This window comes from Variovorax sp. GW823-FHT02B07 (genome assembly GCF_058797695.1).
Genome location: NZ_JBXAJX010000002.1, coordinates 1,377,048 through 1,470,415, shown reverse-complemented (window position 1 = coordinate 1,470,415; position 93,368 = coordinate 1,377,048). Strand labels below are relative to the sequence as shown.

The window sequence follows — 93,368 nt, the reverse complement described above, 5'->3', positions numbered from 1 at the left end:
CCCCCCCCCCCCCCCCCCCCCCCCCCCCCCCCCCCCCCCCCCCCCCCCCCCCCCCCCCCCCCCCCCCCCCCCCCCGCAACAACTACTGAAAAAGAACTCAGCGCGCGGTGCGCCGGCGCAAGAGCAAGGTGAGGAGCAACAGCGCCAGCACCGTGAACGCGATGAACGACCAGTTCGCCAGCGTCAGGCCGAACAGCGACCAGTCGATCTTGGAACAGTCGCCGCCGCCGCGGAAGATCATCGGCAGCGCGCGCTTGAGCGGGAAGGTCTCGATCATCCCGTACAGGTCGCGCCCGCACGAGACGACTTCGGGCGGATACCACTGCAGCCAGCTCTGCTGCGCCGCCGTGTAGGCACCGCCCACCGCCGCCGCCAGCGCCAGCACCCCGCCCGTCACCTGCAGGCCGCGGCTGCTGAACAGCGCCGCCAAGCCGGTGAACAGCGCCACCAGCATCAGCGCATAGCGCTGCACGATGCACATCGGGCAGGGTTCGAGCCCGACCACGTGCTGCAGATACAGCCCGAAGGCCAGCATGAGGACACAGGCCAGGCAGATCAGCCCGAGCGCGCGGCGCGGCGCGCCGAAGTACCAATGGATCAAGGAGATACCCAATCTTCTTCTACGAACACCCTGGCCTTGCGGGGGTTGGCGACGACGGTGTCGCCTTCCTTCAAGCCCAGGTCGCGGAACTGTTGCGCAGGGAGTTGCGCTTCGATGATGGTTCCGGAGCCCGGATTATCTGGATTCGTTTCAGTGGGCTCAAGTTCCAGCCGCGCGATCGGTCCGACCACGATCGCGCGCGACAGCGTGGCGACGATGCCCGTGGCGCCCGACACGTAGCGTGTCACATCCAGGTCATGCGGGCGCACGTAGGCCAGCGCCTTGGCGTCGCGCGCGCTGCTGTGCTCGGGCGAGTCGATGCGCATGCCGTCCAGTTGCACGGCGCCGTTGTCGGCCCGCCCGTGGAACAGGTTCACGTCGCCCAGGAAACCGTACACGAACGGGCTCGCGGGCTTGTCCCACACGTCCTGCGGCGAGCCGACCTGTTCGATGCGGCCCTTGTTGATCACCACCACGCGGTCGGCCACTTCGAGCGCTTCTTCCTGGTCGTGCGTGACGAAGATCGAAGTGACGTGCAGCTCGTCGTGCAGCCGGCGCAGCCAGCGGCGCAGTTCCTTGCGCACCTTGGCGTCGAGCGCGCCGAAGGGTTCGTCCAGCAGCAGCACCTTGGGCTCCACCGCCAGCGCGCGGGCCAGCGCGATGCGCTGGCGCTGGCCGCCGGACAGCTGCGACGGGTAGCGGTCGGCCAGCCAGTCCAGCTGCACCAGCTTGAGCAGGTCGGTCACCTTGGCCTTGATCTGCGCGTCGCTCGGGCGCTCCTTGCGCGGCTTCACGCGCAGGCCGAAGGCCACGTTCTCGAACACGGTCATGTGGCGGAACAGCGCGTAGTGCTGGAACACGAAGCCGACCTGGCGTTCGCGCACGTGCACGTCGGTCGTGTCTTCGCCCGAGAAGTGGATGCTGCCGGTGTCGGCCGTTTCCAGGCCCGCGATGATGCGCAGCAGCGTGGTCTTGCCGCAGCCCGAGGGGCCGAGCAGCGCGACGAGTTCGCCCGACTCGACGTCGAGGTTCACGTTGTTCAGCGCGCGGAAGTCGCCGAACTGCTTGCTGATGTTGCGGATTTCGATGCTCATGGTCTTGTTCTCTCGTCTTCTCAGGCCGCCGAAGGCTCGGGGGGACGCTCGGGCGGCAGCTCGGCGATGGCTTTCATTTCGCGCTCATGGCGCCACTCGATGACCGACTTGATCACCAGGGTGACCAGCGCCAGGATCGCCAGCAGCGAGGCCACCGCGAAGGCGGCCACCGACTGGTATTCGTTGTAGAGCACCTCGACGTGCAGCGGCATCGTGTTGGTCTGGCCGCGGATGTGGCCCGACACCACCGACACCGCGCCGAACTCGCCCATGGCGCGCGCGTTGCACAGGATCACGCCGTACAGCAGACCCCACTTGATGTTGGGCAAGGTCACGCGCCAGAAGGTCTGCCAGCCGGTCGCGCCGAGCACGATGGCGGCCTGCTCCTCGTCGGTGCCCTGCGCCTGCATCAGCGGAATGAGTTCGCGCGCAATGAAGGGAAAGGTCACGAACACGGTGGCCAGCACGATGCCGGGCACGGCGAAGATGATCTTGATGTCGTGCTCCGCCAGCCACGGGCCGAACCAGCCCTGCGCGCCGAACACCAGCACGTAGATCAGGCCCGCCACCACCGGCGACACCGCGAACGGCAGGTCGATCAGCGTGGTGAGGAAGGCCTTGCCGCGGAACTCGAACTTGGCGATGGCCCAGGCCGCGGCCACGCCAAACACGAGGTTCATCGGCACCGCGATGGCGGCGGTGATCAGCGTGAGGCGGATGGCGCTCCACGCATCGGGTTCCTTCAGCGCCTCGAGGTAGGCATTGAGGCCCTTGCGCAGCGCCTCGACCGCCACGGCCGCCAGCGGCAGCACGAGGAACAGGAACATGAACGCCAGGGCGATGCCGATCAGCGTCCAGCGGACCCAGGCCGACTCGGTGGTGCCGGCCTGCGCGCGGCGGATGATTTTCGAAGGTGCGCTCATGTCATGCCCCCGCGCGCTTGCGCTGCCACGCCTGCAGGCCGTTGATGACCAGCAGCAGGATGAACGACAGCACCAGCATCACCAGCGCGACCGCCGTGGCGCCCGTGTAGTCGTACTGCTCCAGCTTGCCGATGATGATGAGCGGCGTGATCTCGGAAATCATCGGCATGTTGCCGGCGATGAAGATCACGGAGCCGTACTCGCCGATGGCGCGTGCGAAGGCCATCGCAAAGCCCGTCAGCAGCGCGGGCGCGATCGACGGAAAGATCACCTTCGTGAAGGTCTGCAGGCGCGTGGCGCCCAGCGAGGTGGCGGCTTCTTCGAGTTCCTTCTCGGCGTCTTCGAGCACCGGCTGCACCGTGCGCACCACGAAGGGCAGCCCGATGAAGATCAGCGCAATCACGATGCCCGCCGGCGTGAACGCCAGCTTGATGCCGTGCGGCTCGAGCAGCTGACCGATCCAGCCGTTGCCCGCCAGCAGCGCCGTGAGCGAGATGCCGGCCACGGCCGTGGGCAGCGCGAACGGCAGGTCGACCAGCGCATCGACGATGCGCTTGCCCGGGAACTTGTAGCGCACCAGCACCCAGGCCACGAGCAGGCCGAACACCGCGTTCACCATGGCAGCGATCAGCGAGGCGCCGAAGGTCAGGCGGTACGAGGCCATCACGCGCGGCGCGGTCACCGACACCCAGAAGTGCTCCCAGGTCATCGTGAAGGTCTTGAAGACCAGCGCCGACAACGGGATCAACACGATCAGGCACAGATAGAAGACCGTGAAGCCGAGCGTGATGTGGAAACCGGGCAGCACGCGCTTGGCGCCCCCTGCCCGGTTGGCACGTGAAAAAGGCGCTCCCGCTGCCGGGAGCGCCGAAGAAGCAGCGCCGCTCATTTACTTCGCGCCGGGCGTGTAGAGCTTGTCGAACTGGCCGCCGTCATTGAAGTGCACCTTCTGCGCTTCGCTCAGGCTGCCGAACAGTTCCTGCACCGTGAACAGCTGCAGCGGCTTGAAGGTCGAGGCGTACTTCTTGAGCACGGTCTGCGAACGCGGGCGCAGCGCATGCTTGGCGGCGATTTCCTGCGCTTCTTCGGAGTACAGCCAGTCGAGGTAGGCCTTGGCCAGCTCGCCCGTGCCCTTCTTCTTGACGGTGCGCTCGACGATGGCGACCGGGTTCTCGGCCACGATGGAGATCGACGGGTAGACCGAGTCGACCTTGCCGGTGCCGAATTCGCGGTCGATCGAGACCACTTCGGATTCGAAGGTGATCAGCGCGTCGCCGATGTTGCGTTGCAGGAAGGCGGTGGTCGCGTCGCGGCCGCCGCGCGCCAGCACCGGCACGTTCTTGAACAGCTTGCCGACGAACTCGGCGGCCTGGGCGTCGGTGCCGCCCTTCTTCTTGATGTAGCCCCAGGCCGCCAGGTAGGCGTAGCGGCCGTTGCCGCCGGTCTTGGGGTTGACGATCACGACCTGCACGCCCGGCTTGACCAGGTCGTCCCAGTCCTTGATGCCCTTGGGGTTGCCGTTGCGCACCAGCAGCAGCATGGTCGAGGTGGTGGGCGATGCGTTCTCGGGGAACTTCTTGTTCCAGTCCTTGGCGACCACACCGGCGTTGGCCAGGAAGTCGATGTCGGTCGAGGTGTTCATGGTCACCACGTCGGCATCCAGGCCGTCGGCCACGGCGCGCGCCTGGGCGCTGGAGCCGCCGTGCGACTGGTCGATCTTGACGTCCTTGCCCGTGGCCTTCTTGTAGTTCGCCACGAAGGCCGCGTTGTAGTCCTTGTAGAACTCGCGCGCCACGTCGTACGAGGCGTTCAGCAGCCCGGTGCCTTGTGCGAAGGCGGTGCTGCCGGCGAGTGCGGAGGACGCCAGCGCGAGCACGGCGACGAAGGTCTTGATTCTGGAAGTCATGTGGTTGCCAGGTTTTCTGAAAATTCACGTCCCGCCGACCAGGCGGCGGGTTCGTCGGTCAACGATTGCAGCAGGGCCAGGCCGAGCGGCCAGTCTCCGTGCCCCGAATCGATGTTGATGTGCCCCGCATTCTGCATGCGCACGAACTCGCTGCCCCAGGCGCGCGAATAGGCGCCCGCCAGGCGGATCGGGCAATAGGGATCGTTGCTGCTCGCCACCACGATGCTGCGGTACGGCAGCGCCGCGTAGGGCACGGGTGCGAAGTCGGACAGCACCGCGCGGCGCTCGGGGTCGGCCGGCGCCACCAGCAGCGCGCCCTGGATGCGGGCGGCGGCCTCGGGCGGCAGGTGCGCCGTGGCGATGCAGCCCAGGCTGTGCGCCGCGATGACCACGGGGCCTTCGCTTTCGAGCACCAGCTTGGCCAGCGCGGGCACCCAGGCATCGCGCTTGGGCGAGGCCCAGTCGTCCTGCGCCACCCGCGCCGCGCCCGGAATGCGTTCTTCCCACAGGCTCTGCCAGTGGCCGGGCCCGGAGTCGCGCCAACCGGGCACGATGACGACACGAGTCTGCATGACGGCGCGGTCCTGCGGCTTCTTACTTGTTGGGCTGCGGCGTGATGCGCAGGTAAGGCTTGACGGCCTTGAAGCCCTTTGGGAAGCGCTCGGCCAGTTCGGCCGGGTCCTGGATGCTCGGCACGATGACGACGTCGTCGCCGTCCTTCCAGTTCACGGGCGTGGCGACCTTGTGGCTGTCGGTGAGCTGCAGCGAGTCGATGACGCGCAGGATCTCGTCGAAGTTGCGGCCGGTCGACGCGGGGTAGGTGATGGTGGTGCGGATGACCTTCTTGGGGTCGATGATGTAGACGCTGCGCACCGTGGCCGTGGTCGAGGCGTTCGGGTGGATCAGGTCGTACAGGTCGGCCACCTTGCGGTCGGCGTCCGCAATGATCGGGAAGTTGACGGTGGTGTTCTGCGTCTCGTTGATGTCCGAGATCCACTCCTTGTGCTTGGTGGCCGGGTCGACGCTCAGCGCGATGGGCTTGACGCCACGCTTGGCGAACTCGCCCGACAGCGCCGCCGTCTTGCCGAGTTCGGTGGTGCACACGGGGGTGAAATCGGCCGGGTGCGAGAAGAACACGATCCACGAATCGCCGGCCCACTGATAGAAGTCGATCGGGCCTTCGCTGGAGTCCTGGGTGAAATTGGGGGCGGTGTCGCCGAGTCGCAGGGTTGCCATGGTCGCTCCAAGGAGGGGGTGAAGCCCTGGATTGTGCGAACCGCTGCTTCAATGGCAAACGAATATCTGTTTGTTTGGATATGACGTTTTTCGCATATAGAACCTGCAGGGGCCCACTATGACGCTATCTTTTAGATAGCAATTTGCCTCAAAACATCCGCATCTGCTCGCTTTGCAAGTGTTCGGACAGGAAGTCGATCAGCCGCCGCACCGCCGGCACCAGCGCGCGCCGCGCCGGAAACACCATGTGCGCCACCACCGGCGACGGCCCCCAGCCGGGCAGCACCCGCACCAGCCGGCCCGCCTCGATGTCGGCGCTGCACATGTAGTCGGGCAGCAGGGTCACGCCGACGCCGCCCAGCGCGCCGAACTGCAGCGTCGCGAGGTCGTCGGCCACGTAGCGTGGCGTGTGCACATGCACGTGGCTGCGGCCTTCGGGGCCTTCGAGCCGCCACTCCGAGCGCCCTTCCCCGTTGACCGACATGGCCGCCGTGGGCAGCTTCGCGAGGTCGGCGGGCGTGTCGACCGGGCCCTGGCTGGCCAGCAGCGTCGGGCTCGCGACCAGCACGCCGCGGCTGTGGCCGAAGGTCTTGGCCACCAGCACCGTGCTGTCCTCGATGGTCGGGCGAACGCGCAGCGCGATGTCGATCCCCTCCTCGATCAGGTCCACCGGCCGGTTGATGACACGCATGTCGACGCGCACCGCCGGGTGGCGCGCCATGAACACCGGCATCAGCTGCGCCAGCCCGCTGTGCGAGATGGTGACCGGGCAGGTCAGCCGCACCAGCCCGCTCGGCTCGGTCTGCACCTGCGCCACCGCCTCGGCCGCCGCCTGGGCCGCGTCGCGCATCGCCGAGGCGTGTCGCAGGTAGATCTCGCCGGCCGGCGTGAGCGACAGGCGGCGCGTGCTGCGCTGCATCAGCTGCACGCCCAGCCGTTCCTCGAGCTCGGCCACGCGCCGAGACAACCGCGATTTGGGAATGCCCAGCGCCCGGCTGGCGGCGGCAAAGCCGCCCCGCTCGGCCACCTCGGCGAAGAACACCATGTCGTTGAGGTCTTGCATGGCTTTATTGTCCTACCAACAGAACGATCTGATCAAATTTTGGCTACTTATCAGTCACTCACATCAAAAATAGAATTCTCCCAACGCCGGCCACTTCTCAGCGCCGACACCTTGCACAGAAAGTGATTGACTGACATGAAGCTGCTCCACATCGACTCCAGCATCCTCGCCGCCGGCTCCACCTCGCGCCAGCTGACCGCCGAAACCGTCGCCGCATGGCGCGCCGCCCACCCCGACACCCAAGTCGAGTACCTCGACCTCGCCGTGGACGCGCCCTCCCACTTCGGCGTCGACGCCCTCGGCATCAAGACCGGCGTGCAGGCCCAGCCGACCGAAGCGCAGCTGCGCGAGAACGCCCTGTCGGAAAAGCTGGTGAGCCAGTTCCTGGCCGCCGACGTCGTGGTGCTCGGCGCCCCGCTGTACAACTTCACCATCCCGACCCAGCTCAAGGCCTGGATCGACCGCCTCGCGCAAGCCGGCCGCACCTTCAAGTACACCGAGAAGGGCCCCGTCGGCCTGGCCGGTGGCAAGACCGTGATCGTGGCATCGAGCCGCGGCGGCATCTACTCGACCTCCGAAGGCGGCCAGGCGGCCGAGCACCAGGAGAGCTACCTGAAGGTGATCTTCGGCTTCTTCGGCATCACCGACGTGCGCTTCGTGCGCGCCGAAGGCATCGCGATGGGTGACGCGCCCAAGGCCGCCGCCCTGGCCGCCGCCCGCGCCGACATCCTCGTGGCCACAACCGAAGCTGCGAACCAGAAGAACGTCGCGCAAGCCGCCTGAAGCTTCCGTGGCCGGAACGGACTTGTCTGGCTGATGCAAAAGCCAACAGAACCAGTCGCTTAAGAAGCTGGATGTCATTGCCGCTTGGTTGAGCCCATGCAGCGTAGAGCTGTCTGGGCCAATCGAGCGTTCACTGTGCGCTACCTTCTGCAGACCCAAGAGCTTCAGCTGGAGAATCTTTTGCGGTAGTCCGCAGGTCCGACCCCGAGCCGCCGGTGAAACGCCCGGCGAAGACCGTCCCCATTGGCATAGCCTACTTCGTCGGCCAAACCCTTCAACGAAACGTTTGACTCCTCGATGCGCCTGCGCGCTGCGTCGATTCGAACGCTCTCGACATAGTCTGCTGGCGTCATGCCAGCCTCAAGTCGAAAAATCCGCGCAAAGTTCCGCTCACTCATCTTTGCTTGCAGGGCGAGCGCAGGCACGCTGAGGTCGGCCCGGAGGTTGCCCAGGACAAAGTCTTGAATCTCACGAATTGCGGAACGCTCGGCGGTCTGGGCCGCGAGGTGCGCACTGAACTGGGACTGGCCCCCGGGGCGCTTCAGAAACATCACCATCTCGCGAGCCACGCGAAGTGCCAGATCGCGCCCATGATCTTCCTCGACCAGAGCGAGCGCGAGATCCATTCCTGCAGATACGCCCGCAGATGTGTAGAGATTCCCATCTCTCACGAATATTGCGTCAGCGTCAACGTCTGTAGTTGGATAGTCCGCGGCAAGTCGGTCTGCTGCATTCCAGTGCGTGGCCACCTTCTTTCCGCTCAGAAGACCGGCTGCTGCCAACACAAAGGCACCGCTGCAAACCGACCCGATGCGTCGCACCCTCCCACATTGCTGCCGAAGCCACGTCTTGAGCGCTTCGTTGCCCGTCACGCTGTGCACATCTGGACTGCCCGCAACCAGCAACGTGTCGATCGCACCTCGATGGCTGGCAATCGTGGCATCGACCATCAGACGCAGCCCGCTGCTGCTCTTGAGTGCCCCTTCGTCTGGGGCGATGACCTGCACACGGTACGCGCGCGGATCTCCCAGCTGCCTCGAAGCCTCGGCAAAGATGTCAGCCGGGCCGACAACATCAAGCAGCTGAACACGTGGGAAAGCAAGGATGGCGATACGCATCGGGGTGGCTCCGTCATGCGCGCCATGGGCGCGCCGTGCCGGAAGTTTGGCGGGATCTCACGGGATTGGCAATTCAAGCCACAGGGTTTGACCATGATGTAACGAGGTCGGCTGTATCTGCTTGAACATTGGCAGAAAAGAACGGAGGACTGCAGCCCGCGCCCTCGCCTGTTGGCGGAAACTTTCGTATATGGCACTTTCCGCCAACATACGGAGCAACAAATGACCGCCGATCTCCTCTCTGCTGAACAGCAGTCCCGCCCTGCAGTAACTGGTTCCATCCGAAATCTTCCTGTCAACCTTTTCGGAGCTGTCATGGGCCTCTCAGGCCTTGCACTGGGTTGGCGCCTGGCCACCCGGTCTCTTGGCTTTGGCGTGCAAGTCGCGGATGCCCTGAGCATCTTTTCCAGCCTCGTTTTTCTGGCCATCACGGTCGCGTATCTTTTCAAGCTGGTGAAGCATCCCGGCGCTGTCCTGGCCGAGTTCCGCCACCCCATCGCTGGCAACTTCTTCGGAACAATCACCATCTCGCTGTTGCTGCAGTCGGCCGTACTGGGCCACTACTTCGGGCAGGTGGGACTGGTGTTGTGGATCGTTGGCACCGTCACGACACTCCTGGTGAGCTACGTCGTCGTTTCCCGGCTGCTATCCGGCGGGGGCGACCCCTCGCACGCCGTGCCTGCCTGGTTGATTCCCGGTGTTGCCGCGCTGGACATTGCCGTGACCTTCGCCTACACCGATCTACCGGGCTCCGCCGAGACTTTGCGTGTCGCTGCCGGCATTGGCACGGCCCTCGCCTTGGTGATGTTCACGATGATCGTTGTGAGACTCGTGCAGCGAGAGCCGCTCGCTGCGGCCATGACGCCTTCTCTGATGATTCTCGTGGCCCCGTTTGAGGTTGGCTTCCTCGCCTACACCAATCTCACAGGCGAAGTCGACGCCTTCGCCGCAATGCTCTTTTACTTCGGTCTCTTCCTGTTCCTGGTTCTGGCGCCCAAAGTGTTTCGGCCGGGCATTGCGTTCGGTCCCGCTTGGTGGGCGATCAGTTTCCCCCTTGCCGCGCTCGTCAACGCTGCACTCAAATATGCGTCCGTGCAGTCATCACAGCCCCTGACGTGGCTTGCGTGGGGCTTGCTGATCCTGCTCACTGCGGCTCTGTCGCTACTGACTGTGCGGACCTTCCGTATCGTCTTCAATGGCAAACTCCTTGCGAACTGAAGTGACCGAAACTCAGCGCTCACCAAGAGGGTCGCAGCCCCTGTCACGAAGGCAGTTTGAGCAGGCACGCGGTACGCACAGCCAACGGCTTCTTGATCTCCGAGCCGCTCACAGCTTGCCGACAAGGCCGCCATACACCGTCAGTTTCGAAACCAAGGAGTCGCTTTGGCTGCAGGGTCAGGAAGCCTTGCATGCACAAGGACTCCGAGGAGAAGCGATTGGGAATGAAATCAGCAACTACGTTGCGATGGCTCCTGCACGCAACGAACTGATGGCGCGCATCACATTCGATCCCACGACCGGTCAACAAGAAGTTCCCTCAGCGTCTCGACGTGCCCAAGAAGCCGATGCCGAGCAGGCAACGGATCTGGTTTTCTGTGGGCATGCGGTAAGAGGCCAACTCAGTAAGCGCGCGTTTGAGCACGGCACAGCATCTGAGCTCGTCTTGTATGTCGGATTTCACTTGACGGACCAACAGGCCGCTCACTTCTGCCTCTTCAGCAGCAAGGTGTCCTTTCACGTTGGTCGCTCAAAGCACCGTGTTGCTTCTGTGCCCTTGATCTTGCGCATGCGACTCGCAGCCGAATGGGCCCAATCATGAATGCGGCGACCGCATGGTTAGCGCTTTTCGCTGCTGGGGGACTCGAAATCCTATTTGCCGTCGGGCTGAAATCGGCCACAAGATTCGACCGCCCTTGGGTGTTGGCAGGCACGATCGCTTCGCTTCTCGGCAGCCTGTCACTGCTCACCTTCTCGCTGAGGCATTTGCCAGTCGGTTCTGCCTACGCCGTGTGGACAGGCATCGGTGCGGTCGGAACAGCGATTGTGGGCATGGTTCTCTTGGGAGAGTCGGCTTCGGCACTCCGGCTACTTTGCATTGGGCTGATTGTCATGGGCGTAGTCGGGCTTAAATCGCTCCACTAGCGGTCCCGAAGAAACCCCTCGTCGTGAGGGGCGAGGAATCTTGTGCAACAGCTAGATGGCTCCGACACCGGAACGAAAAAGCCGCCCTTGGGGCGGCTTTTTCATGAGCGATTGCCTTGCGTTCAGGCTGCCGAATGGGCCTTGACCCAGGCCACGTACTTGTCCATCCAGCCCTGCAGGAACTTCTGCGTGCCTTCGTTGCCGATGTGGCCCTTGTCGTCGAACAGGCCTTCCTTGGCCTGCAGGAACACCTCGGGGCCGCCCATCGTGGGCGCGTCGAGATACGCCAGGATGTTGCGCAGGTGCTGCTGCGCCAGCGCGGTGCCGATGGCGCCCACCGAAATGCCGAGCACGCCGGTCGGCTTGCCGGCCCACACGCTCTGGCCGTAGGGGCGCGAGGCGTGGTCGATGGCGTTCTTCAGTACGCCGGGGATCGAGCGGTTGTATTCGGGCGTGACGAACAGCACGCCCTGCGCGGCGGCCACTTCGCTCTTGAGGCGCTTCACCTGCGCGGCCTGGTTGCCGTCGTCGTCCTGGTTGTACAGCGGCAGGTCGTCGATGCGCAGGGTCTCGAACGTGAAGTCCGACGGCGCGAGATGCGCCAGGGCCAGGGCCAGCTTGTGGTTGAACGAATCCTTGCGCAGGCTGCCGACGATGACGGCGATCCGGGTCTGTGCCATGGGTGGAACTCCTTGAAATGGAAAAGGCTGTCGGAATGACCGGGACGATTATGCGAAGCGCTCAAGACCTTTTCCAGAAAAGTTCATGACAACCGGCGCGCCCGCCTGCGCGCGGCGCACGACCCCGTGGGCCAGCCGGTCCAGCCCGGTGCACAGCAGCCAGTAGATCGCGCCCACCAGCACGAAGATCTCCGCCGGATAGACCATGGTGCGCGCGTTCACCTGCGAAGCCACGAACGACAGCTCGCCCACGCCCACCACGTAGGCCAGCGAGCTGTCCTTCACGAGCGTGACCCATTGGTTGACGAACGACGGCAGCATCATCCGCAGCGCCTGCGGCAGCACGACGTGGCGCAGCGTGCCCCAGCGCGTGAGCCCGAGCGACAGCCCCGCCGCCCACTGCCCCGCACCGATGCCGCGGATGCCCGCATGCACCGCGTGCGCCAGATAGGCGCCGCCCACCAGCGACAGCGCGCACATCACCGACAGCACGCCCGGCACGCTCACGCCCAGCGCGAACGGCAGCAGGAAGTAGGTCCAGAAGATCAGCATCAGCACCGGGATCGCGCGCAGGAACGCCAGCCCCAGCGTCAGCACGCGCTTGAGCGGCCCCCGCGCCATGGCCAGCCCGATGCCCCACGCCAAGCCGAGTAGCGCCGACGCGATGCCCGAGCCGGCGCTGAGCAGCACCGTGAGCGCCGCACCGCCCAGCTCGCCCTGCGGAAAGGCGCCCCACAGCAGGTACGGCAGGCTGTCCCACAGCATGTGCAATGCATCCGTCACGCAGTCGCCCTCCCCGACACCGCCGATTGCCGGCGCGCAGCCCACGCCGCCAGCAGCTCGATCGCGCCGATGGTCACGATGTAGAGCAGCGTCGCCACCCCGAAGGCCTGGAAGGTCTTGAAGGTTTCCGCCTCGACCTGGCGCGAGGTGTACGACAGCTCGACCAGCCCCACGGCCATCGCGAGCGAGGTGTTCTTGACGATGTTCATGTACTGCCCCAGCAGCGGCGGCAGCGCGATGCGCAGCGCCTGCGGCAGCACCACCTGCGCCAGCACCTGCGCGCGCGTGAAGCCCAGCGCCTGCGCCGCCAGCGTCTGCCCCATGGGCACGCCGCGGATGCCCGAGCGGATGTCCTCCCCCACGTAGGCCGCCGCATACAGCGTGAGGCCGAGCAGCGCCGACAGAAGCTCGAAGGAAATGAAGCGCCCCGCCAGCAGCCCTTCGCGCAGCGCCTCGGGCAGCAAACTGGGCGCGCCGAAGTACCAGAAGAAGAGCTGCACCAGCAGCGGCGTGTTGCGAAACAGCGAGACGTACGCGCCGCTCGCGCGCAGCCACGCGGGCCGGCTCGACGAGCGCCCCGCCGCCACGACGACGCCCAGCAGCGTGGCGCCCGCCGCCACCAGCAGCGAGGCGCCCACGGTCACGAGCCAGCCGTCGAGCAGCCAGCCGAGGTAATGGGGCGCGAGCAGGTGCTCGCGCAGGAAATCGCTCAAGGCCGCATCGATCCGGTCGTTGCGCGCCTCATCAGTTGGCGGCCACGCGCTGGTCGCCGATCTTCAGCAGGCGCGGCAGCGGCGCCTTGCTGTTCGGGCCGAACCAGGTGTCGTAGATCGCGACGGCGCGGCCGTTCTTCTCGCTGTCGACCAGCCAGGCGTTGAGCGTCTCGAGCAGGCGCGTCTCGCCCTTGGCCACGGCCGCGCCGAGGTATTCCTTCGACACCGTTATCGCCGGGATCTCGTACTTCTCCTTGTCGGGAATCGCGTTCCACTGCGCCGTGAGCTTCACGCCGTCGTTGGTGATGGCCTGCACGTTGCCGTTGCGCAGCGCGGCCAGCGCAAAGGGCGAATCGTCGTAGAGCACGACCTTGGCGTCGGGGTAGTTCTTGCGCAGGTTCGACTCCATCGTCGTGCCCTTCTCGGTGCCGATGCGGATGTCCTTGATCTGCGCGGCCTCCTTCAGCACGCCCTTCTTCGCGAGGAACTGCTGGCCGACCAGGAAGTACGGCGTGGTGAAGTCCACCGCCTTGGCGCGCTCGTCGGTGATGGTGAAGCTGGCGAACACCACGTCGGCCTTGCCCGAGGTGAGCAGCGGGATGCGGTTGGCCGGGTTGGTCGGCACCAGCTCGATCTTCACGCCCAGGCTCTTTGCGAACTCGGTCGCCAGGTCGATGTCGTGGCCCACCTGCTTCTTGCTGGCCGGATCGATGTAGCCGAAGGGCGGGTTGCCGTCGAACGCGGCCACGCGCAGCACGCCGGCCTTGCGGATGTCGTCGAGCTTGTCGGCCCAGGCGATGTTGCCCAGGGTGGTGAGAGCGCCGATTGCCAGGGCCAGGCTGGAAACGGTGAAAGAGTAGGTGTTGCGGGTCATGCCTGCGCTTCGCTGGAAGTGGAAAAAGAGAGCGCGACTCTAGGCAGCGCCGCGTGCGGCGCCAACGAAGCAATTTCCGCTTGCATATGCAGCGATGAGTTGCGCATGAACAAATGACAAAAGCTTCGTGGCGCGCGAAGGCATCGGCCCCTAGAGTGGCCAGCCTCTGCCTTCCGACTGACTGCTTTTTTCTTCTTCGGCCGCGCGATGCGGCCCCGCTCTTCCCATGCATTTCCCACGCTCTTCCTCACCCGCCGTCTCCCGGCGCCTTCTGCTTCGCGCCGGCGTCGGTGCCGCCGCCGTGGCCGCGTCGGCCCCGCTGTTCGCGCAGCCGCGCGCCCGCACGCTGCGCATCGGTTATCAGAAGTTCAACACGCTCAACATCCTCAAGGGCACGGGCCAGCTCGAGAAGGCGCTCGCGCCGGCTGGCGTGAGCGTCGAGTGGCGCGAGTTCCTCGGCGGCAGCCAGCTGTCGGAAGCGCTGGCGGCCGGCGCCATCGACTTCGGCCACGCTTCCGACGGCATCGGCGTGTTCCAGCAGGCCAGCGGCAAGGGCCTGGTCTACCTCGCGGCCGAAAGCCCCTACCCCGGCGGCGTCGGCTTCCTGGTGCCGCGCGACTCGCCGATCCGCAGCGTGCGCGACCTCAAGGGCAAGAAGGTTGTCACCGGCCGCGGCTACAACACGCAGTACGTGCTGATCCGCGCGCTCGAAGCGGCCGGCCTGCGCTACGAAGACATCGAGCCCGTCTACATCGTCACGGCCTCCGACACCGTGGCCGCCTACCAGTCGGGCAGCGTCGCGGCCATCGGCCTGTGGGACCCGTTCCTGGCCGGCGCGCAGGTGGCGACCGAGTCGCGCCTGCTGTTCGACGGCACCGGCCTGAGCGGCAACCGCACCTACCACTTCGCGCAACCCGCCTTCGCGCGCGCCAACGCCGACACGCTGCGCACCGTGTTCGCCGAACTGCGCAAGGCCAACGACTGGGCCCAGGCCCACCCCGGCGACGTGGTGGCCACGCTCGCGCCGCAACTCAAGGTCGAGCCCAAGGTGCTGGCGCTGGCGACCGAACGGCGGCACTATGGCGTCGTGGCGCTCACGCCCGCCATCGCCCGCGAACAGCAGGGCCTGGCCGACGTGTTCGCGCAGCTGAAGCTCATTCCCCAGCCCATCGCGGTGAAGGATGCGTTTCTCGACCTGAACCTTGTGTGACGACGAAACCTCTCGCCCCGTGACCCGTTCCCCTACTCATTACGACGCGATCGTCATCGGCCTGGGCGCCCTCGGCGCGGCCACCCTCTACCAGCTCTCGCAACGCGGCGCGCGCGTGCTCGGCATCGACCAGTTCGCACCGCCGCACGACCGCGGCTCCTCGCACGGCGATTCGCGCATCACGCGGCTGGCCGTCGGCGAAGGCGACGAGTACGTGCCGCTGGTGCACCGCTCGCACGCCATCTGGCGCGAACTCGAGGCGCGCACCGGCCGCCCGCTGATGACCACCACCGGCGGCCTCATCCTCGCGCCGCGCGACCGCGTGGCCGAGCACCACGGCAAGTCCGACTTCGTGCGCCGCACCATCGCCTGCGCCGAGCGCTTCGACATCGCGCACGAGGTGCTCGACGCAGCCGGCATCCGCGCGCGCTACCCGCAGTTCCACCTGCAGGGCGACGAGATCGGCTACCTCGAACGCGACGCCGGCTTCGTGCGCCCCGAAGACGCCATCGCCGCCCAGCTCGCCGTGGCCCGCGCCGACGGCGCACAGACCCGCACCGGCGAGCGCGTGCTGGGCGTCGAGCCCGTGGGCAACGGCGACACCGTGCGCGTGCGCACCGAAACCGCGAGTTTCACCGCAGACCAGGTGGTGGTCGCGGCCGGCGCCTGGTTGCCCGAGTTCCTCGGCCGGCAGGTGCGCACCGACTGGCAGGCCCACTTCTCGGTGCACCGGCAGGTGATGCACTGGTTCGACACCGGCCCCGCCGCCGCAGCCGACTTCGCGCCCGGGCGTTTCCCCATCTTCATCTGGATGTTCGGCGACGCGCAGGAAGACTACATGTACGGCTTTCCGGCCTCCGACGCGTCGCAGCCCGCACTGAAGGTCGCCACCGAGCAGTACGTCGACGCCACCACGCCCGACGCGCTCGAGCGCGAGGTGAGCGCCGAAGAAACCGCCGCCATGTACCGCGACCGCGTGGCCGGTCGCTTTCCGCAGATCGCGGGGCACGCACTCAAGGCCCGCGCCTGCATGTACACCGTCACGCCCGACCGCCGCTTCGTGATCGACGCGCTCGACGGCCTGCCGAATGTGCTGATCGTCTCGGCCTGCTCGGGCCACGGCTTCAAGCACTCGGCCGGGCTGGGCGACGCCATCGCCGACCGCGTGCTGGGCCGCGAGAGCGCGCACGACCTCGACCTGCGGCCCTTCGCCCGCGAGCGGTTGGCGGCCTCGCAACACCCCTGAGGCGCCCGCGCGCGATCCGGGGCATCATCGCTTCCGATCTTCAGTTTCTTCGGAGGCAGCGCGCGATGCGATTCCTGATGGTGGGTGCGGGAGCACTCGGTGGTTACTTCGGCGCACGCCTGCTCGCGGCAGGCCGCGATGTGACCTTTCTACTGCGTCCCGGCCGCGCGGCCCAGCTGGCCACGACCGGGCTCGTGGTACGCAGCCCCTTCGGCGACCTCGACCTGCCCACGCCGAAGCATGTGCTGGCCGAGCAGATCGGCGGCCCGTACGACGTGGTCGTGGTCGGCTGCAAGGCCTACGACCTCGACGCCACCATGGATTCGTTCGCGCCCGCCGTCGGGCCCGACACCGTCATCCTTCCGATGCTCAACGGCCTGGGCCACATCGACCGGCTGGTCGCGCGCTTCGGCGAGGCGCGCGTGCTCGGCGGCCTGTGCATGATCTCCGCCACGCTCGACGACGAGGGCCGCGTGCAGCACCTGAACGACATGCACAGCCTGAGCTACGGTGAACGCGTCGGCGGGCGCTCGCCGCGCGTCGACGCCATCGCGGCCCAGTTCGCCAGCGCGAACTTCACGGCCACCGCGAGCGAGACCATCGCGCAAGACATGTGGGAGAAGTGGGTCTTCATCGCCTCGGCCGCGGGCCTCACGAGCCTGATGCACGCCTCCATCGGCGACATCGTGGCGGCCGGCGGCGAAGACGTGGCGCTCGCGATCTTCGACGAGTGCTGCGCCATCGCCGCCCACAACGGCTTTGCCCCGCGGCCCGGCGCCCTCACGCGCGGCCGCGCGGTGGTCACGACCGCCGGCTCGCCCATGACCGCCTCCATGTACAAGGACATGGCCCGCGGCGCGCGCGTCGAGGCCGACCACATCCTGGGCGACCTGCTGGCCCGCGCGCCACGCGCCGCATCGACCACGCCTTCGGTGCTGCGCACGGCCTACGTGCACCTCAAGGCCTACGAGTTCCGGCGCGCCCACGAGGCCGATTGAACGGCAGCAACACCATGGCCGACACCCTCGCCTTCCTCCATACCGCGCAGGTGCATGTGCAGACCTTCGGCAGCCTGGCCCGCGAGATCGCGCCCGAGCTGCGCGTGCAGCACCTGGTGATGGAAGAGCTGCTCGCCGATGCGCGCACCCTGGGCGTCGACCATGCCGGCCTGGTGGCGCGCGTCCACGAAGCCATGCGCGACGCCGCCTCGGACGGCGCCTCGGTGGTCGTGTGCACCTGCTCGACCATCGGCGGCATCGCCGAGAAAACCGCCACCGGCGGCGCCTTCGCCGCCCTGCGCATCGACCGCGCCATGGCCGACCGCGCCGTGCGCAACGGCCCGCGCGTGCTGATCGTCGGCGCCGTCGAGAGCACCATCGACCCGACCCTGTCGCTCGTGCTTTCAGCCGCGCGGCAAGCCGGTGTCGGCATCCGCGCCAGCACGCTGCTGGTCGACGATGCCTGGGTGCACTTCCAGTCCGGCGACATCGCCCGCTACGTGACCACGCTGGCGGAATCGATCCGCGCCGCGGCCGACGGCACCGATGTGATCGTGCTGGCGCAGGCGTCGATGGCGCCGGTGACGGGGTTGCTGGCGGACCTCGGGGTCGATGTGCTCAGCAGTCCGCAGCTGGGGGTGGCACATGCCGTGGCCACGCTGCGCGCGTCGAGCACAGCCTGGGCGACCGGGCGCGAAGACCTGCGGGGCTGGTAGCGCCTACAGCAGGAACACGGACGCGAGCACCAGCGCCGGAAACAGCAGGACCAGCGTGGCGCCCATGGCCAACGCACAGCGAGCCCATTTCTGACGCGTGTTCTTCTGCGGTGAAAGAACGTCCCACCACAGCACGACCGTCGCCATGCCCTGGAGACCGAGGTGCCAGGCCAGCGCGCGATAGAGGCAGGTCAATGCCATATAGCCGCAGGTGCGGGCATCGCCATAGCCGTTGTAGCTCCAGACGGCCATGAGCAACCCGAGGCCGACCAGCGCCACGCCAATGGTGGTTCGGGACACCCGCACGGCCATGCGCCTGGCCTCAGTCCGACTTCTGGATCGTCTCCCCCTTCAACGCCCCCATGTCGCGGATGTTGAAGCGGTGCTGCTTCCACCCCGCCATGGTGCGTCGGAAGTTGGCCAGGGAGATGCCGTAGTACAGCACCTTGAACATGCGCAGCGCGCCCCACATCGGCGTGCCCTTGTAGATGTCGCCGGCCAGCAGCGACATCAGCGCCTCCTTCACCCGGAACGGGTTGCCGGGGTACATGAACATGTCGCGGATGGTCGGGTTGGTCACGCGGTAGATGAACCACGAGTACTCGCGCGGCCCCTTGCGCATCATGGCTTCGAAGCCTTCGCGCGCGCGGGCCAGTTCGGTCGGCTGGTCGAGCGCGGTGGCCACCAGCTCGGCGCCGTCGAAGGCGCTGTGCATCGCCAGGTACACGCCCGAGGAGAACATCGGGTCGATGAAGGTGAAGGCGTCGCCCAGCAGCAGGTAGTTGTCGCCGGTGGCGTGCGTGCTCGAGTACGAGAAGTTGCCCGTGGCGTGCACCGCGTCGTCGACCAGGGTGGCGTTCTTCAGGCGGTCGGCCAGCACGGGGCACAGGGCGATGGTGTCGTAGAAGAATTCCTTCAGCGATTTTTCGCGCGTCTTCAGGTAGTAGGGCCAGCACACCGCGCCCACGCTGGTCGTGCCGTCGGCCAGCGGAATGAACCAGAACCAGCCGTGCGGAAACCAGCAGATGCTGATGTTGCCTTCCTTCTTGCCCTCGAGCCGCTCGGCCTTCGTGAAGTGGCCGAACAGCGCGGTGCTGTTGTGGTCGGGGTTCTTCTGTTTGCAGCGGAATTTGTTGGCCAGCAGCGTGTCGCGGCCCGTGGCGTCGATCACGAAGCGCGCGCGCCAGCTGCGCTTGGCGCCGTCGTCCATCACGGCCTGCACGGTGGCGCCGTCGGCGTCGAAGGCCACGTCGCGCACCTTACAGCCTTCGAAGGTCTGGGCGCCGCGCGTGGCGGCGTTGCGGAAGAGCAGCTCGTCGAGCTCGGAGCGACGCACCTGCCAGGCGGAGTCGAGCGACTTGTCCCAGCCTTCGGCGAACTCCACGTAGCTGCGGTGCTCATGCTCGGGCGAGACGAACTCGATGCCGAACTTCGGCATGCCGATCTTCTCGACCTGGTCGCGCACGCCGAGCTTGTCGAACAGCTCGACGTTCGCGGGCAGCAGCGATTCGCCGATGTGAAAACGCGGATGGTGCTCTTTCTCGACCAGCACCACCCTGCGCCCCTGCTGCGCCAGCAGCGCCGCGACGGTCGAACCCGCGGGGCCGCCGCCGATCACGAACACATCGCAGGAATCGCTGACAGAAGAAGGAGCACCGGAAGAAGAAACCTGAGGCTGGGACATGCGAAGACAAGCAGCGTGATGGACAGCGACAGAGCATAGCGCGCCCGCATCGCACGACGCAAAACGGGCTGGCGGCACGGGGCCGGAGGCGGCACACTGGCGGCCCGTTCAGCCCTCGACCCCTTGCGCACCATGACCCTGCATCGCCTTGCCCTGCTTGCCGCCCTCTGTGTGTCTGCCGCATGGAGCCATGCGGCGGGGTTCAGCTTCATCGAAGTGCCGGCCGACAAGGACGGGCCGGCCTTGCGCGGCGCCGTGTGGACGCCCTGCGAGGCGGCGCCCGGCGAGATCGCGTTCGGCCTGATCGCCATTTCGGCCACCAAGGACTGCCCCATTGCCGGCACGGGCCTGCCGCTGGTGCTGATGTCGCACGGCTCGGGCGGCTCGTTCCTCGGGCACCACGACACGGCGGCGGCGCTGGCCGACGCGGGCTTCGTGGTCGCCGCCATCAACCATCCGAACGACAACTTCCAGGACATGGAGCGCCGGGGCCATCTCTCGACATTTGCCGCACGGCCCGTCGACATGCGCCGGCTGGCGGATCACATGCTCAAGGCGTGGCCTGGGCACACGAAGCTCGCCGCCGATCAGGTCGGCTTCTTCGGTTTCTCCCGCGGCGGCTACACCGGCCTCGTGGCGACGGGCGCGGTGCCCGACTTCAAGCTGGGCCTGCGCTTTTGCACACCAGCATCGAAGATTCCGTTCTGCGGCCAGATCCAGCGCCAGGAACTGCCCGCGCCGCCGGCGCGCGATGCGCGCATCAAGGCGGCGGTGATCGTCGATCCGTTGAGTTTCTTCGATGCCGAGGGATTGAAGCAGGTCACGGTGCCCATCCAGCTCTGGGCCTCCGCGCGTGGCGGCGACGGGGTGACGCTGGACGACGTCGAAGCGGTTCGCCGCAACCTGCCTTCAGCGCCGGACTGGTACGTGCCCGCGAACACCGCGCACTTCGCCTTCCTGGCGCCCTGCGCGCCGGCCATGGCCAAGGCCTTGCCGGAGATCTGTAGCGATGCCGGCGGCTTCGACCGCATCGCCTTCCACGCCGACTTCAATGCCAAGGTGCTCGCCTTCTTCAGGCAGCACCTGGCATCGAAGCCCTGAGCCGGCTCAGCGCGTACGCCGCTGGCCCGCGAGCCGCCGCACCACCGTCACCAGCCGGTCGATCTCGTCGAAGGTGTTGTAGAACGCCAGCGACGGCCGCACCGTGGTCTCGACGCCGAAGCGCCGCAGGATCGGCTGCGCGCAGTGGTGGCCCGTGCGCACCGCGATGCCCTCGTCGTTCAGCGCATGGCCCACTTCCTCGGTGGTGTAGCCGTCGAGCACGAAGGACATCACGCTCGCCTTGTCGGTCGCCGTGCCGATCAGCCGCACGCCGGGAATCGCACCCAGTTGCGCCATGCCGTACACCAGCAGGTCGTGCTCGTAGCGCGCGATGTTCTCGATGCCGACCTTGTTCACGTAGTCGATGGCCGCGCCCAGGCCCACGGCATCGGCGATGTTGCCGGTGCCGGCCTCGAACTTGTTCGGGATCGGCTGGAACACGGTCTTCTCGAAGGTCACGTCGGCAATCATGTTGCCGCCGCCCTGCCACGGGGGCATGTCTTCGAGCACCTCGCGCTTGCCCCACACCACGCCGATGCCGGTCGGGCCGAATACCTTGTGGCCTGAGAACACGAAGAAGTCGGCGCCGATGTCCTGCACGTCCACGCGCATGTGCGAGACCGACTGCGCACCATCGACCAGCGCCTTGGCGCCCGCGCGGTGCGCCAGCTCGACGATTTCCTTCACCGGCACCACGGTGCCCAGCGCGTTCGAGACCTGCGTGACGGCGACGATCTTCGTGCGGTCGTTGAGCAGCTTGCGGTACTCGTCGAGCAGCACCTGCCCCGAATCGTCCACCGGGATCACGCGCAGCTTCGCGCCCTTGGCGGCGGCGAGCTGCTGCCACGGCACGATGTTGGCGTGGTGCTCCAGGTTCGACACGATGATCTCGTCGCCCTCGCCCACGTGCTGGCCGCCCCAGCTCTTGGCCACGAGGTTGATGGCCTCGGTGGTGCCGCGCACGAAGATCACCTCTTCGACTTCCGGCGCATTGATGAACTTGCGGACGCGCTCGCGTGCGCCCTCGTACGCATCGGTCGCACGCGCAGCGAGTTCATGCGCCGCACGATGGATGTTCGAGTTCTCGTGCTCGTAGAAGTACGCGATGCGGTCGATGACCGACTGCGGCCTGTGCGTGGTGGCCGCGTTGTCGAACCACACGAGCTGCTTGCCGTTCACCCGCTCCTGCAGGATCGGGAAGTCGCGGCGCACGGCATGCACGTCGAACGGCGGATGCTGGCCGCTGCCGGCGAGCGGTACGGCATCGGGGCCGCGCGGATCGGGCTTGGCCGGCGTGACGAAGCCGTTGGGCAGGCGCACCGCATCGACGAAGTAGAACTGCGCGTCGCGTCCGGCCGGTGCCGAAGGCGGGCTCGGTGGCAACGCAGGCTGCGCGGTCGGCACGGCAAGGCCCGCGAACGGATCGTGGATCGCGAAACCGTCACGGGCAACGGCCGTCGGATGTCCGTAGCTGTTGTTCAGGAAGTAGAACGGCGATGCGGAGGCCGCCTGCGGCGACGCAGGCGCCCCCACCTGCTGCGGCACGCCCTGCACCACGCCGCCCGAGCGCGGCTCGAAGGCCGGCGCCACCGACAGCACCGTGTCCGGCACGCCGTTGCCCGCCACCGCATGCGGCAGCAAGGCCGGCGCGCGGTTCGCGAGCGACGGCAGCTGCGTGGGCGATGCAGGCAGCACATTGGCGCCCGGAATCTGCCCCTGCGGGATCGGCGTGCCCGGCACGCTCGGCCCGAAGCCGGCAGGACTCACCAGCGGCGAGCCCGGCGGTGCGACGTTGGCGGGAAACTGCGCGCCCGGCGGCGCGGAGAACATGGCGCTGGCCATGCGCGCGAGAACGGCCGGATCGAACGGCGCCTCGCCCGGGAACGTGGGTGTGCTGCTCACCGCGGCTTACTTGTAGGTGTCGGGATAGTCGTGGTACTTGCCGATCTCGACGTCGTCGAGCACGGCCAGCGCGTCGGTGGTCAGCACCGCGAGCGAGCAGTACAGCGAGATCAGGTACGACGCGATCGCATGGTTGTTGATGCCCATGAAGCGCACCGACAGCCCCGGGCTCTGCTCGCCCGACAAGCCCGGCTGGAACAGCCCCACCACGCCCTGGCGCTTGTCGCCCACGCGCAGCAGCAGGATCTTGCTCTTGCCGTCGGCCACCGGCACCTTGTTCGACGGAATCAGCGGAATGCCGCGCCAGGTGATGAACTGCGAACCGAACAGGCTCACCGTGGGCGGCGGCGTGCCGCGGCGCGTGGCTTCGCGCCCGAACGCGGCAATGGCCAGCGGGTGCGTGAGGAAGAACGCGGGCTCCTTCCACACCTTGGTCAGCAGCTCGTCCAGGTCGTCGGGCGTGGGCGCGCCGGTCAGCGGGAAGATGCGCTGCTCTTCGCTCACCTGCGCCAGCAGGCCGTAGTCGGGGTTGTTGATGAGCTCGCTCTCCTGGTTCTCCTTGATCGTCTCGATCGTCAGGCGCAGCTGCTCCTTGATCTGGTCGTGCGGGCTGCTGTACAGGTCGGAGATGCGGGTGTGCACGTCGAGCACGGTGCTCACGGCATTCAGGTAGTGCTCGCGCGGGTTCTCTTCGTAGTCGACGAAGGTGCGCGGCAGCTGGTTCTCTTCTTCGCGCGAGGTGCAGGTGACCTTGATCGACTCGGGGTTCTTGACCTTGTTGACGCGGTAGATGCCCGCTTCCACCGGCACCCATTGCAGCAGGTGCGTCAGCCAGCGCGGGCTGATGGTCTCGAGTTGGGGAACGGTCTTGGTGGCGTTGGCTAGCTGGCGGGCGGCGTTGTCGCCAAGGGCGGTGGTACCACCGACTGTTGCACTCATGGATCAAGGCTCCGTGGGTTGAGGAAAAAGTGATCGCCAGTGTCTGGCGACCACGGGTTTCCCCTCAACAGGCTATAGCCGCCAAGTTGATCCGCCGTGCAAGGCGCGACTGCTCCAGTTGCTCGCAACGCGCGAGCAGGTTGACGATGTTGATGCCCAGTGCGGTGGCCAGCTTCTGCGCCGTGACGATCGACGGGATCACGCGCCCGCGCTCGATCTCTCCCACGTACGAGCGGTTCAGATCGGAACGCTCTGCCAGCTCTTCCTGTGACCAGCCCTGCCCTTCGCGCAGCTGGCGCACGGTGACGCCGAAGTCTTCGACAAAGGCTTTCATACGCTGCCCGCCTTCGGTGCGCTGTTGTTCTGCAGGCTGGCCTGCGTGACGCTGGCACCGGGCTTCACGTCGTCGGTGATCCACACGTTGCCACCGATGACCGCGCCCTTGCCGAGCGTCACGCGGCCCAGGATGGTGGCGCCCGCGTAGATGACCACGTCGTCCTCCACCACCGGATGCCGCGGCAGGCCCTTCTGCAGGTTGCCTTCGGCGTCGGTGGGGAAGCGCTTGGCGCCGAGCGTGACGGCCTGGTACAGCCGCACGCGCTTGCCGATGACGGCCGTCTCGCCGATCACGACGCCGGTGCCGTGGTCCATGAAGAAGCCCGCGTCGATCGTCGCGCCCGGGTGGATGTCGATGCCGGTCTGCGCATGCGCCAGCTCGGCGACGATGCGCGCGAGCAGCGGCAGGCCGAGCTCGTAGAGCCGGTGCGCGAGGCGGTGGTGGATCATCGCGAGCACACCCGGATAGCACAGCAGCACCTCGTCGACGCTGCGCGCCGCGGGGTCGCCCTGATAGGCCGCGAGCACGTCGCTGTCGAGCAGCCGGCGCAGGCCCGGCAGCGCATTCGCGAACTGCCGCACCGCTTCGGTGGCCGCAGCGTCGATCTCGCTAGCGGGGCGCGGCGCCAGCCGTGCGTTGAAGTTCAGCTCGAGCCGCGCCTGCACCAGCAGCGCCTGCAGGGCAGCGTCGAGCGTGTGACCCACGTAGAAATCCTCGCTCTCGTGGCGCAGGTCCGGCGGGCCCAGCCGCATCGGAAAGAGCGCGCCCTTGAGCGATTCGACGATCTGCGCCAGCGCATCGCGCGACGGAAACTCGCGCGCACCGGGCTCGCGCGAACGGCGCTGCGAATCGCGCCATTCGTCACGCACCTCGTGCAGGGCGCGCACGATGTCACTCACTTCGAATTGAGCCATGTGTTTTTTCCTCCCGTGTGTTTCTATCGGTGTGGGTTCAGTCCTGCACCCACGGCAGGCCATGGAAACGCCAGCCGTCGGACCCGCCGCGATGCTGCTGCACATCGATCTCGCCCTCGAAGCCTTCGAGCACGTTGAACACCTGCGTGAAGCCGGCCTTGGCCGCGGCTTCGGCCGCCAGCGCGGAGCGCTTGCCGCTGCGGCACAGCAGCAGCACCACGGCCTCCTTGCCGCCGTCCTTGGCCAGCTTGGCTTCGAGCTCGCGCACGAAGCGCGGGTTGCGGGTGAGCGCGGTGCCTGTGGCCCAGGCCACGTGCAGGCTGTCGGGCACGTGGCCGACGAACTTGCGTTCTTCGCCGGAGCGCACGTCCACGAGCAGGGCGTGGCCGTCCTGCACCAGCTGCCAGGCCACGGGGGGCGTCACGCCGCCGGCGTAGGGCCAGTTCTTTTCGATGGCTTGAGCGCGCGCCTGTTCGAGGGCGGGCGGCAAGGCGATGACGTCTTCAACTTCCACGGACATGCGGTTCGGCTCCTGTTGTACGTTGGTCATTCCATCTTCCTTGATGGCGATAACCACCACTGTAGGAGTGCGAAGGCCAAGGTCAAACGACTCAAAAGTCGATTCTTAACAACCTTGTGATCTATGGGGGGCTGGGTCTGGGTGCTTCAGGGCGCGCTCCCGCCGACGGGGTACCTTGCTCCGCGAATGTCCCCCGCCCTTCGGGCTCCTCCTTGATTTCGCTGCGCAAGGCACCCCATCGACGTGAGCGTCATGCGCAGCGGTCGTTGATCGGCGAGCACAACGACAGCGCCCGGTGTGCTCAGGACACTGGGTGCTTTCCGCAGCGAAATCAAGGAGGAGCCGAAGGCGGGGGACATTCGCGGAGGGAAGTACCCGGTGGCCTGGGCACACGCCCCGAACCAGCGACCTCAAACGAAAAACCCCGGCACCAAAGACAGCACCGGGGAATCGCAAAGCCCGAGGGTCCGTCAGAGCTTGGCGATCGAAACTTCGGTCGACTTCACGAGTGCGACCACGTCGGAACCCACCTTCAGCTGCAGCTCGTCGACAGAGCGCGTGGTGATCACGGAAGTGACGATGCCCCAGGCGGTTTCGACATCGACTTCGGAGACGACGTCGCCGCGGATGATCTCGCGGACCTTGCCCTTGAACTGGTTGCGGACGTTGATGGCTTGGATGGACATGGTGATTTCTCTTTCAGGGTTGACAGGGGTTGTGAGTGAAAACGGCCGGCGCTCAGACGATCTCGGCCACGTCGTCGAACGCCAGCCGGGGCCCGCGTTCGAAAGTGCCGGCGTGGTCGGCCACGCCGAGGTTGACGAGGAAGTTCGCGCGATAGCGGCCGTCGGGGAAGAAGGCCTTGTCGACCAGGTCGGCGTTGAAGCCCGACTGCGGCCCCGCGTCGAGCCCGAGCGAACGCGCCGCCAGGATCAGGTAGGCGCCCTGCAGGCTGCTGTTGCGAAAGGCCGTGGCCTGCGCGGCGTCGGCGCTCTTCTCGAAGAAGGGCTTGGCGTCGTAGGCCGGGAACTGCGTGGGCAGGTGCTCGTAGAAGCGCGTGTCGTGCGCCACGATCACCGTCACGCCAGCCTGCAGCGTCTGCGCGGTGTTGCCCGCCGACACCGCCGGCTTGAGCTTGGCCTTGGCCTCCTCGCTGCGCACGAACACGTAGCGCGCGGGCTGGGCGTTGTAGGCGGTCGGCCCCCACTTCACGAGGTCATACAGCTGGTGGATCAGCGCGTCGGTCACGGGTACCGGCTTGAAGGCGTGCACTGTGCGCGCCTTGCGAAAAAGCTGGTCCAGCGCGGCGTCAGGGATGGCTTGCAATGTGGTCATTTCTTGGAACGCTGTGTCAGTTCGATGCGGCGGCCAGGGCCTGGTCGAGGTCGGCAATCAGGTCGTCGATGTGCTCGATGCCCACCGACAGGCGCACCGTGTCTTCCGTGACGCCGGCCCTTGCCAGCTCTTCGGGCGACAGCTGCCGGTGCGTGGTCGATGCGGGGTGCGTGGCCAGCGAGCGCACGTCGCCAATGTTCACGAGGCGCGTGAAGAGCTTCAGCGCATCGAGGAACTTCGCCCCACCCTCGCGACCCGCGCCGATGCCGAAGGTCAGCACGCCACTCGAACGACCGCCGAAGTATTTCTTCGCCAGCGGGTAGTCGGCATGGTCTTCGAGCGCGGCGTAGTTCACCCAGTTGACGGCCTTGCTCTGCTTCAGGTGCTGCGCCACCGCCAGCGCATTGCTGCTGATGCGGTCCATGCGCAGCGCCAGCGTCTCGATGCCCTGCAGGATCAGGAAGGCGTTGAACGGCGAGATGGCCGCGCCCGTGTTGCGCAGCGGCACCACGCGCGCACGGCCGATGTAGGCGGCCGGGCCCAGCGCCTCGGTGTAGACCACGCCGTGGTAGCTCACGTCGGGCTCGTTCAGGCGCTTGAAGCGCTCCTTGTGCTCGGCCCACGGGAACTTGCCCGAATCGACGATGGCACCACCGATGCTGGTGCCGTGGCCGCCCAGGTACTTGGTGAGCGAGTGCACCACGATGTCGGCGCCGTGCTCGATGGGCCGGCTCAGGTACGGCGAAGGCACGGTGTTGTCGACGATGAGCGGCACGCCGTGGCGGTGCGCAATTTCGGCGATGGCCGCGATGTCGGTCACGTTGCCCGCCGGGTTGCCCAGCGACTCGACAAACACCGCCTTGGTGCGCTCGTCGAACAGCTTCTCGAAGCTGCTCGGGTCGCGGTGGTCCGCGAAGCGCGTGGTGATGCCGAACTGCGGCAGCGTGTGGGCGAACAGGTTGTAGGTGCCGCCGTACAGCGCCGTGCTGCTGATGATGTTGTCACCGGCCTCGGCGATGGTCTGGATCGCGTAGGTCACGGCCGCCTGGCCCGAGGCCAGCGCCAGCGCCGCAATGCCGCCTTCGAGCGCGGCCACGCGCTGCTCCAGCACGTCCTGCGTCGGGTTGTTGATGCGGGTGTAGATGTTGCCCGGCACCTTCAGGTCGAACAGGTCCGCGCCGTGCTGCGCGCTGTCGAAGGCGTAGGCCACGGTCTGGTAGATCGGCGGCGCGACCGCGCGGGTGGTGGGCTCGGGCGAGTAGCCGGCGTGGACCGACAGGGTTTCGAATTTCCAGTTCTGCGACATGCGACTGCCTTTCAAAGGGGGAATGGATGAAACGACTCAGATCGCCCAGCGCAAGGCATGGGCTTGAGGCGTGAGCCAGCTGGCATCGGTGCTTTCCACATCGGTCTCTTCGGACTTCTGCAGCACCCGGTCGAGGATTCGTTTTTCGATGGCGGCAAAGGCCGGGTCGCCCTGCGAGCGCGGACGGGCCAGCGCGATGTTCTCGTCGAGCGCGATGCGGCCGTCCTCGATGAGGATCACGCGGTCGGCCAGTGCCACGGCTTCCTGCACGTCGTGCGTCACCAGCAGCGCGGTGAAGCGGTGGCGCTGCCACAGGTTCTCGATGAGACGGTGCATCTCGATGCGCGTGAGCGCGTCGAGCGCGCCCAGCGGCTCGTCGAGCAGCAGCAGGCGTGGGTGGTGCACCAGCGCGCGCGCCAGGGCCACGCGCTGGCGCTGCCCGCCCGACAGGCGCGCCGGCCATTCGTTCTCGCGGTCGGCCAGGCCGACCTGCGCCAGCACTTCCTTGCCGCGCGCCTTGGCATCGTTGGGCAGGCCCAGCGTCACGTTGTCGAGCACGCGGCGCCAGGGCAGCAGACGCGCCTCCTGGAACATGATGCGCGTGTCGTCGTGCAGGCCGCTCACGGCCTTGCCGTCGGTGTAGAGGCCGCCGGACGTGGCTTCCTCGAGGCCCGCGATGAGCCGCAGCAGCGTGCTCTTGCCGCAGCCGCTGCGCCCGACGATGGCGATGAACTGGCCCGGCTCGATGGTCAGCTGCGTGTTGCGCAGCACCTCGCGCGCGCCATAGCGCTTGTGCAGGCCGCGCGCCTCAAGGCGCACGCCACCGGCGATGGCTTGGGGTTGGATGTCTTTGAGAACGGCACTCATGAATTCAGGCCCCGGGGTTGAACAGCGCCACGTTCAGCGCATCGATTTTTCTGGGCAGCAGCTTCTCGGCGAAGAAGGCATCGGCGATGCGCTGCTGTTCGGCCAGCCCGCCGGCCACCACCGGCCGCACGGCGTAGCTGCGGCGGCTGTTGGCCTGCTCGATGGTCGGGGCGTCGAGCCCCCACACGGGCGCGAGCAAGGCCGCAGCCTCCTTCGGGTGCTGCTTGACCCACTTGCCGGTTTTTTCCAGCTCGGCGTAGACCACGCGCAGCACGTCGGGCCGCGCCTTCGCGAACTTGGTGCTCGCCAGGTAGTAGCGCTGGTACGACGCGATGCCCGCGCCGTCGGCCAGGATGCGCACCTTCGACTGGCGCTGGGCGGCGGCCAGGAACGGGTCCCACACCACCCAGGCGTCGATGGCGCCCTTCTCGAAGGCGGCACGGCCGTCGGCGGGCGTGAGGTACGCAGGCTCGATGTCCTTGAACGACAGGCCGGCCTTCTCCAGTGCGGCGATCAGCAGGTAGTGCGCACCGGCCGCTTTCGCGAAACCGACCTTCTTGCCCTTGAGATCGGCCACGGTCTTGAGCGGCGACTCGTCGCGCACGACGATGGCCTGCGCGGCCGGCGACGGTGCTTCCTGCGCCAGAAAGGTCAGGTTGGCGCCGGCCGCTTGTGCGAACACGGGCACGGTGTCGGCGACGTCGGCGCTGATGTCCAGGTTGTCGAGGTTCAGCGCCTCGAGCAGCGGCAGGCCGCTGGTGAACTCGTGCCAACTCAGCGAAACGTTGAGCGGCGCGAGCTGCTTCTCGAGCGTGCCCTGCACCTTCAGCAGTGCGATCAGCGTGGACGACTTCTGGTAGCCGAAGCGCACCGTGGCGGGCCGTTGTTGCTGTGCCAGCACGGCACCTGCACTCAGCGCGCCCAGCGTCGCCAGCGCGGTACGGCGATTGATGAATTGTTTCATGTGCCCTGCCCTCACTTCGCCGGCTTCTTCTGGTAGCCCGGATGCCAGCGCAGCCACCACTGCTCCAGGCCGCGTGCGAACAGGTCGGCCAGCTTGCCGAGCAGCGCGTACAGCAGGATGCCCACGAGCACGATGTCGGTCTGCAGGAACTCGCGGGCGTTCATCGTGAGGTAGCCGATGCCGGCCTGCGCCGAGATGGTCTCGGCCACGATGAGGATCACCCACATCAGGCCCAGCGAGAAACGCAGCCCCACGAGGATCGACGACAGCGCGCCCGGCAGGATCACCTCGCGGTACAGCTGCCAGCGCGACAGGCCGTAGGTGCGTCCCATCTCGATGAGCTGCGGGTCGACGTTGCGGATGCCGTGGAAGGTGTTCAGGTAGATCGGGAAGAACACCGACACAGAGATCAAAAACAGCTTGGCCGACTCGTCGATGCCGAACCACAGGATCACCAGCGGAATGAGCGCCAGCGCCGGGATGTTGCGCACCATCTGGATGGTGGAGTCGAGCAGCGTCTCGAAGAACTTCACCGAGCCGGTCAGCAGGCCCAACGCCAGCCCTGCACCGCCGCCGATGGCGAGCCCCGCGAGCGCACGGCCCGCGCTGACCTTCACGTGCGTCCAGAGCTCACCGGACACGGTGAGCGACCACGCGGCCTTGACCACGTCCAGCGGTGCCGGCAGCACGCGCGTCGAGAGCCAGCCCAGCGACGAGGCGATCTGCCAGACGACGATCAGCCCCACGGGCACCAGCCACGGGATGAGCCGCTTCGCGACGCTGAGTCCGAAGCCTCGCAGCGCGCTGCCTGCATCGCCTGCGGCGTTCGATGCCGGCGCCACCGCCGGCAGTTCCTGTACTTGTTCGGTCATGCGTGTCCTCAGCTTTGGGAGACGAGTCGGGAAGGCGCGTCGAGGTTGGCGACGACTTCGCCGAAAGGACCGCTCAGCGAGCCGCCCGCGAGTTGCGTCTTCGCCTTGCGCGAGAGCAGCGGGAACACCAGCTCGGCGAAGCGGTAGGCCTCTTCGAGGTGCGGGTAGCCCGAGAAGATGAACTTGTCGATGCCCAGCGCCGCGTACTCCTCGATGCGCGCCGCCACGGTCTTGGCGTCGCCGACCAGCGCCGTGCCCGCACCGCCGCGCACCAGGCCCACGCCGGCCCAGAGGTTGGGCGCGATCTCCAGGTCAGCGCGCCCGCGCTTGGCGCCGCCGGCGTGCAGCGCGGCCATGCGGCGCTGGCCTTCGGAGTCCATGCGCGCAAACGCGGCCTGGGCGCGCGCAACGGTCTCGTCGTCGACACGGCTGATGAGTTCTTCGGCGGCCTTCCAGGCCGCGTCTTCGGTCTCGCGCACGATCACGTGCAGGCGGATGCCGAACTGCACGCTGCGGCCCTGGCGCTCGGCGCGGGCGCGCACGTCGGCGATCTTCTTCGACACCTCCGCGGGCGGCTCGCCCCAGGTCAGGTAGGCATCGACCTGCTCGGCCGCGAGGTCATGCGCCGCCGCAGAAGAGCCGCCGAACCACACGGGCGGATAGGGCTTCTGCACCGGCGGAAACAGCAGCCGCGCGCCCTTCACGCTCAGGTGCTTGCCCTCGTAGTCGTAGGTGCCGGTCTCGTGGCTGCGCGCGATGATCTCGCGCCAGATGCGGATGAACTCGGCCGATTGCTCGTAGCGCGCCGCGTGGTCGAGGTACACCCCGTCGCCTTCCAGCTCGGCCTGGTCGCCGCCAGTGACGAGGTTCACGAGCAGGCGCCCGCCCGAGAGCCGGTCGAAGGTCGCGGCCATGCGCGCGGCCAGGCTGGGCTGGTGCAGGCCGGGGCGCACGGCCACCAGGAACTTGAGCTTCTTCGTCGCGCCGATGAGGCTGGACGCGATCACCCACGGGTCTTCGCAGGAGCGGCCGGTGGGAATCAGCACGCCTTCGTAGCCGAGGTGGTCGGCCGCGCCGGCGATCTGCTGCAGGTACGGCAGGTCGACGGCGCGCGCGCCTTCGCTCGTGCCGAGGTAACGGCTGTCGCCGTGCGTGGGGAGGAACCAGAAGATCTGCATCGGAAACTCTCGATCGTTCGTTGGCTTGCCCGTTCAGACGGCAAGCAGGAAAGGAAGGCGGCGCGCCGCAGACACGACGCCCCAGGCGCGCGCCGTGATGGCCAGCACGTGGCCGGCGCGTTCGTGCAGCGCAGTCGACAACACGGCAGCCATCACGCGATCCCAGCGCCGGCGGCTTCGAGCACGTTGATCTTTCTGGGGATCAGCTTGAGCGCGAAGAAGGTGTCGGCGATCTGCTGCTGCTCGGCCAGGATGGCCTTGGTGATCGGGCCGGTGCCGTAGGCGGTGCGGCCTTGCGACAGGTCGGCCACCGCCTTGGGCAGGCCCCAGATGGTCGACAGCTCGGTCGCCAGTTCGTTGCGGTGGGCGGCGCCCCACTGGTCGATCTTGTTGACCTCTTCGATCGCAACGGCCAGCACGTCGGCGTTCTTCGCCACGTAGTCGAGCGACGAGAAGTAGTAGGCGCGGTTGCCGACCACGCCCACGGCGTCGGCCAGGATGCGTGCGTCGAGCGACTGCTGCGCGGCGGCCAGGAACGGGTCCCAGATCACCCAGGCGTCGACCGAGCCTTTTTCGAAGGCGGCGCGCGCATCGGCCGGCGGCAGGTAGACCAGGCTCAGGTCGCTGTACGCCAGGCCGTGCTTCTCGAACAGCTTGACGATGAAGTAGTGGACGTTCGAGCCCTTGTTGAGCGCGATCTTCTTGCCCTTGAGGTCGGCCACGGTCTGGATGGCCGAGCCCTTGGGTACCAGCACCGCCTCGGTCTTCGGGCGCGGCACCGTGGCGCCCACGTAGGCCAGCGGCGCGCCGGCGGCCTGCGCGAAGATGGGCGGCGCTTCGCCGACGTCGCCGAAGTCGATCGAGCCGACGTTCAGCGCCTCGAGCTGCACCGGGCCGGCCGTGAACTCGGTCCACTTCACGGTCGCGCCCAGCGGTGCGAGCCGCTTCTCGAGCGTGCCGCGGGCCTTGAGCACGCTCAGGTAGCCCTTCTGGTGGCCGATGCGCAACTGGCGCGCGGGGCTCTGCGCCAGGGCGGCGAGCGACGACGGCAGCGCGAGGGCAGCGGCCGCGCCCTGGAGCAGGCGGCGGCGGGGAATGGCAATGCGGGTCATGGAATGAGGTCCTTCGAAACTGTTCAGGGCTGGGCCGTGACGACCGCGTCGCTGACCTTGATGGGCTTGGGAATGAGCTTCAGCGCGTAGAAGGTGTCGGCGATCTGCTGCTGGTCGGCCGCGACGGCGGCGGTGATCGGCTTCACGTTGAACTCGTAGCGGCGCAGCGCCAGCTCGACCACGTCCACCGGCAAGCCCTGCAGCGGCGCGATCAGCTCGGCGGCCTGGCGCAGGTTCTTCTTGAGCCAGATGCCCTGCTCCACCGAATCGGCGAACAGCGCGTCGATCACCTGCGGGTGCTTCTTCACGAAGCCGCGTTCGCCCAGGTAGTACTGGTAGTTGTTGACCACGTCCGGTGCGCCATCGGCCAGCACGCGGGCGCCGGTGGCTTTCTCGGCGGCGGCCTGGAACGGGTCCCAGATCACCCAGGCGTCGACGTTCTTGCTTTCGAAGGCGGCACGGCCGTCGGCGGGTGCGAGGTACACGGGCTGGATGTCGGACAGCTTCAGGCCGTTCTTCTCGAGCTGCTTCACGAGCAGGTAGTGCACGTTGCTGCCCTTGTTGAGCGCGACCTTCTTGCCCTTGAGGTCGGCCACGGAGCGGATGGGCGAATCCTTGGTGACGAGGATGGCCTCGGCGCGCGGTGCGGCCGGGTCGTAGCCGAAGTAGACAAACTTCGCCCCCGCGGCCTGCGCGAAGATGGGCGGCGCCTCGCCGACATAGCCCACGTCGACCGCACCCACGTTCAGCCCTTCGAGCAGCTGCGGTCCGGCCGGGAACTCGACCCACTTCACGCCGAAGCCCAGTGGCGAGAGCTTCTTCTCGAGCGTGCCCTGTGCCTTCTGCAGCACGAACAGGCTGGCCGACTTCTGGTAGCCGATGCGCAGCTCGCCCTTGGCCTTCGTCTGCGTCTGGGCGTGTGCCGAAGCGGCGGAGATGAAGCTCACGATGAGCGCGATGGCGGTGACGACGATGGCGCTGATGGCGAGGTCGCGCAGCGCCTGCCAGAAGGAGCGCGGCGCGACTTCGAACACGGAGTCTTCGGGAGCGACGGGGTTCATGCGGAATTCCTTGGTGCAAAAACGTGGGGCAAAGCGATCCCCCGGCCGCACACAGGCGGCTTCGAAAAACGGGGAACGGAAAGAGGTCTGGCCGGGGCCGGGTTCAGCAGCGAACCCGGTCGTCAAACGCTACATCGCACACGGGAAAATGGCACCGGCTCGAAGCCGTGAGTGGCTGGCAACTTGAGGCCTTCGGTCGCGAGCACCTCGACGGCCTCGTTCAGGCGCTCCGCCAGGTCGTGGTGCACCTGGTAGGCGTTCTCGGGCGTCAGCGCGATCTGCGAATCGCTCGCGTAGACGCCCGGCAGGATGTGGCGCGCCGACAGCGACTGCAGCACGGGCCGCAATGCGTAATCGAGCGCGAGCATGTGGTGCGGGCTGCCGCCGGTGGCCAGCGGCAGCACCGTCTTGCCCTTGAGCGCGTTCTGCGAGAGCAGGTCGAGAAAGACCTTCAGCACACCGCTGTAGGCCGCCTTGTAGACCGGCGTGGCCACCACGATCACGCGGGCCGCCGCCACCTGGGCAACGGCACGCTCGATGGCCGGGTGCGCCCACTCGGCCAGCAGCAGCGCTTGCGCCGGCAGGTCACGGATCGCGAGCCGCTCGATGCGCGCATGGCGTTGGGCCAGCCGCTCGCCCACCGCGTCGAGCAAGGCGGTGGAGCGGGAGGGGGCCGAGGGGCTGCCGGCAATCAGGAGAACGGACACGAGAAACTTTCGTTGGGCTTCAGGAGAAATTCAGGGCGAAGCGATCCCCGGCGCCCTCCCACGGGGTGCCACCAGCGATCGGTTCCAGAGGAGCTGCGCTTACTTCTGCTTGGGTGCGTAGATCTGGTCGAAGGAGCCGCCGTCGGCGAAGTGCTCCTTGTCGGCCTTCGCCCAGCCACCGAAGGCCTGGTCGATGGTCACCAGCGTGAGCTTGGGGAACTGCTTGTCGTACTTGGCCTTGGCCTTGTCCGAGGTCGGGCGGTAGAAGTTGCGGCCCGCGATGTCCTGGCCTTCGTCGGAGTACAGGTACTTCAGGTACTCCTCGGCCACGGCGCGCGTGCCCTTCTTGTCGACCACCTTGTCGACCACCGCCACGCTGGGCTCGGCCAGGATGGAGATGGATGGCACGACGATCTCGAACTTCTCGGGGCCGAATTCCTTCAGCGCCAGGAAGGCTTCGTTTTCCCAGGCCAGCAGCACATCGCCCACGCCGCGCTGCACGAAGGTGATGGTCGAGCCGCGCGCGCCGGTGTCGAGCACGGGCACGTTCTTGTACAGGTTGCCGACGAATTCCTTGGCCTTGGCTTCACCGCCGTACTTGCGCTTGGCGAATTCCCAGGCCGCGAGGTAGTTCCAGCGGGCGCCGCCCGAGGTCTTGGGGTTGGGCGTGATCACCTGCACGCCGGGCTTGACCAGGTCGTCCCAGTCCTTCAGGCCCTTGGGGTTGCCCTTCTTCACCAGAAACACGATGGTCGAGGTGTAGGGGGCGGAGTTGTGCGGCAGGCGCTTTTGCCAGTCGGCCTTGACGAGGCCGCCATGCGTGGCCAGGGCGTCGATGTCGCCGCCCAGCGCCAGCGTGGCCACGTCGGAATCGATGCCGTCGATGATCGAGCGGGCCTGCTTGCCCGAGCCGCCGTGCGACTGCTTGACGCTCACGTCCTGGCCGGTCTTGGCCTTCCAGTACTTGGCGAAGGCCTGGTTGTAGTCCACGTACAGCTCGCGGGTCGGGTCGTACGACACGTTCAGCAGCGTCACGGGGCCCTTGGCACCCGCCGCACCCTGCGAAAACGACGGCAATGCCGACAGGGCCAAGGCACCGGCCACGCCGGCACCCAGGGAAAGCTTGATAAAGTCGCGGCGAAGGCTCATGGTGTCTTGCTCTTAAAAAGGCATATCAATGAAGCCACGTATTCTGAATACGACATATAGGAACTGGAACGACCAAGTTTTCAGTTCTTAATAGCCAAATCAACTAAGCAACCGCTTTCCCCCACAAGAGGCAATCAAATGGCACGCATGGTTCAGTGCATCAAGCTCGGCAAAGAGGCCGAAGGACTCGACTTTCCGCCGTACCCCGGCGACCTGGGCAAGCGCCTGTGGGAAAACGTCAGCAAGGAAGCCTGGGCCGCCTGGCTCAAGCAACAGACCATGCTGGTCAATGAAAACCGGCTGAACCTGGCCGACCTGCGCGCCCGCCAGTACCTGGCCCGCCAGATGGAAAAGCACTTCTTCGGCGAAGGCGCCGACGTGGCGCAAGGCTACGTTCCCCCTCCTGCAGCCTGAGTCCGGCGTGGCCGCCGACGGCACCCCGCTCGGCGCGCGCTCCGGCGACGACACCTCCCCCCTCGACAACGACACACCGGCGCTTTCGCGCCGTGTGTTTTTGGACGGCTGCGGCCTGCCCGCCGCCTGGTCCGGGCGTCCGCAATGGCGGATTCTCGAAACCGGCTTCGGGCCGGGCCTTCATTTCCTGACAACCTGGCAGGCCTGGCGCGCCGACCCGCACCGGCCGCGCCTGCTGCACTACGTCGCGGTCGACGCCCATCCGGCGCCGGTCGGCGATCTGCTGCGCGCGGCTGAAGCCGATCCGGCGCTCGCACCGCTCGCGGAGGAGCTGACCCGCCAATGGGCCGGGCTGCTGCCGGGCTTCCACCGGCTGGCCTTCCACGACGGCCGCGTGCTGCTCACGCTGTGCGTGGGCGAGCTGCAGCCGATGCTGCGCGCGCAACGCTTCGAGGCCGACAGCCTCTTCCTCGACGGTTTCGGCCCGGCGATGGCCTCGCCCGACACGCTCAAGGCGGTGTCGCGCTTCGCCCGCCAGGGCACCGGCCTCGCGGCCCGCACCGACGACGACGGGGTGCGCCATGCGCTGGCGCAGAACGGATTCCAGCTCGACCCGGGCCCCGGCAGCCTGCGCAGCGTGTTCGCGCCCGCCTGGACGGTGCGGCGTCGCCAGCCGGTGCGTGAGGGCGTCGACGCGCCCGGCCATTGCGCGGTGATCGGCGCCGGGCTCGCGGGTGCGGCCGTGGCGGCCAGCCTCGCGCGGCGCGGCTGGCGGGTCACGGTGCTCGACGTGGCCGACACCCCGGCCTCGGGCGCGTCAGGCCTGCCGGTCGGGCTGCTGGCGCCGCATGTGTCGTCCGACGACGCCTTGCTGTCGCGGCTCACGCGCGCCGGCATCCGCTCCACCTGGACCGAACTGGCGCTGCGGCTCGAGCCCGGCCGCGACTGGGGCGCCTACGGATCGCTCGAACGCCGCCCTGACGGCGACGTGCGCGTGCCGTCCGGCTGGAGCGCTCAGGGCCCGAACGAATCCTGGCCCGCGCAGCCCGATCGGCTCGCCGCGGCCGGCCTGCCGCCCGACACGCCGGCGCTCTGGCATGCGCGCGCGGCCTGGGTGCGGCCGCTCCGGCTGATCGCCGCGTGGCTGGGCCAACCGGGCGTCGAATTCCGCGGCAACTGCCACGTCGCGCGCCTCGCACGCACGGACTGCGGCTGGCAACTGCTCGACGGTGCCGGCGCCCTGCTCGCCGAAGCCGACCGCGTCGTCGTGGCCGCGGGCTTCGAATCGCACCACTTCGCGCCCGACTTGCCGCTGCAACCCGTGCGCGGCCAGGTCGCCTGGGGCCGGGCGGACGACAGCGCCCTGCCCGTCACCCCCATCAACGGCGACGGCCACCTGATCGCCGGCGTGCCCGACGGCGAGGCACCGCAGCCGCTGTGGCTGATCGGCGCCACCTTCGACCGCGACAGCACCGACCTCGCCCCCACCGACGCCGACCGCCTCGCCAACCGCGAACGGCTCGCGCGCCTGCACCCGGGCGCCGCCGCCGCGCTCGCGCCCGCCTTCGAACGCGAAGACGTGCATGCCTGGGTCGGCGTGCGCTGCGCCTCGGGCGACCGCCGGCCGCTGGTCGGCCCGCTGGCGCCGGGCGCCGACGAGGGCCTGTGGGCCTGCACCGCGCTGGGCTCGCGCGGCCTGAGCTTTGCCACCCTGTGCGCCGAGCTGCTGGCGGCGCAGTGGCATGGCGAACCGCTGCCCTTGCCCGCGACGCTCGCCAAGGCGCTGGGCACGCAGCGGCTCTGGCCCGGATCGGACTGAATCGGCCCGTACGGGCTTCCCGGCTCCCCGGCGCCACGCGCGCACCGCACAATGCGCGCCATGGCCATCCAGTACGACATCACCCACACCACCGTCTACCGCTACAACAAGCCGGTGACCTTCGGCTTGCACCGCGTGATGTTCCGTCCGCGCGACAGCCACGACCTGCGGGTGCTCGCCACCGACCTGCAGGTGAGCCCGCAGGCCCTCACGCGGCTCATTCAAGACCCGTACTCGAACTCCGTCGCGCTGGTGCAGCCGCTGGGCGAAGCGACCGAGCTGCGCATCGTCTGCTCCTTCACCATCGAGCACGTGCCGCCGTCGCAGCGCGACCTGCTCACGCTCGACCCGTCGGCCGAGTTCCTGCCCTTTGCCTATTCGGTGCAGGAGCGCCTGGACCTGGAGCACTACCTGCGCCCGCACCACAACGACGATGCCAACGGCACGCTGATCCGCTGGGCGCACCAGTTCCTGCACACCGACCAGCCCAACAGCACGCGCGATGTGCTCACGCGCATGAACGCGCACATCGGCCAGAGCTTCGAATACAAGGCGCGCGACGAGGAAGGCACGCAGACGCCGCTCGAGACACTGGCGCTGGGCAGCGGCAGCTGCCGCGACTACGCGCTGCTGATGATGGAAGCCACGCGCCGTCTCGGCATCGCGACGCGCTTCGTCTCGGGCTACCTCTACGACGCGTCGCTCGACAACGACGCCACCGGGCAGGCGCCCGGCGAATCGGTCACCGGCGCCGGCAGCACGCACGCATGGCTGCAGGCCTACCTGCCAGGCGCGGGCTGGCTGGCCTTCGACCCCACCAACAACCTCATGGGCAGCGGCCAGCTGATCCGCGTGGGTGTGGCGCGCGACCCTGCGCTGGCGGCGCCCATCTCAGGCAGCTGGTACGGCGACGCCGAGGCCTACGAAGGCCTCGACGCCACGGTGGTGGTGAAGCGCCGCAAGGGCGGCTGAGCCACCGCGCGATCAGCCTTGCTCAGCCACGCGCAGCCAGCTTCGCCTCGAGCTCGGCGATGCGCGCCCTCGCCTCGTCGCCTTCAGGAATCGGCCGGCCGCTGTCGCGCCACTGCACCGCGCTCTTGAAGCCTTCGGCTTCGGCCTGGCGGCGGAACCACATGCCCTCGGGGTTGTGGCGCGTGATGCCGTCGAACACGGTGGCGAACATCTGGGTCTGCTCCAGCCCCATCGAATGCCAGACCTGGTTGACGACCATCTTGTGCATCATGAGGTGCGAACTCGGCACGCCCGCGATGCGCTGCGCGAGCACCAGCGTGGCCTCGTCGAGCTGCGCCGCCGGCACTGCGAAGTTGGCCAGGCCCCAGTCGGCCGCTTGCGTGCCGGTGATGGTGTCGCCCGTGAACATGAGCTGCTTGGCGCGCAGCGCGCCGAGGCGGTAGGTCCACATCGCGGTGGTCGGGCAGCCCCACACGCGCGTGGGCATGTAGCCGATGCGCGCGTCGTCGGCCATGGTGAGCAGGTCGCAGCACAGCGCGATGTCGCTGCCGCCCGCCACCGCGTAGCCGTGCACCTTGGCGATGGTCGGCTTGCGGCAGCGCCACAGCGACATGAAGTCTTCGGTGTTGCGCTTCATGGCGGCGTAATCGAGCATCGGGTCCCACGGCGCTTTTTCCTGCCGGCAGGGATGGTCGGCCTGGCCTTCGCGGCCGTGGCCCTCCGCGTAGTCGCCCAGGTCGTAGCCGGCGCAGAAGGCGCGGCCGGCGCCTTCGACCACGATCACATGCACCTCGTCGTCGGCCTCGGCCCATTCGACCGCGCGGCGGATGTCCGTCGGCGTGCTGTCGCCGATGGCATTGAGCTTCTCGGGGCGGTTGAGCACGAGGCGCGCGATGCGCGGGCGCTGCGGGTCCTTGTCGATCAGGACGGTCTCGAAAGCGGGCATGGTCGGTGGTCTCCTTCTGTTCTTTGGGGGGTGATGCCGCTTCGCTTGTAGCATCGCCCGCCGCCCGCTGGCAAACCCGCCGACCGCCGGGCTCAACGCCCCGTGGCGCCCCCGAGTCGGAACAGGAACACCGCGCCCTTGCCCGGCTGCGGCACGAGCCGGATGTCGCTGCCGTGCAGCTGCAGGATGCGCTGCACGATCATCAGCCCGAGCCCGCCGCCGCGCGCACCGCCGTCGGCAAAGGCCGGCCGCGTGAACAAGCCCTTCTGCAGCTCGCCCGGAATGCCGGGGCCGGTGTCGCTCACCTGCACCGCCACGCCGGCGTCGGACGGGCGCAGGCGCACCTCGATCTCGCCGCCGGCCGGCGTGTGGCGGATGGCGTTGTCCAGCAGGTTGGTCAGCACGCGCTCGATCATGCCGAGGTCGGCCGACACCACGGGCAGGTTCGGCGCGATGTCGGGCTTGAGCTGCTGGCGCCGCGCTTCGGCCGCGAGCTCGAACTTCTGGAACACGTCCTGCACGAGGTCGGCGAGCGCGAAGTTTTCTTTCTCGGGCTTGACCACGCCGTACTCGAGCCGCGCCAGCTCGAACACCTCCTGCGCGAGTCGGCCCACCTTGCGGCTCTGGCCGAGCGCGATCTCCAGGTAGCGGCGGCGCTCTTCTTCGCTGAGCGTGCCGGCCTTGAGCAGCAGCGTCTCGAGGTAGCCGTGCAGCGATGTGAGCGGCGTGCGCAGGTCGTGCGAGATGTTGGCGAAAAGTTCGCGGCGCTGGCGGTCCTGCAGGCTGAGTTCGCGCCACTGCTCGGCGATGCGGCGCGTCATCTGCGCAAAGGCCTGCTGCAGCTGCGCGATCTCGTCGTCGGCGTGGCGCGGCGGCGCGGGCATGGGCGCCTCGCACTCCAATGCCGCGATGCCCTCGGCCTCGAAACGCCGCACCGCTGCCGTCAGCTCGCGCAGCGGCCGCGTGATGAGGCGGAACGCCACCAGCCCGGCGATGAGCCCCAGCAGCGCCACCAGCGCCATCGACCACAGCGTGGTGCGCAGCACGGTGTCGGCCGAGAGGTTGGCGGCCAGCGCATCGTGGTCCTCGCCTTGCAGCACCACGTACACATAGCCGGCGTCGCGCCCGCCCATGCGCAGCGGCGCGGCGCTGAAGACCTTGGCGCCGTCGGGGCTGCGCGGGTCGTCGCCCGCGATGGGCAGGCGCTCGCCGGCCAGCAGCCGGCGGATGGGGCCGAGCGCCACCTTGTCGCGCTTGAGGTGGCCGGGCGGCGCGGCCTGGGCCTCGATGTGGCCGTCGGGCCCCAGCACGTAGACCTCGACGCTGGGGTTGACGGTCATGAGCTTGTCGAACAGGTCTTTCACCGCCACCGGGTCGAGGCCGCCGGGCTTCATGAGCTCGGTGTTCTGTGCGATGTGGGCCGCGAGCCCCAGCGACAGGCGCTGCGTCACCTCTTGCGCGTGCTGCGCGCCGGCGCGCATCTGCAGCCACGCCGAGGCGCCGCAGCAGGCCAGCAGCAGCACCGCGAACGCGATCGACAGCCGCCGCGACAGCGTGGCCCAGGCCATCATGGAAGGTCGTCCTTCGGTGCGGCGTCGTCCGCCGCGAGCTTGTAGCCGCGCCCCCACACCGTGAGGATGCGCCGCGGCGCAGCCGGGTCGGCTTCGACCTTGGTGCGCAGCCGGTTGATGTGCGTGTTGACCGTGTGCTCGTAGCCGTCGTGCTGGTAACCCCAGACCTGGTTGAGCAGGTCGAGGCGCGAGAACACCTTGCCGGGATGGCGCGCAAAGAAGTAAAGCAGGTCGAACTCGCGCGGCGTGAGCTCGATCGGCTTGCCGTCAACGCGCACCTCGCGCGCCAGCGGCTCGATGTCGAGGTTGCCCAGCGTGAGGCTGCCCGACTCCAGCCGCGCGTTGCGCGCCAGCGCGTCGGTGCGCCGCAGCAGCGCCTTCACGCGCGCCACCAGCTCCAGCACCGAGAAGGGCTTGGCCAGGTAGTCGTCGGCGCCCAGCTCCAGCCCGAGGATGCGGTGCACTTCGCTCGAGCGTGCGCTCACGATGATGACGGGCGTGTAGCGCGCCATGGCACGGGCGCGGCGGCAGATCTCGAGGCCGTCGATGCCGGGCAGCATGAGGTCGAGCACCAACGCATCCCACTGGCCGCGCTCCAGCGCGCGCAGGCCCGCGTTGCCGTCGGCGGCGTGCTCGACCGCGTAGCCCTCGTCGCGCAGGTGCATGCGCAGCAGCTCGGCAATGTGGGCGTCGTCCTCGACGATCAGCACGCGTTTGGCGGTGTCCATGGCCGCGATTGTCCCGCGAGACGCCCGTCGGAGTTATCACGAATCTTTGAACTTTGCGTGATGAATCGGCGAGGGGGTTCGCCCAACAATCCGGCCCATGCAGACACGCTCCGCCCCCGACCACCGACCGATCCACCCGCTGTGGATGCGTGTCACGCACTGGCTCAACGCGCTGGCCGTGCTGGTGCTGGTGACCAGCGGCTGGCGCATCTACAACGCGGCGCCCTTCTTTGACTTTCGCTTTCCGGCCTCGATCACGCTGGGCGGCTGGCTCGGCGGCGCGCTGCAGTGGCACTTCGCGGCGATGTGGCTGCTGGTGTTCAACGGGGGGGTCTACCTGGTGCTGAACCTGGCCAGCGGGCGCTTCGCGCGCAAGTTCTTCCCGCTCACGCCGGCCGGCCTCTGGCGCGATGCGCGGGCCGCGCTCGGCGGCAAGCTCTCGCATGCCGACCCGCGCCACTACAACCATGTGCAAAAGCTCGCCTACCTGTTCGTGATCGTCGACCTCGTCGCGATCGTGCTGTCGGGGCTGGTGCTGTGGAAGTCGGTGCAGTTTCCGATGCTGCGCGAACTGCTGGGCGGCTACGAAGCCGCGCGCCGCGTCCATTTCGTGGCGATGGCCGCCCTGGTGGCCTTCGTTGCCGTGCACCTCGTGATGGTGGCGCTCGTGCCCCGCACCCTGCTCACCATGCTGCGCGGTCGCGCGCCCCACACCCCATGAGCCTCTTTTTCAAACGCCCTCCCCTGGTCGGTGTCGACGGCGACGTCGTGGTGCGCGAAGCCCGTGCCCTCATCGAGCGCCGGCTCGACGCCCCCTCGCGTCGCCTGTTCCTGCGCCGTTCGCTGACGCTGGGCGGACTGTCGATGCTCACCGGCTGCAGCATCAGCGACGACAGCCACGTGGAAGCCGCGCTTGCGAAGGTCTCGCGCTTCAACGACGAGGTGCAAGGCTGGCTCTTCAGCTCGACGCGGCTGGCGCCGACCTACACCGAAGCCGAGATCACGCGCCCCTTTCCGTTCAACGCCTACTACGGCGAGGACGAGGTCCGTGAGGTGGACGAAGCCACCTACCGCCTCGAAGTGAGCGGCATGGTCGCCGACAAGCGCCGCTGGACGCTCGCTGAACTGCGCGCGCTGCCGCAAGAAGACCAGATCACGCGCCACATCTGCGTGGAAGGCTGGAGCGCCATCGGCAAATGGGGCGGCGTGCGCTTTGCCGATTTCCTGCGCCACGTCGGCGCGGACCTGAGCGCCAAGTACGTCGGCTTCCAGTGCGCGGACGACTACCACACCAGCATCGACATGCCGACCGCGCTGCATCCGCAGACGCTGCTGGCGCTGAGCTACGACGGCCAGCCGCTGCCGCCGAAGTACGGCTTCCCGATGAAGCTGCGCATGCCGACCAAGCTTGGCTACAAGAACCCGAAGCACATCCAGGCGATGTACGTGACCAACACCTATCCCGGTGGCTACTGGGAAGACCAGGGCTACAACTGGTTCGGAGGGAGCTGAGCGGCTGCCACAGCCGCTCGACTGCCGAAGAAAGCGCGAGGCCGAATCCCGACAGGGAACCAGGCCGATCTCGACAACAAGACCCAACCTCAACTCAGGAAGACCGACATGAACAAGCTCACCGCCACCCTCCTCGCCACCTGCATGGCCTTCGCCGGCGCCTCGGCCTTGGCCGCGGACGACATGGCCAAGGACGGCATGAAGAAGGACAGCATAGCCAAGGACGGGATGAAGAAAGACGCCATGGGCAAGGACGCCATGAAGAAGGACGGCATGGCCAAAGATGGCATGAAGAAAGATGCCATGGGCAAAGACGACATGAAGAAGGACGCGATGGGCAAGGACGAGATGAAGAAGTAAGCCGCCTTTTTCCCCGGCCCCGCCGCCATTGACGGCCGGCGGGATCGGGATCACTGTCCCTTTCTTGCGCTCCCTACGAAAGACCGCCATGAAATCCTTCGCCATCGCCGCCGGCGCGCTTGCCGCCGCCTTCGCCTGGCACGCAGCCCCGTCCTTTGCCGAGACCGCGCGCCGCGTGCCCGCGCCCACGGTCGACCTCACCGCACCTGCAGGCGCCACCACCGCCACCGCCGTGTTCGCGGGCGGCTGCTTCTGGGGCGTGCAGGGCGTTTTCCAGCGCGTCGAGGGCGTGAGCAATGCGCTCTCGGGCTACGCGGGCGGCGAGGCCCGCACCGCGCGCTACAACGAGGTCGGCTCCGGGCGCACCGGCCATGCCGAAGCCGTGCGCATCAGCTACGACCCGCGCAAGGTCAGCTACGGCAAGCTGCTGCAGATCTATTTCTCGGTGGCGCACGACCCGACCCAACTCAACCGCCAGGGCCCCGACACCGGCCCGCAGTACCGCTCCACCGTGTTCGCCGAAAACGCCGAACAGGCCCGCATCGCCAACGCCTACATCGCCCAGCTGAACCAGGCCAAGACCTTCGGCAACAAGCCGCTGGCGACCACGGTCGAGGTGTCCAAGCCCTTCTATGCGGCGGAGGACTACCACCAGGACTACCTCACGCTGCACCCGAACCAGCCCTACATCGCGGTCCACGACCTGCCGAAGATCGACGACCTGAAGAAGCTGTTCCCGGAGAGCTACAAGGCCACGCCGTCGCTGGTGCGGGCGGCCAAGGCCAGCTGAGCGGCGCTCTGCGCCACGCTCACAGCAGCTTCGCGCGCTTCGCCTGCTCCGTCAGCTCCGCCCGGAAGTTCGGGTGCGCAATCGAGATCAGCTCCTGCGCGCGCTGCTTGGCCGATTTGCCGCGCAGCTGCGCCACGCCATGTTCGGTGACGACGTAGTTGATGTCGTTCTTGCTCGTGCTCACGTGCGTGCCCGATGAGAGCGAGGGCACGATGCGCGAGATGGTGTCGTCCTTGGCCGTCGAAGGCAGCACGATGAAGGCCTTGCCGCCGCGCGAGCGGTTGGCCGCGCGCACGAAGTCCGACTGCCCGCCCGTGCCCGAGTACGGCGCATGGCCCAGGCTCTCGGAGCCGCACTGGCCCAGCAGGTCGATCTGCATGGTGGCGTTGATGGCGATGAGGTTGTCGGTCAGCCCCGCCAGCGCCGGGTCGTTGGTGAAGTTCACCGGGTGCATCTCCAGCCCCGGGTTGCGGTCCATGAAGCGGTACAGCTTGTTCGATCCCAGCGCGAAGGTCGCGACCGACTTGCCCGGCAGGTAGTTCTTGCGGCGGTTGGTGACCGCGCCGCTTTCCACCAGCGTGAGGATGCCGTCGCCGATCATCTCCGTGTGGATGCCCAGGTCGCGCTTGCCCGTGAGCTGCATCACCACCGCATCGGGAATGCCGCCGTAGCCGATCTGCAAGGTGGCGCCGTCGTCGATCAGGTCGGCCACGTGCTTGCCGATGGCTTCCTGCACCGGGCCGATCTTCGGCAGGCCGACTTCCATCACCGGTTCGCTGCTCTCGACGAGCGCCCCCACCTGCGAGATGTGCACGTGGCAGTTGCCGTGCGCATAAGGCACGTTGGGGTTCACCTCGAGCACGACCGCGCGGGCCTTCGCCACGGCGGCCATCGTGTAGTCGGGGCCCAGGCTCAGCGCGAAGTAGCCGTGCGCGTCCATCGGCGAAGCCATGCTGAACACCACGTCGGCCGCGATCTGCCCGCGCTCGATCTGCGCCGGGATCTCGGAGAAGTAGTTGGGAATGAAATCGATCCAGCCCGCCTGCCCGCCGGCGCGCGTGGCACCGCCGAAGAACAGCGCGACGTGGCGCACGTGCTCGACCGTCTCGGGGTCGATGTAGGCGTACTTGCGCATCGCCAGGATCTGCGCCACCTTCACGTCGCGGAAATCGCGGCGCTGCTCCGACAAGGCCGTGAGCAGCGAGGGCGGCTCGCCGACGCCCGTGGGCACGATGATCATGTCGCCGTTGCGCACCTGGCGCACGGCATCGGCGGCGGAAACGCGCTTTTGCGCGTACAGGGTCTGGGCAGTCATGCCTGCCACTATGCCTTCTTTTCGCCGCCGCCGAACTCGCGGTGCACCCAGTCGCGCAGCACGGCCGTGGCGGGCCGGCTGGCGGCGCGCGGACTGTAGACCAGGTCGTAGCGGTAGCTTTCCACCGACAGTTCGAAGGGCTGCACCAGCAGGCCCGACGCCAGCTCGTCGGCCACCAGCGCCAGGCTCAGCAGGCCGACGCCCTGCCCCGCGACCGTGGCCTGCACCGCGTGGATCTCTTCGGTGAACGACAGACCGGCCTGCGCATCGACGTCGGTGCGACCCGCGCGCGCGAGCCAGGTGCGCCACACGGGCGCCAGCGTCTCGTCGCGCCCCGCCCGCCCCCATTCGAAATGGATCAGCGAGACGGCCTTCAGGTCCTGCCGCGCCGCGACCGCCAGCGCGGGGCTGCAGACCGGCGCGTAGTGGTCCTGGAACAGCGGCTCGACGACCAGGTCGGCGTAGCGGCCGTTGCCGTAGCGGATCGCCGCATCGGCCTCGGTGTCGAGGTCGACGACCTGGTTGGTGGCGTCCAGCCGCAGCGTCCATTCGGGATGCAGGTCGCGGAAGGTGCCCGCGCGCGGCGCCAGCCGCCGGGCCATGAAACCGACGGTGGACGACAGCGTGGCGATGCGCGTGCCCTTCAGGCGGCGCACGCCGTCGACCGCGCGCTCGAAGCTGTCGAAGCCGTCGCGCAGCGCGGGAAACAGCTGGTGGCCGGCGGCCGTCAGGTGCACCTGCCGCGTGCCGCGTTCGAACAGCCGCACCTCGAGTGTTTCTTCGAGTTGCTTGATCTGGTGGCTGACGGCGGTGGGCGTGACGTGCAGTTCGTCGGCGGCGGCCTTGAAGCTCAGCCGGCGGGCCGCGGCCTCGAACACGCGCAGTGCGCCCAGGGAAGGAAGTCTTCGCATGCGGACAGATTAGCTCAACTCATCCATCGACTGAAAAATCAGCCTTTGTCGGACGCCCTCTTCGCCCCTAAATTTCAGGTGTCGCAGGAAGAAATCACTTCCACGGCTGATTTGAAATTCACCATAGAAGGCACCTGTCATGCAACTCCAACCCAAGCAGATCCACACGCAGCCCGACCCTTACGCCCCCTTCCTGCTGTCGCAGGCCATCCAGCTCGGCAACCTCGTTTTCGTGTCCGGCCAGGCCGCGATCGGCGACGACGGCGAGATCGTCGGCAAGGGCGACTTCGACCGCCAGGCCGAGCAGGCCTTCAAGAACCTCGACCGCGTGCTGCGGGCCGCCGGCACGGGCCTGGGCAACGTGGTCAAGGTGACGATCTTCCTGACCTCCATGGCGAACTTTCCGAAGATCGTCGAACTGCGCCGTCAATGGTTCTCGGCGCCCTACCCGGCCGACACCATCGTCGAGGTCTCGGGCCTGTACTCGCCCGACGCGATGATCGAGATCGAGGCCATCGCCGTCGCGCCCGGAGACGCCCGATGAGCACGCCGCTGCTCGCGCCGGCGACGCTGCACGGCCTACGGCTGCCCAACCGGCTCGCCGTGGCGCCGATGACGCGCGTCAGCGCCTCGCCCGAGGGCCGCGCCAACGGCACCATGGCCCGCTACTACGAGCGCTTTGCGCGGGGCGGCTTCGGGCTCGTCATCACCGAAGGCATCTACACCGACACGGCGTACGCCCAAGGCTATGCCCGCCAGCCCGGCCTGAGCGACGGCGAACAGGCCCGCGCATGGCGTCCGGTGGTGAAGGCGATCCAGGACGCGGGCGGTCGTGCCATCGCGCAACTCATGCATGCGGGCGCGCTGTCGCAGTTCAACCGCTTTCGCGACCACACGGCGGGGCCATCGGCCGTTCGTCCGCTGGGCACGCAGATGACGGCCTACCGTGGCGAAGGCGAGTACCCGGTGCCCCGCGCGATGACCGATGCCGACATCGCCGAGGCGATTCGCGGCTTCGCCCGGGCGGCGCTGCTGGCGATGGAAGTGGCGGGCTTCGACGGCGTGGAGATCCACGGCGCGAACGGCTACCTGCTCGACCAGTTCCTGAGCGGCCACACCAACACGCGCACCGACCGCTGGGGCGGCGCTCTCGCGCAGCGCGTGCAGCTCACGGTCGAGGTGGCGCGCGCCGTGCGGCAGATGCTGGGCGCCTCGGCGCCGGTCGGCGTGCGCATCTCGCAAGGCAAGGTCAACGACTTCAGCCGCAAGTGGCCGGAAGCCGAGGCCGGCGCGGCGACGGTGTTCGGGGCCTTGGCACACAGCGGCATCGACTACCTGCACGTCACCGAGTTCGAAGCCTGGCGACCGGCCTTCGGCGATGCGGGACCGAGCCTGCTGCAGCTCGCGCGCCGCCACGCGCCCGGGCTTGCGATCGTCGCCAACGGCAGCCTGCACGATCCGGGGCGCGCCGAGGCAGCGCTCGCAGATGGTGCCGACTTCGTGGCGCTGGGACGCGGCGCGCTGTCGAACCCCGACTGGCCGAAGCGGTTGAAGGAAGGCCGCGCGCTCGCCGCGTTCGACCCGGCGCTGCTGTCGCCCGCGGGGGACATCAAGCCGGCGGAGCAGCAACCCTAGATGATGTTCTTCTCGCGCAGCGGTCGGTTCTCGAGGATGCGCGCGAACGACAGCGGCGACAGGTCGAGGCTGCGGTAAGCACCGAAGCGGATCAGCTCCGCGATGCCGCGCCCCGCCGCCGGGCACTGTTGCAGCCCGTGGCCCGAGAAGCCGTTCGCGAAGTAGAGGTTGTCGCAGTCCGGGTGCAGGCCGAGGATCGCGTTGTGGTCGAACACGTTCATCTCGTAGTAGCCGGCCCAGGCGCCGGTCATGCGGACGGCTTCGAAGGCTGGGATGCGTTCGGCCAGCGCCGGCCAGATGAAGCTTTCGAAGGCCTCATGGTCGACTTCGAGCGGCGCGTCGTCGGGGTCCCGGTCTTCGGGCGGCGCAAAGCCGCAGATGAACTGGCGCCCTTCGGGCCGCAGCCAGATGCCCGAGGTGTCGATGACCAGCGGGCAACCCGGCAAGGTGCTCGGGCATGAAAAGCTGAACACGCTGCGGCGTCGCCCGTGCACCGGCAGCGCGATGCCGGCCCACTGCGCGACCGGCGCCGCCCACGCACCCGCCGCGTTGACGACGATGTCCGCCTGCAGCGTGTCGCCGCCGTCGATCTGCACGCCGGTGACGCGGCGGCCCTCGCGCCGCAAGCCCGTCGCCTGCGCCTGCACATAGCGCACGCCTTGCGACACCGCCTTCTTGCGAAAGGCCAGCAGCAGGCTGTAGCCGTCGTACCAGCCCTCGCCCGAGAGGCCGAGCGATGCGAGCGCGATGCCCTCGGTCGAGAGCCACGGGAAGCGCGCCTTCAATTCCTCGGGCGTCAACAGCGCCACGTCCACCGCATGCGCCTTCTGCGTCGCGTGGTTCTCGCGCAGCACGTCGACGCCTGCCGGCGAGGCCAGGTACAGGTAGCCGGGTTCCGTCAGTCCGATGTCCGGCGCGTCGTCGCCCACGCGCAGGGTCTTGCCCAGCGTGCGGAAAAACTCGATGCCGTAGAGCGACATCTCGATGTTGATGGCGGTGGAAAACTGCTGCCGGATCGAGCTGGCCGACAGCGCCGACGAGGCCTGCCGGTACGAGAAGTCGCGCTCCACCACCGTGATGTCGAAGGCCTCGCCCGTCGGGTCGGCGCCCAGGAAGTACGCGATGGCCGAGCCGATGGCCCCGCCGCCGATGATCGCCACACGCCGCATGTAATGCCTTTCCGTGTCTTCGATGTGCGGGCCCGGTTCGTTGCCCGGGCCGCGCACGCTCCCGCCAGAATAGCGCGATGAGAAAAGACATTCCCAACCTCGGCGCGCTGCAGGCCTTCGAGGCCTCGGCGCGCCTGGGGAGCTTCACCCGCGCGGCGACCGAGCTGGCGCTCACGCAAAGCGCCGTCGGGCGCCAGGTGGCGATGCTGGAGCAGCGCCTGGGCGTGCCGCTGTTCTCGCGCGTGCGCAAGCGGCTGACGCTCACCGACGTGGGCCGCGAGTACGCCGCGCGCATCCGCCGCCACCTCGACCAGATCCGCCGCGACACGCTGGAGATCAGCGCCGGCCACGAGATGGGCTTCGTGCTCGAGCTGGCCGTGGTGCCGACCTTCGCCACGCAATGGCTCATCCCGCGGCTGCCCGACTTCAGCCGGCTGCACCCGAACATCACGGTGAACCTGTCGGCGCGCTCGCAGCCCTTCTCGTTCCAGGAAAACGCCTACGACGCGGCGATCTACTTCGGCGACCAGTTCTGGCCGAACACGCGCGGCGGGCTGATCTTTTCCGAAGGCGAGATGGTGCCCATCTGCAGCCCCGCGTTCCGTGACGCGCACGCCCGGTGGGACGAAGCCGGCTTCGAGCGCTGCCGCCACGTGCACCTGAGCACGCGCGCCCATGCCTGGCGCGACTGGTACGCGCAGCAGGAATGGGAATACACGGTGCATGCCTCGCGCGGGCCGCGCTACGAGCTGTTCACCATGGTGGTGGCCGCCGCGGCGGCGGGCATGGGCGTGGGGCTGGCGCCGCGCATCCTGGTCGAGCAGGAACTGCGCACCGGCGAACTCGTGATCCCGGTGGACCGGCACCTGGACGTGCACCAGGGCTACTACTTCGCGTACCCCGAAGGCCGGCCGGCCTCCGGGGCGCTGGAGCAGTTCAAGCAGTGGGTGCTGGGGCTGACACCCGACTGAACCCGGTCAGACGGGGTTCGGGTTGCGCTCCTTGAAGCCCTGCTGGTGCCAGTACGGGTAGGTGCGCGTGGTCGCGCTGGCCGCGTCGAGCTCGGCCACCTGCGCCGGCGTGAGGTTCCAGCCCACCGCGCCGAGGTTCTGGCGCAGCTGCGCCTCGTCGCGCGCGCCGACCACCACGCTGGACACCGTCGGGCGTTGCAGCAGCCAGTTGAGGGCAACCTGCGGCACCGTCTTGCCGACCTCGGCGCCAACTTTTTCGAGTGCCTCGACCACGCGATACAGCAGCTCGTCGGGCACCGGCGGGCCCATGTCGGCCGTCACGTGCAGGCGGCTGTTGGCCGGCAACGGCTGGCCGCGGCGGATCTTGCCCGTGAGCCGGCCCCAGCCCAGCGGGCTCCAGACCACCGCGCCCACGCCCTGGTCTTGCGCCAGCGGCATCAGCTCCCACTCGTACTCGCGCCCGACCAGCGAGTAGTAGGCTTGGTGCGCCACGTAGCGCGCATAGCCGCGCTGCTCCGACACCGCCAAAGACTTCATCAGGTGCCAGCCCGAGAAGTTCGACGCGCCCACATAGCGCAGCTTGCCCGCGCGCACGAGGTCGTCGAGCGTGGACAGGGTTTCTTCGACCGGCGTGCTGGCGTCGAAGCCGTGCAGCTGGAACAGGTCGATGTAGTCGGTGCCCAGCCGTTTCAGCGACGCATCGACCGCCTGCACGAGGTGGTGACGCGACGAGCCCACGTCGTTCGGCCCCTCGCCGCTGCGGAAGGTGGCCTTGGTCGAGATCAGCAGCCGGTCGCGCGGCCGGCCCTTGATCGCCTCGCCCAGCACCGATTCGGCGGCGCCGCCCGAGTAGATGTCGGCGCTGTCGAACATGTTCACGCCGGCGTCCATGCAGATGTCGATGAGCGTGCGCGCCTCGGCCACGTCGGTGCTGCCCCACGCGCTGAAAAACTCGCCCTTGCCGCCGAAGGTGCCGGTGCCGAAGCTCAACACGGGGACCTTGAGGCCTGATTTGCCCAGATGACGGTATTCCAAAGTTCTACTCCTTGAATCGAACGAACAACGAACACGGATGAATGACGCGGCCATTGTTGGCCGCCGCGCAGAACCCCGTCGCGCGTCGGGCTTTGCAGCGCTTCGGCTCGCTACGATCGAACGATGCAGATCTCGATCGAAAACCCGAACCAGCCCGACGTCGTCCAGCTCATCGACGACCTCGACGCGTACCAGAAGCCGCTGTACCCGCCCGAGAGCCACTACGGCATCGACATCGCCGCGCTGTCAGCGGCCCATGTGCTGTTCGCCGTCGCGCGCGACGCGGCCGGCACAGCCATCGGCTGCGGCGCCGTCGTCATGAATCCCGGCTACGGCGAACTCAAGCGCATGTACGTGCGCCCGCAGAACCGCGGGCAAGGCGTCGCGGCGAAGGTGCTGGGCTTTCTCGAAGCCGAAGCGACGGCGCGCGGATGCGCGATGTTCCGGCTGGAGACAGGCGTGAGCCAGCCCGAGGCGCTGGCCTTCTATGCACGCGCGGGGTATGCGCGGCGCGAGCGCTTCGGGGACTACCCGGACGATCCGTTGAGTGTGTTCATGCAGAAAACGGCCGCGACAGCCGCACCCCATCGCCCCTAAGATCGCCCCGGCTTCCGCCACCACGGTCATCACAACAAGGAACGTCACATGCAGACAAGAGGGATTCTTCGCCGGCTCATGTTCACAGCGGGCTGCGCCCTGCTGCTGGGGTTGTCAGGTTGCGGCGGCGGAGGGGGTGGTGGGGGCGGCGGAGGCGGTGTGGCGATGCTGCCGCTGCCACCGGTCGGTGGCACGCCGACGCCACCGCCCGCGGACACAGGACGCAGCCGGGTGGTCCAGGCCTCGGTGAAGTCCGAGGCCACGGGTGCGACCTATCCCCTGCACATCTACCTGCCGTCGGGTTACGACGGTGCAACGACGACGTACCCCGCGATCTACATCACCGATGGCGATGCGGTCTTCAACCAGAGCGTGACGCGCTTCCAGAACTTCACGGACATCCTCGAGAAGGCCGGCAAGAAGGCCATCGTCGTCGGCATCGGCGGCACGGCGCGCCGTAACACCGACTACCTGATGCCCGGCGCCAAGCCGTACCACGACTTTCTGACCGACCAGCTGGTGCCGTATGTCGAATCGAACTACCGCGCCAACCCGGCCAAGCGCATGCTCTCGGGCCTGTCGAACGGCGGCGTCTTCACGCTCATCGCCTTCTTCACGGAAGGCGCGGCCGGCAAGTTCACCTTCCAGTACTTCTTCCCCTCCGATCCACCCGTCAAAGGCGCCAGCGCGCAACTCGAGCCGCTCGAAAGCCAGATGTACGCCAACAGCAGCACGCGGGAGATTCCTGTGACCTTGCTGTTGGGCTTCGCCGCTGCCAACACAGGCGGCCCGGAGATCACCGCCTTGCACGACAAGATCGCAGCGCACAACTACAAAAGCCTTCAGTTGAGCGTGAAGGGCTACCCCGGAGGGCACACGCCGATGGACTTGCCGTCGTTCGAGGACATCGTGGCGCGGTTCATCGATTGAGGCGCGGGGTGTCGACCCAGGGTTTTTCCTAGCCCGTGATCGTGTCGAATCGCAGCGGGCTCATCCGACGTCATCACAGAGGGTCGTCCTCTGTACTTCATCAGGAGAAAGCAACCATGGCCACCAACACCGTCCGCCTGCACCGCGTGCTGCGCACCACCCCCGACAAGCTCTACCGCGCCTTCGTGGAGCCCGGCGCCTTCGAGCGCTGGCTGCCGCCCTTCGGCTTCACCGGCAAGGTCCACACCATGGAGCCGGTGGTGGGCGGCGCGTGGCGCATGTCCTTCACCAACTTCGGCACCGGCCACGGCCATTCGTTCGGCGGCAAGTACCTGGAACTCGTGCCCGGCCAGCGCATTGCCTACGACGCGAGCTTCGACGATCCCCACCTGCCGGGCACCATGAAGACCACGGTGGTGCTGACCGCGGTCTCGTGCGGCACGGACATGTCCGTCGTGCAGGAAGGCATCCCCGACGTGATTCCCGTCGAGATGTGCTACCTGGGCTGGCAGGAATCGCTGGTCGCGCTGGCGCAGCTGGTCGAGCCGAACATTCCGGGTTGAGGATCGGCTTCAGGCTCGCCGTACTTCACAGCCGGCGAATCCCTTCAGCCCGGCCAGCTCATCGAGGATGGGGCACTCCGGGCGCTCGTCACCTTCGCAGCAGTGGGCCAGGCGCTCCAGCAAACGCTTCATGTGCGCGAGCTCTTCGATGCGCTGGGCCAGGTCCTCGGCACGTTCGAGTGCAACGCGCTTCACGTCGAAGCTTGCGCGGCGCCCGTCTTGCCACAAGGCGTGCAGCTCGATGACTTCCTGTGTGTCGAAACCCAACGTGTGTGCGCGCCGCACAAAGCGCAGCGTCGACACGGCGCGTTCGTCGTAGAGGCCGCCGTGCGCCGTGTCGTCGAGCAGCCCGAGCGATTCGCAGTCACTCAGCAACTGCGCGGACGCACCGGAGCGCGCAACGACATCGGCAAGGGACAAGCGCGCAGCAGCAGCAGCCGGCGCCGTGGGATGTTCCATGGGTTTCTCCTTCGAGCCAAAGCGCGAAGTCTCGACCTTCACACCATGAGAGAGTCAAACGCGAACAGCGCATGACCTTGGCACGCCAGGGGTCAGGCACTCGACGCGCTTGACCTTCACACGATGCCAAGCTTGACACTGCGAGTCACTCTTTTGAAAGGACTCACCCCATGCAAGCGTTTGAAATCCAGTCGATGACCTGCGGCAGCTGCGCCGGCCGCATCACCCGGGCCGTCAAGGACCTGGACCCGCGGGCCAGGATCGAGGTGGACTTGAAGAGCAGGACGGTGCGCATCGACACCATGGAGGACAGCCCTTCCGTGGTGGCCGCGCTGACAGAGGCCGGCTACCCGCCCAAACCGCTGTCGGCATGAGCACGCCGCCCGCGAACCCTGGGCGTCGGGTTCGCGGCGCGGCCATGGCCACCTACTTGTAGATTCGCACCACCGCGTCTTCGAACGCCAGGACATCCGCGCCGACGTGCGTGGCGTTGAACTCCGTACTGAGCAGCTGCAGCCCCACATAGCCCCGCGCCGCCATTCGTTGGTACAGCGCCCTCACGTACTGTTGATTGCAGCCACTTATGCAACTTGCAAGTATCAACGTGACTGGCAGCGGCCTGCCCGCCAACGCGTCGAACATCTTCTTTTCGAGATCGTTGTTCTGGGCCTCCTGTTGCCAGAAAGCGCCCTCGATCGACACAAAGGAAGAAAACACCAGGTTGTCCGGCGCTTCGAGAAAGAGCGCCGTGGCCGCCAAGTTGCCACTGGTCGACAGGCCCGTGAGCATCCGGTTCTTGGGATTGGTCCGGTACTTCGCATCGATGAAGGGAATCAACTCCTTCGCGAGGAAGTCGTGGTACTTGAAGGCCCCGGGAAAGTTGTAGTCCTCTTGACGTCGCCCGGTGTTCCCGATGCCGACGAGGATGGCTTTCGTTCCGCGCTTCACCAGGACATCCATGAGATTCGCGAACCGTGTCTGCGGCAAGCCGTTGGTGGCATCGCCGTCGAGGGCATAGATGACGGGGTAGGCATCGGAGCCCTGGTCGTACCCGGCGGGCAGGTAGACGGAAAGAGGGTAAGGCGCGCCAGTGAACCCCGACTGGATGGATTCGGACACCACGCGGTTGGTGGGTGTCGGCGCTGGTGCCGGCTGCTGGGGCACGGGCCCTGCGGTCGGCGGGAGGATCGGCAGGCCACCGCCGCCGCCTCCACCCCCCCCTCCACCACCGCAGGCGGACACGCCCGCGAACACCGCACAGCAGCCCATCACCGCGAGCGCGCGGCGAAGCCATTCCAGTCTCATATTGATTCCTCGTTCCCCCGGCGCAAGACGCGCCGCACGGGATACTCAGGGCTGGCTTCCACGCCGTCAATGTCGCCATGCAACCCGGCCATCGCAGTTAATTCGTTCGTTTCCAAAGCCCCCGCCCCCCGCCCGTGGGGATGAAACGACAGCATCAGGGAAATCCCTGAAGACCGCGCCCCAACGGCCCGGAACACGCCGCCCCACAAGGGAAACACGCCCTTTCCACCCCTCGCCAAAGCCCCTCGCGGCTGGCCCGCTACTTGCGATATCGCTCGGGAATGACAGAAAATTTTCATAACTGACATATATTTGTAAACTGATTTACATCACACGCACCCTTCCCGGTGCATCGCCCGCCCCATGAGCACCAACGTCGACACCCCTGGCACCACCGTGGCCCAGCGCATTGCGCAGGCGCTGCCGCGGCTGACGCGTTCGCACCGGCAGGTGGCCGACTTCGTGCTCGGGCATCCGCTGCAGGTCGCGACGCTGCCCATCGACGAGCTCGCCGCCGCGGCCGGCGTGTCGGTGGCCACGGCCAACCGCTTTGCGCGCGCACTGGACTTCGACGGCTACGCCGCTTTCCGCGCCGAGCTCGTGCGCGGCTTCGAGCCGCTGGTGGCGCCGGTCGAGCGGCTGCGCGGCAACCTGGAGCACCCGACCACGGTGGCCGAGGTGTTCGCCACCGCGCTCGACGAGAGCCGCCGCAACATCGAAGCCACGCGCCAGTCGCTGGACTACGCCGCCTGCGAGGCCGCGGTGCAGCGCATCCTGAAGGCGCGCTCGATCTACATCGGCGGCTTCGGCGCCAGCGCCTGGCTCGCGGGGCTGCTGCAGCACGGGCTCGATGGCTCCTGCAGCGACGTGCGCATGCTCTCCAGCGTGAGTGGCGTCACGCACTCGGCCCGCACGCTGATGCATGCGGGCCCGCAGGACCTGTTCATCGGCCTCACCTTTCCGCGCTACCTCACCGACACGGTGGCGCTGGCGCAGATCGCGCGCGGCCAGGGCTGCGCGGTGCTCGCGCTGACCGACCGCCCCAGCTCGCCCATCGCGCCGCTGGCCGACGTGGTGCTGTACGGCCAGACCGAAACCAGCTACCGCCCCAACTGCGAGACCAGCGTGCTCGCGCTGATCGAGGCACTGACCAGCGCGGTCGCCCTGCGCGCGCCCGGCGCGGCGCAGTCGGCCGGCCGCATCCTGCAGGCGGTGCGCCCGTGGCTGCACGGCGGGCTGGGCCAGGGCCATGCGCGCGGCGAAGTCTCCATGCCCTCCCTCCCTGCCGCCGTCGCTTCCGACGCCGGCAAGAAAAAGAAGAAAGCTTCCCGATGAAGAACGTCACGCCCGTCATCGCCATCCACGGCGGCGCCGGCACCATCAGCGCCTCGACGACCAACCCCGAGCAGGCGCAGGCCTACCACGACGCGCTGCAGGCCATCGTGCGCGCCGCGCAGGCCGCATTGCTCAAGGGCATGTCCGCGCTCGACGCCACCTGCCTGGCGGTCGAGATGCTCGAAGACTGCCCGCTCTTCAACGCCGGCTACGGCGCGGTGTTCACGCACGAGGAAACGCACGAGCTCGACGCGGCCGTGATGGACGGCGCCACGCTCGCCGCCGGCGCCATCGCCGGCGTGAGCCACGTGCGCCACCCGGTGCGCGCCGCGCGCGCCGTGCTCGAGGACGGCGCCCACGTGCTGCTGGCCGGCGCGGGTGCCGAGGCCTTCGCGCGCGACCGCGGCCTGGAGATGGTCGAGCCCTTCTTCTTCTCGACCGACGCGCGCCGCCAGCAGCTGTACCGCGTGCGCGACACGGGCCGCGTGGTCACCGACCACGAAGGCGCCGCCATGACCAAGCCGCCGCTGGACGAAGACAAGAAGTTCGGCACCGTCGGCGCCGTGGCGCTCGACATGCACGGCCACCTGGCCGCCGCCACCTCGACCGGCGGCATGACCAACAAGCGCGTGGGCCGCGTCGGCGACACGCCGCTCATCGGCTCCGGCACCTACGCCGACGACCGCACCGCCGCCATCTCGTGCACCGGCAGCGGCGAGATGTTCATCCGCGTCGCGGCCGCCTACGACATTTGCGCGCGCATGGCCTACGGCGGCGCCACGCTCGAAGCGGCCACGCATGCCGTGGTGCACCAGTCGCTGCCCGCCATCGGCGGCACCGGCGGCCTGATCGCCGTCGACCGCCACGGCAACCTGAGCCTGGCCTTCAACACCGAAGGCATGTATCGCGGCCATGCGCGCGGCGATGAAGCCCCGGTCACCGCCATCTTCGCCTGACGCCCGCCCTCTTTTTCTCCCGCATCCGCCATGTCCTCCCCTGCCCTGAACCTGCCCGACGGCCGCGTCCTCGCCGTCGACGACCTCACCGTGCGCTTCTCGACCTCCGAGCGCACGGTCGATGCCGTCAAGAAGCTGTCCTTCCACGTCGACCACGGCGAAACGCTCGCGGTGGTGGGTGAATCGGGGTCGGGCAAGTCGGTCACCTCGCTCGCGCTGATGCGGCTGGTGGAACACGGCGGTGGCCGCATCCTGGGCGGCAGCATGGCCTTCCGCCGGCGCAACGGAGAAGTGCTCGACCTGGCGCAGGCACGCGACGGCACGATGCGCGGCATCCGCGGCGCCGACATCGCGATGATCTTCCAGGAGCCGATGACCTCGCTGAACCCGGTGTTCACCGCCGGCGACCAGATCGCCGAGGCCATCCGCATCCACCAGGGCAAGAGCAACGCGGCGGCGCGCGCCGAGGCGCTGCGCATGCTCGAACTCGTGCGCATTCCCGAAGCGCGCAACGTGCTCGACCGCTTTCCGCACCAGCTGTCGGGCGGCATGCGCCAGCGCGTGATGATCGCGATGGCGCTGTCGTGCAAGCCGCAGCTGCTGATTGCCGACGAGCCCACCACCGCACTCGACGTGACGATCCAGGCGCAGATCCTCCAGCTCATCCGCGAGCTGCAGAAAGAGATGCGCATGGGCGTGCTCTTCATCACGCACGACATGGGCGTGGTGGCCGAAATTGCCGACCGCGTGCTCGTGATGTACCGCGGCGACAAGGTCGAAGCTGGCAGCTCCGACACCGTGTTCGCCTCGCCGCAGCACCCCTACACCCGGGCGCTGCTGTCGGCCGTGCCCAAGCTGGGCGCGATGCAGGGCACCGACCTGCCGGCCAAGTTCGAGCTGCTGCGCACCGAAGACAGCACCGAGACCGTGCCATGCACCGACACCACGCCGCAGACCACCGTGCGCGAAGACGCGGGCCCGATCCTGCGCGTGCGCGACCTGGTGACGCGCTTCGACGTGCGCAGCGGCATCTTCGGCCGCGTGAAGCGCCGCGTGCATGCCGTGGAAAAGATCAGCTTCGACCTCTACCCCGGCGAGACGCTCGCGCTGGTGGGCGAATCGGGCTGCGGCAAGTCGACCACGGGCCGCTCGCTGCTGCGCCTGGTCGAGAGCCAGAGCGGCGCGATCGAGTTCGGCGGCAAGAACATCCGCGAGCTGCCCACGCGCGAGCTGCAGGCGCTGCGCCGCAACATCCAGTTCATCTTCCAGGACCCGTTCGCCTCGCTCGATCCGCGCGTGACGGTGGGCTTCTCGATCATGGAGCCGCTGCTCATCCACGGCATCGCCAAGGGCACCGAGGCGCAGCAACGCGTCGACTGGCTGCTGCAGAAAGTCGGCCTGCCGCCCGAGGTGGCGCAGCGCTACCCGCACGAGTTCTCGGGCGGCCAGCGCCAGCGCATCGCCATTGCGCGCGCGCTCGCACTCAACCCGAAGGTGGTGGTGGCCGACGAATCGGTGTCGGCGCTCGACGTGTCCATCCAGGCGCAGATCGTCAACCTGATGCTCGACCTGCAGCGCGAGCTGGGCGTGGCGTTCCTGTTCATCTCGCACGACATGGCCGTGGTCGAACGCATCAGCCACCGCGTGGCCGTGATGTACCTGGGCCAGATCGTCGAGATCGGCCCGCGCCGCGCCGTGTTCGAAGCGCCGCAGCACCCCTACACACGCAAGCTGATGGCCGCCGTGCCGGTGGCCGACCCGTCGCGCCGCCACAAGCCGCGCGCGTTGCTCGAAGGCGAGATTCCCAGCCCGATCCGCGCCGTGGGCGACGAGCCCGACGTGCCGCCGCTGGTGCAGGTTGCGCCGGGCCATTTCGTTGCACGCCACGCCATCGGCGGGGCTTTCTGATCTCGATCCGTTTTTTCACCCGCAGGCCCCCTGCATTTTTTCCACGAACCGACTGGAGTTCTTCCATGAAGCAATCTTCTTCCTCCCTGCGCTGGGCATCCGCATTGCTGGGCCTGGCCGCGCTCGCCGCCTCGGGCTCGGCACTGGCTGCCAAAGACGTGGTGCTGGCCATCGGCTACCAGCCGGAAACGCTGGACCCGTACAACACCAACACGACCATCACCACGGCCGTGACCAAGACCTTCTATGAAGGCCTGTTCCAGTTCGACAAGGACCTGAAGGTGCAGAACGTGCTCGCCGAGAGCTACGACGTGTCCAAGGACGGCCTGGTCTACACCATCAAGCTGCGCAGCGGCGTCAAGTTCCACGACGGCACCGACTTCAATGCCGAAGCCGTGAAGGTCACGCTCGACCGCGTGCTGAACCAGGACAACAAGCTGCTGCGCTACAACCAGTTCAACCGCGTGGGCAAGGTCGAGGCCGTGAACCCGACCACCGTGCGCATCACGCTGAAGGAGCCCTTCGGCCCCTTCATCAACTCGCTGGCCCACGCCTCGGCCGCCATGATCTCGCCCACCGCGCTGAAGAAGTGGGGCAACAAGGACATCGCCTTCCACCCCGTGGGCACCGGCCCCTTCGAGTTCGTCGAGTGGAAGCAGACAGACGCCGTGAAGGCCAAGAAGTTCGACGGCTACTGGAAGAAGGGCTACCCGAAGGTCGACAACCTGCAGTGGAAGCCGGTGCTCGAGAACAACACGCGCGCCGCGATGCTGCAGACCGGCGAAGCCGACTTTGCCTTCCCCATTCCCTACGAGCAGGCCGAGCTGCTGAAGAAGAGCGACAAGCTCGAAGTGGTGGCGTCGCCTTCGATCATCACGCGCTTCCTGGCCTTCAACATGCTGCAAAAGCCGTATGACAACCCGAAGGTGCGCGAAGCCATCGGCTACGCCATCAACAAGGAAGCGCTGTCGAAGGTGGCCTTCGGCGGCTATGCCTTCCCCGCACAGGGCGTGATGCCCCAGGGCGTGAAGTTCGCCGAGAAGATGGCGCCCATTCCCTACGACGTGAAGAAGGCCAAGGCCCTGCTGGCCGAGGCCGGCTACCCGAACGGCTTCGAGTCGGTGCTGTGGAGCGCCTACAACAACACGACCAGCCAGAAGACGATCCAGTTCGTGCAGCAGCAGCTCGCACAGGTGGGCATCAAGCTGCAGGTGCAGGCGCTCGAAGTGGGCCAGCGCACCGAGCAGGTCGATGCCTGGCCTGATCCGAAGACGGCCAAGGTCCGCATGTACTACACGGGCTGGTCGTCGTCGACCGGTGAAGCCGACTGGGGCCTGCGCCCGCTGTTCGCTTCCGAGTCGTGGGCGCCCAAGCTCAACAACATGTCGTTCTACAAGAGCGACGTGGTCGACGCCGCGATCGCCAAGGCGCTCGTGACCGTGGACGACAAGGAAAAGGCCGCGCTGTACAAGACCGCGCAGGAAGAGATCCGCAAGGACCTGCCGCGCGTGCCGCTGGTCACCGAGCAGAACCTGTCGGCGCACGCCAAGCGCCTGTCGGGTGTGTTCGTGATGCCCGACGCCAATATCAACATCGATGCCATGTCGGTGTCGAACTGATCGCGGCTCCTTCGTTTTCCTGACTGACTGTCCGGCGGGCGGTGGCACCGTGCCATCGCCCGTTCGCGACAACCGTATCCCATGCTGAATTACTTCCTCAAACGACTGTTGGGCCTGATCCCCACGCTGCTCATCGTGGCAGTGCTGGTGTTCCTGTTCGTCCACATGCTTCCCGGCGACCCGGCGCGCCTCGCCGCCGGCCAGGACGCCGACGAGCAGACCGTGGCCATGGTGCGCGCGGAGCTCGGGCTGGACAAGCCGCTGCCGCAGCAGTTCGTGAGCTTCTTCACCCACATGGTGCAAGGCGACTTCGGCACCTCGATCCGCACACGGCGGCCGGTGTCGACGGAAATTGCCGAGCGCTTCTTCCCGACGGTGATGCTGACCATCACCAGCATGGTGTGGGCGGTGATCTTCGGCATGGGGATCGGCATCGTGTCGGCGGTGTACCGCAACAAATGGCCCGACCGCATCGGCATGACGCTGGCGGTGTCGGGCATCTCATTCCCCGCATTTGCATTGGGCATGCTGCTCATGCAGATCTTCTCGGTGCAGCTGGGCTGGCTACCCACGGTGGGCGCCGCGACCTGGCAGCACTACATCCTGCCCTCGATCACGCTGGGCGCGGCCGTCGCGGCCGTGATGGCACGCTTCACGCGCGCTTCCTTCGTCGAAGTGATCCAGGAAGACTTCGTGCGCACCGCGCGTGCCAAGGGCGTGCACGAAACCAGCGTGGTGTTCAAGCACACGCTGCGCAACGCGCTGATTCCGGTGGTCACGATGATGGGCCTGCAGTTCGGCTTCCTGCTGGGCGGCTCCATTCTTGTGGAGGCGGTGTTCAACTGGCCCGGCCTGGGCCGTCTGCTGGTCGATGCCGTGCAGATGCGCGACTACCCCGTGATCCAGACGCTGGTGCTGCTGTTCTCGCTCGAATTCATCCTGATCAACCTCGTGGTCGATGTGCTCTATGGCTACATCAACCCGACCATCCGCTACAAGTGAGCACGCAGCCATGACGCAAGCTACCGGCGTGTCTGCCGAATCCATCGTTCCCCTGTCCCCCGTTGCCGTTGCGCTCACCGCCGGCAAGGTCCGCACGCCCTGGGGCGAATGCTGGCGCCGTTTCAAGAAGCAGCCCGTGGGCATCGTGGCGGCCATCTTCGTGCTGCTGCTGGTGGTGATCGCGGTGTTCGCACCGTGGATCGTGCCCTTCGACCCTGAGAACTTCTTCGACTACGACATGCTGAACAGCGGGCCCTCAGCCACGCACTGGTTCGGCGTCGATCCGCTGGGCCGCGACATCTTCAGCCGCATCCTGGCGGGCACGCGCATCTCGCTGGCAGCCGGCTTCCTGTCGGTGCTGGTGGGCGGCATCATCGGCACGGCCTTCGGCCTGCTGGCCGGTTACTACGAAGGCTGGTGGGACCGCATCGTGATGCGCATCTCGGACGTGCTGTTCGCCTTCCCCGGCATCCTGCTGGCGCTGGGCGTGGTGGCCATCCTGGGCAGCAGCATGACCAACGTGGTGGTGGCGGTGTCGGTGTTCAGCGTGCCGGCCTTTGCGCGCCTGGTGCGCGGCAACACGCTGGTGCTCAAGCAGCAGACCTACATCGAGGCCGAGCGCAGCATCGGCGCGTCCGACTGGACCATCATCGTGCGGCACATCCTGCCGGGCACGATCTCGTCGATCGTCGTGTACTTCTCGATGCGCGTGGGCACCTCGATCATCACGGCGGCCAGCCTCTCGTTCCTGGGCATGGGCGCGCAGCCGCCGACGCCCGAGTGGGGCGCGATGCTCAACGAAGCCCGCGCCGACATGGTGACCTCGCCGCACGTGGCGCTGTTCCCCAGCCTGGCCATCTTCTTCACCGTGCTGGCCTTCAACCTGCTGGGCGACGCCCTGCGCGACGCGCTCGATCCGAAGATCGACCGCCAGTAAGTTTTTCTTTTCTCTTCATGGCCTCGACGACCTCCCAGCCCTTCATCGGCACGCTGCCTGCGGGCCCGCGCGACGCCATCACCGACGTCGCGGGCGTCACGGTCGGCCACCGCACGCTGGCCGACGGCCCGGTGCAGACCGGCGTGACCGTGATCCGCCCGCACGCCGGCGACCCGTTCCGCGACAAGGTGCCGGCCGCGGCCGTGGTGCTCAACGGCTTCGGCAAGAGCGTGGGGCTGGTGCAGCTGGCCGAGCTCGGCGTGCTGGAAACGCCGATCGCGCTGACCAACACCTTCTCGGTCGGCACCGTGGCGACGGCGCAGATCCGCCACTGCGCGGCGGCCAACCCCGAAACCGGCCGCGCGCTGCCCACGGTGAACCCGCTGGTCTTCGAGTGCAACGACGGTTTTCTCAACGACATCCAGCGGCTGGCGGTGACCGAAGCCGACTACCTGCAGGCGCTCGACGCCGCCGGGGCCGATTTCGAACAGGGCTCGGTCGGCGCGGGACGCGGCATGTCCAGCTTCCAGCTCAAGGGCGGCATCGGCAGCGCGTCGCGCCGCGTGGCGATGGCCGACGGCACGACCCACACGGTGGGCACGCTGGTGCTGGCGAACTACGGGCGCCAGCCGCAGCTGGTGCTGGCCGGGCACGCGGTGGGCGCACGGCTCGCGGCGCTTCAGGCAGCGAAGGAAGCGTCGGAGCCCGAGAAGGGCTCGATCATCATCGTGGTCGCCACCGATGCACCGCTCGACGCGCGCCAGTTGCGCCGCCTGGCGTTGCGCGCAGGCGCGGGGCTGGCCCGCACCGGCTCGGTCTACGGCCACGGCAGCGGCGACCTGGTGCTGGCCTTCTCGACCGCCTACACGATCCCCGACCACGCGGACCGGCCCATGCCGGCCGTGACGATGCTGCACGACACGCGGCTCGACGGGCTGTTCCAGGCCGCGGCCGACAGCACCGAGCAGGCCATACTTCACGCGCTGTGGCGCGCCACGCCGGTCACGGGCCGCGACGGCAACCACCGCGCGGCGCTCGGCGAACTGCTGCCGGCGTCTTCCCTTTCACCTCTCGTCTGAACACACGTCCATGAAAGTCCTGATCTCCACCGACATCGAAGGCGTTGCGGGCGTCTACCACCACGAGCAGGCGCGCCAGGGCAACCCCGAGTACGAGCGCGCCCGCGTGCTGATGGCGCAGGAGGCCAACGCCGCGATTGCCGGCGCCTTCGACGCCGGCGCCACCGAGGTGCTGGTGAACGACTCGCACGGCGGCTTTCGCAACATGCCGCCCGACGTGCTCGATGCACGCGCCCGCGTGGTGCAAGGCAAGCCGCGCTACCTGAGCATGGTGGCCGGCGTGGAAGAAGGCGTGGACGCGCTGTGCATGGTGGGCTACCACTCGCGCGCGCAGGGCCGCGGCATCCTGGCGCACACGATCAACGGCTTTGCCTTCGCGGGCATCCGGCTGGGCGACCAGGAACTCGGCGAGGCCGGAATCTACGGCGCACTGGCCGGCGAATACGGCGTGCCGGTCGTGATGGCCAGCGGCGACGACGTGTTCATCTCCGAGAACCGGGCGCTCTTCCCGCATGCGAGCTTCGTGCAGACCAAGAAAGCGACCGGCTTCAACAGCGGCGTGTCGCTGTCGCCGGAGCAGTCGCGCCAGGCGATCCGCGCCGGCGTGATCGAAGGGCTGGCCGCGCGTGCCCATGCACGTCCGCTGGTCTTCCAGGGCCCGCAGGTCGTCACGCTGCGCACCCAGTCGCCGATGATGGCCGACCTGTTCTGCCAGTGGCCGAGCTTCGAGCGCGTCGACGGCGTGACGCTGCGCTTCAGCGCCGACTCGGTGGAGTCGGCCGTGCGCATGCTGAACTGCTGTTCGGCGATGTCGTCGATGCTGCGCTGAAGCCGCGCGCCTTCAAGGCACTTCAAGGCAGCGCGAGGCTGAAGCGCACGTGACCGTCCTGTCCGGCGCTGTCGAGCCGGGCGTGCCCCCGATGCAACTCGGCGATCTGGTGCACGAGGTACAGGCCGAGGCCAGCGCCCGGTGAGCGCGCCGCCTGGCGGCCGCGGAAGTACTTCTCGAACAGCCGCGGCACCTCGTCGTGCGGAATCGCGTCGCCGGGGTTGCTCACGCGGATGTCCAGTCCGCCCGTTTCCGCCGGCACCACATCGAGCACGATCGCGCGGCCGGCCGGCGTGTGACGGTCGGCGTTGGCCAGCAGGTTGCGCAGCGCCACGCGCAGCAGGCCGAGGTCGCACACCAGCTGCGGCGGCAGGTGGCTGCCCTGCCACACGACGCGGCCGTCGGGCCAGTCCGCCACCAGGTCCTCGAACAGTTCCAGCAACTCGTCGCGCTCGCAGGGGCGCGGCTGGAATGGCGTCTGGCCGGCCTCCATGCGATCGGAGGTCAGGTACTCGTCGACCAGCGCGGTCATGCGCTGCGCGGCGGCGCGCAGGTTGAGGCAGCGCGCCAGCGTCTTCTCGCGCGCTGCTTCGAGGTTCTTCGCGATCTGCTGCGCGGTGGTGTGGATGATCGCCAGCGGCGTGCGGAACTCGTGCGACACCATGGCGACGAAGTCCACCTGCGACTGCTTGGCGCGGCGCTCGGTCTCCAGCGCGGCACGCAGGTCGACTTCGAGGCGCTGGCGCTGCTCGATCTCGCCGCGCAGGTCGGCCGTGCGCTTGCGCACCTCGTCTTCCAGCCGGTCGTTCTGGCGGCCGACCACGTGCACCAGGCGCGCCTGCGCGGCTTCCTTTTCGCGGCGCAGTTGGTCGTAGCGGCGGTTCAGCCGCATGCTCATGAGCAGCAGGTGCAGCAGCGTGCCGACGGCGGTCGCGTTGTCGGTCCAGGCGCCGGCCGGCAGCCAGCCCTGGTTGCGCAGGAAGCTCACCATCACGCCCACGTAGTAGATGCCGAAGATGACGAGAAAGGCCCGCGCCTGGCCCTGGTCGCGCGGCAGCAACCACAGCGCGGCGGCGATCAGGTAGACGATGCACAGCATCGCCGTCCCCTGCACCGCCTGCATGGCCAGGCCGTTGGCGCCGGCCAGCACCAGCGCCACCGCGATGGCACTCACGAGGCCCACCACACGCACCGCCACGCGAGTGAAGCGCGGCCACTGCACGTCGGTTCCCAGCTGCATGCCGGCGAAGCGGATGCCGATGGCCACGCCGGCGCAGATCGACAGGCTCAGCAGCAGGTCGGACAGCCGCGCGGGCATGGCCAGCAGTTGCTGCGGCAGCCCGGCCGTCAGGAACTCGACCAGCAGCGCGTTCGCCACGTAGACCAGGTACCAGGCGCTCAGGCGCTCGCGCGTCATCTGCCAGAACAGCGTGTGAAAGGCGAGCAGCATCAGGCCGAATCCGAAGCCCAGGCCGTAGAAGAGGTACTCGCGCCGCGCGGTGCCCGCGTAGACCTCGGGCGCGGCGAAGCCGATGGTGGTCGACATCGCATTGCGCGACTGCAGGCGCAGCAGCAGCGGCGTGGGTTCGGTGCTCTCCAGCGTGAGCGGCAACTGCACGTTGCGCGCGTCGACGGGCCAGTGCTCGCGGCCGATGTCTTCGCCCGAGTGCACGGCCAGCTGCCAGCGGCCGGTGTCGTCCTGGCGGTACAGCCGCACATCGTCGAGCAGCGCATTCCTGAACTGCGCCAGCCAGCGCTGCTGCGGCGCGTCGGCCGGGCGCTGCACCTCGAGCTTGATCCACACGGCGTCGCGCGTGAAGCCCGCATTCACGGCCCCAGGCAAGGCCTTCCAACCCGGCGCGGCGGCGGCTTCGTCGGCACTGAGGCGGCCTTCGGGGTCGCGCAGCATCGACAACTGGCCGTGGCTGTCGACGCTCGCCAGCGGATTCAGCTGCAGCACCCCGGCCCCTGCCGCGGTCGAAAAGAGAAGGCCCCACACGGCGAGGCAACCGCACAACCACAGGCACCGAGCGAGGCGTTTCATGGGCGCGGATTATCGATGCCACACCTAGAATCTGGGCGCCCTTCACGCCGCTTAGAAACGCTCAGATTCCCTTGGTCGCCAGCCCGTACCCTGTTCCCATGCGTGATGTGATCCTGCTGGAAGATGAAGCCGTGCTGCGCGAAGAGTTGAGCGAGTTCCTGACCGGCAGCGGCTACCGGGTCGATGCCGAGGCGTCGCTCGAAGGCTTCCACCGCACCTACGACCCGGCCCGCCACGGCATCGCGCTGGTCGACCTCGGGCTGCCCGACGGCGACGGCCTGTCGCTGATCCGTGAGTTGCGCGAACGCGGCGAGCGCCTGGGCATCGTCGTGCTGACGGCGCGCGGCGGCGCCCGCGACCGCGTGACGGGGCTGGACATCGGCGCCGACTACTACCTGTCCAAGACCACCGACCTCGACGAACTGGCGGCCACGCTGGCGGCGCTGTCGCGGCGCCTGGGCGATTCACCCGCCGCGCTGCCGGCCGACGCCTGGGTGCTGGAGCTGGGCCCGCGCCGGCTGTCGCCGCCGGGCTTCGCGCCCATTGCGCTGTCGGAACAGGACCTCACGGTGCTGCACGAGCTGATGCGCAGCGCCGGCGAGATCGCCAGCCGCCAGCAGATCGTGCAGGCCCTGGGCGAGCACTACCTGAGCTACGACCAACGCCGCCTCGACACGCAGATCCGCCGCCTGCGGCGCAAGGTCAGCGAGGCCACGGGGCTGGTGCTGCCGATCAACACGGCGCGCAACGCCGGCTACCGCTTCCACGCCAAGACGCTCATCCGGCGCTAGCCCGGCGTTGTCCGGGCGCCGCTGCGGCGCTCAGAAACGCTCAGTTTCATTTCGATACCCGCCGCTAATCTGCGGCACAGGCAGCGACTTGAGGCACGGATGAAGGCATGAGCGATCTCGCCAGGACAACTTCTTATGTGGTCCCCTACGTGGTCCACGTCAAAGGCCAGAACTTCACTTTGAAGGATGTCATGGTGGCCGCGGACATCTATCGGCTGCGGATCGAGGAGCAGATCGGCGATCCGCTGCGGGTGGTGAAGTGCTTCCAGGCCTGGTCGAAGGAGCGCCACCACGGCATCGAGAACCTGAACCGGACCGAAGCCCGGCTGGCCCGGGAATGGCTCAATGCGCAGCATCAGGCCGACAAGGCCGCGCGGCAGCTGCTGAGCTCGCCGCAGACCCTCGGCTTCGACTTCAAGCTGCGGTAGGCGCCCTGCGCGGGTGCCCCCGGGTTCCTAGAATCCAGCGTCCGGCGACCCCGCGCCGGCCTTCGCGCCTTATCCGGAATAAGCAACCAACCGCCTCGCAACCCGCATGGATGCTGGTGAATAAGCTTATCCGCATAAGACGCGAACCAAAAAATAGTTTGTTTCCATAAGGCGGGCTTTCAGAATCCGGGGCTTCTTGCTGGGGCGCCCCGTTGTACGTGCGGCACCGCACTTCTTCAAGACACATACGCACGATGTACCAATACACAGAATTCGACCGCCAGTTCGTTCACCAACGCGCTGCCCAGTTCCGAGACCAGCTCGAGCGCTGGCAAAAGGGCCGCCTGCACGAGGACGAGTTCCGCCCCCTGCGCCTGCAAAACGGCTGGTACGTGCAGCGCTACGCGCCGATGCTGCGCGTGGCCGTGCCGTACGGCGAGCTGTCGAGCAAGCAGCTGCGCGTGCTGGCCCGCATCGCCCGCGAATACGACGAGCCCGAGGCCGAGGTCTACCGCAAGGCCATCGAGACCCAGGGCCTGCTCGGCAGCCACAAGCTGCCCACCCACTACGCCCACTTCACGACGCGCCAGAACGTCCAGTACAACTGGATTCCGCTGGCCAAGTCGGCCGACGTGATGGACCTGCTGGCTTCGGTCGACATGCACGGCATCCAGACCAGCGGCAACTGCATCCGCAACATCACGAGCGACGAGCGCGCCGGCATCGCCGTCGACGAGATCGCCGACCCGCGTCCGTTCGCGGAAATCATGCGCCAGTGGAGCACGCTGCACCCCGAGTTCGCGTTCCTGCCGCGCAAGTTCAAGATCGCCATCACCGGCGCCACCGAAGACCGCGCCGCCACCGGCTGGCACGACGTGGGCCTGCACGTGGTGAAGAACGACGCGGGCGACATCGGTTTCCGCGTGCAGGTGGGCGGCGGCATGGGCCGCACGCCCATCATCGGCACCGTGCTGCGCGAGTTCCTGCCGTGGCAGCAGATCATGAATTACCTCGAAGCGGTGATCCGGGTCTACAACCGTTATGGCCGCCGCGACAACATCTACAAGGCGCGCATCAAGATCCTGGTGAAGGCCGAAGGCCAGCGCTACATCGACGACGTCGAGGCCGAGTACAAGCAGATCCTCGAACACGACGGCGCACCGCACACCATCACGCAGGAAGAGTACGACCGCGTGGCCGCCTCCTTCGTGCCGCCGACGCTGGCCACCCGCGTGCTGCAAAGCGCCGAGAAGACCGACGCCGAACTGCGCGCCCACGCCGCCGACGACGTCATGTTCGCGCGCTGGCTCGCCCGCAACGTCGACGCCCACAAGAACCCCGCGCTGCGCGCCGTGACGCTGTCGTTCAAGCGCCTGAAGCAGGCGCCCGGCGACGCCTCGGGCGACCAGCTCGACACCATCGCCGAGCTGGCCGACCGCTTCTCGGCCGGCGAAGCCCGTGTGACGCACGACCAGAACGTGGTGCTGCCCTGGGTGCACGCCGAAGACCTGCACGCGCTGTGGCTCGCCGCCCGCGCCGCCGGTTTCGCCAGCGCCAACGTGCAGCTGCTGACCGACATGATCGCCTGCCCCGGCGGCGACTTCTGCGCGCTGGCCAACGCCCGCTCCATTCCCATCGCCGAAGCCATCACCGAGCGCTACCAGGACCTCGACGAGCTCGACGACCTGGGCGAGATCGACCTGCACATCAGCGGCTGCATCAACTCGTGCGGCCACCACCACAGCGGCCACATCGGCATCCTGGGCGTCGACAAGGACGGCAAGGAGTGGTACCAGGTCACCCTCGGCGGCTCCGACGGCTCCGCGCTCAGCGGCGCGCCGCAGGCCGGCAAGGTGGTCGGCCCCTCGTTCTCGGCGGCCGAAGTGCCGGGCGTGATCGAGGCCGTGCTCACCACGTACCGCGACACCCGTGAAAACGGCGAAACCTTCATCGACACCCTGCGCCGCGTGGGCCCCGACCCGTTCAAGGCCGCAGCCAACGGTGCGCGATTCAAGGTGGAGGAAGCAGCATGAAAAAGACTCTGAATATTCTTTCCGCCGAAGAACACATCGACGACGGCGACCCGAAGGTCCTGCAACTGGCCAACGATGCCGACCCGCTCGCCATCGAGGTGTGCCTGGCCGACATCGAGCGCATCGACCTGAACTTTCCGAAGTTCACCGACGGCCGCGCCTACAGCCAGGCCTTCCTGCTGCGCCGCCGCCTCGGCTTCACGGGCGACATCCGCGCCACGGGCGACGTACTGATCGACCAGCTGGTGCAGATGGAACGCACCGGTTTCTCCAGCGCCGTGCTCAAGGAAGGCGTGGACGCCTCCGACGCACAGCGCCAGTTCGACCGCTTCGCCACGTTCTACCAGGGCGACGCCGTGAAGACCGCGCCGCACTTCGTCGCCGGCGCCTGAGCAGACAAGAGAGCCCCATGAGCATCGCCACCGACATCGACTTCGCACGCATCAACACCGAACTCGGCCGCAACGCCGAGGGCCTGGTGGACTGGGCCGTCGGCCTGGGCCAGCCCGCGATCATCACCACCAACTTCCGCCCCTTCGAGGCCGTGATCCTGCACATGGTCACGCGCGCCAAGCGGGACGTGCCGGTGGTCTGGATGGACAACGGCTACAACACCGAGGCCACCTACCGTTTTGCCGACGAGGTGACGAAGCTCCTGGGACTGGACTTGCACATCTACCTGCCGCGCCGCTCGCGCGCGCACCGCGAAGCGGTCGAAGGCGCCACGCCGGCGCTGGACGATCCGCGCCACGCGGCCTTCACCGAAGAAGTGAAGCTGGAACCCTTTGCCCGCGCCCTGCGCGAAACCGCGCCCAAGGTCTGGTTCACCGCGCTGCGGGCCACCGACACGGCCGTGCGCGCGCAGATGGACCCGGTCAGCGTGAACCCGGACGGCCTGATCAAGGTCGCGCCGCTGCTGCACTGGTCGTCCAAGGACCTGTACGAATACTGCGAAGCCAACGGCCTGCCCAACAACTTCGACTACGTGGACCCGACCAAGGGCGAGGACAACCGCGAATGCGGCTTGCACCTGTCGCACTGAACGATCGCTCTCCGCCTCCAGGACCCATCCGATGAACGCCCGTACCGAAGCCGACCTGCTGCAGCCGCCCATGCATTCACCCGCGAACCTGTCCAACACGCACCTCGACGCGCTGGAAGAAGAAACCATTTTCATCCTGCGCGAAGTGGCCGCCGCCTTCGAGCGCCCCACCCTGCTGTTCTCGGGCGGCAAGGACTCGCTGGTGCTGCTCAAGTGCGCTGAAAAAGCCTTCGGCGTCGGCCGCATTCCCTACCCGCTGCTGATGATCGACACGGGCCACAACTTCCCCGAAGTGACGGCCTACCGCGACCAGCGCGCGCAGGAGCTGGGCGCCGAACTCATCGTGCGCAGCGTCGAAGACTCGATGAAGCGCGGCACCGTGCGCCTGGCCCATCCCGGCGAGTCGCGCAACGCGCACCAGTCGGTGACGCTGCTCGAGGCGATCGAAGAATTCCGCTTCGACGCGCTGATCGGCGGCGCGCGCCGCGACGAGGAAAAGGCCCGCGCCAAGGAGCGCATCTTTTCGCACCGCGACAGCTTCGGCCAGTGGCAGCCCAAGGACCAGCGCCCCGAGCTGTGGACGCTGTTCAACACGCGCCTGGCCCCCGGCGAACACTTCCGCGTGTTCCCGATCTCCAACTGGACCGAGCTCGACGTGTGGCAATACATCGAGCGCGAGAACGTCGGCCTGCCGTCGATCTACTACACGCACAAGCGCGAAGTGGTCGAGCGCCGCGGCCTGCTGGTGCCCGTGACCGAGCTCACGCCGCCGCGCGACGGCGAGACCGTGCAGGTGCGCGACGTGCGCTTTCGCACCGTGGGCGACATCACGACCACCTGCCCGGTCGAGAGCCTGGCCGCGGGTGCGGGCGACGTGGTGCTGGAGACGCTGTCGGTCGACGTCAGCGAGCGCGGCGCCACGCGCATGGACGACATGACGTCCGAAGCTTCGATGGAAAAACGCAAGAAAGACGGTTACTTCTGATGAGCGCAACGATCGCAACCCCCGCCACGTCCGACGTCCACGGCGACACCGGCACCGCCCTGCGCTTCATCACCTGCGGCTCGGTCGATGACGGCAAGAGCACGCTCATCGGCCGCCTGCTGGTCGACAGCAAGACCGTGCTGCAGGACCAGCTGGCCGGCGTGCAGCGCGGCGGCGAGACCGACCTGGCCCTGCTGACCGACGGCCTCTCGGCCGAGCGCGAGCAAGGCATCACGATCGACGTGGCCTACCGCTACTTCTCGACCGCCAAGCGCAAGTTCATCATCGGCGACGCGCCGGGCCACGAGCAGTACACGCGCAACATGGTCACGGCCGTCTCGGCCGCCGACGCGGCCGTCGTGCTGGTCGATGCCACCAAGCTGGCCTGGGCCGCCGAGGTCGAAGACGGCACCGTGGTCAAGCGCGAGCTGCTGCCGCAGACGCGCCGCCACACGCTGCTGGCCCACCTGCTGCGCGTGCAGTCGATCGTGTTCGCGGTCAACAAGCTCGACGCCATCGACGACGCCGCGCTCGCCTTCGAACGCATCTCGACCGCGCTGAACGCCTTTGCCGAAGCGGCCGGCGTGAAGGTCGCGGCCATCGTGCCGATCTCGGCCCTCAAGGGCTGGAACGTGGCCACGCGCCATGCCGACTGGGTCGGCTACGAAGGCCCGAGCCTGCTCGAGTTGCTCGAAGACCTGCCCGTGACCGCGCAGGACGAGGCCGTGCCCTTCGCCTTCCCGGTGCAGTGGGTCGAGAAGTTCTCGGCCTCGGCCGACACCTCGCAGGGCCGTCGCGTGTTCTGGGGCCGCGTCGCCTCGGGCCACGTGGAGCCCGGCCAGCGCATCACGGTGCTGCCCAGCAACCAGACCGCCACCGTGGCCCAGGTGCTGAGCCACACGCGCCAGCCCAAGTCCGTGCATGCGGGCCACAGCGCCGGCATCGTGCTCGACCGCGAACTCGACGTGTCGCGCGGCGACTGGCTGCTGGCGCCCGAGGCCTTCGAGCCCGTGCGCGAGATCACCGCCACCGTGGCCTGGCTCGACGACGAGCCGCTGGTCGCCGGCCGCGTGTACTGGGCGCTGCAGGGCCACCGCTGGGTCAAGGCCAAGGTGGCGCGCATCGTCGATCGCGTGAACATCACGACCCTCGAATCCGAGCCGGCGACCCAGCTGGAAGCCAATTCCATCGGCGATGTGGTGCTCGCGCTGCAGCAGCCGCTGGCCGTCCTGCCCTTCGCCCAATCGCGTGCGCTGGGGTCGCTGGTGCTGGTCGATACGGCCTCTCATCGCACCTCCGCCGCCGTGCTCGTGCAGCCGCCCGCCGCAAAGGCCTAAAATCTAGGGTTTTCCAGCCCCTTCTCCTGACGCTAAAAGACAAATGACCCACGTCGTCTCCGAAGCCTGCATCCGTTGCAAATACACCGACTGCGTGGACGTTTGCCCCGTCGACTGTTTCCGCGAAGGTCCCAACATGCTGGTGATCGACCCGGATGAATGCATCGACTGCGCCGTCTGCATCCCCGAATGTCCGGTCAATGCGATCTACGCCGAGGAAGACCTGCCGGCCGACCAGATCGCCTTCATCAAGCTGAACGCCGAGCTGGCCCTGGCCGACGGCTGGAAGAGCATCACCAAGCGCAAGCCCGCCCTGCCCGAAGCTGAAGAGTGGAAGGACAAGACCGGCAAGATCTCGGAGCTGGTGCGCTGAGCCAGGCGCCCGCACCGATCGAGACCGACGCGCTGATCATCGGCGCCGGTCCGGTCGGCCTGTTCCAGGCCTTCCAGCTGGGCCTGCTCGAGATTTCCTGCCACATCGTCGATGCGCTGCCCGCCGCGGGCGGCCAGTGCGTGGCGTTGTACGGCCACAAGCCGATCTACGACATTCCCGGCACCCCGGTCACCAGCGGGCGCGATCTGGCGCAGTCGCTGCTGCAGCAGGTGGCGCCGTTCAAGCCGCAATTCCACTTCGGCGAGCAGGTTTCTACGCTGGCCCGCCAGACCGACGACCGGCTCTTGCTGACCACCTCGGCTGGCACGGCCTTCCTCGCGAAGACCGTGTTCATCGCGGGCGGCGTGGGCGCCTTCGTGCCCAAGCGCATCGCGGTCGACGGCATCGGGCAGTTCGAAGGCTCGACGCTGTTTTATCACCCCGATTCGCTCGACCGCTTCGCCGGCCAGACGGTCGTGGTCAACGGTGGCGACGACATCGCGCTGGAAACGGCCATTGCCCTCACGACCCTGGCCAAGCAGGTGACGCTGGTCCACCGCCGCGACGGCTTCCAGGCCGACGAAGCGAACGTGGCCGCCATGCGCGCCCTCGTGGCCGACGGCAAGCTGGCCTTCCGGGTCGGCCAGCCGAGCGCCTTCGACGGCAAGCAACTGCAGATCACCACGCCCGACGCCACCACGGTCGACCTGCCGCTCGACGCGCTGGTCGCCTGCCTGGGCATTTCGCCGCGCCTGGGCCCCATCGCCGACTGGGGCCTCGAGCTGGAGCGCAAGCAGGTGCCCGTCGACACCGAGAAGTACGAAACCCGCGAGCCCGGCGTGTTCGCGGTGGGCGACATCAACACCTACCCGGGCAAGAAGAAGCTCATCGTCTGCGGCTTCCACGAGGCCACGCTGGCCGCCTGGGGCGCTGCCGCGCGGGTGTTTCCGGGCAAGGCGATCCCGCTGCAGTACACGACCACCAGCACGCGCCTGCACGAGCTGCTGGGCGTGGCGGGCACTACCCCGCGCTGAGCAGCAGCGGCCGGTAGGCCTCGATGAAGCTGCCCACGGCGGCGACGTAGCGGTCGATATCCTGCGCCGACAACGGCAGCGAGAGCACGACGAATCCACGCGGCGAGGTGTAGATCCCCTCACTCAGCAGGTGGAAGAACAGCAGCTGCCGCAAGCGCCCATCCACCGCCGCCAGGTCGGCCACCCGCCGCACCTCGCCCCGCAGGAAATGCGCATTCATGAGCGAGCCCACGCCGGTGAACTGCATCGCGACGCCTTCGCGTTCGCACAGCGCATTGAGCCGTGACCGCATCGCCTCGCCGCGCTCGGCCAATGCTGCTGCCGCCTCGGGCGTGAACAGCTGCGTGAGGCCCGCATAGCCGGCCGCCATCGTCATCACGTTGTTGTTGAAGGTGCCCGAGTGCGCAAGCGCCCCGGTGCGCGGGTCGAACTGCGCCATCACGTCAGAGCGCCCACCGAAGGCGCCAAACGACATGCCGCCGCCGATGTACTTGCCCAGCGTCGTGAGGTCAGAGCGAATGCCCAGCCCGTTCGCCAGCCCGTGCAGCCCCAGCCGCGAAGTCATCACCTCGTCGAAGACCAGCAGCGCACCGACCCGCGTAGCCCCATCACGCAGCGCCTGCAGGAAGTCGCGCCCGCCCGGAATGCAGCCGCTCGCGCCCTGCATCGGCTCGACCAGGATGGCAGCGATGTCCGCGCCGTGCGCATCGATCTGCGCGCGCGCCGTGTCCGCGTCGTTGTAGGGCAGCACGAGGAAGTCGAAAGGCACGGTCGTCGGCGATGGCTGGTCGCCGAAACCGAGCACGCCGCCGTGGTACCCGCCCGAGAACACGACGATCTTGCGCCGCCCCGTGAAGCGCAGCGCGGCCGTGAGCGCCATCAGGTTCGCCTCGGTGCCCGAGTTGGTGAAGCGCAGCTGCTCGACCTGCGGAAAGCGCTCGCAGATCGTCTGTGCGAGCCGGCCTTCGAGCAGGTTGTGGCCCGTGAGGTTGATGCCGCCCTGCATCGCCTCGATGACCGCCTCGCGAATCTCGGGTGCCGAATGGCCGTAGACGCCGGCCGTGTACTCGGCGATGAAATCGGTGTAGCGGTGGCCGTCCGCGTCCCAGAGCGTCGCACCCTCGCCCTTGGCGATGGTGAGCGGGAACGGTGCATAGAACAGCACCGATCGGCTGTTGGCGCCGGGCATGTAGCGCGTCTGTGCCTCGAAGCGGCGCAGGCTTTCGGGGTTGCCGTCGGTGAAACGTTGATGGGCCTCGGCCAGGGCCTGATCGATGGCGGTCGTCATGGGAGACATCCTTTGAGAGTGGAACGTGCCGAGAGCGCTCGGCCCGTTTAATTGATCAATGCTCAATTAATAATATTTATACAATCAATTCACCCGCTGCACAATGGCCCCATCCATGAAGAAAAAAGCCCCCGAGCCTCGCCCCCGAACGGCCGGCCGCCCCGCCGGCGGTGCGGCGTTGTCGAAGCAGCGCATCGCCGAAGCCGCGCTGGCGCACATCGACGCCTTCGGCCTCGGCGCCTTCAGCATGCGAGAGATCGCGGCGCAACTCGGCGTGTACCCGGCCACGGTGCACTGGCATGTCAGCACGCGCGAGGCCCTGCTGGCCGAAGTCGCCGCCACGGTCATGGCGCAGGTCACACCGCCCAAGGGCACGCTCGCCTGGCAGGACTGGATCGCCGAGCTGTTCCACCGCTGCCGCGCCGCGGTGCGGCAGCACCCGAACGTGGCGCAGCTGCTCGGGGCGCAGCTGGTGTCGAACGGCAGCCTGCCGACCGAGCTGGTCGAAGGCGTGCTGGCGGCGCTGACCGAGGCCGGCTTCGACGGCGAGCCGCTGCGCGAGGCCTACAACTGCGTGATCGCCGCGATGCTGGGCTTTTTGACGATGGAGTTCTCGCCCCTGCCCGCCGACAACACGCAGGCCTGGGCCGAAGAGCTGCGCGAGCGCGTCCACACGATCCGCCCGCTCGACCATCCCGTGCTTTCGCGCCACCTGCCGCAGCTGGCCAACAAGGCCTTCATCCTGCGCTGGGACAACGGCACCACCGTGCCGCTCGACAGCAGTTTCGAGCGGCACATCCAGATCACGATCGACGGGTTGGAGGCTTTCGCGCGCAGGCTCAAGCCGGCGCAGTGAGCGCGATGCGCAGCAGCGCGTCCTTCAGCCACAGCACGCCCGCGTCGGAATTCGAGCGGCGGTTCCAGCAGACGACCGAGCGGTAGCCCGGCAGCTCGAAGGGCAGCGGGTGCACCGCGAGGCGATCGCGAAAGCGCTCGGCCACGCGCAGCGGCAGCACGGCCACATGGTCGGTCTGCGCCAGCAGGTCGACGATCTGGCCGAAGCTGGTCATCGCCACGCGCATGCTGCGCGTGCGCCCTTGCCGCGCCAGCACCTGATCGATGAGGTCGTCCAGCGCCGAACTGCCGTAGCCCAGGAACACGTGCGGTGCTTCGCAGAAGGCATCGAGCGTGGCCGCCTCGCCGAGCGTCGGATGGCCGCGCCGCACCGCGACCACGTAGCGGTCCTCGTACAGCAGCGCCGATTCGCAATCGCTCGGCGGCTGCAGGCGCGGCAGCACGGCCACGTCGAAGTCGCCCTTGCGCAGGCGCTCGGTGAGCGTGAGGAACGAGCTGGTCTCCCAGTGCAGGCGGATGCGCGAGCCGCAGGCCACGAGTTCGTTGGCGAGCGTCGGCAGCAGCAGGTGGCTCGCGTAGTCGCTGCCCGAGATGCGAAAGATGCGCTGCGACGACGCCGGCTCGAAGCCCTCGCCGGGCTCCAGCATCGCGGACAGGTCGGCCAGCACGCGCTCGACCTGGCCGGCCAGCGCATGGGCGCGCGCCGTGGGCTCCACGCCGTGCGCCGTGCGCGTGAACAGCGGATCGCCGAAGGTGTCGCGCAGCCGGTTGAGCGAGGCACTCACCGCCGGCTGGCTCAGGAAGAGCCGGGTCGCCGCACGCGACACGCTGCGTTCGCGCATCAGGGCATCGAAGGTCCGCAGCATGCCGACGTCGAGGCTGCGGATATCACGTTGGGCCATATCTCATATTCAAAGCTTCGAATTGCCCACGGGGCAGGCTGTCCGTATCGTCCAGCGCACAAGTACAACACGACTGGAGACACGATGAATCGGTTCAGACCCTCGCCGCCCGAGGCACACGCGGCGAACAAGACGTGCACCACGCGCCGCCATGCACTCGGTGTGCTCGGTGCCGGCTTCGCGGCCCTCGCCGCAGGCCCGGCCTTCGCACAACCTGCGCCCTTTCCGAACCGCGTGGTGCGCATCGTGCCCTTCGGCTCGCCCGGCGGACCAATGGACGCCATCGCCCGCGTCTACGCCGAGAAGCTCAAGGCGCGCTGGAACCAGCCGGTGATCGTCGAGGCCCGGCCTGGCGCCAGTGGCACCATCGCCGCCGACGCCGTCGCCAAGGCGGCGCCCGACGGCTACACGGTGCTGCTCACGCTGCCGCTCACGCACATCAACAACGTGGTGCTGCAGCCCAAGCTGCCTTATGACCCGGTGAAAGACTTCGAGCCGCTGTCGCAGCTGGCCACGGGCGGCCCGATGCTCATCGCCCGCGCCTCGGCGCCCTTCTCCACCGTGCGCGAGTTCGTGGCCTACGCCAAGGCGCATCCCGGCGTTTCGTACGGCACCTGGGGTAACGGCTCCAACGCGCACCTGTTCGGCGAACTGCTGGCGCGCCAGAACCACATCGACCTCGTGCACGTGCCCTACAAGGCCGAGGCCGCCGCGCACAACGACATGTTCGGCGAAGCGCTGGGCGTGGCCTGGGCCAACCCCGCGACCGCACGCGGCCTCGCACAGGCCGGGCGCATCAAGGTGCTGGGCATCACGGGCCGCCAGCGCGTGCGCTCGATGCCCAACGTGCCGACCTTCACCGAACAGGGCTTCGCAGGCTTCGACCTCGACAGCTGGATCGGCGTGTATGCGCCCGCGCGCACGCCGCAGCCCGTGCTCGACGAATGGTCGCTCGCGCTGCGCGAGATCACCAAGCTGCCCGACATCCAGGAGCGGCTGGCCGGCTACGGCTTCGAGCCGCTGGGCAGCACGCCCGCCGAATTCCGTGCCGGCTACAAGGCCGACTTTCCCCGCGTGGCGGACCTGATCAAGGCCGCAGGAGTCACCCCCGAATGAGCGCAGTCGTCCCGCCCTCCGCCACGTCCGAGTGGCAACCCATCGCCTTCGACACCGGTACCGCCTACGGCCGCAAGGCGCCGAGCCACAAGCCCGAGCTGACCGAGGTCGGCGCCGGCACGCCCATGGGCGAGCTGCTGCGCCGCTACTGGCACCCCATCGGCCTGGCCGCCGACGCCACCGACACGCCGCGCCAGGTGCGCGTGCTGGGCGAAGACCTCATCCTGTTCCGCGACAAGAAAGGCCGCGCGGGCCTTGTGCACTGGCGCTGCGCGCACCGCGGAGCGTCGCTCTACTACGGGCGCGTGGAAGAAGAAGGCATCCGCTGCTGCTACCACGGCTGGATGTTCGACGTGCAGGGCCACTGCGTCGACCAGCCCTGCGAACCCGATGGCGGCGCGCGCAGCCGCGGCCGCGTGCGCCAGCCCTGGTACCCGGTGCAGGAGCAGTACGGCCTGGTCTGGGCCTACCTCGGCCCGGCCGACAAGAAGCCCGTGCTGCCACGCTACGACTGCCTCGAAACCATGGACGACGGCGAGACCCTGGAAGCCGACGGCAACAGCATCGGCGGTGGCGGGCCGCAGGTCATTCCCTGCAACTGGCTGCAGCACTACGAAAACGTGGCCGACCCGTTTCACGTGCCCGTGCTGCACGGCAGCTTCAGCGGCACGCAGTTCGTGGCGCTCATGGGTCAGATGCCCGACGTGAGCTTCGAGAGCACCGAGACCGGCGTGACGATCACCTCGATCCGCACGCTCGAAGACGGCAGCACCTTCCGCCGCGTGGCCGGCCCCGTGCTGCCGACGCTGCGCGTGGTGCCCAACCCGCGCGTGGCGGCCTACGGGCGCGTCGAGTCGATCGGCTGGGTGCTGCCGATCGACGACAACAGCTTTCGCATCTACACCGTCGGCCGGGTGAAAACCCCGGGCGATCTCGCCCGCGTGCGCTCGCGCCTGAACGGCAAGCTGTGGGAAGAGCTGAGCGAGGCCGAACACCGCGCCTTCCCCGGCGACTACGAGGCGCAGGTGAGCCAGGGCGCCATCACGGCGCATTCGGAAGAGCACCTGGCCTCGTCCGACCGCGGCATCGTGATGCTGCGCCGGCTGCTGCAACGCCAGCTCGACGCGCTGCGCGAAGGCCGCGACCCGGCCGGCGTGAGCTTCGACCCCGCGGCGCCGCCCGTGCAATTCGAGGCCGGCAACTTCCTCATGCCCAAGGAATGAATGGCGTGTCGACCGGCGCAAGCATCGCGGTGCGGGTGGCGCGCAAGACGGTCGAGGCCGAAGGCGTGGCCGGCTTCAGGCTGGTACCCGTCGACGGCGAGCGCTTGCCGGCGTTCACGCCGGGCGCGCACATCGACGTCGCACTGCCCGGCGGGCTCGTGCGCCAGTATTCGCTGTGCAACGCATCGGCCCCTGGCGACGAGGGGCACTACGAGATTGGCGTGTTGCGCGACGCCGCCTCGCGCGGCGGCTCGCGGGCCATGCATGACATCGTCCATGAAGGCTCGGTGTTGCAGATCGGCCCGCCACGCAACCTCTTTGCGCTCGACGAAAGCGCAACGCACAGCCTGCTGCTGGCCGGCGGCATCGGCGTGACGCCACTGCTGTCGATGGCGCAGCGGCTGGCCGCGCTGGGGGCCGACTTCGCGCTGCATTGCTGCAGCCGCTCGGCGGCGCGTACGCCCTACCGGCGCCGGCTCGAAGACCGCGCGTTCGCGCACAAGGTGTTCTTCCACTACGACGACGGCCCGCCCGCGCAGCACATCAACCTCGCCGCCACCCTCGGCCGTCCGGCGCCGGGCCGGCACGTCTATGTCTGCGGCCCCTCGGGCTTCCTCGAGGCCGTGCGCACGACCGCACGTGCCCTGCATTGGACGGACGCGCAGGTGCACTTCGAATCGTTCTCGGGCGCCGCACCGCCGGCCGATGGACAAGGCAGCTTCGAGGTCGAACTGCACCGCTCGCGCCGCGTCGTCCGTATCCCCGCGACGATGACGGTACTGGACGCGCTCGCCGCCGAGGGCATCGAGATTCCGATCTCGTGTGCGCAAGGCGTCTGCGGCACCTGTCTCACGCGTGTGCTCGCAGGCGAGGTCGCGCACCACGACCTCTATCTGACACCCGCCGAGCAGGCGGCCAACGACTGCTTCCTGCCCTGCTGTTCGCGGGCCCGCTCACCGAGGCTGGTGCTCGACCTCTAGCAGCTCGTAGAGCACCATCCGCGTCTGCCGCCCTCGCAGCTCGATCTGCTCCTCGATGCGCCGCGTGGCCAGGCGCCCGCCCAGCCCTTCGAGGGTCGCCTCGGACATCAGCGTGCGCGTGCCCAGTTGCTTGTTGGTGCCCTCGATGCGGCTGGCCGCATTGATCACGTCGCCGAGCGCCGTGTACGACAGCCGGTCGCTCGAGCCGAGCACCCCGGCGATCACGATGCCGGTGTGCATGCCGATGCGCGTGCGAAAGGGCTGCAGGCCCTCGGCCTGCCAGCGGCGGTTGAGCTCGGTCATCTCGGCGTGCAGTTCGAGCGACGCCACGCAGGCGCGGTACTCCGCGTCGGGCAGGTCGGTGGGCGCGCCCCACAGCACCATGATGCCGTCGCCCATGAACTTGTCGATCACGCCGCCGTGGCGCGCGAACACGCGGGTGGCGAGGTTGAAGTAGTCGGTCAGCTGCCGCATCAGCACGTCGGCCGGCATCGATTCCGCGATGGCCGTGAAGCCCTCCACGTCGGTGAACATCGCGGTGACCCGGCGCGGTGACCCGTTGGGTTCGAGGGCGTGCCCTTCGGCGATGAGCTGGCGGATCACGTCCACCGGCACGAACTTGCGAAAGGCCTGCAGGCTGCGCGCGGATTCGTCCAGCGCCTGGTTCAGGTGCTGGATCTCGAGCACGCGGCTCGACTCGCGCGGCAGGTCGTCGAGCTCGAGCCGCCCGATGCGCCGCGCCGTGCGCGAGAGACTTTCGATGGGCGCAGTCACCAGCTTCGACAGGCGCAGCGAAATGAAGAGCGCGATCGCCAGGAACGCCAGCACCAGCAGCAGCGACCACAGCACGTTGCGATGCAGCGCACCCAGCAGCGCCTCTTCGGGCTCCCAGCTCACCAGATGCCAGTCGGTGGCGGGAATGCGCGAGGTCTGCACCTGGTAGTGCATGCCCTCGTGCACGAGCGCAAAGGCCATGTCCTCGGTCCAGCCGCGGCTGCCGTTGGCCAGCATGTGGGTGTGCAGCGCACCGAGCACGCCCTCGTCCGGGTCTTCGAGCACGCGCACGGAATGCGGGTGGTCGCTGCGCGCGATCACGTGGTGGTCGGCACTCAACAGCGCGCTGTGGCCGTGGCCCGTGCCGCCGAACAGGCGCACGAGGTTGGAGAGATGCCCCAGCGACACGCTGGCGACCGCCACCATCGTCTGCGTGACGCCCTCCTCGTCCTGCCGCCGGCTCGGCCGCGCGTGGCTCACGCCCAGCTCCTTCATCGAGGGCAGCACGAAGGGCGCGGTCCACACGGCGCGCTGCGCCTTCTCGGCCTGCGTGAACCAGTCTTGGTGCACCGGGTCGTCCTCGCTGCGGAAGGCCTCAATGCGCGTCGTCTCGTAGCGCCGCCGCGGGTCTTCGTCGTCGTCGCTGTCGGGCGGCGACTTGTACTCCCAGGTCTCGGTGCTGAAGTCTTTCTCGCGCAGCACCTGCCGCACCACCGGCGCGGGGTGGCGCATGGCCATCAAGAAATGGCCGTCGTCGCTGCCCACGCCGATGCTGTCGATTTCGGGTGTCTGTTCCAGCGCGGCCCAGAGCAGCTCGGCGGTCTGCTCGCCGTCGTGGCCCGCCGGGTGCAAGTCGGGCGTGTGGGCGATCGCGCGCACCAGGCCCTCGGTCTTGGCCAGGAAGGCGAGGATGTTGTCCTCGACCCGGTCGTGGTTGACCTTGTGCGCCGACTCGCCCACCTTCGACACCAGCTTCTCCGCCCCCCAATAGCCGAAGGCCACCAGCAGCAGCGACTGCAGCAGCGCGACCGCGCAGATGATGGTGCCGACGTCGACGCGGAAGCGCCTCAGCCGCGCGTGGGGTGCGGGCGATGAGGCCGGTGGTTCCGGGTGCTTGCGGTCGTCTGTCATGTGCGGGGAGCCTCCAGGGCATTCGAAGGCGCCCTCGTGGCGGAGATTCTCACCCGGGCCCGGGGGCCCGCGGACCGGCGCATCACGGGTCGGCCGACATCTGGACGACGACCGGCCCGCTTGCCGCTACGCCGCTGTCTTTGAGAAGTCAGGGGCCCGCTTCTCGGCGAACGCCGTGAAGGCTTCGCGCGCTTCGGGACTCTGGAGGCGCTCCACGAACTGCGCGCCTTCGAGGTCCATCTGGGCTGCAACGGCCGCGCCCTGCTTCATCAGGCCCTTCGTCAGCTTCAACGAGCCCGCGGCACGGCTGGCGAGCAGCTCGGCAACCTTCTGCGCCTCGCCGTGCAGGTCCGACACAGGCACGACCCGGTTCGCGATGCCCCAGGCCAAGGCCTGCGCAGCGGACACCGGCAGGCCCAGCGCAAACATCTCGTAGGCACGAACGTGGCCGATGCGGGCCGGCAGCAGCAGGCTCGACGCCGCCTCGGGGACCAGCGCCAGATTGACGAACGGCGTGGACAGCAGCGCATCCTCAGCCAGCACGACGAAGTCGCAGTGCAACAGCAAGGTGGTCCCCACGCCGACTGCGCGCCCGTTGACCGCCGCGATCAGCGGGCGTGTCGAACTCGCCAGTGCACGCAGGAAGCGAGCGACATGGCGTTCTTCGTTGTCGGCCTTGCCGGCAGCCACGGCAGCGAATTCGCCCAGGTCGTTGCCCGAGGTGAACATGCCGCCTTCGCCTCGAATCACGATGGCCCGCACGGACGGGTCGCTCTCGGCGCCTGCGATGGCATCGGCCAGGCGGCCATACATCGCATTGGTCAGAGCGTTCATCTTCTCCGGCCTGGCCAGCGTGAGGGTCAGGACACTCCGGGTGGATTCGACGATCACGTGTTCGGTCATAGGTTCTCCTGGTTGCCCGCTCGCACCGTGCGAGAGGGATGGAATTTAATTCGCACGCGAAGTATATGCTTCGTGTGCGAAATAAAAAATGGATAAGATGTAACCTGCCGCGCCTTCGCTCAGGCCACAGGAATCCGATGAAAGCTCAAAAAAAATACAGGCTGGTGTTTCTTCTGAACGTCGCCCAGCGGGCGGTGCAGCGCTGGAAAGAAACCCGCGGCGACGCCCTGCCCGCGCTGTCGGCAGCCCAGGCCGGCACGATGTTTTTCCTGTCGACCAACGATGGCGCCCTGACGGGAGAAGTCGCGCAGGCACTGAACATCGGTGCCCCGGCCATGTCCGGCCTTGCCGCCCGGCTCGAAAAGGCCGGCTACCTGACCCGCGCGCAAGACCCGAACGACGGGCGCGCATTCCGCCTGTACCAGACCGAGGAAGGACGGCTTGCCGGACAGCGTGCAAAGGCCGGGCTCGGCGCGTTGAACGCACGGCTGACCCAGGGTTTCAGCGACGAAGAGATGGCAATCGTCGGCCGGTGGCTCGAATCGGTGGTCGAGAATTTTTCCGCCGAGGGCGCGGGAAAGCACGAGGAATAGGCCCTCGGTCCCGGCACGCCATCGGTGCGGCGAGTGCAAGGCCCGCTGTGGCCGGATTCTTCCGTGCGCAGGAACTTTTCGGTGCGTCCGCGACACACGCGCCTAAAATGACATTTCGCTAGGGGTGCTGCACCGGTTTCGACCGGTGTGGCTGAGAAAGTCCCTTTGAACCTGACTGAGGTAATCCTCGCGCAGGGAAGCTGGTCCGGTGGCCTGTCGCGTTGTCTCGCGTGACGGCCACGCCACTGGAGCCTCGCCCACCTGCCAAACCTTTTGCACTGGAGCAAACGGATGGCACACAACGACAACGACAGTTCCGCTTCGTCCGGCAACGAAGCGCTCACGCCCCTGCCCGCCTCCCGGCGCGTCTTCGGCTGGCACGACCACGCCTCGCTGTGGTTCAGCCTCGGCGTGGGGCTGCTGGTGATGCAGATCGGCGCCTACCTGGTGCCGGCCGTGGGCACGCGCGACGCGGCGCTAGCCATCGTGCTGGGCTCGCTGCTCGGCGCCGGGCTGCTGGCCTGGACCGCGCGGCTGGGCTGCGAAACCGGGCTGGCCAGCGCCGGCCTGATGCACGCCACCTACGGCAGCGCCTTCGCGCGGCTGCCGGTTCTGCTCAACATCGTGCAGCTGGTGGGCTGGACCACCTTCGAACTCGTGATCATGCGCGAGGGCACGCAGGCCATCGGGCAGCAGGCCTTCGGCCCCGCGCTCGGCACGGCCTGGGGCGGCGTGCTGACCACGCTGCTGTGGGGCGCGGTGCTGCTGGCCCTGCTCGCGGGTTCGATGGTCAAGCTGGTGCGCCGCTTCGTGAGCCGCTTCGGCCTGCCGCTGGTGGTGCTGTCGCTGCTGTGGCTCAGCTGGCAGTTCGCCACGCGGCTGCACGCCAAGGGCCTGGACGCCTTCTGGGCCCGGCCCGGCGACGGCAGCATGGGCATGTTCAGCGCGCTCGACCTGGTCATTGCGATGCCGGTGTCGTGGCTGCCGCTGGTGGCCGACTACGCGCGCCACGGCAAGCGCAGCGCCGGGGGCGGCCTGGGCAGCGCGTTCAGCGGCACCTGGATCGGCTACGCGCTCGCCAACATCTGGTGCTACGCGCTGGGCGTGATGGTGGTGAGCGTGGCCGAGCCGGGCACCAGCCTCGTCACGGCGCTGCTGCTGGCCCAGGGCGGGCTGGTGGCGCTGGGCCTGATCCTCATCGACGAGCTCGACAACGCCTATGGCGACGTGTACTCGGGCTCGGTGTCCACGCACAGCCTGCTGCCAAGCTGGAGCGTGAAGCGCTGGGGCCTGCTGCTGGCGGTGCTGTGCATCGGCCTGGCGCTGGTGCTGCCGATGCACACGCTCGAACCCTTCCTGCTGCTGCTGAGTTCGGTGTTCGTGCCGCTGTACGGCGTGATCCTGGGACGGCTGGGCAGCGGAAGTGCCGTGTCGGCGAACGGCACGCGCACCATCGACTGGGGCGCGGCGCTGATCTGGCTCGCGGGCATCGCGGCCTACCACGCGCTCGCCAAGTGGGCGCCGCAGTTCGGCTCGGCGTTGCCGACGCTGGCGGCGACCTTCGTGCTGGCCTGGCTCAGCCGGCCGACAGCGGCAAGCGGTGGGTCGGCACTGGCGCAAAGCCGTGGTTGAGCGGACCGTGGCCCGCGCCCACCTGCACATCCGCACCGGCGCGCATCGCGCCGAGGATGTACGCGCGTGCGCGCTCGACCGCCTCGGGCAGCGCCAGGCCCAGCGCCAGATGCGCGGCGATGGCCGACGAGAGCGTGCAGCCGGTGCCGTGCAGGTTGCGGCTGGCAATGCGTTGCGACGCGAGTCGCTTGCGCGCGCCGCTGCGCTCCAGCAGCACGTCGACCACTTCGTCGCCCGGCAGGTGGCCGCCCTTGAGCAGCACGGCCTTGGCACCGAGCGCGAGCAGTTCGTCGGCCGCGCCGTCGAGCGCGTCGATGCCGCCGATGGCGTGGCCGACCAGCAAGGCGGCTTCGTCGAGGTTGGGCGTGACCACCACGGCGCGCGGGAACAGCTCGCGCACCAGCACCTGCACGGTCTCGGCCGCGATCAGGCGGTCGCCGCTGGTGGCGATCATCACGGGGTCGAGCACCACGTTCTTCAGCTGGTAGCGGTCGATGGCCCAGGCCACCACCTCGACCACCTCGGGCGCGTGCAGCATGCCGAGCTTGACGGCGTCGACGCCGATGTCTTCCACCACGGCCTGGATCTGCGCCTTCAGGAAGTCGGGCGGCACGCCATGGATGCCCGAGACGCCCACCGTGTTCTGCGCGGTGAGCGCGGTGATGGCCGTCATGCCGTAGCAGCCGAGCGCCGCGAAGGTCTTGAGGTCGGCCTGGATGCCGGCGCCGCCGCCGCTGTCCGAGCCGGCGATGGAGAGCACGCGTGCGTAGCGCTGGGTGGGTGCTTGGGTCATGTCGAAAATTATCGGCGAGCCGACGGAGGCGCCGCATGAGCGCACCGCATCCCCTGCCTTTCGGCTCGGCGGCGATCCTCGGCGCGGGCCTGATGGGTCGCCTGATGGCGGTCACGCTCGCGCAGGCCGGCTGCAAGATCGACCTGTACGAAGCCGGCAGCCCAGAGGCCGAAGGCGCGGCCGCGCGCGTGGCTGCGGCCATGCTCGCGCCGCTGGCCGAATCGGCCGTCGCGCCGGTGTCGGTCGTGCGCATGGGCCAGCACGCGCTGTCGCGCTGGCCCGAGCTGCTGGCGCCGCTGGCGCAGCCCGTGTTCTTCCAGCGCGAAGGCACGCTGGTGCTGTGGCACCGGCAGGACGCCGCCGAAGCCACGCGGCTCGCGGGCGTGCTGGCGCGCACCGGCGCGCAGGTGCCCGAGCTGGCACCGATGCAGGCGCTCGACACGCCCGCCGCCATCGCCGCGCTGGAGCCCTCGCTGGGCACGCGCTTCGCGCGCGGCCTGTACCTGCCGGGCGAAGGCCAGCTCGACAACCGTGCGCTGCTGGCGTCGCTGCGCGCCACGCTCGAAGCCGATGCGCGCGTGACGCTGCACTGGCAGTCGCCGCGTGCGCCTTCCGACTTTTCGCCCGGCACGACAGGCCAGCCCGAGTGGGTAATCGACTGCCGCGGCCTCGGTGCCAAGCCGCAATGGAATGCGCTGCGCGGCGTGCGCGGCGAGGTGATCCGGGTGCATGCGCCCGAGGTCACGCTGCAACGCCCCACGCGCCTCGTGCATCCGCGCTACCCGCTGTACATCGCGCCCAAGCCCGACCACCTGTTCGTGATCGGCGCGACCGAGATCGAGTCGGACGACATGTCGCCCGCCAGCGTGCGCTCCACGCTCGAGCTGCTGAGCGCGGCCTATGCGGTGCACAGCGGTTTTGCCGAAGCGCGCATCGTCGAGATCGCGACGCAATGCCGGCCCACGCTGCCCGACAACCTTCCCGCCATTCGCCAGCCGCAGCCGCGCGTGCTGCAGATCAACGGCCTGTACCGCCACGGTTTCATGATCGCGCCCGCCCTGCTCGACGCGGCGATGGAACTGCTGGCGCACGGCCGCGCCACGCTCGCACGCGGCTTCGGCATGGACGTGCCCGACGCATGACCACAACATCGACGATGAACATCCTGATCAACGACAAGCCCTGCACGCTGCCCGAGGGCGCGCTGCTCGCCGATGCGCTCGCCGTGCTGCAGGCCGTGCCGCCTTTCGCGGTGGCGGTGAACCGCGAGTTCGTGCCGCGCTCGGCCTATGCCACGCACCCGCTGCACGCCGACGACCGCGTCGAGGTGATCCGCCCGGTGACCGGCGGCTGAACGAACGCACCAGAGACAAGACGATGGAGACGACAACCATGACCAATCCCGATCCCCTGGTCCTCTACGGCCAGACCTTCCACAGCCGCCTGCTGCTGGGCACCGCGCGCTACCCGTCGCCCGACGTGCTCGAAGCCGCCGTACAGCGCGCCCAACCCGCGATGCTGACCGCCTCGCTGCGCCGCCAGACCGCCAGCCAGGGCTCCGGCAACAGCGACCTCGGCAACGGCTTTTGGGAGCTGCTGCGCAAGCTGGCCGTGCCGGTGCTGCCCAACACCGCCGGCTGCCACAGCGTGCAGGAAGTGATCGCCACCGCGCAGATGGCGCGCGAGCTGTTCGACACGCCGTGGATCAAGCTCGAGCTCATCGGCGACGACTACACGCTGCAGCCCGACACGCTGAACCTCGTCGATGCGGCGTCGCAGCTGATCCGCGACGGCTTTCACGTGCTGCCGTACTGCACCGAAGACCTCGTGCTGTGCCAGCGCCTCGTCGATGTCGGCTGCCAGGCCGTGATGCCGTGGGCCGCGCCCATCGGCACCGGACGCGGGCCGGTCAACCCGTATGCGCTGCGCCTGCTGCGCGAGCGGCTGCAGGTGCCGATGCTGGTCGACGCGGGCCTCGGCCTGCCCTCGCATGCGTGCCAGGTGATGGAGTGGGGCTACGACGGCGTGCTGCTCAACACCGCCGTTGCGCTCGCACAGGAGCCGGTCGCCATGGCCGGCGCGTTCGCCGATGCGGTGCAGGCCGGCCGCGCTGCTTACCGCGCCGGTGCGATGGCCGCACAGGACGCCGCGCAGCCCAGCACGCCCGTGCTCGGCACACCCTTCTGGCACCACGCACCATGAACGCCATCGACACCTCCAACGCCCGCGCCGTGGCACAAGCCATCGTCGCGGTCCACGGCCTGCGCTTCGGCGCGGCAACGTCCACGGCTGTGAGCGGCGCGCCGCGCTTTTCGTCGGACGACGCCATCTACCGCGGCGCGAAGCAGGCCTGCACCGCACTCGGCTTCATCGAGATCGATGCCGAATGCCTCGCCCATGCGTGGCGTGCGCAGACCGAACGGCTCAGCCAGTTCGACGCCTCGGCATGGCCCGATGCGCCGGTCGACTTCGGCATGGGCCCGTTTCCGCCCACCGCGCGCGCCGACGCCTTTCCGCCCTGCCCCGAACGGCTCGGCCTTTACGCCGTGCTGCCCGATGCGGCATGGGTCGGCCGCATGGCGCGCGCCGGCGTGCCGACGGTGCAGCTGCGCTTCAAGTCGGACGACGCCGAGGCCGTCGCGCGCGAAGTGCAGGCCGCCGTCGAAGCCGTGCGCGGCACCGGTGCGCTGCTGTTCATCAACGACCACTGGCAGGTCGCCATCGCGGCGGGCGCCTACGGCATCCACCTCGGGCAGGAAGACCTCGACGCGCTGTCGCCCGATGAACTGCAGCAACTGCGCGCCTCGGGCCTGCGGCTCGGCGTGAGCACCCATGGCTACGCCGAGATGGTGCGCGCCGATGCGGTGAGCCCGAGCTACATCGCGATGGGCGCCATCTACCCAACCACGCTCAAGAAGATGGCAACTGCGCCGCAGGGCGTGGCGCGGCTCGCGGCTTACGCGCGCCTGCTGCGCGGCTACCCGCAGGTGGGCATCGGCGGCGTCGATGCCGTGCGGCTGCCCGAGGTGCTCGCCACCGGCGTCGGCTCGGTCGCCGTGGTGCGCGCGCTGGTCGCCGCCGACGACCCCGAGGCCACGGCCGCGCAATGGATGACGGCGATGCACGCCGCCCCCGGTTCCCCTGAACGCACAGAATGAACGCTCGACTTTTCTCGCACTCCCCGCTTTCGCGCGCGCTTGCCGCCGCCCTTCTCACTTTCGGTGCTTGCGGCGCGCATGCGCAATCGCAGTCGCAGGCCTTGCCCGAGGTCACCGTGAACGACGGCGCCGCCGCGCCGCAGGCCGAGATCAGCGGCTTCGGCGACGTGCCGCTGCGTGAGCTGCCGCTGTCGGCCACCGTGATCGACAGCCAGCAGCTGCGCAGCAGCGGCGCACGCCGCCTCGCCGACCTGACGCAGTTCGACGCCTCGGTCACCGACGCCTACAACTCCGCGGGCTACTGGGACTACCTCACGGTGCGCGGCTTCGTGCTCGACAACCGCTTCAACTACCGTCGCGAAGGCCTGCCGATCAGCGCCGAGACGGCGATCCCGCTGGACAACAAGGAGCGCATCGAGATCCTGCGCGGCACCAGCGGCATCCAGGCCGGCACCAGCGCGCCGGGCGGGCTCGTCAACTACGTCGTCAAACGCCCGACCGAGCAGGAGCTGCGCACCATCCGCCTCGAAACCACGAGCCGCGGCAGCGTGCTCAGCGCGCTCGACTTCGGCGGGCGCTTCGGCGAGAACCGCCAGTTCGGCTACCGGCTCAACGTGGCCGGCGAAAAGCTCAAACCGCTCACGCACAACCTCGACGGCAGCCGCCGTCTCTTCTCGCTCGCGGCCGACTGGCGCATCACGCGCGACTCGGTGCTCGAGTTCGAGGTGGAGCAAAGCCACAAGCAGCAGCCGAGCCAGAACGGCTACAGCCTGCTGGGCAACACGCTGCCCCGACCGGTCGATCCGCGCATCAACCTCAACAACCAGCCGTGGTCGCAGCCCTCGGTGTTCAAGGCGCTGACCGGCACGGTGCGCTTCAGCCAGGCACTGAATGCCGACTGGCGCTGGAGCGCGCAGATCGGCCAGCAGCGCCTGAAGACCGACGACCGGCTGGCCTACGCCTTCGGTTGCGGCGCCGAAGGCAACTACGACCGCTACTGCTCCGACGGCACCTTCGACGTGTACGACTTCCGCAGCGAGAACGAGCGCCGCACGCAGACCGCGGGCAGCCTGAACCTCAAGGGCAACGTGATGACGGGCAGCGTGCGCCACGAGCTGGGCTTCGGCCTGCTGCAAAGCCGCGTGCGCAACCGCTTCCAGGACCAGGCCTACAACTACGTCGGCACCGGCAACATCTGGGCCACCGCGATGACGCCGGCCGACCCGCGCCTGACCGACGCGAACACCAACCGCAACGAGCGCTCGACCGAGCTGTCGGTGCAGGACGCGATCCGCTGGAACGACCGCTTCACGACCTGGATCGGCGCGCGGCACACGCGGCTGTCGCGCGACAGCATCCGCACCGACGGCTCGCGCCCCACCAGCTACAGCGACAGCATCACCACGCCGTGGATCGCGGCCAGCTACACGATCCAGCCCGGGCTGCTCGCCTATGCGAGCTGGGGCAAGGGCGTCGAGTCGCAGGTCGTGCCGAACAAGAGTTCGCAGTACGCGAACGCGGGCGAGGCGCTGCCCGCGCTGCAATCGCGCCAGTGGGAGCTCGGCCTGAAGGGCGGCGACGCGGCGTTCAACTGGCAACTCGCGTGGTTCGACATCTCGCGCCCGATGACCAACCTCGACCTGTGCGGCGCGTCCTGCACGGTGCGCAACGATGGTCGCGCGGTGCATCGCGGCCTCGAAGCCGGCGCGCAATGGGCCGGCGGCCCGTGGCGCTTGGGCGGTAGCGTGGCACTCATCGACGCCAAGCGGCGCGGCAGCACGACCGCGCCCGAACTCAACGGACAGGCGCCCACCAACGTGCCCAAGCAGGTGCTGCGCGCACAGGCCGGCTACCGCTTCGCGTCGGTGCCGGGCCTCGAACTCGCGGGACAGCTGTCGTACGAAGGCCGCCGCAACGTGCTGCCCGACGGCTCGATCCGGCTGCCGTCGTGGACGCGCCTGGACGCGGTGCTGCGCTACGACACCAAGCTGGCCGGCATGGCCACGAGCTGGACGCTGGCCGTCGACAACCTGTTCGATCGCCGCTACTGGAAGGAATCGCCCTACCAGTTCAGCCACGTCTACCTGTTCCCGGGCGCGCCGCGCACGCTGCGCCTGGGCGTGAGCATCGCGATGTGACGACATGAATGGAGCGCTTCGTCTTCGTCATCGCGGCGTCGTTGCCACGAATTCGTTGCGCCGGCGCCGCGTTGTTTTGGAAGCCCCAAAAATCACGCTATAATCTAAGGCTTG

General features: G+C 68.2%; 97 protein-coding genes and 1 riboswitch. Of the genes, 51 read left to right on the top strand and 46 right to left on the bottom strand.

What is annotated here, in order from left to right; translation table 11 throughout:
- Positions 1-97 precede the first annotated feature (97 nt).
- The 8 genes from AC1RGU_RS17830 to AC1RGU_RS17795 all read right to left on the bottom strand — a co-directional run bounded on the left by AC1RGU_RS17830 (position 98) and on the right by AC1RGU_RS17795 (position 6,823).
- A complete protein-coding gene (locus tag AC1RGU_RS17830; protein ID WP_492676922.1) occupies positions 98-601 on the bottom strand; it encodes a disulfide bond formation protein B in 504 nt (167 codons plus the stop codon).
- Positions 598-1,695 (bottom strand): sulfate/molybdate ABC transporter ATP-binding protein, encoded by a 1,098-nt coding sequence (locus AC1RGU_RS17825; RefSeq protein WP_062470081.1) that lies wholly within the window; start codon positions 1,693-1,695, stop codon positions 598-600. Before AC1RGU_RS17825 ends, AC1RGU_RS17830 begins: the two co-directional genes overlap by 4 nt.
- Before the next feature lie 20 nt (positions 1,696-1,715).
- Positions 1,716-2,618, bottom strand: a complete 903-nt coding sequence (cysW, locus tag AC1RGU_RS17820) for a sulfate ABC transporter permease subunit CysW (protein WP_153284104.1) — start codon at positions 2,616-2,618, stop codon at positions 1,716-1,718.
- A gap of 1 nt (position 2,619) precedes the next feature.
- Positions 2,620-3,507, bottom strand: a complete 888-nt coding sequence (gene cysT, locus AC1RGU_RS17815; RefSeq protein ID WP_062470075.1) for a sulfate ABC transporter permease subunit CysT — start codon at positions 3,505-3,507, stop codon at positions 2,620-2,622.
- Complete coding sequence (locus AC1RGU_RS17810; protein ID WP_062470072.1) at positions 3,508-4,524, bottom strand: sulfate ABC transporter substrate-binding protein; 1,017 nt, start codon at positions 4,522-4,524, stop codon at positions 3,508-3,510.
- Entirely contained in the window at positions 4,521-5,096 is a 576-nt protein-coding gene (locus AC1RGU_RS17805) for an RBBP9/YdeN family alpha/beta hydrolase (RefSeq protein WP_056580397.1), read from the bottom strand. Before AC1RGU_RS17805 ends, AC1RGU_RS17810 begins: the two co-directional genes overlap by 4 nt.
- A 22-nt stretch (positions 5,097-5,118) precedes the next feature.
- Entirely contained in the window at positions 5,119-5,760 is a 642-nt protein-coding gene (locus tag AC1RGU_RS17800; protein WP_487846852.1) for a peroxiredoxin, read from the bottom strand.
- Positions 5,761-5,908: 148 nt separating this feature from the next.
- Positions 5,909-6,823 (bottom strand): LysR family transcriptional regulator, encoded by a 915-nt coding sequence (locus AC1RGU_RS17795; RefSeq protein WP_492697077.1) that lies wholly within the window; start codon positions 6,821-6,823, stop codon positions 5,909-5,911.
- Positions 6,824-6,958: 135 nt separating this feature from the next.
- Between AC1RGU_RS17795 and AC1RGU_RS17790 the strand changes: the two genes are divergently transcribed.
- Entirely contained in the window at positions 6,959-7,606 is a 648-nt protein-coding gene (locus AC1RGU_RS17790; RefSeq protein ID WP_095745444.1) for an FMN-dependent NADH-azoreductase, read from the top strand.
- Between the two features lie 164 nt (positions 7,607-7,770).
- On the opposite strand, the gene AC1RGU_RS17785 is transcribed toward AC1RGU_RS17790, so the two are convergent.
- On the bottom strand, positions 7,771-8,724 hold the full coding sequence (locus AC1RGU_RS17785) for a GlxA family transcriptional regulator (protein ID WP_492697076.1): 954 nt from the start codon (positions 8,722-8,724) through the stop codon (positions 7,771-7,773).
- A gap of 222 nt (positions 8,725-8,946) precedes the next feature.
- Between AC1RGU_RS17785 and AC1RGU_RS17780 the strand changes: the two genes are divergently transcribed.
- The 3 genes from AC1RGU_RS17780 to AC1RGU_RS17770 are packed head-to-tail and all read left to right on the top strand — an operon-like array spanning position 8,947 to position 10,866.
- Complete coding sequence (locus AC1RGU_RS17780) at positions 8,947-9,942, top strand: SLAC1 anion channel family protein (RefSeq protein WP_492697074.1); 996 nt, start codon at positions 8,947-8,949, stop codon at positions 9,940-9,942.
- Positions 9,920-10,543, top strand: a complete 624-nt coding sequence (locus AC1RGU_RS17775) for a DUF3501 family protein (RefSeq protein ID WP_492697073.1) — start codon at positions 9,920-9,922, stop codon at positions 10,541-10,543. Before AC1RGU_RS17780 ends, AC1RGU_RS17775 begins: the two co-directional genes overlap by 23 nt.
- A complete protein-coding gene (locus tag AC1RGU_RS17770; RefSeq protein ID WP_487846848.1) occupies positions 10,528-10,866 on the top strand; it encodes a DMT family transporter in 339 nt (112 codons plus the stop codon). Before AC1RGU_RS17775 ends, AC1RGU_RS17770 begins: the two co-directional genes overlap by 16 nt.
- A gap of 122 nt (positions 10,867-10,988) precedes the next feature.
- Here the strand turns inward: AC1RGU_RS17770 and AC1RGU_RS17765 are convergent, their stop codons facing one another.
- From AC1RGU_RS17765 to AC1RGU_RS17750, 4 genes are read right to left on the bottom strand one after another with little or no spacing between them, the layout of a single operon-like run.
- Entirely contained in the window at positions 10,989-11,546 is a 558-nt protein-coding gene (locus AC1RGU_RS17765; RefSeq protein ID WP_062470062.1) for an NADPH-dependent FMN reductase, read from the bottom strand.
- Between the two features lie 48 nt (positions 11,547-11,594).
- On the bottom strand, positions 11,595-12,311 hold the full coding sequence (locus AC1RGU_RS17760; RefSeq protein WP_307590569.1) for an amino acid ABC transporter permease: 717 nt from the start codon (positions 12,309-12,311) through the stop codon (positions 11,595-11,597).
- Between the two features lie 14 nt (positions 12,312-12,325).
- Positions 12,326-13,042 carry an amino acid ABC transporter permease gene (locus AC1RGU_RS17755; protein WP_492697071.1) on the bottom strand — a complete coding sequence of 239 codons (717 nt, stop codon included), beginning with the start codon at positions 13,040-13,042 and terminating at the stop codon, positions 12,326-12,328.
- Positions 13,043-13,073: 31 nt separating this feature from the next.
- Positions 13,074-13,916 (bottom strand): transporter substrate-binding domain-containing protein, encoded by an 843-nt coding sequence (locus AC1RGU_RS17750; RefSeq protein ID WP_492697069.1) that lies wholly within the window; start codon positions 13,914-13,916, stop codon positions 13,074-13,076.
- A 226-nt stretch (positions 13,917-14,142) separates the two neighbouring features.
- Here AC1RGU_RS17750 and AC1RGU_RS17745 point away from each other — a divergent pair, with 226 nt between their 5' ends.
- The 4 genes from AC1RGU_RS17745 to AC1RGU_RS17730 all read left to right on the top strand — a co-directional run bounded on the left by AC1RGU_RS17745 (position 14,143) and on the right by AC1RGU_RS17730 (position 18,086).
- Positions 14,143-15,126, top strand: a complete 984-nt coding sequence (locus AC1RGU_RS17745; protein WP_492697068.1) for an aliphatic sulfonate ABC transporter substrate-binding protein — start codon at positions 14,143-14,145, stop codon at positions 15,124-15,126.
- 19 nt (positions 15,127-15,145) lie between these two features.
- Positions 15,146-16,372, top strand: coding sequence for an N-methyl-L-tryptophan oxidase (gene solA / locus AC1RGU_RS17740; protein WP_492697066.1), 1,227 nt, complete (start codon positions 15,146-15,148; stop codon positions 16,370-16,372).
- Positions 16,373-16,437: 65 nt separating this feature from the next.
- Entirely contained in the window at positions 16,438-17,370 is a 933-nt protein-coding gene (gene panE, locus AC1RGU_RS17735; protein WP_492697065.1) for a 2-dehydropantoate 2-reductase, read from the top strand.
- A 14-nt stretch (positions 17,371-17,384) separates the two neighbouring features.
- Positions 17,385-18,086: an aspartate/glutamate racemase family protein gene (locus tag AC1RGU_RS17730; RefSeq protein ID WP_492697063.1), complete on the top strand. Its 702-nt coding sequence runs from the start codon at positions 17,385-17,387 to the stop codon at positions 18,084-18,086.
- Between the two features lie 3 nt (positions 18,087-18,089).
- Here AC1RGU_RS17730 and AC1RGU_RS17725 read toward each other — a convergent pair whose 3' ends face one another.
- Both AC1RGU_RS17725 and AC1RGU_RS17720 read right to left on the bottom strand, forming a co-directional pair.
- On the bottom strand, positions 18,090-18,398 hold the full coding sequence (locus tag AC1RGU_RS17725; RefSeq protein ID WP_492697061.1) for a hypothetical protein: 309 nt from the start codon (positions 18,396-18,398) through the stop codon (positions 18,090-18,092).
- A 10-nt stretch (positions 18,399-18,408) separates the two neighbouring features.
- Positions 18,409-19,770, bottom strand: a complete 1,362-nt coding sequence (locus AC1RGU_RS17720) for an NAD(P)/FAD-dependent oxidoreductase (RefSeq protein WP_492697059.1) — start codon at positions 19,768-19,770, stop codon at positions 18,409-18,411.
- A gap of 132 nt (positions 19,771-19,902) precedes the next feature.
- On the opposite strand from AC1RGU_RS17720, the gene AC1RGU_RS17715 reads away from it, so the two are divergent.
- Positions 19,903-20,871 carry an alpha/beta hydrolase family protein gene (locus AC1RGU_RS17715; protein ID WP_492697057.1) on the top strand — a complete coding sequence of 323 codons (969 nt, stop codon included), beginning with the start codon at positions 19,903-19,905 and terminating at the stop codon, positions 20,869-20,871.
- 6 nt (positions 20,872-20,877) lie between these two features.
- On the opposite strand, the gene AC1RGU_RS17710 is transcribed toward AC1RGU_RS17715, so the two are convergent.
- From AC1RGU_RS17710 to AC1RGU_RS17635, 16 genes are all read right to left on the bottom strand, one after another.
- Entirely contained in the window at positions 20,878-22,713 is a 1,836-nt protein-coding gene (locus tag AC1RGU_RS17710) for a family 2A encapsulin nanocompartment cargo protein cysteine desulfurase (protein ID WP_492697105.1), read from the bottom strand.
- A 66-nt stretch (positions 22,714-22,779) separates the two neighbouring features.
- Complete coding sequence (locus tag AC1RGU_RS17705) at positions 22,780-23,712, bottom strand: family 2A encapsulin nanocompartment shell protein (RefSeq protein WP_042579703.1); 933 nt, start codon at positions 23,710-23,712, stop codon at positions 22,780-22,782.
- A gap of 64 nt (positions 23,713-23,776) precedes the next feature.
- On the bottom strand, positions 23,777-24,046 hold the full coding sequence (locus tag AC1RGU_RS17700; RefSeq protein WP_062470032.1) for a helix-turn-helix domain-containing protein: 270 nt from the start codon (positions 24,044-24,046) through the stop codon (positions 23,777-23,779).
- Positions 24,043-24,963, bottom strand: a complete 921-nt coding sequence (gene epsC, locus AC1RGU_RS17695; protein ID WP_062470029.1) for a serine O-acetyltransferase EpsC — start codon at positions 24,961-24,963, stop codon at positions 24,043-24,045. The genes AC1RGU_RS17700 and epsC overlap by 4 nt, the downstream gene beginning before the upstream one ends.
- A 37-nt stretch (positions 24,964-25,000) precedes the next feature.
- Positions 25,001-25,483 carry a rhodanese-like domain-containing protein gene (locus tag AC1RGU_RS17690; RefSeq protein WP_492697103.1) on the bottom strand — a complete coding sequence of 161 codons (483 nt, stop codon included), beginning with the start codon at positions 25,481-25,483 and terminating at the stop codon, positions 25,001-25,003.
- A gap of 470 nt (positions 25,484-25,953) precedes the next feature.
- Positions 25,954-26,169, bottom strand: coding sequence for a TOBE domain-containing protein (locus AC1RGU_RS17685; RefSeq protein WP_007829250.1), 216 nt, complete (start codon positions 26,167-26,169; stop codon positions 25,954-25,956).
- Between the two features lie 52 nt (positions 26,170-26,221).
- Positions 26,222-26,818: a malonic semialdehyde reductase gene (locus tag AC1RGU_RS17680; protein ID WP_095948670.1), complete on the bottom strand. Its 597-nt coding sequence runs from the start codon at positions 26,816-26,818 to the stop codon at positions 26,222-26,224.
- Between the two features lie 16 nt (positions 26,819-26,834).
- Positions 26,835-28,124 carry an O-acetylhomoserine aminocarboxypropyltransferase/cysteine synthase family protein gene (locus AC1RGU_RS17675; protein WP_492697054.1) on the bottom strand — a complete coding sequence of 430 codons (1,290 nt, stop codon included), beginning with the start codon at positions 28,122-28,124 and terminating at the stop codon, positions 26,835-26,837.
- Positions 28,125-28,160: 36 nt separating this feature from the next.
- Positions 28,161-28,991: an ATP-binding cassette domain-containing protein gene (locus AC1RGU_RS17670; protein ID WP_095745458.1), complete on the bottom strand. Its 831-nt coding sequence runs from the start codon at positions 28,989-28,991 to the stop codon at positions 28,161-28,163.
- A gap of 4 nt (positions 28,992-28,995) precedes the next feature.
- A complete protein-coding gene (locus tag AC1RGU_RS17665; protein ID WP_492697053.1) occupies positions 28,996-29,955 on the bottom strand; it encodes an aliphatic sulfonate ABC transporter substrate-binding protein in 960 nt (319 codons plus the stop codon).
- Positions 29,956-29,966: 11 nt separating this feature from the next.
- Complete coding sequence (ssuC, locus tag AC1RGU_RS17660) at positions 29,967-30,827, bottom strand: aliphatic sulfonate ABC transporter permease SsuC (protein WP_492697051.1); 861 nt, start codon at positions 30,825-30,827, stop codon at positions 29,967-29,969.
- Between the two features lie 8 nt (positions 30,828-30,835).
- Positions 30,836-32,005, bottom strand: coding sequence for an FMNH2-dependent alkanesulfonate monooxygenase (gene ssuD, locus AC1RGU_RS17655; protein WP_070060840.1), 1,170 nt, complete (start codon positions 32,003-32,005; stop codon positions 30,836-30,838).
- A 152-nt stretch (positions 32,006-32,157) separates the two neighbouring features.
- On the bottom strand, positions 32,158-33,117 hold the full coding sequence (locus tag AC1RGU_RS17650; RefSeq protein WP_492697050.1) for a sulfonate ABC transporter substrate-binding protein: 960 nt from the start codon (positions 33,115-33,117) through the stop codon (positions 32,158-32,160).
- A gap of 23 nt (positions 33,118-33,140) precedes the next feature.
- Complete coding sequence (locus AC1RGU_RS17645) at positions 33,141-34,178, bottom strand: sulfonate ABC transporter substrate-binding protein (protein WP_492697048.1); 1,038 nt, start codon at positions 34,176-34,178, stop codon at positions 33,141-33,143.
- Between the two features lie 122 nt (positions 34,179-34,300).
- Complete coding sequence (ssuE, locus tag AC1RGU_RS17640; protein ID WP_119556061.1) at positions 34,301-34,885, bottom strand: NADPH-dependent FMN reductase; 585 nt, start codon at positions 34,883-34,885, stop codon at positions 34,301-34,303.
- 99 nt (positions 34,886-34,984) lie between these two features.
- The gene (locus tag AC1RGU_RS17635) at positions 34,985-36,034 is read right to left on the bottom strand and encodes a sulfate ABC transporter substrate-binding protein (protein WP_095948675.1); all 1,050 of its coding nucleotides are present in this window, start codon (positions 36,032-36,034) and stop codon (positions 34,985-34,987) included.
- A 138-nt stretch (positions 36,035-36,172) separates the two neighbouring features.
- Between AC1RGU_RS17635 and AC1RGU_RS17630 the strand changes: the two genes are divergently transcribed.
- The 3 genes from AC1RGU_RS17630 to AC1RGU_RS17620 are packed head-to-tail and all read left to right on the top strand — an operon-like array spanning position 36,173 to position 39,239.
- A complete protein-coding gene (locus tag AC1RGU_RS17630; RefSeq protein ID WP_013541095.1) occupies positions 36,173-36,448 on the top strand; it encodes an oxidative damage protection protein in 276 nt (91 codons plus the stop codon).
- Between the two features lie 7 nt (positions 36,449-36,455).
- Positions 36,456-38,267, top strand: coding sequence for an FAD-dependent 5-carboxymethylaminomethyl-2-thiouridine(34) oxidoreductase MnmC1 (mnmC1, locus tag AC1RGU_RS17625; protein ID WP_492697046.1), 1,812 nt, complete (start codon positions 36,456-36,458; stop codon positions 38,265-38,267).
- A gap of 60 nt (positions 38,268-38,327) precedes the next feature.
- A complete protein-coding gene (locus tag AC1RGU_RS17620; RefSeq protein ID WP_492697045.1) occupies positions 38,328-39,239 on the top strand; it encodes a transglutaminase family protein in 912 nt (303 codons plus the stop codon).
- A gap of 22 nt (positions 39,240-39,261) precedes the next feature.
- On the opposite strand, the gene AC1RGU_RS17615 is transcribed toward AC1RGU_RS17620, so the two are convergent.
- The 3 genes from AC1RGU_RS17615 to AC1RGU_RS17605 all read right to left on the bottom strand — a co-directional run bounded on the left by AC1RGU_RS17615 (position 39,262) and on the right by AC1RGU_RS17605 (position 42,484).
- On the bottom strand, positions 39,262-40,185 hold the full coding sequence (locus AC1RGU_RS17615; protein ID WP_492697044.1) for a crotonase/enoyl-CoA hydratase family protein: 924 nt from the start codon (positions 40,183-40,185) through the stop codon (positions 39,262-39,264).
- 92 nt (positions 40,186-40,277) lie between these two features.
- Positions 40,278-41,756 carry a sensor histidine kinase gene (locus tag AC1RGU_RS17610; protein WP_492697043.1) on the bottom strand — a complete coding sequence of 493 codons (1,479 nt, stop codon included), beginning with the start codon at positions 41,754-41,756 and terminating at the stop codon, positions 40,278-40,280.
- On the bottom strand, positions 41,753-42,484 hold the full coding sequence (locus AC1RGU_RS17605) for a response regulator transcription factor (protein WP_492697041.1): 732 nt from the start codon (positions 42,482-42,484) through the stop codon (positions 41,753-41,755). Before AC1RGU_RS17605 ends, AC1RGU_RS17610 begins: the two co-directional genes overlap by 4 nt.
- A 97-nt stretch (positions 42,485-42,581) precedes the next feature.
- Between AC1RGU_RS17605 and AC1RGU_RS17600 the strand changes: the two genes are divergently transcribed.
- The 4 genes from AC1RGU_RS17600 to msrA all read left to right on the top strand — a co-directional run bounded on the left by AC1RGU_RS17600 (position 42,582) and on the right by msrA (position 45,146).
- The gene (locus AC1RGU_RS17600) at positions 42,582-43,205 is read left to right on the top strand and encodes a cytochrome b/b6 domain-containing protein (protein ID WP_492697040.1); all 624 of its coding nucleotides are present in this window, start codon (positions 42,582-42,584) and stop codon (positions 43,203-43,205) included.
- A complete protein-coding gene (locus tag AC1RGU_RS17595) occupies positions 43,202-43,996 on the top strand; it encodes a molybdopterin-dependent oxidoreductase (RefSeq protein ID WP_492697039.1) in 795 nt (264 codons plus the stop codon). Before AC1RGU_RS17600 ends, AC1RGU_RS17595 begins: the two co-directional genes overlap by 4 nt.
- Positions 43,997-44,104: 108 nt before the next feature.
- Positions 44,105-44,356: a pentapeptide MXKDX repeat protein gene (locus tag AC1RGU_RS17590; RefSeq protein WP_492697038.1), complete on the top strand. Its 252-nt coding sequence runs from the start codon at positions 44,105-44,107 to the stop codon at positions 44,354-44,356.
- An 88-nt stretch (positions 44,357-44,444) separates the two neighbouring features.
- Positions 44,445-45,146 carry a peptide-methionine (S)-S-oxide reductase MsrA gene (gene msrA, locus AC1RGU_RS17585; RefSeq protein ID WP_492697036.1) on the top strand — a complete coding sequence of 234 codons (702 nt, stop codon included), beginning with the start codon at positions 44,445-44,447 and terminating at the stop codon, positions 45,144-45,146.
- Positions 45,147-45,165: 19 nt separating this feature from the next.
- Here the strand turns inward: msrA and AC1RGU_RS17580 are convergent, their stop codons facing one another.
- Positions 45,166-46,461 (bottom strand): acetyl-CoA hydrolase/transferase family protein, encoded by a 1,296-nt coding sequence (locus AC1RGU_RS17580; protein WP_492697035.1) that lies wholly within the window; start codon positions 46,459-46,461, stop codon positions 45,166-45,168.
- 8 nt (positions 46,462-46,469) lie between these two features.
- Complete coding sequence (locus AC1RGU_RS17575) at positions 46,470-47,372, bottom strand: LysR substrate-binding domain-containing protein (RefSeq protein ID WP_492697034.1); 903 nt, start codon at positions 47,370-47,372, stop codon at positions 46,470-46,472.
- Between the two features lie 139 nt (positions 47,373-47,511).
- On the opposite strand from AC1RGU_RS17575, the gene AC1RGU_RS17570 reads away from it, so the two are divergent.
- The gene (locus AC1RGU_RS17570; RefSeq protein WP_159271659.1) at positions 47,512-47,916 is read left to right on the top strand and encodes a RidA family protein; all 405 of its coding nucleotides are present in this window, start codon (positions 47,512-47,514) and stop codon (positions 47,914-47,916) included.
- Complete coding sequence (locus AC1RGU_RS17565; protein ID WP_492697031.1) at positions 47,913-49,007, top strand: oxidoreductase; 1,095 nt, start codon at positions 47,913-47,915, stop codon at positions 49,005-49,007. The genes AC1RGU_RS17570 and AC1RGU_RS17565 overlap by 4 nt, the downstream gene beginning before the upstream one ends.
- Here AC1RGU_RS17565 and AC1RGU_RS17560 read toward each other — a convergent pair.
- The gene (locus tag AC1RGU_RS17560) at positions 49,004-50,176 is read right to left on the bottom strand and encodes an NAD(P)/FAD-dependent oxidoreductase (protein ID WP_492697029.1); all 1,173 of its coding nucleotides are present in this window, start codon (positions 50,174-50,176) and stop codon (positions 49,004-49,006) included. The genes AC1RGU_RS17565 and AC1RGU_RS17560 overlap by 4 nt on opposite strands.
- A gap of 77 nt (positions 50,177-50,253) precedes the next feature.
- On the opposite strand from AC1RGU_RS17560, the gene AC1RGU_RS17555 reads away from it, so the two are divergent.
- Positions 50,254-51,147, top strand: a complete 894-nt coding sequence (locus AC1RGU_RS17555) for a LysR substrate-binding domain-containing protein (protein ID WP_062472543.1) — start codon at positions 50,254-50,256, stop codon at positions 51,145-51,147.
- 6 nt (positions 51,148-51,153) lie between these two features.
- Here AC1RGU_RS17555 and AC1RGU_RS17550 read toward each other — a convergent pair whose 3' ends face one another.
- Entirely contained in the window at positions 51,154-52,182 is a 1,029-nt protein-coding gene (locus AC1RGU_RS17550; protein ID WP_070060858.1) for an aldo/keto reductase, read from the bottom strand.
- A 123-nt stretch (positions 52,183-52,305) separates the two neighbouring features.
- On the opposite strand from AC1RGU_RS17550, the gene AC1RGU_RS17545 reads away from it, so the two are divergent.
- The 3 genes from AC1RGU_RS17545 to AC1RGU_RS17535 all read left to right on the top strand — a co-directional run bounded on the left by AC1RGU_RS17545 (position 52,306) and on the right by AC1RGU_RS17535 (position 54,272).
- Entirely contained in the window at positions 52,306-52,779 is a 474-nt protein-coding gene (locus AC1RGU_RS17545; RefSeq protein WP_492697027.1) for a GNAT family N-acetyltransferase, read from the top strand.
- Between the two features lie 165 nt (positions 52,780-52,944).
- Positions 52,945-53,709 carry an alpha/beta hydrolase gene (locus AC1RGU_RS17540; protein WP_492740801.1) on the top strand — a complete coding sequence of 255 codons (765 nt, stop codon included), beginning with the start codon at positions 52,945-52,947 and terminating at the stop codon, positions 53,707-53,709.
- Between the two features lie 116 nt (positions 53,710-53,825).
- Complete coding sequence (locus AC1RGU_RS17535; protein WP_307588679.1) at positions 53,826-54,272, top strand: SRPBCC family protein; 447 nt, start codon at positions 53,826-53,828, stop codon at positions 54,270-54,272.
- Between the two features lie 9 nt (positions 54,273-54,281).
- On the opposite strand, the gene AC1RGU_RS17530 is transcribed toward AC1RGU_RS17535, so the two are convergent.
- The gene (locus tag AC1RGU_RS17530) at positions 54,282-54,731 is read right to left on the bottom strand and encodes a MerR family DNA-binding protein (protein WP_492697023.1); all 450 of its coding nucleotides are present in this window, start codon (positions 54,729-54,731) and stop codon (positions 54,282-54,284) included.
- Positions 54,732-54,901: 170 nt separating this feature from the next.
- Here AC1RGU_RS17530 and AC1RGU_RS17525 point away from each other — a divergent pair, with 170 nt between their 5' ends.
- Positions 54,902-55,105: a heavy-metal-associated domain-containing protein gene (locus tag AC1RGU_RS17525; RefSeq protein WP_492697021.1), complete on the top strand. Its 204-nt coding sequence runs from the start codon at positions 54,902-54,904 to the stop codon at positions 55,103-55,105.
- A gap of 52 nt (positions 55,106-55,157) precedes the next feature.
- On the opposite strand, the gene AC1RGU_RS17520 is transcribed toward AC1RGU_RS17525, so the two are convergent.
- Complete coding sequence (locus AC1RGU_RS17520) at positions 55,158-56,036, bottom strand: alpha/beta hydrolase (protein WP_492697019.1); 879 nt, start codon at positions 56,034-56,036, stop codon at positions 55,158-55,160.
- 363 nt (positions 56,037-56,399) lie between these two features.
- Between AC1RGU_RS17520 and AC1RGU_RS17515 the strand changes: the two genes are divergently transcribed.
- The 8 genes from AC1RGU_RS17515 to AC1RGU_RS17480 all read left to right on the top strand — a co-directional run bounded on the left by AC1RGU_RS17515 (position 56,400) and on the right by AC1RGU_RS17480 (position 65,701).
- Complete coding sequence (locus tag AC1RGU_RS17515; RefSeq protein WP_062472523.1) at positions 56,400-57,371, top strand: MurR/RpiR family transcriptional regulator; 972 nt, start codon at positions 56,400-56,402, stop codon at positions 57,369-57,371.
- Positions 57,368-58,327, top strand: a complete 960-nt coding sequence (locus AC1RGU_RS17510) for an isoaspartyl peptidase/L-asparaginase family protein (protein ID WP_492697017.1) — start codon at positions 57,368-57,370, stop codon at positions 58,325-58,327. The genes AC1RGU_RS17515 and AC1RGU_RS17510 overlap by 4 nt, the downstream gene beginning before the upstream one ends.
- A gap of 30 nt (positions 58,328-58,357) precedes the next feature.
- Positions 58,358-60,235, top strand: a complete 1,878-nt coding sequence (locus tag AC1RGU_RS17505) for a dipeptide ABC transporter ATP-binding protein (protein ID WP_492697015.1) — start codon at positions 58,358-58,360, stop codon at positions 60,233-60,235.
- Between the two features lie 65 nt (positions 60,236-60,300).
- Positions 60,301-61,854 carry a glutathione ABC transporter substrate-binding protein GsiB gene (gsiB, locus tag AC1RGU_RS17500; protein WP_070060868.1) on the top strand — a complete coding sequence of 518 codons (1,554 nt, stop codon included), beginning with the start codon at positions 60,301-60,303 and terminating at the stop codon, positions 61,852-61,854.
- Positions 61,855-61,935: 81 nt separating this feature from the next.
- On the top strand, positions 61,936-62,856 hold the full coding sequence (gene gsiC / locus AC1RGU_RS17495) for a glutathione ABC transporter permease GsiC (protein WP_062472516.1): 921 nt from the start codon (positions 61,936-61,938) through the stop codon (positions 62,854-62,856).
- 10 nt (positions 62,857-62,866) lie between these two features.
- Positions 62,867-63,793 (top strand): glutathione ABC transporter permease GsiD, encoded by a 927-nt coding sequence (gene gsiD, locus AC1RGU_RS17490; RefSeq protein WP_070060869.1) that lies wholly within the window; start codon positions 62,867-62,869, stop codon positions 63,791-63,793.
- 17 nt (positions 63,794-63,810) lie between these two features.
- Entirely contained in the window at positions 63,811-64,872 is a 1,062-nt protein-coding gene (locus AC1RGU_RS17485; protein ID WP_492697012.1) for a DmpA family aminopeptidase, read from the top strand.
- A gap of 10 nt (positions 64,873-64,882) precedes the next feature.
- Entirely contained in the window at positions 64,883-65,701 is an 819-nt protein-coding gene (locus AC1RGU_RS17480) for a M55 family metallopeptidase (RefSeq protein ID WP_159271646.1), read from the top strand.
- A 22-nt stretch (positions 65,702-65,723) separates the two neighbouring features.
- Here AC1RGU_RS17480 and AC1RGU_RS17475 read toward each other — a convergent pair whose 3' ends face one another.
- The gene (locus tag AC1RGU_RS17475; protein ID WP_492697010.1) at positions 65,724-67,745 is read right to left on the bottom strand and encodes a sensor histidine kinase; all 2,022 of its coding nucleotides are present in this window, start codon (positions 67,743-67,745) and stop codon (positions 65,724-65,726) included.
- 98 nt (positions 67,746-67,843) lie between these two features.
- On the opposite strand from AC1RGU_RS17475, the gene AC1RGU_RS17470 reads away from it, so the two are divergent.
- The 9 genes from AC1RGU_RS17470 to AC1RGU_RS17430 all read left to right on the top strand — a co-directional run bounded on the left by AC1RGU_RS17470 (position 67,844) and on the right by AC1RGU_RS17430 (position 75,768).
- Positions 67,844-68,536, top strand: coding sequence for a response regulator transcription factor (locus AC1RGU_RS17470; RefSeq protein WP_062472505.1), 693 nt, complete (start codon positions 67,844-67,846; stop codon positions 68,534-68,536).
- A 107-nt stretch (positions 68,537-68,643) separates the two neighbouring features.
- Positions 68,644-68,964, top strand: a complete 321-nt coding sequence (locus AC1RGU_RS17465) for a hypothetical protein (protein WP_369629027.1) — start codon at positions 68,644-68,646, stop codon at positions 68,962-68,964.
- A gap of 254 nt (positions 68,965-69,218) precedes the next feature.
- On the top strand, positions 69,219-70,997 hold the full coding sequence (locus tag AC1RGU_RS17460; protein ID WP_492697007.1) for a nitrite/sulfite reductase: 1,779 nt from the start codon (positions 69,219-69,221) through the stop codon (positions 70,995-70,997).
- A complete protein-coding gene (locus AC1RGU_RS17455) occupies positions 70,994-71,389 on the top strand; it encodes a DUF934 domain-containing protein (RefSeq protein WP_062472499.1) in 396 nt (131 codons plus the stop codon). Before AC1RGU_RS17460 ends, AC1RGU_RS17455 begins: the two co-directional genes overlap by 4 nt.
- A 17-nt stretch (positions 71,390-71,406) precedes the next feature.
- Entirely contained in the window at positions 71,407-72,039 is a 633-nt protein-coding gene (locus AC1RGU_RS17450; RefSeq protein WP_139706772.1) for a phosphoadenosine phosphosulfate reductase domain-containing protein, read from the top strand.
- 31 nt (positions 72,040-72,070) lie between these two features.
- Positions 72,071-73,024 carry a sulfate adenylyltransferase subunit CysD gene (gene cysD, locus AC1RGU_RS17445; protein WP_307588654.1) on the top strand — a complete coding sequence of 318 codons (954 nt, stop codon included), beginning with the start codon at positions 72,071-72,073 and terminating at the stop codon, positions 73,022-73,024.
- On the top strand, positions 73,024-74,361 hold the full coding sequence (locus AC1RGU_RS17440; RefSeq protein ID WP_492697005.1) for a sulfate adenylyltransferase subunit 1: 1,338 nt from the start codon (positions 73,024-73,026) through the stop codon (positions 74,359-74,361). Before cysD ends, AC1RGU_RS17440 begins: the two co-directional genes overlap by 1 nt.
- A 43-nt stretch (positions 74,362-74,404) precedes the next feature.
- Positions 74,405-74,734: a ferredoxin FdxA gene (gene fdxA, locus AC1RGU_RS17435; protein ID WP_062472491.1), complete on the top strand. Its 330-nt coding sequence runs from the start codon at positions 74,405-74,407 to the stop codon at positions 74,732-74,734.
- On the top strand, positions 74,692-75,768 hold the full coding sequence (locus AC1RGU_RS17430; protein WP_492697003.1) for an NAD(P)/FAD-dependent oxidoreductase: 1,077 nt from the start codon (positions 74,692-74,694) through the stop codon (positions 75,766-75,768). Before fdxA ends, AC1RGU_RS17430 begins: the two co-directional genes overlap by 43 nt.
- Here AC1RGU_RS17430 and AC1RGU_RS17425 read toward each other — a convergent pair.
- The gene (locus tag AC1RGU_RS17425) at positions 75,755-77,056 is read right to left on the bottom strand and encodes an aspartate aminotransferase family protein (RefSeq protein ID WP_492697001.1); all 1,302 of its coding nucleotides are present in this window, start codon (positions 77,054-77,056) and stop codon (positions 75,755-75,757) included. The genes AC1RGU_RS17430 and AC1RGU_RS17425 overlap by 14 nt on opposite strands.
- A 115-nt stretch (positions 77,057-77,171) precedes the next feature.
- Between AC1RGU_RS17425 and AC1RGU_RS17420 the strand changes: the two genes are divergently transcribed.
- The gene (locus tag AC1RGU_RS17420; RefSeq protein ID WP_492696999.1) at positions 77,172-77,912 is read left to right on the top strand and encodes a TetR/AcrR family transcriptional regulator; all 741 of its coding nucleotides are present in this window, start codon (positions 77,172-77,174) and stop codon (positions 77,910-77,912) included.
- Here AC1RGU_RS17420 and AC1RGU_RS17415 read toward each other — a convergent pair.
- Positions 77,896-78,813 carry a LysR family transcriptional regulator gene (locus AC1RGU_RS17415; RefSeq protein WP_369646872.1) on the bottom strand — a complete coding sequence of 306 codons (918 nt, stop codon included), beginning with the start codon at positions 78,811-78,813 and terminating at the stop codon, positions 77,896-77,898. The two genes, AC1RGU_RS17420 and AC1RGU_RS17415, sit on opposite strands and share 17 nt — an antisense overlap.
- An 84-nt stretch (positions 78,814-78,897) precedes the next feature.
- On the opposite strand from AC1RGU_RS17415, the gene AC1RGU_RS17410 reads away from it, so the two are divergent.
- Genes AC1RGU_RS17410 through AC1RGU_RS17400 form a run of 3 tightly spaced genes read left to right on the top strand, consistent with a single transcriptional unit; the run spans position 78,898 to position 82,132 of the window.
- Entirely contained in the window at positions 78,898-79,929 is a 1,032-nt protein-coding gene (locus tag AC1RGU_RS17410; RefSeq protein ID WP_492696997.1) for a Bug family tripartite tricarboxylate transporter substrate binding protein, read from the top strand.
- A complete protein-coding gene (locus tag AC1RGU_RS17405; RefSeq protein ID WP_492696995.1) occupies positions 79,926-81,152 on the top strand; it encodes a Rieske 2Fe-2S domain-containing protein in 1,227 nt (408 codons plus the stop codon). Before AC1RGU_RS17410 ends, AC1RGU_RS17405 begins: the two co-directional genes overlap by 4 nt.
- Before the next feature lie 5 nt (positions 81,153-81,157).
- Positions 81,158-82,132: a PDR/VanB family oxidoreductase gene (locus AC1RGU_RS17400; RefSeq protein WP_492696993.1), complete on the top strand. Its 975-nt coding sequence runs from the start codon at positions 81,158-81,160 to the stop codon at positions 82,130-82,132.
- Here AC1RGU_RS17400 and AC1RGU_RS17395 read toward each other — a convergent pair.
- Positions 82,106-82,666 (bottom strand): adenylate/guanylate cyclase domain-containing protein, encoded by a 561-nt coding sequence (locus AC1RGU_RS17395; RefSeq protein ID WP_492697101.1) that lies wholly within the window; start codon positions 82,664-82,666, stop codon positions 82,106-82,108. The genes AC1RGU_RS17400 and AC1RGU_RS17395 overlap by 27 nt on opposite strands.
- Positions 82,667-84,163: 1,497 nt before the next feature.
- Complete coding sequence (locus AC1RGU_RS17390) at positions 84,164-84,940, bottom strand: enoyl-CoA hydratase (RefSeq protein WP_492696991.1); 777 nt, start codon at positions 84,938-84,940, stop codon at positions 84,164-84,166.
- 137 nt (positions 84,941-85,077) lie between these two features.
- On the opposite strand from AC1RGU_RS17390, the gene AC1RGU_RS17385 reads away from it, so the two are divergent.
- Together AC1RGU_RS17385 and AC1RGU_RS17380 are read left to right on the top strand one after the other, a co-directional pair.
- Positions 85,078-85,533, top strand: a complete 456-nt coding sequence (locus AC1RGU_RS17385) for a MarR family winged helix-turn-helix transcriptional regulator (RefSeq protein WP_062472473.1) — start codon at positions 85,078-85,080, stop codon at positions 85,531-85,533.
- A 110-nt stretch (positions 85,534-85,643) separates the two neighbouring features.
- Positions 85,644-85,748: riboswitch (TPP riboswitch) on the top strand.
- 76 nt (positions 85,749-85,824) lie between these two features.
- Positions 85,825-87,165, top strand: coding sequence for a purine-cytosine permease family protein (locus tag AC1RGU_RS17380; protein ID WP_492696988.1), 1,341 nt, complete (start codon positions 85,825-85,827; stop codon positions 87,163-87,165).
- Here AC1RGU_RS17380 and thiD read toward each other — a convergent pair.
- Positions 87,110-87,958, bottom strand: a complete 849-nt coding sequence (thiD, locus tag AC1RGU_RS17375) for a bifunctional hydroxymethylpyrimidine kinase/phosphomethylpyrimidine kinase (protein ID WP_159276711.1) — start codon at positions 87,956-87,958, stop codon at positions 87,110-87,112. The two genes, AC1RGU_RS17380 and thiD, sit on opposite strands and share 56 nt — an antisense overlap.
- Before the next feature lie 35 nt (positions 87,959-87,993).
- Here thiD and AC1RGU_RS17370 point away from each other — a divergent pair, with 35 nt between their 5' ends.
- From AC1RGU_RS17370 to AC1RGU_RS17350, 5 genes are read left to right on the top strand one after another with little or no spacing between them, the layout of a single operon-like run.
- Complete coding sequence (locus AC1RGU_RS17370) at positions 87,994-89,100, top strand: FAD-dependent oxidoreductase (protein ID WP_492696986.1); 1,107 nt, start codon at positions 87,994-87,996, stop codon at positions 89,098-89,100.
- A 14-nt stretch (positions 89,101-89,114) separates the two neighbouring features.
- Complete coding sequence (gene thiS / locus AC1RGU_RS17365) at positions 89,115-89,312, top strand: sulfur carrier protein ThiS (protein WP_062472460.1); 198 nt, start codon at positions 89,115-89,117, stop codon at positions 89,310-89,312.
- Positions 89,313-89,350: 38 nt separating this feature from the next.
- Positions 89,351-90,160, top strand: a complete 810-nt coding sequence (locus AC1RGU_RS17360; protein ID WP_307693511.1) for a thiazole synthase — start codon at positions 89,351-89,353, stop codon at positions 90,158-90,160.
- Positions 90,157-91,116 (top strand): thiamine phosphate synthase, encoded by a 960-nt coding sequence (gene thiE, locus AC1RGU_RS17355; RefSeq protein ID WP_492696984.1) that lies wholly within the window; start codon positions 90,157-90,159, stop codon positions 91,114-91,116. The genes AC1RGU_RS17360 and thiE overlap by 4 nt, the downstream gene beginning before the upstream one ends.
- On the top strand, positions 91,113-93,254 hold the full coding sequence (locus tag AC1RGU_RS17350; protein WP_492696983.1) for a TonB-dependent siderophore receptor: 2,142 nt from the start codon (positions 91,113-91,115) through the stop codon (positions 93,252-93,254). The genes thiE and AC1RGU_RS17350 overlap by 4 nt, the downstream gene beginning before the upstream one ends.
- Positions 93,255-93,368: the final 114 nt, after the last annotated feature.

Excerpts from the sequence above, each read along its gene's own strand:
- AC1RGU_RS17560 (WP_492697029.1), bottom strand. The coding sequence starts at position 50,176 with ATGCGGCGTGTGGCGATCATCGGCGGCGGGGCCATCGGCTCGGCCATC.
- AC1RGU_RS17630 (WP_013541095.1), top strand. The coding sequence starts at position 36,173 with ATGGCACGCATGGTTCAGTGCATCAAGCTCGGCAAAGAGGCCGAAGGA.
- AC1RGU_RS17525 (WP_492697021.1), top strand. The coding sequence starts at position 54,902 with ATGCAAGCGTTTGAAATCCAGTCGATGACCTGCGGCAGCTGCGCCGGC.
- AC1RGU_RS17520 (WP_492697019.1), bottom strand. The coding sequence starts at position 56,036 with ATGAGACTGGAATGGCTTCGCCGCGCGCTCGCGGTGATGGGCTGCTGT.
- ssuD (WP_070060840.1), bottom strand. The coding sequence starts at position 32,005 with ATGCAGATCTTCTGGTTCCTCCCCACGCACGGCGACAGCCGTTACCTC.
- AC1RGU_RS17510 (WP_492697017.1), top strand. The coding sequence starts at position 57,368 with ATGAAGAACGTCACGCCCGTCATCGCCATCCACGGCGGCGCCGGCACC.
- AC1RGU_RS17380 (WP_492696988.1), top strand. The coding sequence starts at position 85,825 with ATGGCACACAACGACAACGACAGTTCCGCTTCGTCCGGCAACGAAGCG.
- panE (WP_492697065.1), top strand. The coding sequence starts at position 16,438 with ATGCGATTCCTGATGGTGGGTGCGGGAGCACTCGGTGGTTACTTCGGC.
- AC1RGU_RS17725 (WP_492697061.1), bottom strand. The coding sequence starts at position 18,398 with ATGGCCGTGCGGGTGTCCCGAACCACCATTGGCGTGGCGCTGGTCGGC.
- cysT (WP_062470075.1), bottom strand. The coding sequence starts at position 3,507 with ATGAGCGGCGCTGCTTCTTCGGCGCTCCCGGCAGCGGGAGCGCCTTTT.
- gsiB (WP_070060868.1), top strand. The coding sequence starts at position 60,301 with ATGAAGCAATCTTCTTCCTCCCTGCGCTGGGCATCCGCATTGCTGGGC.
- AC1RGU_RS17420 (WP_492696999.1), top strand. The coding sequence starts at position 77,172 with ATGAAGAAAAAAGCCCCCGAGCCTCGCCCCCGAACGGCCGGCCGCCCC.
- AC1RGU_RS17470 (WP_062472505.1), top strand. The coding sequence starts at position 67,844 with ATGCGTGATGTGATCCTGCTGGAAGATGAAGCCGTGCTGCGCGAAGAG.
- thiS (WP_062472460.1), top strand. The coding sequence starts at position 89,115 with ATGAACATCCTGATCAACGACAAGCCCTGCACGCTGCCCGAGGGCGCG.
- AC1RGU_RS17540 (WP_492740801.1), top strand. The coding sequence starts at position 52,945 with ATGCTGCCGCTGCCACCGGTCGGTGGCACGCCGACGCCACCGCCCGCG.
- AC1RGU_RS17450 (WP_139706772.1), top strand. The coding sequence starts at position 71,407 with ATGAGCATCGCCACCGACATCGACTTCGCACGCATCAACACCGAACTC.
- fdxA (WP_062472491.1), top strand. The coding sequence starts at position 74,405 with ATGACCCACGTCGTCTCCGAAGCCTGCATCCGTTGCAAATACACCGAC.
- ssuC (WP_492697051.1), bottom strand. The coding sequence starts at position 30,827 with ATGACCGAACAAGTACAGGAACTGCCGGCGGTGGCGCCGGCATCGAAC.
- AC1RGU_RS17765 (WP_062470062.1), bottom strand. The coding sequence starts at position 11,546 with ATGGCACAGACCCGGATCGCCGTCATCGTCGGCAGCCTGCGCAAGGAT.
- AC1RGU_RS17390 (WP_492696991.1), bottom strand. The coding sequence starts at position 84,940 with ATGACCGAACACGTGATCGTCGAATCCACCCGGAGTGTCCTGACCCTC.
- AC1RGU_RS17505 (WP_492697015.1), top strand. The coding sequence starts at position 58,358 with ATGTCCTCCCCTGCCCTGAACCTGCCCGACGGCCGCGTCCTCGCCGTC.
- AC1RGU_RS17460 (WP_492697007.1), top strand. The coding sequence starts at position 69,219 with ATGTACCAATACACAGAATTCGACCGCCAGTTCGTTCACCAACGCGCT.
- AC1RGU_RS17715 (WP_492697057.1), top strand. The coding sequence starts at position 19,903 with ATGACCCTGCATCGCCTTGCCCTGCTTGCCGCCCTCTGTGTGTCTGCC.
- AC1RGU_RS17710 (WP_492697105.1), bottom strand. The coding sequence starts at position 22,713 with ATGGCCAGCGCCATGTTCTCCGCGCCGCCGGGCGCGCAGTTTCCCGCC.
- AC1RGU_RS17425 (WP_492697001.1), bottom strand. The coding sequence starts at position 77,056 with ATGACGACCGCCATCGATCAGGCCCTGGCCGAGGCCCATCAACGTTTC.
- AC1RGU_RS17805 (WP_056580397.1), bottom strand. The coding sequence starts at position 5,096 with ATGCAGACTCGTGTCGTCATCGTGCCCGGTTGGCGCGACTCCGGGCCC.
- AC1RGU_RS17665 (WP_492697053.1), bottom strand. The coding sequence starts at position 29,955 with ATGAAACAATTCATCAATCGCCGTACCGCGCTGGCGACGCTGGGCGCG.
- AC1RGU_RS17360 (WP_307693511.1), top strand. The coding sequence starts at position 89,351 with ATGACCAATCCCGATCCCCTGGTCCTCTACGGCCAGACCTTCCACAGC.
- AC1RGU_RS17515 (WP_062472523.1), top strand. The coding sequence starts at position 56,400 with ATGAGCACCAACGTCGACACCCCTGGCACCACCGTGGCCCAGCGCATT.
- AC1RGU_RS17670 (WP_095745458.1), bottom strand. The coding sequence starts at position 28,991 with ATGAGTGCCGTTCTCAAAGACATCCAACCCCAAGCCATCGCCGGTGGC.
- msrA (WP_492697036.1), top strand. The coding sequence starts at position 44,445 with ATGAAATCCTTCGCCATCGCCGCCGGCGCGCTTGCCGCCGCCTTCGCC.
- AC1RGU_RS17405 (WP_492696995.1), top strand. The coding sequence starts at position 79,926 with ATGAGCGCAGTCGTCCCGCCCTCCGCCACGTCCGAGTGGCAACCCATC.
- AC1RGU_RS17810 (WP_062470072.1), bottom strand. The coding sequence starts at position 4,524 with ATGACTTCCAGAATCAAGACCTTCGTCGCCGTGCTCGCGCTGGCGTCC.
- AC1RGU_RS17595 (WP_492697039.1), top strand. The coding sequence starts at position 43,202 with ATGAGCCTCTTTTTCAAACGCCCTCCCCTGGTCGGTGTCGACGGCGAC.
- AC1RGU_RS17455 (WP_062472499.1), top strand. The coding sequence starts at position 70,994 with ATGAAAAAGACTCTGAATATTCTTTCCGCCGAAGAACACATCGACGAC.
- AC1RGU_RS17615 (WP_492697044.1), bottom strand. The coding sequence starts at position 40,185 with ATGCCCGCTTTCGAGACCGTCCTGATCGACAAGGACCCGCAGCGCCCG.
- AC1RGU_RS17385 (WP_062472473.1), top strand. The coding sequence starts at position 85,078 with ATGAAAGCTCAAAAAAAATACAGGCTGGTGTTTCTTCTGAACGTCGCC.
- AC1RGU_RS17530 (WP_492697023.1), bottom strand. The coding sequence starts at position 54,731 with ATGGAACATCCCACGGCGCCGGCTGCTGCTGCTGCGCGCTTGTCCCTT.
- AC1RGU_RS17475 (WP_492697010.1), bottom strand. The coding sequence starts at position 67,745 with ATGAAACGCCTCGCTCGGTGCCTGTGGTTGTGCGGTTGCCTCGCCGTG.
- AC1RGU_RS17795 (WP_492697077.1), bottom strand. The coding sequence starts at position 6,823 with ATGCAAGACCTCAACGACATGGTGTTCTTCGCCGAGGTGGCCGAGCGG.
- AC1RGU_RS17620 (WP_492697045.1), top strand. The coding sequence starts at position 38,328 with ATGGCCATCCAGTACGACATCACCCACACCACCGTCTACCGCTACAAC.
- AC1RGU_RS17480 (WP_159271646.1), top strand. The coding sequence starts at position 64,883 with ATGAAAGTCCTGATCTCCACCGACATCGAAGGCGTTGCGGGCGTCTAC.
- AC1RGU_RS17465 (WP_369629027.1), top strand. The coding sequence starts at position 68,644 with ATGAGCGATCTCGCCAGGACAACTTCTTATGTGGTCCCCTACGTGGTC.
- AC1RGU_RS17370 (WP_492696986.1), top strand. The coding sequence starts at position 87,994 with ATGAGCGCACCGCATCCCCTGCCTTTCGGCTCGGCGGCGATCCTCGGC.
- epsC (WP_062470029.1), bottom strand. The coding sequence starts at position 24,963 with ATGGCTCAATTCGAAGTGAGTGACATCGTGCGCGCCCTGCACGAGGTG.
- AC1RGU_RS17410 (WP_492696997.1), top strand. The coding sequence starts at position 78,898 with ATGAATCGGTTCAGACCCTCGCCGCCCGAGGCACACGCGGCGAACAAG.
- AC1RGU_RS17555 (WP_062472543.1), top strand. The coding sequence starts at position 50,254 with ATGAGAAAAGACATTCCCAACCTCGGCGCGCTGCAGGCCTTCGAGGCC.
- AC1RGU_RS17645 (WP_492697048.1), bottom strand. The coding sequence starts at position 34,178 with ATGAACCCCGTCGCTCCCGAAGACTCCGTGTTCGAAGTCGCGCCGCGC.
- AC1RGU_RS17565 (WP_492697031.1), top strand. The coding sequence starts at position 47,913 with ATGAGCACGCCGCTGCTCGCGCCGGCGACGCTGCACGGCCTACGGCTG.
- AC1RGU_RS17485 (WP_492697012.1), top strand. The coding sequence starts at position 63,811 with ATGGCCTCGACGACCTCCCAGCCCTTCATCGGCACGCTGCCTGCGGGC.
- AC1RGU_RS17700 (WP_062470032.1), bottom strand. The coding sequence starts at position 24,046 with ATGAAAGCCTTTGTCGAAGACTTCGGCGTCACCGTGCGCCAGCTGCGC.
- AC1RGU_RS17570 (WP_159271659.1), top strand. The coding sequence starts at position 47,512 with ATGCAACTCCAACCCAAGCAGATCCACACGCAGCCCGACCCTTACGCC.
- AC1RGU_RS17580 (WP_492697035.1), bottom strand. The coding sequence starts at position 46,461 with ATGACTGCCCAGACCCTGTACGCGCAAAAGCGCGTTTCCGCCGCCGAT.
- cysD (WP_307588654.1), top strand. The coding sequence starts at position 72,071 with ATGAACGCCCGTACCGAAGCCGACCTGCTGCAGCCGCCCATGCATTCA.
- gsiD (WP_070060869.1), top strand. The coding sequence starts at position 62,867 with ATGACGCAAGCTACCGGCGTGTCTGCCGAATCCATCGTTCCCCTGTCC.
- AC1RGU_RS17750 (WP_492697069.1), bottom strand. The coding sequence starts at position 13,916 with ATGACCCGCAACACCTACTCTTTCACCGTTTCCAGCCTGGCCCTGGCA.
- AC1RGU_RS17635 (WP_095948675.1), bottom strand. The coding sequence starts at position 36,034 with ATGAGCCTTCGCCGCGACTTTATCAAGCTTTCCCTGGGTGCCGGCGTG.
- AC1RGU_RS17775 (WP_492697073.1), top strand. The coding sequence starts at position 9,920 with ATGGCAAACTCCTTGCGAACTGAAGTGACCGAAACTCAGCGCTCACCA.
- AC1RGU_RS17730 (WP_492697063.1), top strand. The coding sequence starts at position 17,385 with ATGGCCGACACCCTCGCCTTCCTCCATACCGCGCAGGTGCATGTGCAG.
- AC1RGU_RS17650 (WP_492697050.1), bottom strand. The coding sequence starts at position 33,117 with ATGACCCGCATTGCCATTCCCCGCCGCCGCCTGCTCCAGGGCGCGGCC.
- AC1RGU_RS17785 (WP_492697076.1), bottom strand. The coding sequence starts at position 8,724 with ATGCGTATCGCCATCCTTGCTTTCCCACGTGTTCAGCTGCTTGATGTT.
- AC1RGU_RS17690 (WP_492697103.1), bottom strand. The coding sequence starts at position 25,483 with ATGTCCGTGGAAGTTGAAGACGTCATCGCCTTGCCGCCCGCCCTCGAA.
- AC1RGU_RS17685 (WP_007829250.1), bottom strand. The coding sequence starts at position 26,169 with ATGTCCATCCAAGCCATCAACGTCCGCAACCAGTTCAAGGGCAAGGTC.
- AC1RGU_RS17800 (WP_487846852.1), bottom strand. The coding sequence starts at position 5,760 with ATGGCAACCCTGCGACTCGGCGACACCGCCCCCAATTTCACCCAGGAC.
- thiD (WP_159276711.1), bottom strand. The coding sequence starts at position 87,958 with ATGACCCAAGCACCCACCCAGCGCTACGCACGCGTGCTCTCCATCGCC.
- AC1RGU_RS17770 (WP_487846848.1), top strand. The coding sequence starts at position 10,528 with ATGGGCCCAATCATGAATGCGGCGACCGCATGGTTAGCGCTTTTCGCT.
- AC1RGU_RS17590 (WP_492697038.1), top strand. The coding sequence starts at position 44,105 with ATGAACAAGCTCACCGCCACCCTCCTCGCCACCTGCATGGCCTTCGCC.
- AC1RGU_RS17745 (WP_492697068.1), top strand. The coding sequence starts at position 14,143 with ATGCATTTCCCACGCTCTTCCTCACCCGCCGTCTCCCGGCGCCTTCTG.
- gsiC (WP_062472516.1), top strand. The coding sequence starts at position 61,936 with ATGCTGAATTACTTCCTCAAACGACTGTTGGGCCTGATCCCCACGCTG.
- AC1RGU_RS17605 (WP_492697041.1), bottom strand. The coding sequence starts at position 42,484 with ATGGACACCGCCAAACGCGTGCTGATCGTCGAGGACGACGCCCACATT.
- AC1RGU_RS17680 (WP_095948670.1), bottom strand. The coding sequence starts at position 26,818 with ATGACCACATTGCAAGCCATCCCTGACGCCGCGCTGGACCAGCTTTTT.
- AC1RGU_RS17780 (WP_492697074.1), top strand. The coding sequence starts at position 8,947 with ATGACCGCCGATCTCCTCTCTGCTGAACAGCAGTCCCGCCCTGCAGTA.
- AC1RGU_RS17610 (WP_492697043.1), bottom strand. The coding sequence starts at position 41,756 with ATGATGGCCTGGGCCACGCTGTCGCGGCGGCTGTCGATCGCGTTCGCG.
- AC1RGU_RS17440 (WP_492697005.1), top strand. The coding sequence starts at position 73,024 with ATGAGCGCAACGATCGCAACCCCCGCCACGTCCGACGTCCACGGCGAC.
- AC1RGU_RS17395 (WP_492697101.1), bottom strand. The coding sequence starts at position 82,666 with ATGTTCACCGACGTGGAGGGCTTCACGGCCATCGCGGAATCGATGCCG.
- AC1RGU_RS17790 (WP_095745444.1), top strand. The coding sequence starts at position 6,959 with ATGAAGCTGCTCCACATCGACTCCAGCATCCTCGCCGCCGGCTCCACC.
- AC1RGU_RS17720 (WP_492697059.1), bottom strand. The coding sequence starts at position 19,770 with ATGTCCCAGCCTCAGGTTTCTTCTTCCGGTGCTCCTTCTTCTGTCAGC.
- AC1RGU_RS17760 (WP_307590569.1), bottom strand. The coding sequence starts at position 12,311 with ATGCTGTGGGACAGCCTGCCGTACCTGCTGTGGGGCGCCTTTCCGCAG.
- AC1RGU_RS17575 (WP_492697034.1), bottom strand. The coding sequence starts at position 47,372 with ATGCGAAGACTTCCTTCCCTGGGCGCACTGCGCGTGTTCGAGGCCGCG.
- cysW (WP_153284104.1), bottom strand. The coding sequence starts at position 2,618 with ATGAGCGCACCTTCGAAAATCATCCGCCGCGCGCAGGCCGGCACCACC.
- AC1RGU_RS17415 (WP_369646872.1), bottom strand. The coding sequence starts at position 78,813 with ATGGCCCAACGTGATATCCGCAGCCTCGACGTCGGCATGCTGCGGACC.
- AC1RGU_RS17350 (WP_492696983.1), top strand. The coding sequence starts at position 91,113 with ATGAACGCTCGACTTTTCTCGCACTCCCCGCTTTCGCGCGCGCTTGCC.
- AC1RGU_RS17675 (WP_492697054.1), bottom strand. The coding sequence starts at position 28,124 with ATGTCGCAGAACTGGAAATTCGAAACCCTGTCGGTCCACGCCGGCTAC.
- AC1RGU_RS17600 (WP_492697040.1), top strand. The coding sequence starts at position 42,582 with ATGCAGACACGCTCCGCCCCCGACCACCGACCGATCCACCCGCTGTGG.
- AC1RGU_RS17705 (WP_042579703.1), bottom strand. The coding sequence starts at position 23,712 with ATGAGTGCAACAGTCGGTGGTACCACCGCCCTTGGCGACAACGCCGCC.
- AC1RGU_RS17535 (WP_307588679.1), top strand. The coding sequence starts at position 53,826 with ATGGCCACCAACACCGTCCGCCTGCACCGCGTGCTGCGCACCACCCCC.
- AC1RGU_RS17825 (WP_062470081.1), bottom strand. The coding sequence starts at position 1,695 with ATGAGCATCGAAATCCGCAACATCAGCAAGCAGTTCGGCGACTTCCGC.
- thiE (WP_492696984.1), top strand. The coding sequence starts at position 90,157 with ATGAACGCCATCGACACCTCCAACGCCCGCGCCGTGGCACAAGCCATC.
- AC1RGU_RS17545 (WP_492697027.1), top strand. The coding sequence starts at position 52,306 with ATGCAGATCTCGATCGAAAACCCGAACCAGCCCGACGTCGTCCAGCTC.